This is a genomic window from Maribacter aquimaris, from assembly GCF_014596745.1.
In the GTDB taxonomy this organism is placed as follows: Bacteria; Bacteroidota; Bacteroidia; order Flavobacteriales; family Flavobacteriaceae; genus Maribacter_A; species Maribacter_A aquimaris.
Genome location: NZ_JABTCF010000016.1, coordinates 1 through 105,806, shown reverse-complemented (window position 1 = coordinate 105,806; position 105,806 = coordinate 1). Strand labels below are relative to the sequence as shown.

Genomic DNA, 105,806 nt, shown 5'->3' with positions numbered 1-105,806 from the left:
AAGCATTTCAACCCAATATTGGGAAGTTTACCTAATACCTTTCCATACCCTTAAGTTATACCCTATGTTTGTGGGACCATAGCATAAGTAGGTTAAGTTCATGGTAAGATTTGGGGAAAAAGGTAGGACATTGTCCTACCTTTTTATTTTTACACTATTCCGCCCCCTATCCAGATTGTCCATAAAACATTACAAAAAAGCATTTCAACCCAATATTGGGAAGTTTACCTAATACCTTTCCATACCCTTAAGTTATACCCTATGTTTGTGGGACCATAGCATAAGTAGGTTAAGTTCATGGTAAGATTTGGGGAAAAAAGGTAGGGCGTTGCCCTGCCTTTTTTATTTCCATTAGCCCAGGAATTAACAGGTTTAAACTTACTTTAGGTAAATTAAAACCCACATTGGGAGAATAAAAGAAATCTAAAATTTGCTAAAATTCCTTTTTTATTTCCCACAAACCCAGTATTTTAGTCTCGCCATAGCATAAGTAGGTTAAGTTTATGGTAAGATTTGGGACGAAAAGGGTGGAGGCTTCTCCGCCCTTTTCTATTTTTTAGACAATAAAAAAGCCCTTTAAGTCAGGGACTTAAAGGGCTTTTTTTACAAGATTGTCTTTTATTTATGGGTAGCATAAAGCGCTGCAACCTTTTCCCAATTGATTACATTGAAAAAAGCGTTTATATAATCAGGCCTTCTATTTTGATAATTTAAATAATAGGCATGCTCCCAAACATCCAAGCCAAGAATAGGAAAACCTTCACATCCTGTATTTGGCATAAGTGGGTTATCTTGATTAGGTGTGGAACACACCTCCAATTTTCCACCTTTATGTACACATAGCCAAGCCCATCCAGAACCAAAGCGGGTACCTGCTGCCTTACTGAATTTATCCTTGAAAGCTTCGAAAGAACCAAAGGCATCATTAATGGCGCTGGCCAATTCACCTGAAGGTTCCCCACCTCCATTTGGGGACATTACTTCCCAAAACAGGGAATGGTTATAAAAACCACCTCCGTTGTTACGTACTGCACCGTTATCCATATCCAAATTGGTCAAAATGTCTTCAATTGATTTCTTATCCAAATCGGTTCCGGCGATCGCGGCATTTAGATTATTGGTATACCCATTGTGATGTTTTGTGTGGTGTATTTCCATTGTCCTAGCATCAATATGTGGTTCCAAAGCATCGTATGCATAAGGTAATTTAGGTAATTCAAAAGCCATAATTATAGTTTTTAAGTTAGAAAATATGTTGACCAAATTTACATTTTTTAACAGACTAATTCAGCCAATAAATTGTTAAGAACAATTATAGATTATGTAATTTGCAGAATAAAAATCCGTGTTAGGACATTCCTTTAAAATATACAATGCATCGGCAGGTTCGGGAAAAACCCATACCCTAACCAAGGAATATCTCAAAATTGTACTTTCCTCGGACCGTTCGTTCAGCCAAATCCTGGCCGTTACCTTTACCAATAAGGCGGTCAACGAGATGAAGGAGCGAATCCTAAAAAGCCTTTTCGAATTTTCAATAACCCAATCCCATAACGACGCTTCCGTAATGTTCAATGACCTAAGCGAAGAATTGGGACTTGATTTTGAAACCCTGAGACAAAAGGCCAAAACAACCCTGAAGCTCATTCTTCATAATTATGGCTTTTTCGATATATCGACCATTGATAAATTCAACCATAGGCTGATAAGAACATTTGCAAGGGACCTTAAGATCGCCCAGAATTTTGAGGTTGTCCTTGATACTGACCTATTACTGTTTGAAGCGGTCGACAATCTTTTGGAAAAAGTGGGACAGGATGAAGCCTTGACCCGGGTATTGATGGAGTTTGCCCTGGACAAGATCGATGAGGACAAAAGCTGGGATATCTCCTTTGATCTGTATAAAATTGGAAAACTTCTTTTTAACGAGACCAATTTTGGGCACCTCGATCTTTTGAAGCCAAAAGAAATCCATGATTTTATCACACTTAGGAAAATCATTCAAAAAAGAATCAAAAAGTTCAAAAGCGACTTAGTTGCGGGTGCTGATGAATCCTTGACCTTGATGCAAGAGAATGGACTGGTCCATGGGAATTTCAAATCCGGTTATTTTCCCAAGTTCATGGTAAAAATCGCAAATGGGGATCTTAATCTGGATTTTGGTGCTGGATGGAAACAAAACTTCGAAACCGAACCCCTGTACATAAAATCCTGCCCAGAAAACATTAAAGCCATCATTGATGGGCTACACCCTAGATTCAGTACAATTTTCGCCAAAATCAAGGAAACCTTCAATCAAGCACAGTTCTTGACCAATATTCATCAAAATTTAGTGCCCCTAACGGTTTTGAATGCCATACAAAAAGAAGTGAAATCGCTACAAGAAGAAAGGAGCCAACTATCGATATCTGAATTCAACACCTTAATTTCAAACGAGATAAAGAACCAACCTGCCCCGTTTATCTATGAACGTTTGGGCGAAAAGTACCGTCATTATCTCATCGATGAATTTCAGGACACTTCCGAATTACAGTGGAACAACCTCGTTCCCCTGGTGGGCAATGCCCTGGAAAGTGAAGATGACCAAGGAGGCAAAGGCTCCCTATTTTTGGTCGGTGACGCCAAACAGGCCATTTATAGATGGCGGGGGGGCAATGCGGAACAATTCCTCAATTTAGTCAATGAGCATACCAATCCCTTTGTCATACCCCCAAAAACCTATAATCTTCCTTCAAATTATCGAAGTCATGAGGAGGTCATAAATTTCAACAATGACTTTTTCACAGTGACCAGTCCGTTGCTCAATAATCAACTTTATAAGGAATTATTTGAACAGGGAAACCAACAGAAAACCAACACGAAAAAAGGGGGGTGCGTACAGATTACCTTTCTTGAGGAAGCCGAGGAACAGGACTTGGATTTGCTGTATTGCGACGAAGTACTTCGTACTATTGACAAAGTAAGGGCAGAGGGCTTTTCTTTCAATGATATTTCGATCTTGGTCCGGGACAACAAACATGGGTATATCCTGGCCGATTATTTGACCGAAAACAAGGTTCCGGTTATTTCCCCAGATTCCTTATTGATCGCCAATGACCGTAAGGTGCGGTTTTTAATCGATCTTTTACATTTCAGTAGCCAAGCAGACGATATGGAGGCCAGTTATAATATTCTGTATTACCTGGTGGGCGAACGCAAGGACGAACATTCACTGATCAGTGGTAACCTCCATAATCTTGAGGGTTTCCTGGAAGATGAATACAATTTCAGGTTTTCGGAAATTAAGAATATGTCTGTATATGACGGGTTGGAACTCGCCATCAAAAAATTCGACCTTATAAAAGGTTCCGATGCCTATCTTACTTTTTTATTGGATATTGTTCTGGAGGTAGAGCAGAAGGAGGGCACCGGAATTGTTACTTTCCTGTCTTATTGGGATAAGAAAAAGGACAAACACAGTATTGCGGCGCCCAACAATTTGAATGCCGTCAAGATCATGAGCATTCATAAATCAAAAGGTCTTGAATTCCCCATCGTTATCTTCCCCTATGCCAATTCAAACATCTATAAGGAAATAGACCCCAAATTATGGCTTGCTGTTGACCAAGACCAATATAACGGATTTAAAGAGGTATTGATCAACAAGAAAAAAGAAGTCGTTGATTACAATGAAAATGCCGCAATAGCCTACGAGGAAGAACAGCACATGCTAGAGTTGGATGCCTTCAATATATTATATGTAGCGTTGACCAGGGCAGAAAGGGCGTTGTTCATCATCTCATTAAAAGATGCCAAGGCGATACAATCGTCTAGAAAGACCCATTATTCGGATGTCTTTATAGATTACCTAAAGAACAAACAACTTTGGAACGACTCGGAAACCAGATATTCTTTTGGAAGTCTGGAAAACCATACCCCTTCCTCAAAGAACGAAACAATGGAGAAATCAGTCCCTTATCAGTATACCAATAAGGAAAATCCCAGTTTCAAGATAATGACAAATGCAGGAATGCTTTGGGATACGGCGCAGGAAGAGGCCATTATACAGGGGAACATCATACATTATATTTTGGGTTTGATTGAAGTAGCGGAAGATGTTATACCCGTTTTTGAAAAATTGGAACGCAAAGGAATGATTGACAGCAAGGAGGCACCTTCGCTAAAAAGCAAAATAATGACCGTTATTGCACATGATGCCTTAAAGCAATACTTTATGAAGGGAAAAACCATTATGAATGAACAGGAAATCATTACTGAAAAAGGTGAAATGGTACGCCCTGATCGCTTGGTCCTCTCAGGCAACAGCGCTACGATTATCGATTACAAGACCGGAAAGCAGAGCAACAGGTATAAAAATCAATTGAATATGTATGCCCAGGTCTTGGAACGCATGGGCCATACCGTTGAAAATAAGATAATCGTCTATATAAATAAGGATGTAACCATCGAATATGTTTAAAAACAACGAATTATGTACGGAGAAATAAAAAAATATCTAGCTGACGAATTGAAATCAATAAAAGATGACGGACTTTATAAAAGTGAAAGGATCATAACATCACCCCAAGCAGCCGTAATCAAATTGTCAAACGGCGAAGAGGTAATCAATTTCTGCGCCAACAACTATCTGGGACTTTCCTCCCACCCAGATGTCATACAAGCAGCCAAGGACACCTTGGACACCCATGGTTTTGGAATGTCATCGGTTCGGTTTATATGTGGCACCCAGGATATCCATAAAAAACTTGAAAAGAAAATTGCGGAATTCTATGAAACCGAAGACACCATACTATATGCGGCTGCCTTCGATGCCAATGGCGGTGTCTTTGAACCCTTATTGGGCCCTGAGGATGCAATTATCTCAGATTCCCTCAACCACGCATCGATAATAGATGGTGTTCGCTTGTGCAAAGCAAAACGATATCGTTATGCCAATAGTGATATGGCCGATTTGGAGGCCCAATTGCAACAGACCCAAAAAGACAAGGTTCGGTTCAAGATCATTGTTACCGATGGGGTGTTCTCTATGGATGGACTATTGGCTCCCTTGGATAAAATATGTGACTTGGCCGATAAATATGATGCCTTGGTCATGGTAGATGAGTGCCATGCCGCTGGTTTCATCGGGAAGCATGGCAAGGGCACTTTGGAGGAAAAAGGGGTAATGGGCCGGGTAGATATCATTACAGGCACCCTCGGAAAAGCCCTCGGGGGAGCCATGGGTGGTTACACTACAGGGAAAAAAGAAATCATAGAAATCCTAAGACAGCGATCCAGACCATATCTATTTTCCAATTCCCTAGCACCATCAATCGTAGGGGCTTCTTTAAAGGTATTTGAAATGCTTGCCAAGGATACCTCGTTACGCGATAAGCTACAATCGAATACGGAATACTTCAAAAAAGGGCTGAAAGAAGCAGGATTTGATATTATAGATGGCGATTCGGCCATAGTACCGGTGATGTTATACGATGCCAAATTATCACAACGAATGGCCGATTTACTTCTTGAAGAGGGTATTTATGTCATCGGATTTTATTATCCGGTAGTCCCCAAGGGCAAGGCACGGATCCGTGTTCAACTATCCGCCGCACATGAAATTGATCATTTAAATAAGGCCATAAAAGCTTTCATCAAGGTAGGGCAACAACTAAATATCGTTTAAATGCGTTATTTTATCTATTAAAAACGTTAAAAAAAATAGGAATTTATTTTTGTTAATAATATTTAACAACTTACATTTGCAGCTAATAAACACTTAAACTTAAAATTTTGAACATGAAACATCTTAGCAAATTATTGGTTGTTGCCCTACTTTTTGTAGGAGTTAACAACTTACAAGCGCAAGACGAGAATAACCCTTGGCAGATTAGTTTTGGGGTGAATGCCGTTGATGTGTATCCTACTGGTGACTTCCCAGGCAGTTCTTTCGGGAATGAATACTTTAATGCGACTGACCATTGGAACATTCTTCCGTCTATTTCTTACGTTGGTGTATCTAAATCTGTAGGAGATGGTTTCTCTGTAGGTGCTAGAGGTTCTTTAAATAAAATCGACAAATGGGGTGATAATGATGTTGATGATTTATCATACTACTCTATTGATGGTACGATTAAATATAACATTTTGAAAAACACGGTTATCGATCCTTTCGTAGAAATCGGTGGTGGTTATACTTGGATTGATGAAATCGGTGCTGGTACTGCAAACGGTGGAATAGGTGTTAATATCTGGTTTACAGAAAACATCGGTCTTACTTTACAGACTCAATACAAACATGCTTTCGAAGATTATCTTGCTCCTCACATGCAACACTTAGCAGGTATCTCTGTTAAATTTGGTGGAACTGATACTGACGGTGACGGTGTTTATGACAAAGATGATGCTTGTCCAGAAGTTGCTGGTCTTGAAGCTTTCAACGGATGTCCTGATGCTGACGGCGATGGTATCGAAGATAGCAAGGATGCTTGTCCTAACGCTGCCGGTTCTAAAGAAATGAACGGTTGTCCTGATACTGATGGTGACGGTGTAGCTGATAAAGATGATGCTTGTCCTAACGAAGCTGGTGTAGCTGCTCTTGCTGGTTGTCCTGATGCTGACGGTGACGGTGTAGCTGATAAAGATGATGCTTGTCCTAACGAAGCTGGTCCTGCTGAAAACAAAGGTTGTCCTTGGACTGACAAAGATAACGACGGTGTATTGGATAAAGATGATAAATGTCCAGAAGTAGCAGGTACTGTTGCTAACCAAGGTTGTCCTGAAGTTACTGAAGAAGTTCAAAAACAATTGAACGACTATGCAAGAACTATCTTGTTCGACACTGGTAAATCTTCTATCAAAGCTGAATCTACTTCAGTAATGGTTGACATTATCCAAATCTTGAAAGAATACCCAACAGCTAAATTTACTGTTGAAGGTCATACTGATAGTGTTGGTAGTGCTAAATTGAACCAAAGCCTTTCTGAATCTAGAGCTCTTTCTGTTAAAGAATTCTTAGTAGATAAAGGAATTGAAGAATTCAGATTGTCTGCCATCGGTTATGGTGAAGACAAGCCAATCGCTACAAATAATACCAGAAGCGGTAGAGCTCAAAACAGAAGAGTTGAAATCAACTTGGTTAAGTAATTCTTCTATAAACATTATTTCAAAAATTATTTTGGAAAGCCCTGACGATATCGTCAGGGCTTTTTTTATTTTTGGCTATGCAAAGTTTTCTAGAACAGGTTTTATCAACAATATACAAGGACCAAGGTTCTTTTGAAAATACGATTTTTGTTCTTCCCAGTAAGAGGGCCGGTTCATACTTAAAGAAAGGCATTGCGAAAATCACGCAGCAGCCCATATTCGCACCGGTCATCTATAGCATCGAAGAATTTGTTTCAGAGATATCAGGCCTATCCACCGCAACAAATACACAGCAACTTTTTGAATTATACTACGCTTACTTGGAGCAACCGGAAAAGGACCAGGATAGTTTTCTTGATTTCTCTAAATGGGGACAAACCCTTTTACAGGATTTCAATGAAATCGATAGATACCTTATTGATGAAAAGTCACTCTTTTCAAACTTATCGGCCATACAGGAAATAAACCATTGGTATCTCGCTGCGGAAAAAACCAAAATGGTGCAAGACTATGTCAATTTCTGGAATACACTCGACCAGCTTTATCACTCCTTCAATAAAAGATTACTCAAAAAAGATATTGGACATCAAGGTCTCGTATATCGAAAAGCTAATGAAAAATTAGAGGAATATATCCTCGCACAAAAACATAAGCGTCATATTTTTATTGGTTTTAACGCCCTGAATACAGCCGAAAGCACTATAATACAAAGTATATTACAAACCGGTAATGCCGATATTTTTTGGGATTTGGATTCCTATTTCCTGAAAGACCAAATACACGATGCCGGATATTTTATACGAAATCATCAAAAAACATGGCCTTATTTAGAACTACACACCCTTAAAGGCATAAGTGACTCTTTTATCCAGGAGAAAAAGATTGAGGTCATCGGGGTACCGAAGAATATCTCCCAAACCAAGTATATTGGCTCGCTATTGAAGGAAATGGCTTTGAATACAAATGGCAAGCTAGCCAGTACGGCAGTTGTACTAAATGACGAGTCATTACTGAATCCTTTACTGAATTCAATACCCAAAGAAATTGAAAAAGTCAATATTACAATGGGTTTCCCTTTGGACAAGACTTCTTTTAAAAATTTCTTTAACCAATTCTTTGATCTTTACGTACATAAACAACCCCATGGCTGGTACTACCAAAATATTTTGTCATTCCTTTCCGACCCGTACACCCATTTATTGTTAAATGATGATCATATTGCTATATCCGAGGTTTTAGTACAAGAAATAACAACACACAATCTCTCTTTCTTAACCCGACACCAGTTGTTATCCCTTATAAAATTTGATTCCTCTTTTTTGGGTACCTTGTTTTACGAGCCTATTCCTTCCCCCAAAGGTTTTATACAGCATTGCCTCGAAATTACGGCACTATTAAAGACCAAGCTTCAAAACAACAACAATTCTCTGGCATTGGAAGAATTGTACCGTTTTTATGGCATCTTTAATCAAATAGCCATAATACTCGAAGAGCATGAGTTCATAACCGACCTAAAATCGTTACAAACCCTTTTCCAGGAATTGGTATCCATGGAAACCCTTGATTTTAAGGGCGACCCAATTGAAGGATTACAGATTATGGGAATGCTCGAGAGCAGAAACCTCGACTTTGAAACCGTCATACTCTCTTCTGTCAATGAGGGTATCCTTCCCGCTGGAAAATCGAACAACTCATTCATTCCCTTCGATTTAAAAAGAAATTTTGGTCTTCCCACATTTAAAGAAAAGGACGCGGTCTACACCTATCATTTTTATCGCCTATTACAGCGTGCCAAACACATTTACCTCATTTACAACACAGAACCTGATGTATTGGAAGGTGGTGAAAGAAGCCGACTTATCACACAACTATTAACCGATGAAAATATTAAAAACAACATTACCGAATATGTTGCCGTACCAGATATAAAAGTGGAACCTGAAAAGGAAATCCGTATTCAAAAGGATCAAGCGTTACTGCAGCTTATCCAAGGGCATGCCCTAAAAGGTTTCTCCCCCTCTTCGCTCAGTAACTATATCAGAAACCCCTTGGATTTTTACAAACAGAACCTTCTAAAGATCAATGACCTGCCCGAAGTTGAGGAAACGGTAGCCGCCAATACTTTTGGTACGATTATCCACGACACTTTGGAGGATCTTTATACACCCCTGATCGGTAAATTTTTGGATAAGGAGCTTCTGACCAACATGAAAGGCCAAATAGAAGGCTTGGTACAGCACCATTTCGCAAAGTCCTATGCCGCTATTGAAGTGCTACGTGGCAAGAACCTTATCGCATACAACGTAATTCTCAAATACATACAGTCTTTTCTCGACTATGAGATCCGCGAAAGCGAAAAACACGCAATCAAAATCCTTGGGCTGGAGCAAAAAATGGAAATCGCACTGGATTTTCCAGAAGTCGGCTTCCCTGTTCACCTCAAAGGCAAATTGGATCGCATAGACGAAATTGATGGTAGGTTACGCATCATCGACTATAAATCCGGAAAAGTACTGCCCAATCAAGTTGAACTATTCGACTGGACCATACTTACCGAAGATTATAAATACAGTAAGGCCTTCCAATTGTTATGCTATGCCCTGATGTATACCAAAGGGAAAAAAGACTACGAGATTGAGGCTGGCATCATTTCCTTTAAGAACCTTAGCGCCGGTTTATTGAATTTCGCGGTCAAATCCAGTAAAAACAGCAGATCCGATAAAAACGTTGCCATTACCCCAGACACTCTTTCCGATTTCACCAAGGAACTACAACGGTTGATCCTCGAAATTTGCAATCCCAACATCCCCTTTATCGAAAAAGAAGTATGACATTACTTTTTGTCTGGCCTTGTCGGTCTTACCTCTATTTTACTTGGTAGCGTACGTGGATGCATTTTTAATAGATCCAATACCAATTTACCAATATCCTCAGGCTGTATTTTCCACGCATCCTTTTCGGAAGGTTCATTATTGTTAAAATGGGTAGCCACGGATCCTGGCATTATGGTGGAGACCTTTATATCATACTGACGTAGATCGAGCATTGCAGCTTGTGTAAAGCCCACAACACCGAACTTCGTTGCATTGTAACCTGCCCCATTGGCAAAGAAATTCGTTCCTGCCAAACTCGCCAAGGTTATATAATACCCTTTGGACTCCTTTAACGCTTCCACAGAGGCTTTTAAGGTGTGGAAAACACCGGATAAGTTGGTATTGATCATACTGTTCCACTGTTCCTCCGACATCTCGTCTATGGGCGCAAAATGCCCTACGCCCGCATTGGCCAAAACAACATCCAATTGTCCCCATGTATCCAAAATTTCCTTTACAGCACGCTGTTCATCCCCAAGTTGGGACACATCCGATTGTAAGGCAAGAACATTATTCCCTTGATCCAATTGTTTAGCTGCGGATTCAACTGTTTCCCTATTTCTACCACTAATGGCCACTTTCATTCCCGCATCCAACAATGTTTTTGCCACGCTGAACCCTATTCCTTTGGAACCTCCCGTGATATAAGCTACTTTTCCTCTTAAATTTGACATATTTTTGTTTTTTTATTAGAACCCATTAAAGAAAACGAATATACTATTTTGATACTTGAACAAAAAGTATTTCCTTTGACGTCTTAAAGCCATGGGGGATTAGCTCAGCTGGCTAGAGCGCTTGCCTGGCAGGCAAGAGGTCACCGGTTCGACTCCGGTATTCTCCACCAATAAACACTAGGCTTCAAGAGTTTTTAACTTTTGAAGCCTTTTTTATTTGCACGCAAATCCAGTTTTGGATTAAGATTGGTATGATTTGATACAAATCGGTCTATTTTAATACTTCTTCACCGTTTAAAATTTTTTTTTTGAAAAAGCATCTCCAGTTAAAGGTTGCTTTAACTTCAATAATAGATAAAGGAAAATAAGTCCCATAAAAGGTCAATTAACGAAATTATTAAAAGAGACCAGGTTTGGGATACTCTAGAAAAAGTATTAACTATTACAAAAGCTGCCCTATAAAACGGCCGTTTTGAAAAACCATTGCCCTAATTCTAATTGCTTCGGAAAGCATTAATTCGTAAATCCTAAAATCTATCCAATTGTACCATGATAATTTTACAGACTTAGTTTTAAGAAAAGTTCATGCGTACCGTTGTTGGTATTGTTTAAAGAGGAAGATAGCGGTGCTTCATAGGCATACCCAATATCAAAACTGTTAGCTAGATTAAAAAGAAAAAAACCGGCAAAACCTTCATCGAGTCTGTATGCAACCCCGAATTCTATTATTTCATTATAACGCAAAGCGGTTGTCAAATCTATAGATACTGGTGCGCTTTCTACGTAGCGTATCATAGAAGAAGGCTTAAATATCAACTTTTCGTTGAGTTCAATATCATAGGCACCCATAAGGTACATATGCAATTTATTCCTTCCCAACCGTGCTGCACCACCATCTTGCTCTAACCTTCGCGGCTTTAAGATTTTTGGTGCTGAAAAGGATATGGAGAATTTTCGGCTTTGAAAGTAAATACCCGCACCAATATTGGGAGTTATTCCTCCATCTATATCCATCAACGAAGGGTCCGGTTGTATGCCGAAGGTCATGAGTCCGGCAGTATTGGCGTTATATGAATTAGCGGATGCCTTCAATCCAAAATAGATATTAGTGTCACTGTCCAATTGCAATTTATAGGAGAAGTCAACAGCTATGGAAGTCTGTGTTTCAATAAAAGTTTTATCATTAATAATGCTTACCCCCAAACCAACGTTTCTTCCCAAAAAGGTGCTGGCAAGAAAGCTCTGTGTTTCCGGTGCACCTGCAACGCCGGACCATTGGCTGCGCACATTGGCACCGAATTCGGTTTTTTCCTCCGCACCTGCATAGGCGGGATTCACAAAATTCATGTTGTACCTGTAGAAGATATAGTTGGGATCCTGTTGGGCCATGAGGCTCCCCGAAACAAAGAATATAAATAATATGAGATAGGTGCTGTTAATTTTCATTTTGTTTATCGTTCAGTTTAATTAATAGTTGATGAATATCCATCCATCCATGGGTGTCGAACCATTTCTGAAGTCTATGACATAATAGTAAGATCCCGCAGGTAGGTTTTCCGATTTGGAACCGTATCTGCCAGTCCAATCATTCCTGTAACCAACAGCCTTGAATACCTCATGCCCGTATCTATTGTAGACCGTAACCATGGCGTTTTGATGGTTTTCTATGCCCTGTATAAACCAGGTGTCATTGATTCCATCTCCATTTGGCGTAAATGCCTGTGCTGCTATAATGGATCGTTCCAAACCAATATTGGTGTCATTATCATTTTGATCTGCATTTGCCCCTATGCCGTCACCGTCTAGGTCTACACTTTCATCTGGATCGTTAGGGAAGGCATCCTCCTCATCGGGAACACCGTCACCATCACTATCCGGCCTGTCGTCATCCGTATCATTGGCATCGTTGATACCATCACCGTCCGTATCGGTTCCGTTGTCTACAATGCCATCACCGTTCGCATCGGCATCGGCATTATCCCCGATACCGTCACCATCGGTATCTACACTCTCGTTCGGGTCGTTAGGGAAGGCATCTTCCACATCGGGAATGCCGTCCCCGTCGCTGTCAGGGCGGTCATCGTTCGTATCGTTGTCATCGTTGATACCATCTCCATCGGTATCGGTTCCATTGTCCACGGTTCCATCACCGTCAACATCGGCATCGGCGTTATCCCCGATTCCATCGTTATCCGTATCCACACTTTCATCTGGATTGTTAGGGAATGCATCGTCTGCATCAGGTACGCCGTCTCCATCACTGTCCAACCTATTATCTGTGGCATCTACATTATCACCAACACCATCACCATCGGTGTCGGTGTCCTCGGAATCATCCAATGGGAAATCGTCATCGGTGTCCAGCGTACCATCGTTATCATCATCGGTATCGCATACATTACCCTGTCCATCAAAATCCGTGTCTAACTGGTCTGCGTTTGATACTGACACGCAATTATCCGAAGGGTCAAGAACCCCATCACCATCCGTATCAACATCGTCATCGGTCAATTTAATGGCAACCGTTTGGTCTGTCAGGTCATCGAAAGTATCATCGGAACCGGCATCGTTAACGGTCAAGGTAATGGTCGCTGAATCATTGCGATCTATAGCGTCATCGACCCCTGTTACTGTTATGGTCTGTGCGGTATCCCAATTCGCAGATGTAAAGGTAAGTTGTGCCAAGGACACCGTAGCCTCATTAGTATCATCACTGGAGATATCGAGAACCACATCACTAGTAGGTTGTGCATCCAATACAACTGTAAAGGAGCCTGTACCGGCAGCTTCATCAATGGTCAGTGCGGCTTTGCTTAGGATATAATCAGCCAAAGCATTAACTGTTACAGATACTCCTGAACTATTTGGACAAGTACCTGCCGTGGTATATGTTACTGTGTATGTTCCTGGCGTACTTGTGGAAACATCTATTGCTCCTGTTGAAGCGTTGAAACTCAATCCTGCTGTTGAACTAAATGCTCCACCTGCTAAACCAGTAATTGTTGGTGTTGGGTCTGAAGCATCTACAAAATAGGCAGAAGAACTATAAGCAAAACTTGCATTGTCTAAAGCATTAATTGTAACAGATACTCCTGAACTATTTGGACAAGTTCCTACTGTTGTATAAGTAACAGAATATGTTCCTGGCGTACTTGTGGAAACATCTATTGCTCCTGTTGAAGCGTTGATAATCAATCCTACTGTAGAACTAAATGTTCCTCCTGCCAATCCTGCAATGGTTGGCGTTGGATCTGAAGCATCTACACAATAAGCAGCTGAAGAATAACTAAATGAAGCATCGTCTAATGCATTAATTGTTACAGATACTCCTGAACTATTTGGACAAGTTCCTGCTGTGGTATACGTTGCTGTGTATGTTCCTGGCGTACTTGCTGAAACATCAATAGCTCCTGTTGAAGCGTTGATACTCAATCCTGTTGTAGAACTAAATGTCCCACCTGCTAAACCAGTAATTGTTGGTGTTGGGTCTGAAGCATCTGCACAATAAGCAGCTGAAGAATAACTAAATGAAGCATCGTCAACATCATTAACTGTTACAGTTCGAGTAGCAGCATCGTTTGAACATCCACCTGTTGCTGTTAGTTCGTACGTAATAGTAGCCGTACCTGCAGCAACGCCTGTTATTTCTCCGTTTACATCCACTGTTGCAACGTCTGTATCGTCAGAAGTCCAAGTTCCTCCTGCATCGCCATCGCTTACAAAAGTTGTTGTTCCCGCAATACAGATTGCTTGATTTCCTGAAAGCGCACCTGCGTCTACAGTTTCACATGTACGATAAAGTGCAAATTTACCACCTGATGTTAAAACAGGTGTAAAGTTCACAGTATTTAAATCAACCGGAGCCCTATTATTTGCAGAACCTCCTACTAGAGTATTTAAACTGGTGCTATTAGCATCGGATCCACTGTATAATTTAGATATTCCATTTGCAGCGGTAACGGCTCCATTTGAACTCACCACAATATCTCCACCTGTTGATGTTGGTGCAGCAGTACTTTTACCAGCATTTAAAACAATTGCACCAGTATAACCTGTTACACTATTAGATGAAGAACCAGAAGTAACTGGCTCGGTTAAATTAATATTCCCAGCTAATGTTTCTATTAATACAGTTCCTGTAGAAGTAAAACCATCCTCGCCATTTACAGTTCCAATAGTTAAATTACCACTTGCATCCACAAAATTTACGCTACCAATTGGGGTAACATCGTTACCACCTGCAATGGTTACTATATTATTTGAGGTATTGGTTAAAGTAAAAGTACCCGTTCCATTTAAACTTAATCCATTTGCTGTAATAGCTGCCGATTGAGTTACAGCTCCTGTAGATGTTAAGTTGATATCATCATCCGTTGCTGTTAAAGCTGAAGATATTGTAATATCTCCTCCATAAACTGAAATAGGTCCAGCAATAGTTTGAGCTTGGTTTATTGAAATATTGGAAGTATTAGTAGTTTTACCTATTCTTAAAGAAGTTGCTGAACTAACAATGTTATATTCATCTGATAGCGTAAAAGCTGATGCAAAATTAGATCCCGTAGGTCCTTCAAATACCACATCCCCTATACTCTCAAATTTAATTACACCAAGTGTTGCTCTTTCGATGGTTTCCAAAGACCCTGTTTTAACGTTAATATCTCCTGTGTTTGAATCTCCAATCTCAATGGATGATGCAATATCCTGTCCCCTTAACACTAAACCTTTAGTAATTGCCAAATCTGTACTAATTCCCTCCATGGTTATATCTCCTCCATCTGTGGTTAAACCTGCAAAGCTGTTTGTCCCTATTTGAATAAGTAATCCAAGTGCTTCACCTGATTGTAAAGCGGCATTGCTAGCATTACCTAATAGCTGGATATTCCCAGATGTAGAACTTATAGTAACTTCATCTCCATCTGCACAAACAATAGCTAAACCATGTGACCAAGAAAAACCATTTGAAGCCTCTGATATTCCCTCTAAATTAATATTTCCAGTTGTTGAACTAAGTGTAACATTTCCAGAAGCACTACCTGTAGCAATTGTAGTACCTAGCCATAAACCTGCAGACTTAAAAGGGTCTCCTATTCTTTTTCCATAAACCTCTAAATCACCTTCACCAGTTGTAATCGTAGAATTAACTACCATTACGCCTGCTGTTGAGGTATTCACAGAGTTATTTTGTCCTTTAATACGTAAATTCCCTCCATCTGTATTAATAGTTGAACCGACTATTGTTACACCATGGGTATTGTCAGTACTCGTTAATGCATAAGAAGTAGGAACTGTTAAACTATTTAAAGTTTCAGAAGCACTACCGCCTCCAACATAAAAATGTCCGCCACTAGTTGTTACATTACCCAATAAACCAACTCTGCCATCATCAGATCCGTCACTATCAGACCATAATAAAATACTTCCTGCATTAGTTTGAAGTGTTTTATTAGCTGCTAGTGTAACATTACCTGATCCTTTTAATAAAATATCCTCATTGGCAGCGGTTGATGTAAGATTTTCATTTACGGTAATGTCCCCGCTGTAAACTGAAATTGGTCCTGCAATAGTTGTTGTACCGGCAATGGTTACATTAGCATCGGTTGTGCCGTCTGCACTGGTAGCTGATTTGCCAATCGTCAAACCAGAAATAGCCGCATCTAGGGACAGATCTGCAGTTGTGAAAGAAACCGCACTGGCAAAATCATCTCCAAGTGGCTCTAAAGTAACAGCCCCTGAAGTTTCAACGACAGTATTATTAGCGAAAGCAAATTTATCAGCTTTAAATATAACATCACTGCTACTTGCCGTGAGCGTACCTTTCCCAATCTTTGCGCCAGATATAAATGGCCCAGTGTAATTTGCATTATTGGTATTTAAGGTTTGATCTTCAATCGTAATCGTGCCCATGGCAGATTGAAAACTTCCGCCTAGTGAAAAGCCTCTAGCATTTGTTCTGGCAATGGTTGACTTACCAACCATGAGCAGATTTCCATTTTCAGTCTCGATAGTACCTGCAATAGCTACAGCCCAAGCATTTCTACTGCTATTGGGTGTTGGATTTGCAGGAGCATCGGCCATATCGCCGGTAATGGAAATGGTGCCTGCACCATTGGTCTTGACACTCGTATTGAGCCCGTATTGACCGCCGATATTGGTTGTCCATATCAACCCATTAAATGTATTTCCTGCATTACCACGTATAGTAATATCTCCGCCATCAGCTGTGCCACTCGCATTTAGCGTGGCTCCAAAAACTCCTATTGCATAGAAGTAATCTGAAAAGGCATCACCAAGTCCTGCATCATAACTTGCAAAACCTGTGAGCGGATCCGTACCGCCACTTAAAATGATATCGCCTCCATTGGTGGTGATAGCTGTAGAGGTGCTGGGTGAAAAATCGGTACCAATCCGAATACCGCCCAAACGATTTGCATCAGCATCAGCTTTAAAAATTACATCGCCACCGTCTGTTGTAATACTTTTGTTTTGGGCCAGCGTTATATTACCTGTAGCATTCAGCTTTACATCACCAGCTAAAGCGCCACCTGTTGTATTGAGGTTTTCATTAACGGTAATGTCTCCGCTGTAAACTGAAATTGGTCCTGCAATAGTTGTTGTACCGCTAATTGTTGTATTAGCAGTATTTCCAGATTTCCCAAGCGTTAATCCACTTATTCCTCCAGTATAGGTTAGAAAAGTGGTGTTGAGCGTAGAAGAAAATGATGTACCGAAGGGTTCAATAGCTAAGGTTCCACTGGTAGAAAAATTTAATGCTCCTGCCGCGGTAACATCGTCCGAGATAAACTGAATATTTGAACTGGAACTTGGAACAGCAGTACTTGCTTTTCCCCCTATAGTTGCACTGGATATATTATTTTGAACATTGATGCCTTCCTCCCCTAAATTAACTAGGATGTTTCCTGATGTTCCTAAAACATTAAGTACACCTAAACGGTCTGATGAAAGTCCCAATCTCAACCCCGTTGAAGTTCCCCCACCTAAGCTCACTAAGGAAATTCCACCCGTATTTGATGATACGATATTCATCGTTCCTTCAACGGTCATACCAAAATTACTTGTTGAATTTAGAGCTATATCAATAGCAGAAGCTGCCGTTGAGGTACTTGTCAAAGTCAATGAACTATTAGGAATTGAAGAACTATGAAGAGAAACGCCCATTCCTCGTCCTGTAGTTGCTCCTGTTCCGCCCTTTAAGGTTATTGTTCCAGACCCCGCGTTGATGTCATTCACGGCGAAGGTGAGTATTCCATTATGTGTTGAAGTTCCTGCTCCGGCTATATATACATTACCTCCAGAGGTATTGATCGATGCTTCTTCCAAATAAATTCCCGAAAATGCGGCAGAACCAACCGGGGGCTGAATCGAGGTACCAGAAACTGCATACCCATCGCCCACAGTAAGGCCATTCCATGTTGTATTAGCGGATCCTCCACCTGCCCAAAAATGACCACCTGATGTTGTTATTGAAGATTGATTTCTTATTAAAACCGAACCATTAGAAGCCTCTCCATCACTATTGGCCCAAAAAACCACATTACCATTTTCAGTAATAATAGTTTTACTGGCAGCCAAAGTAATATTTCCACTTGCTTTTAGGAGAATGTCACCATTACTAACACTTGATGTATTTATATCTTCATTTACGCTAATATCACTACCATAAATCGAAACAGGTCCAGCAATAGTTTGAACAGAACTGATTGTTATAATATCCGTATTAGTTTCTTTACCTAAAGTTAAACCACCTATTCCGTTAGCATCTTGATCAATTTCAATCCAATTTGTTTCCAGGTTCTGACCGAAAGCAGCATCATTTGATTCCAAAGTAAAAGCTCCTGTTCCATTTATCCATGGTTTTGTAGCTGTACTTGCTGTACTCCATAAAAAGATTTCAGATCGCAGTGTTAAATCACCTGTGCCTGCATTAAAAGTTAAATAATCAATATCTAATGTTCCTGTAGCATTCGCATCTGCATCTGCATTAACAATTATATTACCGTTTGCACTTGTAATGTTTCTTCGTGTAGTTGTACCCGATGAAAAACCATTGTTAGCAGATAATGTAATATCACCTGCTGTGGTTGATGTGATGTCTTGATTTACTGTGATTGCATTGGCATAAGCCGTAATGGATCCAGCAATTGTTATTGCTGAAGCAAAAGTAATGTTGGCTGTGTTTGTAGTTTTACCATAAGTAAAACCGCTTAAAGTGCTTCCAAAATTCCAATCATCGTCGAAGGTTAAAGTTCCAGCATTACCCGATCTAACATAACTAAATGCATCGTCCGACGGCTGAATAGTTAAAGTACCTGTAGATCTAATAGCAATAGAGCCCGATCCTGCATGATTGCTGCGTTGGTAAATAGAATTCCCCTCGATTAAAATATTTCCAGAATAGGCATTTACACCATCAAAACCAATACGTATAGCGTTTGTGGTATTAGTTGAAGCAAACCGTATGGAATTAGAGTACTGTCCGTCACTTTCTCGTGTATTCGAGCCTTTAATTTCAATAGCACCTGTTTGTGATACAATGGCAGTGTTACTCCCTGAAATTACTACACCCTCTTTATCATTTATAGTTGCATTAAATTGTGCCGCCCCATTAATGGCGATATTTCCGGAAACCGATGAAATTATTGTACTAAAAGCGCCGCTACTTGTAATACGAGTTGCACTTCTCCAACTATTTCCATTGGTAGTTTGGTCTGCACCTGTTCCATTGATGGTTATACTTCCTGTGGTGCTAGTTATAGCTACATTCCCTGTAGCTGCATCAATACTAGTAGCGCTACCATTGGTATATCTGCCAGTTAAAGATCCGTTAAGAGATATGTTTCCCGCTTGGGAAGAAATCGTATAATCATCTATTCGAATTCCATAATTTATACCGTTATCATCACCAGTTTCCCACGAACGTGCAGCTAAATATATGTTACCACCCTCGGTAGATAAGCTTCCGCCAATCATTGATAAAGCGGATACGTCATCAGCCCAAATTCTCGCGTCACTTGTACCTACGGTTAAGCCATTCCAAGTCGTGTTGGTATTGCCTCCGCCAAGCCAAAAATGACCTCCTTTTGTTACAATTGTAGTTCCGTTTAAAACAACGCTACCAAAATCTGGGGAAGTTGGAAACATTCCTGACCTAAATACTAAATTTAACGCTGCTGTAGCAGATGTAATACTTACTCCAGAATTAACTGTAATGTTGTTAGCAATGTTAAATATTAAACTTCTGGTGACAGCTCCTGTATAGGAAATATTGGCACTAACTATAAGACTTCTTTCTTGGGAAGCTTGCCCGGGAAGTACAACAGTTAAATCTCCTATATTATTTAGATGATTAACAACTACTGATGCATTTACATTCGCCGTACCCGATGCTGCTACATTAAGTGTATTCCCTGATATACTCCAGTTTGTACCAGAGGTTCCTGTGTCTCCAGAAGACGAAATGGTCAGGTTTTGGGCAATTGATAATTGGGGTAAGCCAAAGGCAAACGCCAAAAGAAGTGTCCATCTTGTAATTGTTGTGTAGATTTTTGATGTCATAATCATATAAATTAGGTTAGCAGGTTTAATGAATTTGAGATTTAAAAAAAAATCAAATAATGCATTTTATCGGACAAAAATAGAACCACTGAAGGTGGAGATAACTCCAAAGTCACTTGAACTAAACTGATCGTTCTATTGGTGAACCGTTCCGTTATTTACGGCGTCAGTTATTCCTGTATCCGAAAACACTTCACTGTCCGCTTTGAGCCATACCGATAAATCGCTGGAGACCCCTCCCGGGGATTGTGCAAGCAATAGCTGTGCACTACCGAAAAGAAATAATAAAATAAACGTTTTTAGAAAATAACTGTTATTCTGAAGTTTGGAATTGGTATGCATATGCCCCACAAATGTTTAGATTGGATTACAATGAGAATGCGAATATGATTATGATAGTAGGATTTTTCTTATTTTATGTTGTAGAAACTAAGCGTTTAAGTTGTGAAATCAGCGATAAGCGTTGTTTAAATATCGATGAAATACCTATTGTGGGCTTTATTTATTTTGACGGTCACTTATGTGTAGGGCTTAATGGATGAAATTAATGTATATCACAAAACTCAAAGTTTCCCCTCACTAATTGGTAAGAATTGAATATGTAAGAAAGATTTGGCGAAATTATGGAATTGGAACCAATCGGTAATGCGACTACCAAGGATTTGAAATTCAGATTTTAACGATATACAATGGTTTTCTTAAAGGAACAATTTATAGGACAGCATTCATATCACAAGAGTTGAAAGTTCATTTAAGCGACATTCACGTATTGAACCACTCCCAAAACAATATATTCCACCCTTTTTAAACTCACATTTTCGTGTTTAGCAATTTTAAATTGTTGATAACTCAAAATTCTTTCTTTTTTAACAAAAATCAAATGGTATCATTTGAATCATTTTGAAACCAAATAAAATTATTCAAATTTTATTTGGTTCGATTTGCATTGATTTAGCATAAGTAATTGTTTATCCATATTTTGTGAATAATAATATGTACATAATCGAGTTTTTGCACCTCCATCCAATTACATTTATCCAACAACAATATTGAAAGAAAACAAAAGCGCTTTTGTTCATTTAATAATCTTAAAAAGAAACAAATGGACATTATTTTAATCTTTGAGCGACTCGATCGTTTGGAAAGGCTATTGACGGCCAATAAAGAGGTACGCACCTTCTTCTTGGAATGGCCGTTACGGGAGTTGCTTCAAAAAACCGTTCAGTTCGTCGCCGGATTTGAACTGTTTTAAAAACTCATCATTGAATAATTCTTCTTTCTTCATAAGATGTAAATATTTAAAGTTAAAAAAAATAGCGAGGGCATGCCCTCGCTATTTTTTTCTATTTACACACTTTATGAGATAGTGCTTATTAACTACGGTTCTTAAAATCCCATAAAGCAAACAGACTCTTCCAATAAAAGCGAGCATGTAAAATACACTACATATTTTAGTTGACTTGGCAGATACCCCATTGTTCTTTTAAAAGCTGTGGTAAAATGCTGGGGATTTGCATAACCTACTTCGTATGCTGCATGCGCAATAGATGCTCCATCTCGGGTGATTAAAGTTTTAGCAAATTCCATTCTCAACGCAGTGATGTATTTAAAAACAGGGATACCATATACCTTTTTAAAATCCCTTTTGAGTTTAGTCGCATTGAATCCGGCGATTTCTGAAAGTTCTGAAATTTTAAGGGGTTCCTTTAAATTTTTTCTGATATAGGCCTCAACCTTAACCAGTGCCAAATAATCTGAATTTAGTAATTTGACTTTGTTTTTTGAAATTTTCGAAGTTTGTCTTCCCAATAAAAAATCAGTAAGCAACACGGTCAAACTACTTTCCAAATATCTTTTTCGAATAGCTCCTTTATAAGGGCACAGTATTATCTCATTGATCTTACTACGTATATGAGGGGGAATAAACTTACTTTTATCCCATAATACAAAGGAGTTGGAATTGGAAATCGCATCCTCTAATTTACCGAATGATCTTCTATATTCGGCACCCAAGAGTTTCTGCAACATATTGGGCTTAATATATATCTCAAATACCTTGGCATTACCCTTTAAAAAAAAATCTCGCCCCTCAGAAGTCGGATAATAAAACATGTTGCAATGATTCTCAGGAATTTGAACCAAATATTTTATATGAATCAAAGGCTGATAAGAGTACGTACCTTCTAGGGAAAAGTGGAGTTTTATCAAGTGCTCATCACTGCGAACAACAATTTCCGAATCGAATTCAAAAAGTCGTTTTGTGTTGGAAAAATCAATCCCGCTTATTAATGCAATACCATCTTTGTTGGTGACCTCAACATTATTGAATTGAACTGAATTGTCAATATAACCGTCTTTAAACAGTTTGTCAACATATATTTCCTTGTGTAATAATTGCCTACTATTACCATTTTCCGCTCCTAACCTCATTACTTCCTTTTGCGTATATAAAAATTCCTTTTACGGTACTTCACCGCACAATGCTGTTTTAGATTTGCAAATCTAGTTATTTAGACTTAATCTTAATTAACATAGTGGCCTATTTAATGAAAAAATTACTCTCAGCATCATTATTCTTTATTTTCTTATCTGCCCAAGGTCAAGAAGCTTTCGGCACAATATCAGGAACAGTAAGTGATGCTTCAGGAAAGCCTTTGCCCTATGCAAGCGTTTTGGTAGAGGGTCTAAAACTTGGTGTTCTTACAGATGATAATGGGGCATACTCCATTAGCAAGGTACCTAGCGGAAAACACAGGGTAGTCGTTTCATTTATCGGATACGGTAAACGCTCAAAGACCATTGAAGTCAACAAAAGTATAAGTAACCTCAATATCGATTTTACCCTACTGGAAACCGTAGAAAACCTAGATGAGGTAATAGTCAACGGTAAGACCAAGGAGACAGCGCTTGAGACCAAAGGCTTTGCCATTAATGCCGTAAAAACAGGGGAAGCTAGTCTACGAAATATTCAAACTAACGAATTGTTAAATACTACAGTTGGTGTGAAAATTCGTCAGAATGGAGGTTTAGGTTCTGATGTCAGCTATAGTTTAAATGGATTATCAGGAAACTCAGTGCGCATTTTTATCGACGGAATCCCTATCTCTACATACGGTTCTTCATTTAACCTAAATAGTATTCCTCCTTCAATGATCAAGAATATTGAAGTTTACAAAGGGGTAGTTCCTGGGCATTTGGCAGATGATGCCCTTGGGGGAGCCATTAATATTGTACTTCATAAAGATGCGAAAACGAATTTCAATGCCTCGGTTTCCTATGGGTCTTTTAACACTCTACAAACCAGCGTTAATGGGCTTTATCGTTTCGAAAAATCAGGATTTACAGTAAAAGCATCCCTTTTTCATAACTATTCCGACAATGACTATAAAGTATCAGGCAGAAGTGTTGTGGTTACCGGTTTAGGAGGTGTACAAACACCTATTACCGCTAGAAGGTTTAATGACGCTTATAGGTCTACAGGTGGAATGGCTCAAATAGGTTATACCGATGTAAAATGGGCAGATCAATTTTTCATTGGCCTAACAGGTTCGAATGACTATAAAGAAGTACAACACGGTGCTTTTATGACAATTACTCCCTACAAAGACAGGTTCCTTGAATCTGATGCGTTGCTGGCAAGTTTGAACTATCAAAAGAAAGACCTTTTCACCAAAGGACTTGATGTAAACGTAAACGGCTTATATGGTAAAAGAAACCGTGCGGTAAATGATACCGTTGCTTGGGCATATAATTGGAACGGAGAACGCGCTATTGATTTTAGAGGAGATGAATACCAATACACTTGGGGTTCTCAACAAGAAGGTGGCCCTACACTAGCTAAAATCAAAAGGAATGTTGCATCCATTAGAACAGGGGTTTCTTACGCTATTAATGAACATCACAAGGTATTGGCAAATCATGTATATAGTGGTATTGACAGGGAAGACAGTGATGCCCTAAGATCTGTATTGGAAAATACTTTTCTTGGAACACGGGATCTACACAAAAACATATATTCCTTAACCTATGAGTTAACGGCTTTCAATGAAAAATTAAAAGCGAGTTTATTTGGAAAACATTATCAACAAAAAACAATAAGTAGTGACCCTGCTATTGAATCAGACACTGAAGGAAACGATGTAATCGTAGATGAAGTTGCAATCAGCAATAAAAAGTATAACGGATATGGCTTTGCGGCCTCTTATGCAATTATTCCAAATGTTACGCTTCTAACTTCGGCAGAAAAGGCCATACGACTCCCTAACGAAACAGAAGTATTTGGTGATGACGGAGATAATGTAGTGGCCAATTCAAGTATTAATCCAGAAAGTAGTGACAACTACAACTTAGGATTCAGATTTGGATCATTTAACATCAAAAAGCACAATTTTACCATATCAACAAATGTTTTCACTCGAAATATTAAAGATAGGATTGGCCTGCCCATTGAAACATCATTAAATGTTGATGATGAATTAATCGTATATGTAAATCAAGGTAGTGGCACATCCAAAGGGATCGACGCCCAATTGAATTACACGTACAACAACAATTTTGCCCTCAATTTCAATGTTTCCCGTTTCGATTTAAGGATTGTCAATCAAGGAGTGGAAATAGACGTTCCAAACACACCTTTTTTCACCATGAATGGTGGCTTACGCTACGCTTTAACAAATTTGATTCAAAAGAAATCGCGATTGAATCTATTCTACAATATCTATTTCACTGATAAATTTTCATTCTTGACTGCACAAGGATCAAATACCGTGGGAAACGAATTTTTTGACGTGCCCCAACAATTAGCGCAAGATTTCGGACTTAGTTACACATTCCCAAATAACAAGTTTGTGATGAGCTTTGATATCAAAAATATTTTTGATGAACCCGTTTATGATAATTTATCTGTACAAAAACCTGGAAGAGCTTTTTACCTAAAACTAAATTATAGAATCAACAATTTTTAACCCTTTTAATAAAAAAATATGAAACGTACTTTCTTGAATTTCAAATTACTAACACTTATAACTATTGGTTTAATGACAGCTTGTAGTAGTGATGACCCAAATGAAACCGTAGGTCCTGAACCAGACCCGGACGATTCTAGATGGATAACTATTGCTGGGGCTAAAATGGGAGATGCACCAGGAGATGGAAACGGAGGGACGCTAATTTATGCTGTTAGTAGCAAAGCCGCCAAAGACCCAAATATGTCTATTGAACCTTTTGAAAATGGATTTATTGCACCTTCGAACAGAACTGCGCGATTGCAATCTTCTGAAGATGGCAATACCATTTATAATATTAGCTACGCAGGAGATACGGGGGGTAACTATACAAAATACACCGTAGAAGGTGGGCAAACATTCACCCCTACAGGTTCAGAAGTAAGCATTGCTCCATACGTAGGTACTGCTCCAAGATGGATAAAACTATTTGACGGAGATCAAACAGGTGCTGCGGTATATGTGTCTACAGAAAACGAATTTGATGAAGATGATAATTACACGCGTACCGATGCTACCATTGGTGTAGTGACTTTGGATTTAGTGAATTCCTCAATAAAAGAATTCCAAGAGCACAGTGTAGCTTTAAGTGCAGAAGAAGAAGCAAACGGCTATTATATCTCTAGAATTGATATGCCTGTTTTAAATGCTGCAGGAGATAAATTATATATTGGTGCGCGTTTAAGCAAGGTGGACCCCGCTACTGCAGAAAGTGACAGTGATTACGAGATCTTAGGTTCTAAGACCATTGTATTGGATTACCCTTCTTTATTGAATCCGTCAGTGATTACCTCTACCGTGGGACACGGAAATACGAATGGATACCGCAGTATCAATGCTTTCCTTTTAGACGGAAGTGTTTATCAGGCAAATCAAAGCGATCCAGAGGGATCTCATATTTTAAAAATTGGTGCAGACAACCAATATGACGATGCTTATGTGTTTAATCTAGACGATGCTTTAGGTATAGAAGATGCGTATATTCTTGCTTGGAGGCCAGCAGAAAACGGAAAAGCCGTAATAGCTTACCGTCATTCAGGGTCTGCAGAAGGTGTAGCAGGTGCTCAAGGATTTTTTGCTCTTGCTGATTTGAACGCCAAAACCGCTCAGAAAATTGATGCCATTCCTTATGATGCAGACTTTTACTTATTCCAATACCAAGGTTTTGTAGTTGATGGAACAGACATTTACCTTACCCAAGGCGCTGTAGGGCAAAACGGAAATATTTACGTTGTAGATACTGAAACTGGAGATGTAACTAAAGGTGCGGAATTGGTGAATGTAGTAGGGAGTCACTTTATCGGTGTGTTTTAATATAGGAAACACATATAATGGTTACGTGGACCTAAAAATCAACAATGGGGAGGTACAAAATTTTGCACCTCCCCTTTTATACTTTTAATTATCAAAACAAATTATATGGCTACAGCAACTTTGTTCTTTTTAATGCTAGGTTGCCTTTCCGGAGGTTCTGCCTAAAGAACATCAGACAATCCATTTTAGATCGCGATTATTAGGCAGCCAAAACCGGTATAGCCAAAATAGATGCATCCATTGCAAAAGGGCATTCGGGTATTGAAGCTAATGATGATGGTTTTGATGTTACTACATTCCCAATTTTTGCGAACAACCCATTAACTACTATTAAACATTAGGAAGGGAACGGCAATGATGTAAATAAAAAAACACATGACTCGCGTACCTATATTTTCTAGGCAGCTTCCTTAACCGCGGCAACCGGTCAGCAAAATACTGCGGTATATGATTTTTTTATAGCGAATGAAGCGGGTTTAAGAAATGAAAAAGACCAGCAATAAAGACGGTAACGGAATTTTCAGGAGACATATCCAAAACTAATCTTTTTTTTAAAACCCCCTGAGTATCAAATTGTTGTTAACGACATATTGCATCATGATATTTGTCATTGCAAATCCAAAGCGGGCAAAATATTTTTATAACAAAATTTTAATTCTTGCTATGTGAACCATACCAGCAGGTTTTAGCGGGGTTCATTCTCCTTTTGGCTTGTGTTACATATCATTTGGCTAAGACAAATAGCTATGGATAATAAGGAACTACGGTCTCAATGCATGTGAGGGAATTAAGGGATTCAAAGACAGCATGCCGCAAATACACCCTTTCCCAGGGCCAAAAGACTGGCTTTGGGACTTTTGGTTCAAACTTGAACTACATGAGCATTGGAGGAGGAATAGCTATAGCTTTCTAAAGAAGTATGAAAACTGTATTGACATGTCTTATTATTATTCACGGCCTTATCCATGTATTGGGTTTTGCCAAGGCCATCGATTTCGGAAATTTAACACAATTTACCAAACAGATTTCAATACCAATGGGAGTAATATGGCTATTGACAGGTTTGTTGTTCGTGCTTACCGCCCTAATCCTTGTCTTAAAAAGCGGCGCCTGGCCAATTCTTGCCCTAATCACTGTTGTAACATCCCAAATCTTGATAATTACCGCCTGGGAAGATGCCAAATTCGGTAGCATAGCCAACAGTATTATCCTGATTGCGGCAATCATAGGTCTCAGCACCCAAAGTTTTCAGAATAGGTTTAGAAAAGATATTCTATCTGCCAGTGACATTGCGACAATCACTACTAATAACATTACGGAAAATGATTTGGTAGGGCTTCCCAAAAACGTTCAGGATTATTTAAGGTATGTCGGTGTTGTGGGAAAGCCCAAAATTCATAATGTTAGGATTGTTTTTGAGGGAGCGATGAGGGACAAAGGGAAGGACTGGTTCAACTTCACGTCCGAACAATACAATTTTTTCCAATCGCCCACCCGCTTATTTTTTATGAAAGCCAAAATCAAAGGTATACCCATAAACGGGTACCATAAATACGACAAAGAAGGGGCCCGAATGCAAATTAAATTATTATCGCTCTTTCCCGTAGTCGATATCGATGGGCCCAAAATGTTTCCTACAGAGACGGTCACTTTCCTCAATGACCTATGCCTTTTCGCCCCGGGCGCACTTATCGATGACCGCATCCGTTGGGAAACGATTGACGAACTATCGGTCAAAGCTACCTTCACCACGAACGGAACAAGCATTTCAGCAATTTTATACTTTAATGAAAAAGGACAATTGGTCAATTTTGTTTCCAACGACCGCTATTCCGTTTCGGAAATGAAAACCTTTCCGTTTTCTACTCCTGTAAAGAATTATCAAAACATCAACGGATACAATCTCCCAACTTATGGAGAGGCAATTTGGCATTATCCCGGCGGGGAATTTATATATGGAAAATTCAATGTGAAGCGTATTGAATACAATGTTACCAACTAACAAAAACAAATGTGAAATAACATGACGCCAACAACAATACCCATGATTCCGACGCTTGAAAAATGTGCCCTGTAGTCATAAAAAAACCTTTACAAATGGTAGCTACGGACCTATTCCAAAGCAAAAATCCTTTATAATTGATTTGAAAAATACCATGGACTTATTGCAGACCATTGCTTAAGCCTGCTTTTTCAAGCGCTTTTTTTCAGTACATCGTATTGTTATTCAATGATTTTTCCGGTATCTGTTGAATAGCATCCCAATGCTCACCTATTTTTCCATCCGCATCGAACCGAAAAAAATCCATTGTAATATACGCATCATTCCCTGGCCAGGTTTGATGGGTATGTAGCGCAACCAAATCCCCTTCTGCAATACATCTAACGAACTCAATCGATTTTTCGGGATACTCCCTTTGCATTCTTTCGAAATAAGCAATAAAACCATTGGTGCCATCTTCAACATCCGGATTGTGTTGTATATATTCCTTGCCCACATACCGTTCAACAGCCTGTCTGGGATTACCTTTGTACGCCATTTTGTAAAAGGCTATCGCATTCTTTTTATTCTCCTCCAAATTCATTTTGATGTCTTTTGTTTTATAAGATTAGCGAAGTTATAACTGGCATGGATCAAATTATCGTAACTCTTGGCCATTGCTTCTGGTAAATTGCCCACACCTCGTACTATCGATGCTACATAGTTAAGTCCGAAAGCTTGTTGTTGTTCTATGGATATACTTACCGAACCACATAAGGCAGCTACGGGTATCTGTTTTAATGTTGCCGAGGTAATGACCCCATCTATGGTCTTGCCAGAGAGCGTTTGTTCATCTAACTGACCTTCACCTGTTATAATCCAGTCTGCACCTTCGATGGCTTTATCAAAGTCCGCCAATTCCTTGACCAAGTCAATACCGGAAGTCAAATTACCATTAAGGAAAATGAGGGTACCTCCTCCAACCCCACCAGCTGCACCGGCGCCGGCCACTTCCTGTAAATTTATATTATACTGCTTTTCAATAACCTTGGCAAAATTGCTTAGCCCTTGATCCAATAGTTCAATTTCATTGTCTGATGCCCCTTTTTGCCTAGCATATACATAGGCCGCACCATTTTGACCGTAAAACTGATTCGTAACATCGCAAGCAACATTCATTTTTACCCCATTGAGTTTAGGGTTTTTGTTCGAATCATCGATTTTTCGTACCGCGGAAAGATTACTTCCTATAGGTTTCAATTCTTTCCCCCCATCATCCAAGAATCGATATCCCAAAACCTTTGCCATTCCCATACCCCCATCATTGGTAGCACTTCCCCCAATACCGAGGATAATTTCCTCAGCGCCCTTTTCCAAGGCATCGACAATTAGTTCGCCCGTACCCAATGTGGTCGTATGCATACAATTGCGTTCTTGGTCTTGGAGTAACTTAAGCCCGGATGCCTCTGCCATTTCAATATAGGCGATCTTGGTACTATCGGAATACAAATAGGATGCCTCGATGGGACGAAAAAGGGGGTCATTAACCGTTACCGATACCTTATCCCCTTTAATATAGTGCCGGGCCACTTCCATAGTACCATCACCTCCGTCGGCCAAGGGCATCTTTAGGATTTCGGCCTCCCTGAAAACCATAAGAAGACCTTCTTCCACGGCATCGCAGAATTCGAATCCGGTCAAGGACCCTTTAAATTTGTCTGGAGCGATAATAAATTTCATAGGTTAAAATTAATGCAATAATTCAGGTAGAAAAATACTGAATAGGACAATGGCAATAAAAAACCCTACCAAGATAAGCACTTCATAAATTCAATGTGAAAATAGCCCAGGAAATAGTGGTAGTAGGATTCAGTAATTCGGTAAACTCCACCATCATAGCACCCGCCCTGACCACAGTGGACCAACCTGGTGATAAAATTGGCCGTACTGCCGTTAAATATCTGATAAAAGAAATAGAAAATCCGGGAAATGATGAAACGACCAAAAAGGTAGAAATCAAAACCAGCCTATTGGTTCACGATTCATCCTTTACCGCCTAAAAATCAATATTTCTTGACACTCAGAATCAACACCGGAATCGGTACCGAGAATTCAGATTTGCTAATGGTGTTCTTTTCCCAAAGTTTGACGAAAAACCCCCTTTTTCTTCTAAAGACACAAAGCAAATCGGGATGTTTGGACTGAAAATGCTCCATGACACCAAGATATGTAGTAGCGTTCTCTGTTACCGTAAGCTTGGAACACAGATCCATCAAAGCCGTATTTACCTTTAAATCGTCATCGGTGTACTCAGGTGTTTTTACCAATAGTAAATTTACCGTTGCATCATGTCTTTTCTTGATTGTGATCAATGGGTTCAAAATCCGCTTTCGTTTTAAGACACCGGATTTAAATGCAGTCAGGATACTCTTAAAGGGCTTGTATTGAACACCTAGGGGAACAATCAACGCAGGAATATCGGTCCTTTTAATTATTTTGCCCGAAGTATAGCCCAAATAAAGATCTTCATGGACATGGTTACTCTTGGGGGAAAGTATGATCAAGTCTATCCCAATCTCTTTGTTTATTTTCATGATGCCATCGACCAACTCACCATTGTAGGTTGCCATTTTGATATCGACGTTCCGGGAATCCACCTGATCGATAATACCCTTGATCCGTTCTTTACCACTCTTCGCCAGTTTTTCTGAAATGTTGGCCAAACTACCCGCTTTCGCACTGATATTAAAAGCATCCATAACATAAACCTTTGCCGAAAAATCAGCGGCAAAATCAACGGCATATTGTAATGTATCCGTAACGTTGGGTAGGGTACCTATAGGGACAAGAATGTTTCGCATAGCGGCAATTATTGATTAATACTTTAAATTTACGATTAAAATAAATCCTATTTGTGATTCGTCGTGCAAAGATATCGGAAATTCATGACATTTTGGATGTTACCCAAGAATGTGCGGCATATATGATTCAAAACGGCATTTACCAATGGAATGCGAATTACCCCTCTAAAAAAGCCTTTGAAAAAGACATCGAACGCTCCGAATTGTATGTGCTCGAGAAAGAAGAACGTATCATCGGCACACTCGTTATCTCGACTTTTATGGACGGGGAGTATCGCCCCATTCAATGGCTCACCCCCAATAACAAGAACATTTATATCCACAGATTATCGATATTACCCGAACAACAAGGGAAAGGTTTTGCCCAAAAACTGATGGACCATGCCGAGAACCATGCCCGAGAACATGGTTTTATTTCCATCCGTTTGGATACGTTTAGCCAAAACAAACGCAACCAAAGATTTTATGAAACAAGGGGATATCGTAAACTTGCAGATATATATTTCCGAAAACAAAGTGAACATCCTTTTCATTGTTATGAATTGGTATTATAATCCCAAAATGTACTTTTGAAAACAGTCGTAAACTTTAAAACAATCAACAAACTGGCGATTCCGGCCACTATAGCGGGTATTGCCGAACCCATACTCTCTATTACCGATACTGCCATCGTTGGCAATATCCCTGTTGATGGTGTCGAGTCACTCGCTGCTGCCGGAATCGTAGGTTCTTTTTTATCGATGTTGATTTGGGTATTGGGACAGACACGTAGCGCTATCTCCGCAATTATCTCCCAATATTTGGGTGCCGGCAAATTGGAAGAGGTAAAGACCTTGCCCGCACAGGCCATATTCTTGAACATCGTATTGAGCATTATCATCCTCTTATCGACCATTTTCATAGTTGACGAAATCTTTCAGTTGATGAACGCCTCTGGAAAAATACTGAACTATTGCATTTCCTATTATTCCATACGGGTATGGGGATTCCCCCTAACATTATTCGTGTTTGCGGTCATGGGCATATTTCGCGGCCTACAAAACACCTATTATCCCATGTTGATAGCGATTGTAGGGGCCGTACTCAATATAGGACTGGATTTTATGCTGGTATATGGCATAGACGGCGTCATAGAGGCTATGTACCTGGAAGGAGCCGCATGGGCCAGTTTAATTGCCCAGGGAATCATGGCTATCATGGCTTTTGTTCTTTTATTGACCAAAACGGATATAAGTCTGAAAATCCGATTTCCATTGCACAAGGAATTAAATCGATTAATCGTAATGAGCCTTAATCTTTTCGTTCGGGCAATAGCCTTGAATATTGCGCTGATTTTAGCGGTAAGGGAAGCAACGGCTCTCGGCGATAAATATATCGGTGCCCATACCATTGCCATAAACCTTTGGCTTTTTTCGGCCTTTTTTATTGATGGTTATGGTGCGGCAGGCAACATTATGGGGGGGCGTTTGTTTGGAGCAGGAAATTATGATGGACTCTGGTTACTCGCAAAAAAAATAATGAAATATGGCTTAGTAGTAAGCATCTTATTGATGCTTTTGGGATTTGCGTTTTATACACCTATTGGCCATATTTTCTCCAATGAGACAGCTGTGCTCCAAACTTTTTACAGTATCTTTTTTATTGTAATACTCGGACTTCCCATTAACACGATAGCCTTTGTTTTTGATGGCGTTTTCAAAGGTTTGGGTGAGATGGGCTACCTTAGGAATGTCTTGTTGGCGGCAACCTTCCTTGGGTTTATCCCCATACTGTTCTTGACCAAATACGCCCATTGGGGCTTATACGGAATATGGATAGCCCTTACCGTATGGATGGTCATCCGTGGTGGTACATTGCTTTGGAAGTTTAGAAGAAAGTTTCGCCCCTTGTTGCAAAACACCTAATTTTGTATAAAATATAATATATATGGGTACTGACAGAGCAAACGGAAGCCTTTATACCACAATTGACAATAAAGTGGCTACAGTTGAATTTGGCCATCCTGCGGGTAATTCATTTGTTACGGAATTATTGGATCGCCTTACCACTGAAATCAACACCTTGTCCAACAATGAAAACATTTCAGTCATTATCCTGCGTTCGGAAGGCAAACGGGCCTTCTGCGGGGGGGCGTCCTTTGATGAACTGACAGCCATAGAAAATCTGGAAGAAGGCGAAAAGTTCTTTAGTGGCTTTGCCCATGTCATCAATGCCATGCGCAAATGCAAAAAGGTCATTATTGGTCGTGTTCAAGGGAAAACGGTTGGAGGCGGAGTTGGTCTTGCAGCGGCCTGTGACTATGTATTTGCATCGGTCGAGGCTTCCATACGACTATCTGAATTAACCATTGGCATTGCTCCCTTGGTGATTGCACCTGCAGTACAACGTAAAATAGGGACAGCCGGCTTATCCGAACTCTCGTTGGCCCCAACAGAATGGCAAAATGCCTATTGGGCCAAAGAAAAAGGTTTGTTCGCCAAGGTCTTCGATTCTATCAAGGAAATGGACAAAGAGATTGATTTCTTCACCCACCAATTATCCAACTACAATCCGGAAGCATTGTATAAATGGAAAAAAGTACTTTGGGAAGATACCGACCACTGGGATAAGCTACTCTCCGAAAGGGCAGCTATTTCCGGGTCATTGGTATTATCCGATTTCACAACAAAAGCACTATCCAAATACAAGAAATAATAAACCTTACGTATATCCGTTTTATTTATCAAAAAACATCGACATGGAGATATTGAACTTCCTAAACGGAAACCTTGTTTTTCCCCTATTGGCATTTTTTATTGTGGTGATCTATTTTGTGAATCGTATCCGTTCCCGAAAAAAATACAAAAGGTAATTCCGTTTTAACCAACGCCGGCCATGACCACTAACTCCAATGCTATGTGGGTATTTTTCTATGCATTCCTTTTTTTGATTGGGGCCTCATTATCCTTTCTGGCCTATTCCCAATACCGACAAACACAGGGGTTATTGGCTAAAGATTACCTATAACCCGAAAATAGCGAAGATGTAAAAACCATTTCCTTCTGGGGGTTATACCGTTGGAGTGTCATTTGTATTATGATTGCAGCTCCTTTTTTGATACTTGGTGGTAGTTATTTGTTGTATAGTAGGGGCTGATTGCACCAATACTTCAGTATATTTGGTTACATCAATAACTAAATGACCATGTATTCTTCCAGCCTACTTCTAAAGACAATTCCCTTTTTTATCCTGATGATCACTACTGGTTTTGGTTTTCCAAAAGATAGTGCAAATCATCCCCAAATCCATACTGAAACCAAACCACTTAAAGTGGGTATTATCGGGTTGGTGCATGATCATGTGCACTGGGTATTAGGTAGGGAAAAGATTGGGGATATTGAGATAGTCGGCATTGTTGAGCCCAACACGGCATTAGCCATTAAATACAGTAAACAATACGGATTTTCGATGGATTTGGTTTTTGCTTCGATGCAGGAAATGGCCAAAGCCACAAAACCGGAAGCCGTCATGGCCTTCAATCCCGTTTACGATCATTTGGAAGTCGTCGAATTCTTTGCGCCCAAAGGAATCGATATCATGGTTGAAAAACCCATGGCCGTCAATGTTGCCCACGCCAAAAAAATGATTGCCTTGGCAAAAAAGCACCAAATTCATTTAATGACCAATTATGAGACTTCCTGGTATGCCAGTAATGCCAAGGCCTTCGAGATTATCGACAAAGGCGATACTATTGGTAAAATCGGAAAAATCGTCTTTAATACAGGTCATCCGGGACCAAAGGAAATTGGCTGTAGTAAGGAATTTTTAGCGTGGCTGACCGATCCCGTATTGAATGGTGGAGGAGCCCTACCCGATTTTGGTTGTTATGGGGCAAACCTATCCACCTACATTATGAAGGGGGAAACGCCGGAAACGGTCACCTGTGTAACCCAACAAACAAAACCTGATATTTACCCCAAGGTAGCGGATGATGCCATCATTGTTTTGACCTATCCCAAAACCCAAGTCGTTATACAAGCCTCATGGAATTGGTCGCACAGCAGGAAAGATATGGCGATCTATGGCAAACACGGTTATGTGATTTGTGAAAACAACGAAGACATGAAAATCATGGCCAATGAGAAAGATGGTCCAAAATCGATAAAAGCCAACGCCCTGCCCAAAGGAGTACATGATCCTTTTGCCTATTTTTCAAAACTGGTAAGGGAAGACTTTCCGCTCAAAAGTTATGATCTGGGCTCCATGGAAAACAATTTGATCGTGGTTCAAATTTTGGAAGCGGCGAAACAGGCTGCCAAAACAGGACAGACCGTCGTTTGGGATGAATATTTCAAGCCGGAATAATTTAGAAACTTATTTCTCGATTATGCCGAATCAATTCCAATATGAAGGAAAAAAATGTTTGATATTGATTAACTTCGCGCCGTAATTCATAGCAATGAGCAATATTAGGATCACCAAGCAATTCACTTTTGAGTCGGGCCATGCATTATATGGGTATGATGGCAAATGCAGGAATGTTCACGGACACAGTTACAAACTCTCTGTCACCGTAATCGGCACCCCGATTACCGATACTTCCCATGTTAAATTGGGTATGGTCATCGATTTTGGCGATTTAAAGAAAATCGTAAAGGAGGAAATCGTAGATCCTTTTGACCACGCCACCATTTTTAACAAAAACACACCCCATCTTGAATTGGCCAAGGAATTAATGAAACGAGACCACAATGTTATCCTAGCCGATTACCAGCCGACAAGTGAGAATATGGTCATTGATTTTGCAGAAAAAATAAAGGCCAGACTACCGGAAACAATCAAATTACATTCTTTAAGGCTACAGGAAACCGAAACTTCCTATGCGGAGTGGTATGCTTCTGACAATTAGAGGGACGAAGGGATTTCCCTATATTTACAACACCAATGAAAGTTATCGACATTCCCAAAGACAAAAAAATCTACTTCGCCAGTGATAACCATCTAGGAGCCCCGACCATGGAAAAAAGTTTGGTACGGGAAAAGAAATTCGTGGCTTGGTTGGATATCGTCAAGAAGGATGCGGCAGCGATATTTTTACTGGGAGATCTTTTTGATTTTTGGTTTGAATATAAAACCGTGGTCCCCAAAGGATTTACCCGTACGTTGGGCAAGCTTGCCGAAATAACGGATTCGGGTATACCTGTCTTTTATTTTGTTGGGAACCACGATCTGTGGATGAACGGCTACTTCGAGGAAGAATTGAATATTCCCGTGTATCACAAACCCCAACAATTCGCCTTTAATGGCACCAAGGTATTTATTGGTCATGGGGATGGATTGGGACCAGGGGATTTAGGATTCAAACGCATGAAAAAAGTGTTTACCAATCCTGTGGCCAAATGGTTTTTCAAATGGCTTCATCCCGATTTGGGCGTGCGCTTGGGCAAACATCTTTCGGTTAAGAACAAATTGATTTCAGGGGATGAGGATGTCAAATTTCTTGGGGAGGACAAGGAATGGTTGGTACAGTATTGCCATCGGAAGCTGGAAAAGGACCATTACGACTATTTTGTGTTCGGACATCGTCACCTACCGTTGGAAATCGATTTGAATGAAACTTCCAAATATATCAACCTAGGGGATTGGCTATCTTTCTTTACCTATGGTGTTTTTGATGGTGAAAGATTCTCACTGGAAAAATTATAAATTATTCTGCCACTTCATGCTCTTCAATATCCTTTCGTAGATCCAATCTTCTGAATGAAGGTAAAGCCAGTGTTGTAATCCCAACTGTGAATATGGTCATACACCCACCAAAAACAACTGCTGTAACCGTTCCCATAAGTTTTGCCGTTGCCCCGCTTTCAAAAGCCCCAAGTTCATTTGAGGACCCGACGAACATCGAATTGACCGATGCCACCCTACCCCTCATATGATCGGGTGTCTTTAATTGTAATATGGTCTGACGAATGATCATGGAAACCCCATCAACGGCCCCACTTATAAATAAGGCACCCACCGACAACCAAAATGACGTCGACAACCCAAAAACTATGATACAGCAACCGAAAAGAAAAATGGCCAGCAATAATTTTTTTCCTGCATTTTTATGCAATGGAAAACGGGTTGAACCAACCATCGTCAATGCCGCTCCCACGGCCGGGGCCGCCCTTAAAATACCAAATCCTTCAGCACCCACGTTAAGAATATCCTGTGCATAAATCGGGAGAAGTGCAATTGCCCCACCAAAAAGAACGGCAATCATATCCAAGGTAAGTGCACCAAGAATAGCCTTGGTCTTAAATACGAATTGAAGCCCTTCCTTCAAACTCTGGAAAATCGGCTCCCCTATCTTAGGATTTAAAATTGGTTTCCTGGAAATCCGGGATATGGCCGTTAAGGCAATTAAAGTACATATAAAAATAAGGCACATAGACCAGTGAACCCCAATCAGGCCAATTGAAAACCCGGCTGTGGCTGGTCCTAGGACCGACGCAAACTGCCAGGTCGTACTACTCCATGTAGCTGCGTTCGGATATAGCTTCTTCGGCACGATCAAAGCCATTAGGGAGAAAATCGTTGGCCCTAAAAAAGCCCTTACAATACCTCCTAGAAATACTAGGACATAGATAGACCAGAGAATAGTTTTGGAGGATACCTGTGTGGAAAGATCGGGCCAACTTAAAATAAAAAGTCCAAGACTGATTACGGAAAAGCCCAAAAGACATTTTACCAATAAGTTTCGTTTCTCTTTCTGATCTACGATATGACCCGCAAACAAGGCCATTGAAACAGCGGGGACAACTTCCATAAGTCCGATAATCCCTAATGATAAAGGATCCTTTGTCAACGAATAGACCTGCCATTCTATAACGATAAATTGCATGGCCCATGCAAAGACCATGGCAAAACGGGCACCCAAAAAAACATTGAACTCTTTAATCCTTAAAGCAGCATACGGATCCATAGATTAAAAGATATAGCTATTTATTCTGTGATTTCAATTCTGTTGTTTTCCGGATCCAAGACCACACTTTCGTAATAACCATCCCCTGTGGTTCTTGGTTCGCCAACGATTTTAAATCCAGAATTTCTCAATCTATCCGTCAGGGCATCTACCCTTTCCTTTGATCCAACAGATACTGCAAAATGGGTGAGACCGGTTAACTCCTGAACATCACCTAATCTATGGGCAATATCAGGTCGATGCATCAATTCCAAACGGGGCCCTTCGTTAAAGCTTAAGAAATAAGAAGTGAAATTTTTATTTGGATTGTGATATTTTTCTCCCGCCAAAGCCCCAAAATAAGTACCATAGAAATCCTTTATCCTTTCCAAATCCTGTACCCAAATGGCAAGATGTTCAATTTTCATTTAATGTCTTTTATTTTCAATTGAAGGCTAATATTCCCTTGCCATTCATTTTCATCAATGGTAAAAACAGCATTAAAAGGTTTATTGCCGGTAACCAAGTCCAATTTATTCCCTAGATTAAAACCTATACCTCCTATTCTACGACCACTGTTTTGGGTTACCTGTACTTTTAAATGCGCCTCTTCTTCCCCAACCCCTTTGGCATATCCCGTATCCTGTAAACCTTCTGCCATAAAAACAGGGGTCATATTACCTGGGCCAAAAGGAGCGAACTGTTGGATGATTCGAAGTAATTTGGGGGTAATGTCATTTAAGGCAATCGTGGCGTCTACCGTAATCTCAGGTGTCAACAAATGAGGTTCAATGCTCTCGGTCACCACTTTCTCAAACTTTTCCTTGAAAGGAAGGTACTGCTCGGGCAACAAGGTCAACCCAGCCGCATATTTATGGCCCCCGAACTGTTCAATACAATCGGCGCATTCCTGTAGGGCGTTATACACATCAAATCCTTTGACCGAACGCGCAGAGGCTGCCAGCCGATCACCGCTTTTGGTAAAAACCAAGGTTGGCCTATAAAAAGTCTCGATCAAACGGGATGCGACGATTCCTATTACCCCTTTGTGCCAAGTTTCTTTAAAGACCACCGAAGTAAATCGCTTTTCTTCCCCATTTTCCGTAATCTGCGCCAAGGCTTCGGCCGTTATTTCCCGATCAAGATTTTTTCTATCAAAATTGAATTGTTCTATCTCCTTGGCAAATTGTTCCGCCTCATCCAAATGTTCCGCCACAAGTAAATTAACCGCATGTTGCCCATGCTTCATCCGCCCAGCAGCATTTATCCGCGGCGCTATAACGAATACCACATCAGTAATGGTCAATTCCTTTTTCTTGATTTGATTGATGATGGCCTTAAACCCTATCCTAGGTTGCTCATTGATTACCTTCAGTCCATAAAAAGCCAATATTCGATTCTCCCCGGTTATCGGCACAATGTCTGCTCCTATCGCAGTAGCCACTAAATCAAGATAATAGACCAAATCGTCAATGGTTTCGCCACGATGGGAGCCCAAAGCCTGAATTAATTTAAATCCCACCCCACATCCGCAAAGTTCATCATACGGATAGGAGCAATCATCCCTCTTTGCATCCAAAACGGCAATGGCATTGGGTAATTGGCTACCGGGTCGGTGATGGTCGCAAATAATAAAATCAACTCCTTTCTCTTTAGCATAATCGACCTTTTCGATGGCCTTTATTCCACAATCCAGAGCGATAATCAAAGAAAAACCATTATCATGGGCAAAATCAATTCCCTTATAGGAAACCCCATAACCTTCATCATATCTATCGGGGATATAGGTAGCTACATACGGATAATAGGTCAACAAATAAGAAGAGACCAATGCCACCGAGGTAGTCCCATCCACATCGTAATCACCATAGATCAGAATATTCTCACCTGCAGCAATGGCTTTTTCGATCCTGGCCACCGCCAAATCCATATCCTTCATTAAAAAGGGATCATGTAAATCGGTCAATTCCGGTCGAAAGAACTTTTTGGCTTCGGCATAGGTTGTAATTCCACGTTGCACTAATAATTGTGCCACCAATCCATCAACCTTCAACGCTTTCGCAAGTTGTTCTATCTGCTGTGGTTCCGGTTTTGGTTTTAGCGTCCAGCGCATATTAAGTTTAGTTCAAACACAAAAATCAAGTTCAAGTTTCAAGTAAATTGAATATAGACGATTTTGATTTCTATTTTTTATTTTTAATTATTGTTGCAATGATTCTGATTAATTGTTCTATTTCATCCAATAAATCGGTTCGCCGCAAATCTGTTCCATAATCAACCTCATTTAAAATCTTTAGATTAACCCTAGATTCCTTGAGCTCCTTCAAGCAAATACTAGCCTTATGGATATAATCCCTACTAGTGTTCGTTCCTTGCGCTTCTCCAAAATTCAAGGCAGAACTTCCGCAAGAACGAAGCAATTGGTTGCCATAATATTGCCCAGTAAAATCTTGAGGTAAATCTTTACAGAAAAGAATGGCATTTGCCGCTAATTTCACTAATCTATCCTCTATGTCATATTTTTTGTTAGAAATGACTATTGCTTTTATTTGCACTTAAGACTTGCTCTTGAACTTGAACTTGCTCTTGAACTTGCTCTTGAACTTGAGACTTGTTCTTGAACTTGAGACTTGCTCCTGAACTTTAGACTTGTTCTTGAACTTTTTCTTATTGATGAAAAACAGTTTTGATCTCTAACTTAGCAAATTCCCGAAACATTTCCATAACCCCACAGTATTTTTCCACGGATAGGTCAACCGCCCTTTGCAATTTTTTTTCATCCAGATCCTTGCCATAAAAATGATATTCGACGGTTACCGCATCGTAATATTTTGGATGTTCATCGGTCAAATTGGCAATGGTATCAATCTGGAAATCATCGACCTTTAATTTCATCTTTTTTATAAGTGAGGCAACATCCAATCCTGAACATCCGGCCAAGGCCGATAACATCAGGGCTTTAGGTCTAAAGCCATTACCCTCACCTCCATTTTCGGGCCCTGCATCGATTCGAAGATCCTGTCCTGAGGGATTATTACTTTCGAAGGCCATTCCGCCCAACCATTTGGTGGTAATATGATTTGTAGTACCCATAATTTTTCGTTTCTTGTAAAGTGTAAAAATACGATATTAATACAAAAATATGCCACTCGTAACACCCCTTGACCCACAGCATGATCCTGAGACCAAAAAGCTAGCCGAGTTCTTTAACGAGACCTTGGGCTTTTGCCCCAATTCCGTTTTAACGATGCAACATCGGCCTGCCATTTCAAAAGCATTCATTACCTTGAACAAGGCGGTAATGGCCAATGAGGGCAAGGTTACTTCGGCTTTAAAGCGGATGATCGCTTGGGTAAGCAGCAATGCCGCAGGGTGCCGTTATTGTCAGGCCCACGCCATACGGGCCGCGGAACGATACGGGGCCGAGCAGGAACAATTGGATAATATTTGGGAATACCGGACCCATCCTGCTTTTTCGGAAGCGGAACGGGCGGCGTTGGACTTTTCCCTAGCTGCATCCCAAGTTCCGAATGCTGTGAATGCCGAGATAAAGGAACGTCTTTATCGGTATTGGGATGAAGGGGAGATTGTGGAAATGCTCGGGGTCATATCCCTCTTTGGTTACCTAAACCGTTGGAACGATTCCATGGGAACCTCCATTGAAAATGGCGCCGTGGAAAGTGGTGAAGAGTATTTGGGGAAATATGGATGGGAAAAAGGGAAACATGATGGGTCTAGCTATTAGGTAATGACCGTGAGGAGAATTCTTCTGCTATGACCAGTAGGATGTGATTTCTCCCTTTGGTCGAAATGACCACCATACATAGCGCCTTTAGTGAATAACAAGAGTCATGGGTAACGTAATAGTCAGAATGTTCTTCCTATGTTCGAATTAAATAAAAAAACCATAAGTCATTTCGAACGAACGACAGTGAGGAGAAATCCCATGATATGACCAGCAGTATGTGATTTCTTCTCCCTTTGATCGAAATGACCACCATACATAACGCCGTTAGTGAATAACAAGAGTCATGGGTAACGTAATAGTCAGAATGTTCTTCCTATGTTCGAATTAAATAAAAAAACCATAAGTCATTTCGAACGAACGACAGTGAGGAGAAATCCCATGATATGACCAGCGGGCTTTGGTTGAAATGACATGAGCCCCTGACCTCAACAACACTAAACCAATCTTGAGACCCTATGTTGTAATTCAGGAATGACCGTTTCTTCAAACCAAGGGTTCTTTGTCAACCAGAATCGATTCCTTGGAGATGGATGTGGTAAAGGAAAATAATCAGGGAGAAAGGTTTTATAAGCCCCCACCGTTTCAGTGAGTGTTCTCTTGGCTTCATTTCCCAAATAGTATTTTTGTGCATACATACCAATAACCACGACCAATTCCACATTAGGCATTTTAGAAAGTAATGGTTTATGCCACAGCGGTGCACATTCGGGTCTGGGAGGTAGATCGCCCGACTTACCTTTTCCCGGATAACAGAAACCCATCGGAACTAAAGCTATCTTAGAGGCATCATAAAAGTCCCGATCCGATACACCCAACCATTTTCGAAGTTGTTTACCACTGGGGTCGTCCCATGGCACTCCTGTTTTATGCACCTTTATTCCCGGGGCCTGCCCAATAATCACAATTTTGGATGCTGGATCTGCGGTCACGATAGGGTTAGGTCCCAATGGCAAATGGGCCTTACACAGTTCACAACTTCGTATTTCCGAAAGTAATTTTTGCATTATTTTTTTCCCGAAACCACAATTACAATTTCACCTTTGGGGGGCTTTTCGGTATAATACCCGAGGACTTCCTTAACCGTACCCCGAATGGTCTCCTCATAGAGTTTGGTCAGTTCACGCGAAACGGAAATCAATCGATCCTCCCCAAAATACACTGAAAAATGAGTCAAGGTCTTTAATAATTTATGGGGCGATTCGTAAAAAATCATGGTACGTGCTTCCTCTGCCAAAAGCTTCAATCGGGTTTGTCTTCCTTTTTTTACCGGGAGAAAGCCTTCGAATACAAACCGGTCGTTGGGCAACCCACTGTTCACCAAGGCAGGTACGAATGCTGTTGGTCCAGGAAGACATTCAACTTCAATACCGTGCTCCAAACAAGCCCTCGTCAGTAAAAATCCCGGGTCAGAGATTGCCGGCGTACCCGCATCCGAAATCAAGGCGATATCACCTAGGCTATTTTTTAGTCGCTGTACCAGGTTATCAACCGTTTTATGCTCATTGTGCATATGGTGACTTTGCATTGGGGTACCAATTTCAAAATGGTGCAACAGTTTGCCACTGGTACGGGTATCTTCCGCCAAGACCAGTTCAACTTCCTTTAAAACCCTTATGGCACGTAATGTGATATCCTCAAGATTGCCAATCGGGGTCGGTACAATATACAGTTTACCCATGCACTAAAAATAAATAGCCGAAAGTTACCAAACCAACTTTCGGCCAAAGTATTAATCCTTATTTGAACAATCTAAGAGAATTTACGGGCTATTAAAGCCTTAAATCGCTCCTCATATTGTTCCTTGCCTTTCCAGTTGTTATAATCGGGTTTCACCATATTATCAATAAAGGCAATACTGCGTTCCTCTGAATCTATGGTGTTCAATTGTGATAATACCCTGTTGTAATCTTCCGTGCTATCATTAAAAAGATGTTTTACAAAGGCCAAGCGATTATTCAAATCGATTTTCAACTCCTTTTCCGCCAACTTATCATTCAGCGATTTTACTTTTGTATCCTTTTGTATGCCACTATCCGCAGTAGGCGTAAACAACTCCTTGTCGTCCTTCATTACATGGGGTTTGCCCATAAACTCCTTCAAGACCTCATCAATGCCTTCACCACTGGGCATCTCAGAGACCATATCCTTGATGGTCTGCATCCCTGGGGTAATGATATCCTCCTCATGCGGATTACTTTCAGGTACCGATGAATTGGCGCTCAACACCGCATTTGCCATCTTTTCAAACTTGGCTGCAATTACATTCTTGGTCACATCTACCTCTATATCGTTCAATTCTTCTTCAATGAATTTCAATACCGCCAATTTTTCATAGAGGCTCTTTGCGGTCTCATATAGTTCACTGATTTCATTTAAATTATTGGAATTGATTATGTCCTTCGACATTTTTACCAATTCCTCTTTCAATTTTCTTTTCATCTTTTATTTTCTTTTGGAAAAAAGTGGGTCAATTTTGAATAACTTTATCCTTCTATTTATAAACAACGAAAAAAGACCTTATTTTCGTCTTAAAATTACAAAATGTTTCTCGAAAATACCGTTAATCATGAAGAACAATTCGGCTGGATAGAGGTTATCTGTGGCTCTATGTTCTCCGGTAAGACCGAGGAATTGATCCGTCGGCTAAAGCGCGCCCAATTCGCAAAACAAAAGGTTGAGATCTTTAAACCTATGATCGATACGCGATACGATGAAGCCATGGTGGTCTCCCACGATGCGAACGAAATACGTTCTACCCCGGTACCTGCCGCTGCCAATATCCGTATTTTGGCTGACACCTGCGATGTTATTGGTATTGATGAAGCCCAATTTTTTGATGATGAAATCGTAACTGTATGTAATGATTTGGCCAACAAAGGGATACGTGTTATCGTTGCTGGTCTTGACATGGATTTTAAAGGCAATCCCTTTGGTCCTATGCCCGCTTTAATGGCAACTGCCGAATATGTGACCAAAGTACATGCCGTTTGTACACGAACCGGAAATTTAGCGAACTATAGTTTTAGAAAAGCTAGTAGTGATGACTTGGTCATGCTGGGGGAAACCAACGAATATGAACCTTTGAGCAGGGCCGCCTACTACAAGGCAATGCTAAAGGAAAGGGTAAGGGATATTGATGTGGATGTTGAGGAAATCCCTAAAACTAAAAAAGACACCAATGCCAAAAACCCTTGAAACCGTTTTAGAGATCGATCTTAATGCTCTAGAACATAATTTTAAGTATCTAAAGTCCCGTTTAAAACCAGATACTAAATTTTTAGCCGTAGTCAAGGCTTTCGCCTATGGTTCCGAAGCAACGAGTATTGCCAAAAAAATGGAGGCTTTAGGCATTGATTATTTTGCTGTTGCTTACACTAAGGAAGGAATTGCCCTGCGTAAAGCCGGCATTGGCAAACCTATTCTGGTATTGCACCCACAACCCATACATTTTGATGCGCTTATCGAAAATTGCTTGGAGCCAAGCCTATATTCCCCCAAAATCTTAAAAGAGTTCATAGCGGCCGCAAAACAGAACAATCAAAAGAATTACCCGGTTCATATAAAATTCAATACCGGTTTGAATCGTTTGGGGTTTTCAGGGAATGATGTTGATTATATCCTAAATCAGCTCAAGGATAGGGAGGAACTGAAAATCACATCCATCCTTTCCCATTTGGCCGCCACCGAGGATCCCAATGAAAGGGAGTTTACCCTAAAACAGATTGATACATTCACTGACATCGCCTTGGAATTTGAGGAAAAACTGGGCTATAGCCCTCTTAAACATATCCTCAACACCTCTGGTATCATCAATTATCCTGAAGCCCAGTTTAACATGGTCCGTAGTGGTATCGGACTTTATGGTCTTGGCAATGAACCTGATATCGATTCCCAATTAAAACCTGTAATGACCTTAAAAACGGTTATTTCCCAAATCCATAAAATAGAACCCCATGAAAGTGTAGGGTACAACAGGGCCTATTCCTCTAATACCCCACGGGTAACAGCAACACTCCCCATTGGGCATGCCGACGGCATTGGTCGACAATACGGCAATGGTAAGGCTTTTGTCAATGTCAATGGGAAAATGGCACCCATTATAGGCAATGTCTGTATGGACATGATCATGATCGACGTTACCGACATTCAATGCGCTGAAGGGGATGAGGTCATCATTTTTGGCAAACACCCCAATGCAGATACGTTCGCGGCCTATGGAAATACCATTTCCTATGAACTGTTAACCGCTATATCACAAAGGGTTACTAGGGTATTGAAGGGGGAATAAAATACTATTTAACATTTTGTTAGCAACCCTTTTTTTGCCTACATTGCAGGCACATTAATAATTAACTATAAAAAACACTAAAATGTTAAAAGAATTCAAGAATTTTATTATGACCGGCAATGTAATTGACTTTGCCGTTGCTGTTATTCTTGCAGGAGCCGTAGGCCTTGTAGTAAACGGATTTGTAGCTGATATCATTATGCCGATTGTAGGTCACTTCGCAGGAGGTATGGACTTTGCCAACCTAAAAATTGTATTGACCGAGGCTTCCGGAGTTGAAGGAGCGGAAGGATATGTTGCTGAAAATGCAATTCGTTGGGGTAAATGGATTAACACCATCGTTAACTTATTGATCGTAGGTTTCGTAATGTTTATGATCGTAAAGGCTTATAACAAATCAAAAACTCCACCAGCACCAGCTGCACCAGCAGGTCCAAGTCAAGAAGATTTATTGGCTGAAATCAGGGACTTGTTGAAAAAACAATAGTCTACATATATGCCAGTTTTACTACTGGCAACCGCTACACTGGAAATTAACTTAACCGATCCTTAATCAGGGTCGGTTTTTTTTATTTATGTATGTGGATATTATGGCCTTACTGGGGAACCTAATTCATATGAATCAATTGATTGTTATATTTATAACATTATGTTATATTTTGATTAATAGAACTGATTTGTCTTGTTCGATCTAATTGCATGAACTACATTTGCCTTCTAAATTAAATTAATTATGAAAGTTGCAGTTGTCGGGGCCACCGGAATGGTTGGCGAAGTAATGCTAAAAGTATTGGCAGAACGTAATTTCCCTATTACCGAATTATTATTGGTAGCGTCAGAACGTTCTGTAGGTAAGATATTAAAATATAAGGGAGAAGACCATACCGTTATAGGTCTTTCAGATGCTGTTGCAGCCAAACCCGATGTTGCTATATTTTCGGCCGGTGGGGATACTTCCACCGAATGGGCTCCAAAATTCGCTGCAGTAGGTACCACCGTAGTGGACAATTCCTCTGCTTGGCGTATGGATCCCACTAAAAAATTGATCGTACCCGAGATCAATGCCAACGAATTAACATCAGAAGATAAGATCATAGCCAATCCCAATTGCTCTACCATTCAAATGGTGATGGCCTTGGCACCTCTACATAATAAGTATAAAATGAAACGTGTTGTGGTTTCTACCTACCAATCCGTTTCAGGAACCGGCGTAAAAGCCGTTCAACAATTGGAGAATGAGATTGCCGGAGTTAAGGGTGAAATGGCTTATCCCTATCCCATAAGTCGTAATGCTTTGCCACATTGCGACGTATTCCTAGAAAATGGGTATACCAAGGAAGAAATGAAATTGGCCCAAGAGCCCCAAAAAATATTCAATGACAGAACTTTCTCCGTTTCGGCAACCGCCGTGCGTATTCCTACGGCCGGTGGCCATTCAGAATCGGTAAACGTTGAGTTTCTAAACGATTTTGATTTGAACGAAGTCCGTCAATTATTAAACAATACACCCGGTGTTACGGTTCAGGACAATCCCGATACCAACACCTACCCCATGCCCATATACGCCCATGATAAGGACGAGGTATTCGTAGGTCGTATACGTAGGGATGAAACCCAAAGAAACACCTTGAATATGTGGATCGTTGCCGATAACCTTAGAAAAGGGGCCGCAACGAATGCCGTACAAATCGCGGAATATTTAGTCGAAAACAAATTGGTCTAGAACCAAGTTTCTAGAGAATCTTAACGCCTAAAACCTTTGGATACGAATTAGTTCCAAAGGTTTTTTTGTATTAATTTTAGGACCAATTAATCTCATGGTCCATGAAAAAATACATATTATTTCCGGTTGCTGCCCTTCTCCTTGGTGCATGCAATACCACAACCCAAAAAGAACCCATAACAGTGAATTACCCTACCACCCATAAAGCCGATTCCGTAGATACTTATTTTGGAAGTGAAGTAAAAGACCCCTATCGTTGGTTAGAGGATGATCGCAGTCCCGAAACCGAAGCTTGGGTCAAGGAACAGAATATCACCACTTTTGGCTACTTGGAAAAAATACCATTTCGGGCCGACCTTAAGAACCGACTTGAAAAATTATGGAATTATGAAAAATTGGGCTCCCCATTCAAGGAAGGGGATTACACCTATTTTTATAAGAATGATGGACTACAGAACCAATACGTGGTTTATCGCCAAAAAGGCGAAGGGGAACCAGAGGTGTTTTTAGACCCCAATACCTTCTCCGAAGATGGCACTACTTCCTTGGCCGGACTCCATTTTACCGAGGACGGTTCCATGGCTGCCTACCTTATCTCGGAAGGCGGTAGTGATTGGCGTAAAGCCATCGTTTTAAATGCCAAAACCAAGGAAATTGTCGAAGACACCTTGATCGATATCAAGTTCAGTGGCGTTTCCTGGAAAGGCAATGATGGTTTTTATTATTCCAGTTATGACAAACCCAAAGGAAGCGAACTTTCTGCCAAAACAGACCAGCACAAAGTATATTACCATAAGATAGGTACTCCACAAAAGGAGGATCAGGTTATTTATGGAGCCAAACCTGCGGAAAAGCATCGGTATGTTTTCGCTAGCGTCAGTAAGGATAATCGTTATTTGTATATCTCCGCCTCGATCTCTACCTCCGGGAACAAGCTTTTTATAAAAGATTTGACCCAACCCAATGCAAAGCTTCAAACCATTTTGGATGATACCGAAACCGATAGTCATGTCATCGACAATGTAGGTTCAAAACTGTATATCGTTACCAATTTAAATGCCCCTAACCAGAAAATCGTCACTGTGGATGCTTCAAATCCCACACCTGAACATTGGGTGGATTTTATCCCTGAAACAGAAAATGTACTCTCCCCAAATACTGGTGGCGGGTATTTCTTTGCCGAATACATGGTAGATGCCATTTCAAAAGTATTCCAGTATGATTATGATGGCAAATTGGTTCGTGAGGTACAATTACCCGGTTTGGGTAGCGCCTCCGGTTTTGGTGGAAAGAAAGAGGATAAGGAATTTTATTTTTCGTTCACCAATTACAATACGCCAGGCTCTTCGTATAAATACAATGTAGAAAATGGGGAATACCTACAATATTGGAAACCGGAAATAGATTTCAATCCAGAGGATTACGAATCGCACCAGGTATTCTACAACTCAAAGGATGGCACCAAAATACCTATGATCATCACCTATAAAAAAGGGTTGGAGTTGAATGGAAAGAATCCAACGATTCTTTATGGCTATGGCGGTTTCAACATCAGCCTAACCCCATCTTTCAGTATTGGGAATGCGGTTTGGATGGAACAAGGAGGCATATATGCCGTTCCAAATCTTAGAGGGGGTGGGGAATACGGTAAAAAATGGCACGATGCAGGTATCAAGACCAAAAAGCAAAATGTTTTTGACGATTTTATTGCCGCTGCCGAATACCTAATTGCCAATAAGTATACCTCCAAAGACTACTTGGCCATTCGCGGGGGCAGTAATGGTGGACTACTAGTTGGAGCCACCATGACCCAACGCCCGGATTTGATGAAGGTGGCCTTGCCTGCCGTTGGGGTCTTGGATATGTTACGCTACCATACCTTTACGGCAGGTGCAGGTTGGGCCTATGATTATGGCACATCGGAAGACAGTAAGGAAATGTTCGAATACCTCAAGGGATATTCTCCTGTACACAATGTAAAAGAAGGAACTGAATATCCCGCCACCCTGATAACCACTGGTGACCACGATGATCGGGTGGTGCCCGCCCATAGTTTTAAGTTTGCAGCGGAACTCCAAGCGAAACAAATAGGTTCAAACCCAACATTGATTCGAATAGAAACCAATGCCGGTCATGGTGCGGGTACTCCCGTTAGCAAAACCATAGAGCAATATGCAGACATTTTTGGGTTTACCCTGTACAACATGGGGTATGAGGAACTACCGAATAAAGCGGTATTTAAAGAATTCAAGGAATAATACAAATTTTGCATCAATATAATAACGCAAAGTCCGTTTCCCTTTTGAGACGGACTTTTATACCTTTAAAAAGAACTATTTTATGCTGCTTTTAGACCATGTTTCCTTTCGTTACAATACTTCCCCTGTTCTTGAGGACATCGATCTAAAAGTGCAGCAGGGTCAACATGTCTCTATTATTGGCGAAAGCGGTTGTGGCAAGAGCACCTTATTAAAGATCATTTACGGACTTTTACATGTTGAGGACGGGGCATTATTTTGGGATGACAACCGGATTTTGGGTCCCAATTTCAATTTGGTACCGGGCGAGCCTTACATGAAATACCTGTCCCAGGATTTTGACCTTATGCCTTTTACCATGGTCGAGGAAAATGTGAGTCAGTTTTTATCGGTCTTTGAACCCGAGCGGCTCAAGGAACGCACACAAGAATTACTCGAGATGATCGAGTTGACCGAATTTGCCAAGGTAAAGGTCAAATATTTAAGTGGTGGACAACAACAACGCGTGGCCTTGGCACGGGTCCTAGCCCAACGTCCCGAGGTACTGCTACTCGACGAACCTTTTAGCCATATCGACAACTTTCGGAAAAATAGCCTCCGTCGAAACCTTTTCGGCTATCTAAAGGAAAAAGGGGTGACGGTAATCACGGCTACCCACGACCACAATGATATGCTGCCTTTTGCCGATACCGTGGTGGTACTGAAAAACGGGAAGATCATTGCCAAGGATACCCCGAAGAATTTGTTTGAACATCCTAAAGACCTATATATCGCAGGTTTATTCGGTGAAGCAAATCTAATACCCATTAATATTATTAAATCCTATGCCGACACCCAACGTCGTATCATTGTTTACGCCCATGAATTTAGGGTATCCCAAAAATCGGGATTGGAGGTCAAAGTAAAGCGTTCATACTATAAGGGCGGGTATTTTATGATTGAAGGTCTCTACGAAGGACAAAGCATCTTTTTCAACCATGGGTCAGCCTTGGAAGCCTATAAAAAAGTATTTTTGAATGTTTCGATCGATACCATAAACCAACGTTTGAATATACAGTCATCATGAATAAAGCCGGCCTACTCCAAGAACTGAATTTAAAAGCGGTCAGAAGCAGTGGGGCAGGCGGACAACATGTGAATAAAGTTTCGACGAAAGTGGAACTTGCCTTTGATGTTGCCAACTCCAGCGCACTTTCATCCATCGAAAAAGAACGTGTACTCCACAAACTTGCCAATAGACTCACCAAGGACAATATATTGATGCTACAAGCCGATGCCACCCGGAGTCAATTAAAAAACAAGGAACTGGTTATCAAACGTTTTTTGGAGCTCTTGGAGAATGCCATTAAAATCAAAAAAAAGCGCAGAAAGACAAAACCGTCGAGATCATCGGTAGAAAAAAGATTGCGCAAAAAGAAAAAAGATGCCTTAAAAAAGGCAAACCGTGGTCGGCCAAAATTGGATTGACCTATTTAAACGATTTCCAAAATTCGTAGTTCATTCCCATTAAAATTAATGGTATCGCCCACACCTTTCCCAAACAGCATAATGCCAATTGGGGTATTCAAGGAAATGCAATAATACCTTTCAGATCCTATTTTATATTCCCCTGCAGAGATAGCCAAAAAGTAATGTGCCCCAGCTGTCTTTACCAAACTACCCAAGGAAGCTATTTCCTTTTTCGAGGATATATCAACCTTATCCAATACTTGTTTCATATTCTCAGCCTCTGACAATTGCTTGCCTAATTTTTCCCTTTCCAATTGAAGCATGGCCCTTCCTGTCTCATGCTTGTCCCCGGCACTACTTTTCGTTTCTGAGGTCAAAGCTTCTTGAACTTCTTCCATTTGGGATTGGATCCGGAAAATACGTTCCTGTACAAAATCCATACAGAATTTATACAAGTTCTTTTTTAGGTCTAGACTGTTCATTAATCAATAATTAAATTCGATAATCAGTAAACTTAGGATATTCCATATCAAACCTCATCGAGTCTCATTGTGGTACAAATCGGCCAATCGATACATTAGAAAACCGATTATATGATCCTCCGTACTACCTGTTCTATACATTCTGTAAACTTCATTCTTGTTCTCTGCCTTAAAGAAATCGAAATCATTGGAACGAAACTCACTAAAAATATTCCATGATTTAAGTCCCTCTAACATTCGTTTATGGGCATTGTACTTTTTTATGACGTTACCAAGATCTTTTCTGAATGTCCTGTCCTTGGCTATACTTGAATCCTGTTGCATCGAATTCCAACGATCATATTCCGCCCTTAACCGGCTATCAGCATGTTCTGCCTCTGTAATGATCTTAAAATAAGCCCTTGAAACCAAGGACCCGAAACGCACTTCAAAAAGTGCCTCCATATCCAAATGTGTGGTGTAATCTTCTTCTAGAATTACGTCTTCCGATGTAGTGGCATAAAGTTGATCATATGTGGGTCTTTCCTTGGAATTATCGGCTACCAACGAATTTTTCCAGGCTTCCGATTTAATGATCTCTTTCCACAGACGCGTATATTCCCGCTGATAATTGGACTTGGACGAAATGCAACTACCGAAAACCATTAAAAACAGAACAGCGATAGCCGTTTTAATAAATCCCCCCAATGTACTCTTGGTCATAAAAAATCATTTTAAATAAAAAAAACGTATCGATAGTACACGGATACTATCGATAACAATTATTCATAGCACTTATAAATGATTTTGAGGCAGAATAAGACCTAGGGCGGGTCGCTGATCAAACAGACCTACAATATAAAAATAAAAATGTACAATGGGTAATTTCTAAAACGAAAGTTCCGCCAAATCACGCCCTATTTGGCTGCCAATGGCCACCCCCATTCCTCCCAATCGCACACCGCAATACACATTGTTTGAAAGTTGTTTTAATATTGGCTTTTTTACGGTTCCAACCCCCATCGTTCCGCTCCATCTTCTTTCCACCTCAAAAGGTGTATTGGGCAAAATGATTTCGGCCAACATTTTATCCAAACGGTTTTGAATCAATGGTGTCTCGCTTTGTTCATAGGTTTCCTCTCCCTTAAAATCCAAATTACGACCTCCCCCGAAAAGTATTCGGTTATCGATGTTCCTAAAATAGTAATAACCCTCATCCAAATGGAAAGTTCCCTTGACATGAAGATTGGGAATAGGTTTTGTTACCAGGACCTGGGCACGTGCAGGTTGCACCTTTTCTTTTATAAGTTGGGAAGCAAACCCATTCGTAGCAATCATTAATTTCTTGGTTGTATAGGCAAAAGCATTTGTCCTTACCTCCACCCCGTTACCGGTTTCTTGAAATTCCTCGACCTGTATGGCATTCCAAACCCGAATATCGTTTTTGGCAACCAAATGTAGGAGGGACTTCATCATTGTACCGGTATCAATCTGGGCCTCAAGGATATTTGTAATGTACTGCTCCTTAATATTTTTAAAATGGAATCGGTTCTCTTGTAATTGAAATGCCGACTTTTTGAAAACCGGTTTCAAAAGGGTGTTTACCCTTTCAAGGCTTTCCCTACATGTGGTATACAGCTCTTCCTTGTTCTCCATAAAGAGCTCGTGGCCCCCATACTGTAGATAACCAATAGCGGAATCACCTAAGTTCTTTCGCAGTAATTGTATTCCGTTCCATCGTTGACCTACCAATTGCACCACTTCGTCCTCAGAATGACGGTTTATATCAGCGATTATCTCGGAAATACTACCAAAACAAGCGAAACCGGCATTTTTGGTACTTGCCCCCTCTGGTAAAATACCCTTTTCGAGCACTACAATTTTAGCCAGTGGATATTTTTGACGTAAGACCAGGGCGCAATTCAGCCCAACAATGCCACTACCCACAATGGTATAATCGATATTGGACAACCATGTTTTATATTCCCAATAGCTCAGGTTCATACGGTAAGATAAAAAAAACCCTGACGATTTTGTCAGGGCCTTGCATTTTATTCTTCCGGTGGGGGATCCATTACAAAATCCTCCATGAACTTGGTGGTATAGTTACCCGCCAGATAATCGGGATGCACCATGAGCTGTCTGTGAAAAGGTATGGTGGTTTTCACCCCTTCAATAACAAATTCATCCAGTGCCCGTTTCATTTTATTGATTGCCTCTTCCCGGGTTTGGGCCGTGGTAATCAACTTCGCAATCATAGAATCGTAATTGGGTGGAATCGTATAACCACTATACACATGGGTATCCATACGCACACCATGGCCCCCTGGGGTATGAAGTGTCGTAATTCTACCTGGTGAAGGCCTAAAATTATTATAAGGATCCTCGGCATTGATCCTACATTCTATAGCGTGTAATTTCGGATAATAATTTTTCCCGGAGATTGGAACTCCACCAGCTACCAAAATCTGCTCCCGAATCAAATCGTAATCAACAACCTGTTCTGTAATCGGATGCTCTACTTGGATACGGGTGTTCATTTCCATAAAAAAGAAATTCCGGTGCTTATCGACTAGAAATTCTATAGTGCCCGCTCCTTCGTATTTAATAAATTCCGCGGCTTTTACGGCAGCATTACCCATATCTTCCCGAAGTTTATCGGTCATATAGGGTGAAGGGGTTTCCTCTGTAAGTTTTTGATGCCTTCGTTGTATGGAACAATCCCGTTCAGACAAATGGCATGCCTTACCGTATTGATCACCGATAATCTGAATTTCAATATGGCGTGGTTCCTCAATCAATTTTTCCATATACATTCCACCATTGCCAAAAGCAGCAGTAGCTTCCTGAACCGCACTATCGAAGAGGTCTTCCATATCTTCCTCTTTCCAAACGGCACGCATTCCCTTACCACCACCACCGGCAGTTGCCTTAATCATAACGGGATAACCCATTTTTTTGGCCACCTTCTTGGCATCAGCTACGTCTTTCAATAGACCCTCAGACCCTGGAACGGTAGGAACACCCGCTTTTTTCATGGTTTCCTTGGCCGAAGCCTTATCGCCCATACGATCAATATGCTCTCCCGAAGCCCCAATGAACTTAATATCGTGCTCGGCACATATCTTGGAGAATTTTGAGTTTTCAGATAGGAAGCCATACCCTGGGTGAATGGCATCGGCATTGGTTATTTCCGCCGCCGCAATAATATTTGGAATTTTAAGATAGGATTCGCTACTCGGTGCAGGACCAATACAAACAGCCTCATCTGCAAACCGTACATGTAAACTTTCCTCATCGGCTTTTGAATATACAGCTACGGTCTTTATTCCCATTTCCTTACAGGTCCGAATAATTCGCAGTGCAATCTCACCCCTATTTGCAATAAGTATTTTTTTGAACATCTTCTGTCGTTTTAAGTTTAAGCATTCCGTTTTAAATAGTGCAGTGCACCTATTTTCAACTTAAAATGCACTAAGATGGATCAACCAAGAATAAAGGTTGATCAAACTCTACCGGAGATGCATCATCGACCAATATCTTAACAATCTTACCAGAAACTTCAGATTCAATATCATTGAATAATTTCATCGCTTCAATAACACAAAGCACATCCCCTTTGGCTATAGTCGACCCCACTTCTACAAATGAAGGTTTATCAGGCGAAGGTTTTCTGTAGAATGTACCAATAATCGGTGATTTGATGGTTATGAATTTAGAAGCCTCTTCAGCCTTGGCTTGATCTGCGGCTGTAGGTGCAGGTGCCTCAGTAGCAACTGGTGCCAAGGGTGCTTGGGCAACCGGCACTTGATGCACATAAGTAGTCTCATGACCACTGGTTGCTGAACCTGTTCTAATGGTGATCTTAATATCATCGGTTTCCAATTTCACCTCACTCGCCCCTGATTTGGCGACAAACTTTATTAGACTTTGAATTTCTTTAATATCCATGGAAAATAATTTATATAATTGATTGCTTATTTGTTATATGCCCATTTTAGATAAGCAGAACCCCAAGTAAATCCACCCCCGAAAGCAGCGAATACTAGATTGTCCCCTTTTTTTAATTGATTCTCATAATCATAAAGTAACAAAGGTAAGGTAGCTGAAGTTGTATTACCATATTTATTGATATTCATCATTACCTTTGAGTTGTCCAAGCCCATTCTATTGGCCGTTGCATCGATAATTCGTTTATTTGCCTGATGGGGCACCAACCATGCCACATCTTTTTCAATAAGGCCGTTTCGTTCCATAATTCTGGCTGCGACATCAGCCATGTTGGAAACCGCAAACTTAAATACGGTTCTACCTTCTTGATAAATAAAGTGCTTTCTGTTCTTTACGGTTTCTTCCGTTGCCGGCATTAAAGACCCACCTGCATCCATACCTAAATAAGGCCTTCCACTACCATCCGATCTTAAATACTCATCCTGCATGCCCAAACCTTCGGTATTGGGTTCAAAAAGTACGGCACCGGCACCATCCCCAAAGATAATACATGTAGTCCTATCGGTATAATCAATTATAGAGGACATTTTATCGGCCCCTATCAATAAAACCTTTTTGTACTTACCGGATTCAATATAACTGGCCGCTGTAGACATGCCAAACAAAAAACTGGAACATGCGGCCAATAGATCATAAGCAAAAGCATTGGTCGCCCCTATTTCAGATGCTACGAAAGCCGCCGTTGAGGCTACTAGGCTATCGGGGGTTGCAGTGGCTACTATGACTAGGTCTATCTCGGTAGGATCAACATCCTTTTTTTTCATTAAATCCTTTACGGCCTGGATTGCCAAGTACGATGAGCCTTGGCCCTCCTCTTCCTTTAGAACCCTTCGTTCCTTGATGCCCGTTCGTGTAGTGATCCATTCATCATTGGTGTCAACCATGCCCTCGAGCATTTGGTTGGTCATGATGAATTTGGGGACATAGCCCCCGACAGCTGTGATCGCTGCACTTAGTTTACCCATATTAACTTATGTTATAAATCAAAAACTTTCAAAAAAGCATCAAAAGTGGGGAAAAATAATGATTTTTTGCGACTATCTGTCCAAAAAGTCATTGTTTGTGACTAATTTGAGCATTGTCACCTTTGTCAGATTAATCTCCTATCATTGAAATATCCCAATAGTTCTTATGCTAATTGATTGACATTAAGACATAAAAAAACCCCGCTTTATCCAAGCAGGGGGTTGTTATTATCTTAAGAATCGAGTCTAAGCCTCGGCTTCCTCGGTCTTATCTATAAGAATTTGTCCTTTATAGTATAATTTACCTTCATGCCAGTGCGCTCTGTGGTACAAGTGCATTTCACCAGTTGTTGGGTCTTTGGCAATTGTAGGGGCTACTGCTTTGTAATGCGTTCTTCTCTTATCTCTCCTGGTTTTGGAAATTTTTCTTTTAGGATGTGCCATTATTAATTATTTATCCGTTTGTAACTTCTTTAATTCATCCCAACGGGGATCACTATCTTCACGATTGTCTTTTTCTTCTTTTGGACTAAGTTCGGCCAACCTATCGAGTACTTCCGATTCTAAGGTCCCATCCAACACACCGGGATGAATCCTTTTTTGTGGTACGGCCAATACCAACATTTCATAAACGTATTGTGCAATATTCAATTGATGTTCCCTATGGGGAATAATTATAATCTCATCATTCTCGTCATTGAACTCGTCACCGAATTTGACCACCAACTCCATACTACCTGAAATTTCCTGGTCATAAGGTTCACTGGTTGTATCACAATCTACATTCACCGTGCCTTCTGTCTGCATCTCCAATTCCAGCATTGTACTCAATTTATTGAGAACCACATGCAATTTCAATGATGCATCATTAAACTCATTATATCCAAAAGATTCAAAGAACGTATTGTCTATATTATAATCAAACTCGTGTTTTCCTTGCTTCAAACCAGAGAAAGGAATACTGAACTCCTTTTGCTTCATCACTTCAACACTTGTTTTTAATACTTTCGCCCACATTAAGGCGGGTGCAAAGATACTTTTTTTTTCTAAAACGCCAATTATTGACACCTAAATCTTTGATTTGCTTTTGACTGGAAAGAAATTATTCCATAAAAGGCATCAAAAAAATCACATTTTGGTAGATTGTACCTCAAATCAGCGTCTAATCTTCTGCTTTTGTAGGGCATTTTCCGTCAACTGATGGTATTCCTCCCTATTCTTGAATATTTGTATCGCTTTAAAAAGCGCTTCCTTGAACGAATTATGATCGGCCTTACCTTGACCGGCTATTTCGTATGCAGTACCATGATCGGGTGATGTCCGTACCTTCGAAAGTCCGGCCGTATAATTTACCCCGTTACCAAATGACAGTGTTTTAAAAGGTATGAGTCCTTGATCGTGGTAGGCAGCAAGAATGGCATCGAATTTTTTATACCCATCGGAGCCAAAAAAACTATCTGCCGAATAAGGCCCATATACCAAGTGGCCAGCTTCGGACATCTCCTTAATGACCGGTTTCATTACCTCTTCATCTTCCTTACCGATTACCCCATGGTCCCCAGAATGCGGATTTATGCCCAAAAGGGCTATTTTAGGCCTTCGTATACCAAAATCCATTTGTAACGATTTCTCAATGATACGTGTTTTGGTCCGTATTACTATGGGATTGATGGCGGCCGGCACATCCTTGACCGGAATATGGTCGGTGAGCAACCCTACCTTTAAGTCGTCGGTAATCATGAACATAAGACTTTCACCTTCAAGCTCCTTGGCCAGATAATCCGTATGGCCAGGGAATTTAAAGTCCTCGGACTGTATATTTTTTTTATTGATAGGCGCAGTGACCAAAACATCTATTTCATCTTCTTTTAGGGCTTTTACGGCAGCCCGTAGCGATTTAATGGCATAAGCACCACCCTCCTTGGTCTCTTTACCAAATTCGATTTTAGGGGTTTCCTTCCAAACATTGACCACATTGATCTTACCATCAATCGCTTTGGACGCATCATGCACCCCATTATAGTTAATGGTAATCCCCAAGGCGTTTTTTTGGTGGGTAATGGTCTTGTTGGAGGCAAAAATCACCGGCGTGCAAAATTCCAACATACGCGTATCCTCAAAAGTCTTGAGTATCACTTCACACCCAATTCCATTTAAATCCCCTATTGATATTCCTACCCTTATTATTCGGCTTTCCTGCATTATATAATTACCTTTGTGTAGCGGTTATTACTAAAAAATAACACTAATTCAATTACACAAAACTACTTAATTTAAACGACACATGTTTACGGGAATAATCGAATCTTTGGGAGAAGTTCAACAACTTGAAAAAGAAGGGGGCAATCTTCATATCAGCATCAAGTCGGGCATAACCGACGAATTGAAAATTGACCAAAGTGTTGCCCATAATGGTGTTTGTTTAACCGTGGTGGACATTAAGGGTTCTGTTTATACCGTTACCGCCATTGAGGAGACCTTGCAAAAATCCAATCTTGGGGAATTAACGGTGGGAGACAAGGTGAATTTGGAAAGGGCCATGGTCCTCGGTTCCAGATTGGATGGGCATATTGTGCAGGGCCACGTAGACCAGACAGGGAAATGCATTGCCGTATCCCAAAAAGATGGAAGTTGGTTCTATACCTTCGAATATGGTACGACCTATAATAATGTAACCATCGAGAAGGGATCGATCACCATTGATGGCGTCAGCCTTACCGTAGTTGATTCGCGGGCCAACACCTTTAGTGTGGCCATCATCCCCTATACCTACGAAAACACAAGGTTCAACACCTATAAAGTGGGCAGTACCGTGAATTTGGAATTTGATGTAATCGGAAAATACGTTGCTAGGATGATGCAACCCCTTTCCCAATAACGGGGTTTACACTTTTATGAATATTTTCTTTTTATAGAGGACATGTGCAAGTAGCACATAAAAACTTACCACGGTTAGTCCGTATAAAAGGGAGGAAAGTTCCATAGACATAAAATCGTGTACATAGACTTTTTGAAAAAGCCACCCGTGCAAGGACGTGTCACCTACAGGTATCCTACCCATGATCTTACTGGTAAAGCTCGATAGAAAATAAATGGTGATGGCATTGGCCCCCACTTTTTTGAAAATACCCCCGAATGCAATACCCTGCACATCGGAGAGATAATAGATTAGGGCCAGGAACATATTGGCCCAACCAGCGGTCACCAACACAAAACTACTGCTCCATAGGGCTTTATTGATTGGAAAAACCACATCCCATAGATACCCTAGGGCCAACATAGCCACTCCCATTCCCAATAGCACAATTTCTTTACGCTCCCTCTTAGAAGTCAAGATCAGGCCTGTAAAAATTCCCAATAAAGAGGTTGCAATGGAGGGCAGGGTACTCAATAGTCCCTCGGGATCATAATCGGGTTTATAGTTGTGGGTGCCAAATATCTTGACATCCAAATAATTCGCCAGATTGTTCGGGGCCCGGTCAAAGGTAGAGGCTATTCCCTCAACGGGCACATAAGTCATCAATAACCAATAGCCGACCAAAAATGCCACACAAATACCTATCAGGTTTTTCCAATTGAAATTCATGAACAATAGGGCAGCAAAGAAGAATACTACCCCAATCCGTTGCAACACTCCTGGAAACCTGATGTCGGCAAAATCCTTTATAAATGGAAACGTAATGGTAAATGCCCCTAGGAACAATCCAAGTCCGACCAATTTCAAACTACGTACAATTATTTTCCTGTAAGTGTCCCGGGATGGCATCTTATGTTGATAGGCAAATGCAATGGATGTACCCACTATAAACAGGAAAAAAGGGAATACTAGGTCGGTCGGCGTATACCCGTGCCAATGGGCATGCAATAACGGTGCATAAACGTGCGACCAGGTTCCTGGGGTATTCACCAAAATCATCAATACAATGGTCAGTCCCCTAAAAATATCGACTGAGATAACCCTATTTTTCATAATGCATGCTTTAACAAAATAAAGTTAACTTATTTAGGTTATTTACCCTATTGTATTGGGAGACTTTCGGATATTGGATGCGTCCTCGCAAAATCAGGGCTGTGGCTTTATCGTCTTATAGCCAATCAATTGTTCTTTCGTATCCAAAACCGATTTCACATAAGACTTGAATGCATCGTACTCGCTGGGTTCAATCCTTTCCTTTGAGGTATTTGCCAGTATATTGATATGCAATTCATTAGGCTTTATTAGCTCATAAGTGATCTTATAGCTGTGCTTCCTGTATTTAAAATCGACACTTTCAGGCACCTCAACAAATTTCTCATTTTCACCCAGTAGGATTTTATAGGATGATTTGTAGACATCGGCATTTTCATAGAAAATGTATTCGATAGGGAAGTTCCTTTTCTCATCTGAAATAACCCCACTGTTATACGCATTGTTCACCGCCGGAATTCGAAAGACCTTCATACTTCCTATTTCATCAATGGTTTCGTTAATGGTCAAATCCGAGGTATAGGCGATTACGGGTGATTTTATATCATACTGGATATCGTAAATGGAATCCAAACTAAAATCCTCTAATAACCTTCCTTTAAAATCATCTGTGATCTTTGTTTTGATGACCTCATCATTATCTTCCTTCAGGATACTTGCGTAATTCGAATTGATACTGCCCTTTAAAACCGATTCAATTTTCAGTTGGTGTGCTTTGTCCTTTAACCGATATACCATATTACTTTCAATGACAGTAGGGGTATGGGCAATGTTATTAAGTAAATAAACCCCCTGATGAACATCTTTAACCACCTTGTTGGGAATGTCCAAGGCTGTGGCATTTTCCAAACTTGTAGGTATGGATTTAAAGGGCAGGTTATTATCGGTAAGTTCTAAATACTGTGGCTTACCATCAATAAAAACCTTTACGATACAGTGATTGAAATCCTGACTTGGCAATAGCATTGCTTGCTTACCATAATCCGAGGTCAATACCAAAACCAAATGGGATTTTAATCCCGCCATTTGTGCCAAGGTCACGTACAGGGTTGAAAAATCCTTGCAGTCACCCAACTTGGATTTAATGGTTTTTGCAGGTCGCTGTGGCACATAACCACTTTGCCTAAAACTTACATAACTATAACTTAGGTTCTCCATTAAGTAGTAATAGATCCGCTCCGCTTTTTCGTTGTCAAAATACATATCGACCGATTCGGGAAATATTTCCTTAAAGGCCTCTTCCACATCAGAATTTATCTGCATTTGGGGGCGGACAAGATCGGCATACCACGCGGCAATATCATCCCATGAATCAATGGTGCTTATGTGCAGATATCTTGCGATATCAGCCATGCTGGGCATATAATCCTCTTGTTGTTCCAGAGGTTTTAAATCGTCTATTTGCCAAATATGGCAAATGTAATCGTCCATTTTCCTTTCCTGGTGGGGCACTTCCCCATTCACCATCCGAAATTTGAACGGTTTTTCCTTTGGCACTAAGATCTTAAGTGAATTCTTTAGAATGGGGTGATACGAATCCATTTGAAAATAATCTACATAATCCTTATAAAACCTCCCACTTGAACTCGAGCTACTTTCATAATCGATATAAATAACATCCCCAACCTCCAATTTACCGAATACCAGATTGGATCCATTTTTTGATGCAGGCACCACAGTCTTGTTGGGTTTGACAATTTCAGACTTGGTAATTCGATAATTGCCCCGAAGTCCTAAATCAAGTTCTTTCATTGATTCTATACCACTCTCCGAAGTAATCTCGACCACATAACTGTTTTTATTTCTGTAGCCACCCTCCGCATATAATTGCACCAAGGTTTCATCGAGCAAATAATTGTACCCATAATTATTCTTGGTTTCCTTATTCCGGTTCTTGGCGATAAAATCATAAATCTCCCCAGTTGCCATGTCCTCGAAGTAATCCTTGGTTCCGGATAGGTCTTCAATTTTCTTTCTGAGTGCCCTATTGCCCCCATTGTGTTTCAACGACCTTTTGTAATACACCAAGGCCTCTTTCTTCCTGCCCAACTGCTCCAGTGCATTTCCCATGTACTCCATCCCAATAAAGGAATAGGGATAATTGTCCAATACCTTTTTGATAAAGGGCAGCGATTCTTCATATTTCTTGTATTCATGCAGATACTCAATATAATCCTTCAGGTAGGAATTGCTACTATTAACATCGTTGTACTGTTCTTTGAAAAGTTGTATTACCTGTTCTTTTTTGTTTTGTTTGTCATAGAAACCAGCCAATTTTTTAAGGACCGGATAATCGAAATAAAGGTCATTGATCGATTCCAATACCTCAATCGCATTTTCATCCTCGTTCAAATAATCGGAATACAATGAGATGTACAACTTGATCAATTTTGTCTGATCCTTGAAATTGGTGGTTATGTATTTCAATTTTTCCTTGATAGCACCCTTATCCTCTTTTCGGATACTCAGCATCAAGTCTGCCGAATGCTTTAATATCGGCAAATCGGTTGCCGCCTTAAACTCATCGGTAAACTTTTCGAATTCCTTGATGGGCAACTTAAAAAGCTCTCCAGACTCCTGAAAGCGATATACATACGACAGGTAATATTTCCCATCGTCTTTTTCAATGTTCTTTTGAAGTTCTTGGGAGGAGGTATAATCCTTTTCCAGATTATAGCTCAAAATCAACAAGCGCCTTAAAAAGGAGCTGTTGTTATGGGCTTTGATCAATGGTAGAATGATTTTTTTGGCCTCGGTGTATTTTGAATTCCTCAAATACGTACTTACCAAACAATAGGTATAAAAGAAGTTATTGGGGTTTTCGGCAACTTTTACCTTAAAATAGGCTTCCACCGAATTATCAACACCTTCAGGTTGCAAGCTGGCCAGGTTGCTTTTGTTATAGGCACGGTACGTTGGGTCTACTTCTAGATTGTTGAGTGCATTTCCGTCAACATCGGTCAATCGGGCGATAAAATATCCTACCCCACCTTGGTCGGCATTCTTGACCAATATCCGATTTACTCCTTTAGGCAATGTAAATGCAACATTATAGGCATCGAGGTCGGTGATGCCGTCATTGGTGTTTTCCAAAACCACGACATCATTGACCCAAACCTTTGCCAAGGCCGAACTGCCCAAGCGCAAAACCACCCTCTGCTCAATAGGGTTGGTGATAAAGGTCTGCGCATAGTTGACACCTGCCCCATATTCGGTATGATTGGAGTAAAATTGATAGGCTTCCCTTGCTAACGCACCATTGTTGTACCAATTGACAAAACCATTGCTATTGGCATTGAAATCTACTTCGGAATAGGCTTTTTCCTCAGGTTCATAGGCAATATCCAATCCACTACCGTTCAGGTTCTCGAAGGTACCGCAATACTGCCATTTCTTAATGGATGCCATTTCCGAATTCAATTGGTAATAGCCTTCCCAGTCGTTATTATGTCTTGCAACTATGGATTTCAGGTATTTCATGGCTTCTAAAACCGTAGGATTCTTGATGCGGCCCAAATCGATATCCGTGATATTCTTACTATTCTTATTATTGAAACCGCTTTCAATATAGCCGTCGAAAAAGAAATTTTGGGTCCATAGCGCATAGAGGTAATACTCAAAATCCTTATACTCCATCAATTGCTGGATAAAATCACCAGGATTGGTGAAATTTCCGTTTTCTGCCTTTATGATCTCCTGCGATAAAAAATAGGCAATATCGTCGTCCTTTGATTTTCGCAAGATCGACAAAGCCTCCTTTCGTTCATTCCTGAACAAATGTTCCCAATGTTTTTCATAAGTGGTGTCCTGGGAAAATAAACTTGATGTGGTTGTCAAAAGGACAAGGGCAAGTAAAGACAATAATCTCATAATCCGAAAAAGGGTTGGTTTGGTATAATCACACGGATAGTGATAACGGAATTTCCTTATGCCTTGGTATGCGTTACAATCGTTATTTTATGATATTCCATATTGACAACCAAAACCATGTGGTTTAAACGTAGTATTCATCGTAGCCTGCAGATAACTTAGATTTAATCGGTATCATTCCAGTATTAAATCGGCAAAAAAATCAGGTTGATGGAAATCGGGCTGTGGCGTTAAAATTGGCTGCCAACTTAAAAAATGCGGTACTTTGCATTCATCTCCACACTTGTAAAAATTAGCACGAATCGTCTGTCCTTTCTTAACACCTAGTATTTCCAAGGGGATTGCAAGTTGTAACCACCAACTACCATTCACATTATCCTTTCCAATAATCTCCTTTCCAAGAGAAGATGCTCTTTTGATTGTTTTCATCCGATCATCCTCCAAATGGATCCTATTGTCCCTTCCCATACCAAAACCGACAAGGACAGTACCAATGCAGCTAACTTCAAAATTGAAATACCCTTCATTACTATTTTTTGAAAAAAATGCCTCCACACAACTATCTTCCCAAACGGCATCATTATCGTTTACATGCTTGGCGTGAATATTTTCTTCAATCACCTTGTAAAGTATGAAAAGATGCTGATTGTTGTGCGCTAGGTAAAAATCCACCGAAGGCTTATAACGATATGCTTCCCAGTTAATTTGATCTATTTTACTCGAGAACCCAGAGGAAGCAAGTGTCTCATTAAGCTGCTCCAAGGGAATCTCATCAAGATCAGGAATAAACGGAATCACCAATGATTTAGCAGCTTCCATAACTTTTACAAGTAAGACTTAACAGCATCCTGCATGGCCGTAAATTGGGCCTCCATACTTTGTAACAATTTGTTTTGAGCATGCGTACGTACCAGGTTGTGCTCTGGGTTTTTGATTTTATAATAGGTGTCACCAGCAATATAATCCATTAAAAAACGAAGCACCTGTTCATAGGTTATGTATTTGGCCGAAAACGCCAGATAATCCATTTCAGACTGTACTAAAAACGATTTTGCCTCTTCGAGGTATCCTTTGGTGTATGCCGTGAAAATTTCCAAATCCATAGACACGTTATCCAATTCCGTATCATCTTCAAGCCCGGTATTGGTGTATGACCGCATAGCGTCGCCAAAGTCATTCAAGGCAGTGCTACTCAGTACCGTATCGAGGTCGATCATGCACAAAACGTCCCCCTTCTTATCGAACAAGATATTGTTTATCTTGGTATCGTTATGTGTTACACGTGTAGGAATGGTACCATCTTCAACCAAAGTCCAAAATCGCAACATTTCTTCACGACGGTCTTCTATCCATGAGATTTCTTCCTTTACCATGCTTTTACGTCCAACAGGATCTTTTGCCAATACCTCATCCCATTGTTCAAAGCGAAAGCGGATGTTGTGAAAACCGGGTAGGATATCTACAAGCTGTCCTTCGTAATCAGAAGTCATGCGCTGAAATTTTCCTATGCCCTTACCACCCGAGTAGGCCAGTTCTGGGGTATCTGCCGATTCGTAGGATACGCTATCGTCAATGAAAAGGCACATCGTCCAGAATTCGCCCTCTTCATCAAGTTGATAAAGCCTACCATCGTGGGTTTTGGTCAGGGTCATTGTCTCGCGCAAAGGATCGCCGCCATCGGCAACGATTTTCGCTTTTAGATGGGTTGTTATGTTCTGGATGTTATCCATCATGGAAGGTACATCCTTGAAAATTGTCTTGTTTTTTCGCTGAAACAAATAGTTAGGCGAATCTTCACCGATGGTTTTTAAAATATAGGTGTCATTGATAAAACCTTCACCAAGGGGTTTGATGGATTCTATTTCGCCTTCAACTTGAAATTGTTTAGCGATATTGTTTAATTCCGATAACATATCTTTAAATTTTAGAATAACTACTTTCTGATTTTACTTCCTTTAACGGCAAAATAGAGAATATACAGGTAGGCCGGGATAAATAACCAGTAAGCGGTCTGATAATTTGCAACCGTAGCAACCTCGGTAGTTTTGACCGCATCAATCAAAAAACCGAAAATTAAAGGAATCACAGCTCCCCCTACGATACCCATGACCAACATGGACGAACCGGTCTTCGTAAATTTACCCAAATCGGCAATGGCAAGGGGCCAGATGGCGGGCCACATAAGGGAGTTGGAAAAACCAACGAGTGCCATGCAATAAATACCATATTCGCCAGGAAGGAAAATCATCAATAACACGGATATAATTCCTATCCACGAAAACAACCTTAACGCCGCAGTTTGTGATATAAACTTAGGAATCATTAGTACGCCAAAGATATATCCAACGACAAGCCCCAATGGAACGTATATAGCAAAACTATCCAAATTCTGGGCAGTATCTCCAAATATGGATTTGGCAAAACCAATAATCGATACCATGGGCAAGGTTTCTACACCAACGTAAATAAACAGGGCAAGTACTCCTAGAAGTAAATGTGGAAATTGAAAGATACTTGTTTTACCCGCAGCATAACCCGTTGTAGCCGCCTCGTCAGATTCGTCTTCGCCTTCGGCCTTCACTTCCGGTAGTGGTGCAAAAATCATAAATACACCCAATGCGACAAGAATACCTGTTACAATATAGAACGGAACAATTACATCATCGAGTTTAACATTGTTCAAATCCATGAACAGGCCAAGAAATAATGATGATAACCACCATGCCGATTTATTAAAGATCCCCATAAGACTCATTCGCATTGCGGCACTTTCTTTTGGACCAATAATGGTGACGTATGGGTTAACGGATGCCTGTAAGATCGTGTTTCCAATACCACCTATAAAAAGTGCGATTAGAAACAATGGAAAACTAAGCATGTTTGATGATGGAACGAACAGTACCATTCCGATAGCCATAACAAAAAAAGCGATGACCATTCCGTATTTATAGCCTACTTTTTTAATAATCCATCCGGCTGGTGCACCAAATATCACAAAAGCGGAAAATATGGCAGCAGTAACCAAATAGGATTCGGATGTTGATAAGTCGAAAGCATCTTGAAGAAACGGGGTAAGGAAACCACTGATCCCTACACCAAATCCAATAACAAAAAAGAGAACACTAACAATTGCTAAAGGGACAATGTAGCCTGATTTTTTTAAGTTGGTCATATTAAGAGTTTTATTATTTAAAAATAGTTAGGCATTATAATACAATCCGGCAGCGCCCAGTATGGCGATATCCTCAAGTTCCGATTGTTCAACGGCAACGACATCCCTCATAACCTCAAAGGGGAAATCGGCGATTTCTTCTTGAATCCCTTCTTTAAAAAGAGGAAATGATTTACTGATAGAACCTCCAAGAATAATGGCATCGGGAGCAAGGATATATATAATGGTCGTAATAAGTTTGCCAACATGATGTCCAAATTCATTGAAAAGCCCCAAAGCATTCTTGTCTCCATCCATCGCTTTGTCAAATAATTCTTTACCACTAGTATTGTTCATTTTATTAAAGAAACCACTGCCGCAATAGGCTTCGAAAATATCATCTTTATAGGGCATATGACCTACTTCACCAGCACCTCCAAATAGGCCCGAGTGTAATTTATCATTGATAATAATACCGCCACCAACACCAGTTCCTAATGCAATGGCCAACATGTTTTTATAATTTTGTCCCTTGCCAAAATGTTTTTCCCCTAAGGCAAAACAATTGGCATCGTTTTCCATATACACTGGTATATTGAAACGGGTAGTTAGTTTTTCAATGAGGCGCAGACCATTCCATGCAGGGATGTTGGAAATTTTGACAATCTCTCCCTTATTGGCATTAATTAATCCAGGGACACCAACACCAATGGCCTTTGTATGGGGCAGCATCACCTTTTCAATAACCTCATATAGTGTTTCAAGTATTTCCTCGGCCGATCTCTCTGCACCTGTTGGCAACGAGTAGGTCTTTTCTATTTTTTTATTGACAATACAACCGGCTCCAATCGATGTACCACCTATATCAACACCTATAATTACTTCTGATTTCATATTTTAATATTTGTTTCAATTCAATTACTTCAACACTTCTTCCCTATTGATTCGTTCAATTCCCCTTCCTGTTTTAGAATTTATTCAACAAAAGCTTTTTAAATGATTTGGTCCGCGATCCAAACGTATTTCCACCAAGGTTTGGAGAAAACAAATATCACTTATTATTCTGTAATTCGTAGACACCATAAACCTCATTTTTCGTATGATCTGTTGCAGCGTACAAAATCGGTTTTCAAATTCTGGATATTTCTGGGGCTGGTCATTAGAGCCATCGAAATTCCCCCTAATCATTAAGGCAGATTTTTTCTGGAACGGGAACATTTGGAAGAATCCATGCGCATCCTTTTTTGACACACAAACTCTGATTCCTAAAATAAATGAGAAGAATACGATATTAAAAATAGAATCGAGTGTACTTAATTGCAAAAGGTGGCTTATTAATTAAACCCTAAAGATATAATTTTTTAGGATACATTTGCCTTTTGTTCGTTAAACAACTACTGTGATTTTATCAATACAACCGGATATTTCAACAATGGCATGGATCATGGCATTGGCTGCGACTTTTGTGGTCGGAATTTCCAAGGCAGGAATCAAGGGCGTGGCCATTATCAACGTGACCCTAATGGCTTTGGCCTTTGGGGCCAAGGAATCAACCGGACTGGTAGTTCCACTGCTTATCTTGGCCGATATCTTTGCCGTCGTCTATTACAACAGACATACCCAATGGTCGTATATCATACGGTTTTTACCATGGATTCTCGTGGGAATATTGATCGGGGTCTATATTGGTATGGACCTCGATGAAAAAACCTTTAAGATCGGGATGGCCTTCATTATTCTCGGGAGTGTGGCGATGATGTATTGGTGGGACCGAAAAAAAACCAAGAATGTTCCCTCACATTGGTCCTTTGCCGGATTTATTGGTATCCTCGCGGGCATTACCACCATGATCGGTAATTTGGCCGGGGCCTTCAGCAATATTTTCTTTTTGGCCATGCGGTTGCCCAAGAATGAATTTATCGGTACCGCTGCTTGGTTGTTCCTGATCATCAACCTCTTTAAACTCCCCTTTCATATTTGGGCTTGGGGTACCATTACCGCAGAAACCTTGATGATCAACCTAAAATTGGCGCCTGCCATCTTCCTTGGACTTTTTGTCGGAGTACGTTTGGTGAAAATCATCAAAGAGGATTTTTACCGCAAAATGATTCTCGTGCTAACTGCCCTGGGTGCAATTATGATCTTGGTGAAATAAGACCTTTTTGAAGCATGTCCCTCACAGTGGTTTCAGGTCTTTGTTGTCTTGTATGGACTAAAAAATGGAACCGGTATGGTACATCCCCATCCAAGCGATCCATGAAAGTCCCAAACAAATCAAAAACCTTCCTATCTCAACATAATTAATCCTCGTTCGCATCAGCTGTAAATTTTAATTTGGAGTGGCAATATTACAGGTGAATTATCATATGCGTTTTGGTTTTGGACTAAAACCAGATTTTATCCGATAAAACAAAAGGGCGTTGTAGTTTCAACGAAATTTAGGGGTTTATACCCCAAATAATCGAGTGGAACGATTTAGTATGCTTAAAGGACTGCAATAAAAAACCATTGCCATATTCAAGGTACAACCCTTTTAAGGCAGCAGACATTTGGGAAACATCCATTGTTCACTATCCGTTTTGATACTGCGGATTCCAACAGTTCGATTATTTATATCTTGATGTAAATCCTCTTTTTGTATAACCAATAACAAAGATACCAAAGGAAGAAAAGTACAATAATGCTTAAGATGAGCATGGCATATACCTCCCCCATCCCTGCGAAAATGGCATTTGAAAAGGGGAGTACGATTTTCCTGATTAAATCTGCCCCGCCCACATGGGCAAAGAGATAGATAAATAATGGGTTCATTCCAACAATCGCGAAAAACAGGACCCCTTTCTGATACTTCCTCATATCGATCAACCAATAACTTAAGGCGAGTGCTAGGATTGACCATCCACCACTGGCAAAGACAAACGTACTTGTTGAGATACGTTTGATGATTGGGGTAATTGGGCTTAGGCCAAATCCTATTATCAGTCCTAAAAGACCCGTTACCACAAGAATCTGTAACTTTCCCTTATCGGTCTTATTACCCATCATCAATTGGCCTGCTAAAACACCCCAAATCGTATGGGCTGCAGTAGGTATGGCATTGAACATTGCCCAATGGCCGCCATCTTCCTTCCCTGAAATAAGGATATTGAACCAAGCACCAAAGTTTTCGCCGGGGAGAAATGCATGATTAAAGCCTTCCAAAGGGAAAAGCCTGTAAAGGGACTCTGAAATAAGAATCAGAAAAACAGAAAAAGCGATTTGAACAGCTACGGGCCTTTTTAATATGATAAATGCCAAAATATAGGTCACCGAAAGCTGGGCAAGTACGTTTTGGAACCTAAAGACGATTTTCCCAGGATCTATACAGTATAAGGCCCAACCCAACACCAACATTAAAAATGCCCTTTTTAGGGCGTGTTTAAAAACTTGATTGTAGGTTTCACCCCTGGCAATTCTTTTATGGAATGACAATGGCATGGCAACCCCTACTATGAACATAAAAAATGGCTGGATCAGGTCCCAAAAATGCATACCTTCCCATTCCATATGATGAAACTGTTCCCCTAACGCGTGTATAATAGTTCCTTCAAATTCGGGAGCCACCATATATGTAAACAGGTGAGAGAACTCCGCTATGAGCAAAAACATCGTTACCCCCCGATAAAAATCAAGGGAAAGAAGTCGATTGTTGGATGGTTCTTGTACTTTGGCCATATCATTTGTATTATTTATCTCTCCAATACTTGGGGATAACTATGGATGAAATAGCAATTCTCAAAAGTCCTTGGAAATTAATTAGCACCAATAAACGACGAAAAAGATAGGAAATAAAAGTTACTCCAATCCATATTAAACCTTCTATTTTCCCCTAGGACAACCCACGTGTTTCTGAATAAAAGCTTTTATTCGATTTTTCGTAAACCCTAGCCTACCCTTTTTATTAATGCTGGAAGGTTAGTCGATCACACTGGTTTTCTGTTGATTATCAAGATTTACGCCTGTCTCACATCTTCCTTGTGCCGTGATTGGCTTCCCTGAACCGGTGTGATACAAACCTTATCCTCCCTGTATACATGTAGGGTAAGAATGCGGAAGGCAAGGAGGATCAACGCTATCGTCGCATTAATATCCCGCGGGTAATGCCCTTCATTATTCCAATCGTCAAATTATGGAAAGAAAAAATAAAGCCTTGGTTGGGTTGGTTTGGCAAAAAAACAATCGGTTACTTTTCTTACTTTTGATTATCAGCTGCTTTGCCCTGTATTTTGTTATATGTAGAAAGCAGCTTTAATAATCCCTTTTGTACAAAGAAATTAAGGAATGAAAACACCTGTACTCCCTTTTTTGATATTGATCATGACTACCATAAAAGTCTTTTCCCAAGACCCCAATCTCCATGTTTACCTATGCTTTGGGCAATCAAATATGGAAGGCTCTGCTACGATAGAGCCCCAAGACCTCATCGTAAGCAGTCGTTTTAAGGTAATGCCTGCTACCGACTGTCCGGATGTCGGCAAGCAAAAAGGGTTTTGGTACACCGCAGTGCCCCCATTGAGCCAATGCTGGACGGGACTCTCCCCTGCCGATTACTTTGGGCGTACCATGATTAAAAAACTACCGGATAGTATTTCGGTAGGGGTAATCAATGTTGCCATTGGCGGATGTGATATTCGCTTATTCGATAAGGCTATTTACGAGGATTATACGGAGACCTATAAGGAAGCCTGGTTTACCGATAAGATCGCCGCCTATGGTGGAAACCCATATGAACGTCTTATAACAATGGCCAAAAAAGCCCAAAAAGATGGCGTTATCAAAGGCATTCTCCTGCATCAGGGTGAAACAAATAAGGACAATCACCAATGGCCAAATTATGTTCAAAAAGTATATAACAATATGTTGGCTGATTTAGGGCTTACTGCCGAAGAGGTACCCTTATTGGCCGGCGAGGTTGTCGGTGAAGACCAAAACGGTGTCTGCGCCAGTATGAACCCTATCATGAACACCTTGCCTGAAACAATACCTACAGCCCATGTGATTTCTTCTGAAGGTTGCCCTGTGAGGGAAGACCATGTACATTTCAATTCGGAGGGCGTTCGCCAATTAGGCGCCCGATATGCCGAAAAAATGCTGTCTTTGGAAGGTGTTGAATAGTCAAGTTATGGCCCTGTACGAAGTATGTATTATTAAATGATCCCCATCGCTAGGGTTTTACCTCACCGTAGTATGCTTAAGGTCTTGTTTTATCCGTGCTTCAGTTGGATGCAGGAAAATCATATATGCAATAATGAAAATACCAAGGATCACTAGATCGGCCTTCATGAATAGGATAATTAAGGCCGCACCCTCCAAAATGGCCCATCGTACCAAGGATGCACCTTGATAAAATGGTATTTTTTCCTCCAAACTCTTTTTGTGGTCTATCTTATCCAATTGGGACCGAAAAAGAAAATTCCCCAGAAAAATAGCCGCAATGGGAATGCATAAATACACCATCACCTCCGTATCCAATTCGGGAAATGTTAAAAAGTCGAGCGAAGTAAGATTGCCTATATACAGATAGGCAAGCACCATCCCCACACAAAGGGCGATATGTAAAATTTTAAGGACTTTTAGTTTTTCTTTCATAAAAAGGTCGTTTAATTGGTTATGTCTATCGATTATATATGTATTATAATATTACTTAGGATAAAACAAGTTTATCCCATTGTTAGTATACTCGGCCTAATTTAATCCTATTGTTTTTCATTTGTTTTATGCTATGGAAAAGGTACTGATCCCTCACTAATTTCACAACATTATCCCTATTGATTATCTGTAACTACCTGTAAGACTATCCAATAAAATAAATCGCAAAATAAATAAAATTCCATAAGGTTATTTTTAAAAAACCTCACTTCAGTTTTTACCATGAAAATTCATAAAAAGGACAAAATAAAAAGGCCCTTTCCAGCGTTCATACCCCATAAAAAACGGAACAAGTATTGAAAGAAAATTACGGCACTATCAGTACTTTATAAGATAAAGAAATGATAATCAAATCCATAGATTTGATAGAGCCGGAAAAACTTCAATAATACCCAACAACGCAAACAAATAAATTTTAATCATTATGAGAAAAACAATGTATTCCTTAACTCTTTGTTGTGCTTCAATGCTCGCATTAAGTTGCAGTGACGACTCGGCTTCCGATGACTTTGAAGAAGCTAATGGCAATATTGAGCAAAAATTAATAAAATCGATGTCGCTTGTTTCCGCACAGGATTCCGATGAGAATGAAAATATCGTGTTATCCTATAACACCAATGGTTCTCTGAACACCATTACCACAGGAGAGGATACCAGTATTTTCGTTTATGAGAATAGTGAATTGACAAATATCTCCGGTGGAGGCGATACCTTTAACATGGAAGAGCTTTATGAATCCCCTTACGATGCTTTTGAAACTGGGGATGTGCTTGAGTATGATGAAAACGGAAACCCTAAACTACTTGAATTTCGTGAGGAAGAATATGATTACAATACCGATGACTACGTAACAAAACTGTACACGGCCGAATTGGTCTATGATGATGCCCCTAACCCTTTTTATTATACATTAAAGGCCGGTGGTCTTATCGATGTCCTAGATGGTGTTCAGTTGAATTTCAGTATTAACCCACAATTACCTGAAATTGTTCAAGCGCGATTGCTTTTTCCAGTAAATAACCTATCACAGATCGTTTATAAAGATGAGGAAGGTGAAATTGTTTATACCATAAACGCCAATTATGTATATGATGAAGATAATTATCCAACCTCTGCAACGGTAACCGCCGTTTCTTCAGATTACGAAGAGCAAGATACCTTTACCACTACATTTACCTATGTAGAATAAGAGGCCCTTCAGAACTTCGTGAAAACGAAAAAAGGCTTGGATTTTCAAATAAGAAATCCGAGCCTTTTTTTATGTTTATAAATAAGGTAAACCTTGTGATACCCGTCAGATACAAAAAAGAGGAAAGTCCCTTTTTAAAAAGCAGTTGGAGTGTCATTGCGATCACGAGACATGAAGGGAAAAGCAATCCATTTGTCAGCAATAGGAATCAGTCATATCCAATACGGTCCCGTATGGTACCATCCGCCCTATGGATGATCACATCGGCCTTGTGTTTCCGAGCCAATCGTTTTGCGTTATGAATGGCCGTATCTTGGCGTCGGTGGCTAGACGTAATACGTTTGTTGCCCTCGCGACGAACCGCCCAGCCCTTTTCATGGGGTACCACGTGTTGATGCCAGGTTCTTCCTCGTTTGCTTAGACGCATACTTTTAAAAAAGACGGCTACCAATTCACTCAATACGTCTATCCAAGAGCTGGACCTATTGCTTTCGGGCATTTTATTTTTTATTAACTATGTCGAAGGTACTATTTTTCAACAAAGAATTTAAGAAACCCAGTTTCCCGATATCGCTATCACAATCCTAAGACGGCCATTTCTTTCACCACATTCCATCAAAACAAAAACAGATCAATCCCAAAAGTTGGGTGTGAATTGGAAAAAGAAAGTATAAACTATCCCGAAGTTCGTGTTCTGTTCTTTTTTGCAGCATAGCATTCATGAATACCGTTAAAAAACAATAGACATGCCGATGAATAAAAAGAAACAGGACCGAACAACCTAGGTGCGACGTATCTTGGTTAGGAGAGGTCGGCAGTAGCCTTGGCTTGTCGACCAACAATCAATACCCTGGACATCTAAAGTGTAATTCCTCACCGTTTAGGCCGCTTTCACTAAAGTGAAATCCGCATTGGACGGCTTCCCCAGCCCAATGCGGAAACCACTTGATTTAAAACGAAATCAAAAATAGGCCGTTCTTTCTTTAGGACCCCGTTCAGGGGTGTGGAAAATATAAGGCATTATTCCTTTATGATTTTTTGGTTTTTGGAATTTTCCGCTTAATGCATTACTTCGAAATTCCCCATGTCGTATTTGGTTCTGGCCCCATCTCGAAAATCAATTCGCTACCCGCAATAATCGCATCATGGGATATATAACCTAGGTTATAAGGTTTACCATTCAACGTTGCCGATTGTATGTAGGCATTCTCCTTGGAGTTGTTATTGGCAATAATCGTGAATACTTTTCCATTCCCCACATTCATTTGCACCTTATTGAAAACAGGGCTACAAAGTTGATAGATAGGGTCGCCCGGTAAGGCGGGATAAAAGCCCATGGCACCAAAAACATACCATGAGGATACTTGTCCACAATCATCGTTACCCGGTAACCCCCCTACATCATTAAAGAAGTACTTGGCCAACATATCGCGTACCACTTTTTGTGTTTTCCAAGGTTGACCCAAACTGTTGTACATATAGGGGGCGTGCATTGAAAATTCGTCGCCCACATAGTACATATCCTTTTCAAAAAACCCATCAAGATAACTTACCAACTTTTCTTCGCCTCCCATAAAATCGGCTAAACCGGGAATATCGTGGGGCACCAATAACGTATGGTTCTTATAATATACTTCTGTGTCATGCGCGGTTCCTTGGGCCCAAACACTAATACTTTTATCATAGGGAGGCAGCCATTCCCCATTTAATTTTTTACCACGGACCAAACCAGTTTCCGTATCCAAAACATTGATATATCGTTTTGAACGCAGCATAAAATCATCATAATACCCTTCCTTACCCAAAGCCTTGGCCATTTGGGCGATACAATAATCATCATAAGAGAACTCCAATGTTCTTGCGACAGGTTCACCGTAAAATCCATAAACATCGGCGGGCACGTAGCCGATTTCATTAAAGTATTCAATACCGACCCTACCCGAAAAACCACGATCTCCTTTTACATTGGCATTTTTCAGCATCGCCTTAAAGGCCACATCGGTATCAAAACCCCGTATGCCTTTTACATAGGCATCAGCAATAACGGCATCGGCATGGGTGCCCATCATAATACTGCGATACCATGGATTTGGCCATTTCGGCAGCCACCCCCCTTCCTTATATGCATTCAACATACCATTGATTATATCAGTGCTTTCCTGTGGTTTTACCAAAACCCAAAGCGGATGTAGCGATCTAAACGTATCCCAAATCGAAAGGTCGGTATACATCTGGCCCTCGTGAACCTGAAAATCGAACGGACTAAAATATTTTCCATCCTCATTCAGATTCCGTGGATTTACGAAACATTTGGTCAATGCCGTGTAAAAAATGGCCTTATCATCCTCAGCACCTTCCACCTGGATCATATTCAATTCCTTTTCCCAAACACCGGCACTCTTCGCTACCGCCTTGTCAAAATCGAAATCGGGAAACTCCCCCTCCATATTGGCTCTGGCTTGGTCTATACTGATCAAGGAAGTACCCACTTTCATCCTGACTTTTTCTTGGTCCTGGGTCGCAAAAGTCACATAAACAGCTTTCGCATCGGTTCCTTTAAGGGCCATTTCAGGACCCAATTTAGGATCCACTTTCACGGGTTCAGAACATCTGAATTGCATAGACGTAGCTCCTGAACCATCGTAATATTCTATACGGATTTTATACGCCTCTCCTTTTGTAAGGCCCATGGTATAGGACTCTGTTCCCGCTGCGCGATACTTCCATTGATCAATGACCAATTGGTCGTTGACATACATTCGGGTACCATCGTCCGTGGTTAACGTAAACGTATGTTCCCCGGTGTGCCTCCCTACAAGGATGCCTGTATAACGGGCCGAAAAGAAATCGTCCTTTATTCCTTTGACAGGGGCTTTCAACCATTCGTAATTCAATTTGGAATAGTGCTCTTCTGCAGCAGGTTCACCTTCCAACTTATCGTTGTTGTAATAGGTTGCATTGAATCCTTTGGGAACCAAACCGTTATCAACCACATTAGGCAGCATATCCAAATTATAACTATCGAATCCCTTATTGAACTTCGCCACAAAATGACTTCTGAAATGACCGGCAATAACCATATAACCTTCAATCTCATTTTTTTCGGGTATCACCTTATAATATCCAGGAACATACACCCCATCGAATACGACGGATGAAGACTTGGATTCTGGATACGTAAATTGGAAGAATCCCGTTTTTGCCGCTGCCGTAAACTCCGCCTTAATATCGTAATCATCCAATTTAACCGAGTAATAATGCGGTTTCGCAACTTCAGAATCGTGACTGAATTTTGAAGCACGTACATCAGCATCTATTTTAATTTTACCCGTCATAGGCATTAAAGACATAGGTCCCCAATCGCCAACAACAGCACCATTGGGGTATCGCGTACCTCGAAAACCTTGAATTTTTTCCTGATCGTACCAGTAAGGCACGGGCACCGTAATGACACGATTTGTCCATTTAGCGGTTTGGGGTGTCCAATGGGTCAATGCTGAGGGATACCCCAAAATTGGAGACACATACCCTAGAGGTTCTTCCGTTTCGGTAACCGTGACATCCGCAATACTAGGTGCGGTACCTACACGCGTATCCACATAGCTTAAATATTCCTTTTGGGGAAGCGGCCCTTTTTGCTGCTGCACCCCATTTTCCCCGGTCTGCTCCTTACAACTAAAACATATCAATACTACGGTGCAGAGCGCTATACGCTTTTGAATTAAATGTTTCATCTAATTGATTTTTTCAATACTGATGATATTTTCTGAAACCAAATTATCAATGGCCGCATCATCATATCCGATCTCCTTTAAAATTTCTGCTCCGTGCTCCCCAATCATTGGCGATGGCCTTTTGATCTGTCCCGGACTTTCACTCATCGTAAATGGCATATTCTCCAAGGCCAGTAATCTGATTTCTCCATTCTCAACGGTATTACGGAGCATCAACAAATCCTTAAACTCCCATTGATGGTCTCCCGGTAAAGGCAAGGAATCAAAATTGGTATCGATAAGATTGTTCTTGTACATGTTTAAAATGATCTCATCTACCCCCAACTGCTTAATAAGGGTAAGCTTCTCCTCGGTAGGGTGCATAAACGAACCAAACCCAGGTCGCATTGGGAGATTAGCCCATTTTCCAGATTTTAGTAGTCTTTGCATTGTACGTTCTATTTTTATGATTGTTAATTCAATTTCTTCTCTGTCTTTAGAAGAATAAATTTTGCTTCAAAATGTTCAATTAATAAAGGTGATGTCAATTTTTGCAATTCTTCGCCCAACACATTCACCTCATAGACTGACTTTATATTTGGATTTTGCAGCAACTTCGTAATATCCAAAATAGCATGGTCTCCATCGGTCTCCCTCAGGTGCAACAATATACCATCACCTTCAGGGGTAAGTCTCGAGCTAACCAGCAATAGGTTGTCAACCGTATTTAAATCGATAAAGGATTTTGATTCTTGTTTTGTCGTAGCGTTCAATTTTCCCGAATTTGTCCGGGTAACCAAAGGCACCCGATTGCCCCAGCCAAACTTTGTTGCAAAAGTGTTCGAGTTATCCGCGGAAGATGTAATCTGGTATTTCCAGTCTAACTCCCCAAACTGAGTGGCCTTAAAGTTGGTCGTCCAATAATTATTGAGCACCCATGAATATATATGTCCGTTTTTGGGATGGTTTTTATAATAGTAACGACCTGTGTTGATATCCCCAAACTGTACCAAAGGAATATCATTACTACTAAAAACTATTTGGGAATTGTTTGACTTGACAGCCGCAAAGTTCTGTATGGTATTCCAGTCGGAAGCTGAACCTCCTATTTGATTTTCCCCGGGTTCAACAACGCCCCCCTGAACTTCGAATGCGAGTTTACCATTATTATCGGCCGTAAATGGAAATGCAATATATACGCCCTCAGGGTCTGTCTTGGCAAGCTTTCTCATATTATACAACAACTCAATTTCTTTGGTATGGTTATATAAACGAATTTCAATAGTAACCCCCGAGGCTTCGGCACACTCAGGAATCTGTGCTTTACACTTGATGCTTTTCCAGAGTTCCCCATCTTTTATATCAACGATTTTAAAATTGGAAAACTGTATAATTTCCTTTTTTAGGGGTTTATATACAGTATCTCTGGACATGTTGGTCAACCTTTCAAGATCACTCCTGTTATCAAGTAGTTCATAAATAAAACTGCCCAACTTATAATTACTGGTGGGGTCGATTAATTCTTTGTCCAATTCCTTGTCAAAGATACTGGCCAGCCCATTATTATTCTCGTCGATCACTATCTTATAATAATCATTTTCGACCGTGTTCGAAATGGGTAACACCTTAGGCTTAAAAATATTGGGCTTGTCCGACACCTCAATTTTGTAGGTAGCATACCCCATGGCCGGGATATCTTTAACCCATAGTGCCCAATAACTACCTTCCCCACGGCTCTTGATAATTTGGGCAGGGATTTTTTTACCGTTACCATCTACAATACGATACGATTTGTCCAATGGCAAAATATCATGATCGATAAAAACTTCCGCAACACCGGATCGACTCCAGTTTAAGGAATTAAAAACCGTAACGGACGGTTCCCTTGGGATATCCACGTACGGTTGGATCAATCCGATCGCTTTTTCCCTAAGCAAATTGGCCTGTTGATTCGCGGACCATACATAAGACGATTTTTGGCTCCACTGATCCATGGAATTCTTACTTGTCGGATCCGTGATACTTTCCGCGGCACCAAAAGTGTGTTCGCCGTACAATAGAAGATTGTCGTAGCAATTTCTAATATCATCATGTATTTGATCCGGTATTTCAGCTCCTGAGGCTTGGGCCATGGAAAGTAGCCCCATGGTCGCCAACATTTGACTTTGTGTTGTTCGCGATGTTTTGGTTTCCTTCATGGCAGATCCAAAACCATCGGTCCACCAATCGGGCCAGGCCTCCCGCTTTGTCTCAATTTTATCAGGATAATGCTCATCAACATACACCATAAATTCACTTGCCAATGACAATTTGAGTTTGGGCCATTCATACTTTTCGTTCCATTCCTTTACAATGTCGCAGGCTTTAGTTGATGGAGGCGAATTATCCGTTGTATATCCTGAAAATTGGAAAGCTACCCGATCGAGAGGGTATTCCTTGCTTTCTAATTTGGAAAGGTATTTTGATAGATTATTCCTAAAGACATCAATTCTCCCAGCGGTAAGGCTAAGAGCATTACCATGCATATAATGTTCGCTTCGATACGCTAAAAGACGTTTTCCTGAAGGGGATTCCCACCAGAATGAAGTAGGTTTGTTGAACGGCAATCTGGCCCTATGCGCATGTACACCCATTGAAACATATTTAACACCTGTGTCCTGGTACATGTCTGCCAAACACCAACCAATGCCGTTCACATCGTTTTGCATGGCCGTGGTTACGTCTATACCCTGCTCCTTAAAATTCTTTAAGGTTGCCAATTGAATCGCCAGTGCGGTTTCATCCACGATTTCCGAAAAATTCAGGAACATTCCTGCCACCTCGATCCTACCTTCCTTTATCCTTTTAAGTAATCGGTCTACCTGCTGTTTTGGACGACTGTTGATATATTCCCTTACGGTCCATGAGACCTCACAGGTCCATCGAAATTGGGATTCTTTGGGGTAATCATCGGTCTGGTCACAAAAATCAAGGGCATCATCAATATATCGCAAATGCTCCGCCAGGATTTCAGATTGTTGACGGGTGTAACCAATATCGGTATGGCTGTGTTGAACAAGATAAACGGTCCATTCCTTCACTGGATTAAGCTCAACCATTTTCTCCTTTATGGTTCCACTTACCTTAATCTTAGTTTGCACCGTCGTAGGGTGCTTTACTTTTGGAACAAGAAAATCAATCTCATTCAAGCCAGTTTTGAGATCAACTACTTTGGATTCGTTATCGACCCAAATCGTTGCATTTTCGGGTTTGCCCAAATGAACATAGTTAAATCGAACCATATTGTATAGGCGATCATTTTGTTTTCTGACCGTCTTGAGTTGTTCTGCTGAAAAGTCATTTTCAAGAGACCGCTTAAAGGTCATGTACCAAGCATTGCTGTTATTGTCAACACCATCTACTTTAAGCTTTACCGGACGCCCTGGGGTAATCATTTTAGTTGGCAACGTGAGTACCGCATATCCCATTTGATCCTGATTACTATCGATCATCGATTGATAAAAATCCAATTGTACGCCCCTTTCCCCCGAAACTTTCCATGTCTTTTCTATGTTTCCCATGGGATTTGAAAAAGTAAGTAAGACGTTATCATTAACGGATAATTCAAAATTCTCACTTTGAGGCGTAACATCTATTCCATAAAGCCAAATAAAGGATACCGTTTTTTTACTGTAGGATTCAGGAACAACCTCGGTTTCCCATTCCATAAAGGAAACATCCTTGGTCGCCCTTGTCAAATAGCATTGGTCGTTATATGAATAGGGTGAAGGATAGGCAAAATTCAATCCTGATACATCTTTTTTATATCCATTGATGTATTGGTTTTGTGAAAATGACTGAGTAAATCCCAATAATAATAAAGCTACGAATAGATAATTCAATTTTTTCATGACTGCGGGTAATATTTGTTTGGTTATTTGACAATTTCTACGGTCTCTCCATAAAATTTAGTAGCGATCAACTTATCACCTTCGAATACAGAGAAAGTCTTACGGGTCAATTGAATTCCGAATTTTCTGCCTTTCCATACGATGTCCGTCATTGTGGCCTCTCCAATATCTTCGTGGTTAAAAGGTTTTATGGTCAGTTTGTCCTCATCCATCTTTACCCCAAAGGTGCCGAAAACAATGGCTTCCATTCCTGCACCAGCTGAAATCTGAAGGGGCATTGAAGAGCGGTCTTGCTCAGGAGCATCAATACGGGGGTTTTGTGGTAGGTACGGAAAATGATCGATATATCTCATATTACGCTTTAAGACATCCCAACCTTTCCCGGCAAATCCTTTTTGGTATAGGTTACGGGAAATACGGCCGGGCATTCCCGCGTATTGGCCACCGCCACCCCAATCGGAGTCGATCAGATCCCAATGTACGGTATCCCTTCTGGCAATGGAATACACGCCGTATTTACCAAGGAATTCACCTTCCTGTAAATGGCTCACCAAACGATAGGTTTGGTTGTCCGATAGATAATCGGCACCTAACAGGTCGAATAAATGATAGGTCCATATAGTCCCTTTTGTTCCATCTGGGTAAAGGTTGTCAAACCAACCCAATTCTTCATTCCAAAGATATTTATCGACAAGACCTTTTAATTTTTCGGCATCCTTGAAATAAGTTTTCCCTAATTTCAGTTCGTTTCTCCTTTTTGCCCAATCGGACATGGTGTATAACAAATCAATGGTCAACGTATTGGTAATCGGTACGGCATGGTTATAACCATCGGTACGGATTTCTATAATCTTCTCCGTATTATAACCGACATCTATCAATCCTAGATCGTCAGTGTAATTCGTCTGTAGTTCGGTTACCCAACGTTGCATCCATTCCCAAACGGATGCCCCGGAAGCCTTTTCGTCAAAAATGGAATAATCACCCGTATGTCGAATATAGGCTTCTATCATCAATTGCAATGCAAAAGGTTCCTGGATATAAAGATTGTCCCATTGTGCTCCGTTCCAACCCACATAGGTCCTTTTCATTTTTACGTTTTCAAAATCCGTTAAAATAGCCCCCTTCAAACTTTCAGGGTCTAGCATGGCAATGACGTCCGATGTATATGAGGTATCCCAACTTATCGTATAGGGCCATGTACCCACAGCCCAAAACACATCTGAAATATAGTTTGGATTCTCATATCGGCTCATTAATACCGATAGCATACAACGGTAGTAGTATTCCTGAAGTTGCTTGTTGGAACTCGTTAATTTTGGAAGTTTTGTATAAGCCCAAGAAACCATATCACGCGTCTTTTTATCAGCTTGCAACATTCTGTCTTTTATATCTGCCTGATAAATTGCGGGAGTCCCAACCTGCGGATCATAAAACTTAACCGCAAAATAATAGGTCCCCGTTTTTCCGGGTGCAATGTTTATTTCAAAACCTTTATCACCCGTTTCCTTTATGGATGAAGAAACACGGGCGTGTGCCTTTTCACTTCCGATAGTAAAAACATCCAACGAATCTGCCTTTGGTGAACCTTCTGCAAAATGCCGCTCAATGATATCTGCAACTTGATTCGGAATAATGGTCATTTCTAAATTCTTGGAATTTCGATTGGTAAGAACCAGTTTAAGAAAAACCTCATCGTCATCGAAGGAGACATTCGTCCAGCTCTTTGCTGAAAAACTTACCAACTTATGATTATATTCTTTATGGAAGGTAGCTGTCCTTTCATATTGGTTGGGTTGCCATTTTTCATCCTGGGTAACCATTATGGATGGTGAATTGGGCCGGAAGTTGGAACCCAAGGGGTCGTAACTACCACCATCATCGATCCATGATTTCCATTTCGTTGGCACATCATCCTCTATCAAACGCCCGGTACCTTTATCATAAAAATTCAGGTTAAATTCATATCGGGAAGATGAGAAAGGCAGAAACCAAACGTTGGTAAATTGTGTTACACTGTACTGTCGGGGGGATACAAATCCACGATAATTCACCAGAAGTACCTGCTCGTCATCAAAAGTGATATCTTCCCTGTCCATGGCATAATATTCCGGGTCGGCAGGGGTAGGTGTGTTTTGTGCCCACAAAGCCTGAAATAAGCAAAGGAAAAGGAGTATTGCAAGCGTATTTTTCATAAGACTGTTTAAAAGGTTAAAGTTGATTCGTGTTCTGTTGTTTATTTATTATACTTTATGCGATAATAGCATTATTCCCCACCCAACCTGGGGTTCAGGATTCCAATATCCGGCCTGGCCGACGGTATTTTTCGAGACTAAGGGGAACAATTTTACACTCCATTATCATCAATTTCAATGTTTATCCTGCTTAATGGCGGCGCCAATTAAATCAAGCCCTACCGATTGGCAGACTCCAAATTTATTTTTCTCTTTCATGGTCGAGATATCCCATTTATGAACATCGTCTGCCAAGCCCCACAGGGCTTTAAACTGTTCAACATACAGTTTATCATTCTCCGCACTGGTAAATTCAGGTTGCACTTGGTTTGTAGACTGATCACGGGTCTTCCAAATGGCATTTACCGTCTTTTCAATAGTTGTGGAAAGATCAACACCCAATAGGTTTCTTACTTCTTCATTTCCCAAATAACGCATCATAATTCCACGACCAGCGAGATAGTCCCTACCGTGTTCGGGACCAAAACTCGAAAGACAAGGTGCTTCGCGAATAATGCTATCAACATCGGCGATCAAGGCATTTTTCACACCTAGACCAATTCGTTTTATTAAGTCTCTCAATCTTGATTCATACGTATTTACATAGAAATCTATATCCTTTGAAATAAGATATTGGGATAGTTCTCCTTTAATAGCCAACATATCGGTCAAGGCGGCGACCAACATCCCCTGGTCTCCTGTCCAAACCCAACCTTCGGCCCATGGTGGGTGTATTTTTTCTTGATAGGTAGATTCTTCAAAAAATGCCATAGGGCGCTCCTGAACCAGAGCTCCTGAAGTGGATAATTCCTTTAGATATTGATATTCGCCCAATTTGAACCACTCATCAAACCAAATCCATTGGCGATAGGCCATATCGAGGTATTTTTTATTATCGGGAAGATTTTCCGTCAATGACAAGCGGTAAATTCGTGAGGAGAGCAAAAAGAGCAATACATTGGTCACTGTATTTTTAACCCCTAGACTATCCCCATTGGCGTCGCCATTTCTACACCCATGTAGCACGGGATTGGCCAAATCGGTATGGTCGTAAGCCGTTTTCTTTTTGTATTCCCAACAGAGGTCGGTCGATAGTTTTAGGTACTTGTCCGCCAGTTCCTTATTTCCCAATTGCAAAAGGTGCTTTCGTGCATTGAGGGCCATAAGCCCCCACCAACCAAAATCATCGGCCCAAAGGGTGCCCGGATCATAGCTGTTGAAAAAGCTCAGGTTTTCCTCTAGCATTTTGCCCACTTTATCTTGAATGGCCACAACTTCTGTATCGTCTGGCCAACGTTGATGCAGGGCTTCTGCAAAAACAAGACAGGCATCGAAGGTATTTCCCCTTTTCCAGAAGTCTTGAAAATCCCAAACTTCCTCAAAGCGTTGAAAAGCAAGAATGGCTTGTTGCTTTAAAACCTCATTGGTGGGGTTGGATTCACTACAGGCCCATGTCAATAGGGGAGATACTCCGGAAACTGCAATAGCGGAAGCTCCTGTTACCGTAATAAACTTTCTTCTTTTCATTTTCTTTAAATTATTTACCTCTAAAACTTTATTAGCCTATGGGTTGTAGGTTTATTGATTCAACAATGCCAATGCCGCTTTCATATATCCCATAGCATATGCCATACCCGCATACCATGGGGCATCACAGGTCATCTGCGGTGTATGGTCGGGAATCAACACGCCGTCAAAATTGTTTTTCTTAAGAATCCTTAGGATTTTGAACATGTCAATATCACCATCATCCACAAAAACCTCCTTGTATTTAGGAACCTTCCCAACGATATTCCTAAAATGGATATAACTGATCTTACCCTGCTTACTGTACGTATCGGTAGCCTCATAAACATCGCCCTCGATCATTTCGGCAATGGAGCCCAAACAGAATTCCAGATTATTTGATGGACTAGGTTTCAAATCGATCAATTTCTGGTACATATCAGGTTGATACACCAATCTTGGGGTGTTTCGGACATAGGGCATTGGTGGATCGTCCGGGTGGGCTGCCATTTTCACCCCTGCTTCCTCGGCAACGGGTAGGATCTCGTCAAGAAAATACTGTAATCGATTCCAAAGTTCCTCGTGGTCGATTTTAGGCAAAGTACCTGCTGGGGCGTTTTCATCATACACCATATTCCACACCATACCGTTGGGAATGGGGGTATCGTCGCCACCGTCCATACCCACGGAAACGGCCTCTCCCCGGGCATAAGGCCCTTGGTTTCTTGCCGCTACCCCGGCCAATGAAAAATTATAACCAAAAGTGGGTATTCCTGCCTTGCCCACATTGCGGATAAGCTGCTTCAGGTTTTCCATTTGAAGCTCTTTTTTCGGGCCATCCAATAAGATATCATGCCAATGGGCGGGGTCAAAATTCTCAATGGCCTCTAACTCCAAACCGTGGTCGTTGATTTCCTTTTTAATGGCCATAAGATCCTCCAAGGACCAAATTTCACTTGGACTACCTGCCTTTCCCCAACCTTCTTCACCTCCGATGGGCTGGTCTGCATTATCTTTGTTATGGCCAAAATAATCTACCAAATGAATGACAAGATGTGTGGCACCACATTGTTTGGCAAAATTATAATGCTTGGTATCCAACATGTGTTTATATAAACCGAATCCTAATTTCATTCCTATTAAATTTTGAATATTATATTGATTATCATTTAGTTACATCAGTCACAAAATTCCCGGCGTATTTCTTCCCCATCTTCATTGAGCAAGGGCGCCGCTTTGTAAATTTTTTGGGGCGTATCGCTAAACCATACCGGAAAACCTGTTGTTTTTACTTTCCCGATGGTTGGGTGATTGATTTCGATGATCATTTCATTGTGTTTGATCTGTGGATCATTGACCATCTCATCAAATGAATTTACTTGGGAACACCAAATATCCTCCTCCAGCAGAAGGTTAAGCCAATCTTGTGTAGACCTTGTCTTAAAGACGGCATCAAAATCGAACCGGATTTCATCCCTACTCTCTATAATATTATTGGAAGCAAATTCCGCAGCGTCATATTTTTGGAGCCCTATGATTTGGGCCAATCTCTGAACGGAATTCATACCAATGGCAATGTATCCGTCTTTGGTGTTATAGAGTCCGTAGGGCGCTCCTAACCACGGATTTGGAATGCCACTTTCACTGCGTTCCGGATTGAACCCTTTGTGCAAGTATGCCGTAATTTCCTGCACATGGAAACCAACGACCGAGTTGAGTAAATTGGCTTCTATTTTTTGCCCTTTTCCGGTTTTTTCCCTAGAATAAATAGCCGCCAGAACAGATTGATTAATGAACAAACTCGTTAATAAATCCGCTTGTCCCACCGCCGTAACTACTGGCATTTGGCCTTTTACACCGTTCAGTGCCGCAGTTCCACTAATTGACTGCGCCAATAAATCTTGCCCCGGTCTATGCAAATACGGACCGGAAGCTCCATAACCCGAACTGGAGCAATACACTAAACCTCGATTGATTTTCTTCATATCTCCATAGCCCAATCCCAATCTTTCCATGACCCCAGGTCGAAAGTTCTCAACCAAAATATCGGCCTTCCTGATAATATCGATTACCACCTTTTTATCCTCAGCGTCCTTTAAATTCAAGGCTATGCTTCTCTTATTTCTATTGAAACTTACAAAAGAGATGCTTTCTCCTTCAGGATACATATTATCATAGGCGTAATGCCGCATCCAATCGCCTTTTTCGGGTTCTATCTTGATAATATCGGCCCCCATATCGCCCAACATCTGGGTAGCCCAGGGTCCCTGTGCCAATTGGGTGAAATCGGCCACTACCAATCCCTTTAAGGGGCCTTCGTTTTCGTTACTATTCGTACTCATTTGTCGTTTGGCATTAGGAATTATATTTTTATTTACTAAATCGGTTTAGCCTATGCTTATCCTTTTTTAAAAAACCACACAAACCGGTGATAGGATTTCCTTGGTACGGTACTTTTCACTTAAGCTTCCATCTTTCGCTATTCGATAGACAATCGTGTCATGCGAATTCTGATGACAGGCTATTAACCATTGTCCGTCCGGGGTTATATTGAATTCCCTTAATTCTTTACCATTGGTGTTCTGAAAAGCCAATAGCTCCAAATTTCCCTTTTCGATTCCGAATAGGGTTATCGCTTCCAATTTCCGGTTTGCCACATATAAATATTTTCCATACGGATGCATCCGTATGGCCGATGCACTGGGAACGCCCGTATAATCCTTGGGCAGGGTGGGGTAGGTTTTAACCTCTTTAAATACACCTTCATTACTTTTTAAAACCGATACCGTACCCGTCAACTCACTGATTACATAAGCAAAATTCCCTTCCGCATCATAAACCATATGACGTGGACCGTTTCCTTTGGAAATTTTACAATCCTTCGCTGGATTAGGAACCAGATCGTTGCCTTCAAATCGATAGGCCTTGACCTTATCCATTCCTAAATCGCACACATAAATATCCTCACCATTGGGATGCACGGATACCTGATGGGCATGGGGTGCTTCCTGCCGAACCTTATTGATGCTAGAACCTTTATGGTCATACTGGTTTACCTTAGGTAAGAGTTTCCCTTGAGAATCTACAGGATACTGAAAGACATTCCCTGTGGCATAGCATACAACCAATACATTATTTTGGTCAACCACGAGATGACAAGGATATCCTCCCGCAATAGGTTGCTCGTTAAGGAATTCCAACGAAAAACCTTCTTTCACCCTATAAGCCCTCACATGGGGGGTATCTTTTTCGTCCAGTTCCGTAATACAATACAAATACCTGTAATCGGCACTAAGGGCCAAATAACTGGGGTTACGGGTAGGCTCGGTGGACAAGACCTTGAGTTCCCCGGTTTTCGTATTGAGTTGGACCGTATAAATACCATGGCCGATGCCCCCAAAACCAGGAATGGGGTATTCTGTGTAACTACCAATAAAGAAGGTCAATGTTTCCATATTTTTATGATTTCGCTATAAAATCGTTAATGGCTTTTTTTGCTTCGGCACCATAGAAAAGTTTCGTCACCGTCTTACCTTCTTCCGCGATTTTCTCGTCGAAAGGAAGTGTTGAAAGACTTAGTTGCGCCAATCTTTTCAATTCTTTGATGGCCGATGGTGATCTCCGTGTCAGTTTTTCCGCAAATTTCATGACCTCTTCATCAAAGTTATCTTCGGAAATTACCAGATTTACGATTCCCCAACCATATAGTTTTTCCGCAGTATATTGACTGCCGAAAAACAACAATTCCTTTGCGCGGTTTATGCCTACTTTTTGAATAAGACGTTGTGTTCCCCCACCCCCGGGAACCAAACTTAAGAACACTTCGGGGAGCCCCATTTTTGCGGTTTCACTGGCAAGTATCATATCGCACGAAAGTGCAATTTCAAAACCACCACCCAAGGCGAATCCGTTTATAGCAGCGATCCATGGTTTGGGGGCTTTTTCGATGGACTCATATAATTGTATGCCACGATCTTGGAATGCCTTGAACTCCTCAGGGGTTTGGCCGCCATATTCCTTAATATCCGCTCCAGCCATAAAGGCACGCCCTTCCCCACGGATCAGGGCGACCTGTACTTCATCATTTTCATTTATGCCTTCAATACCAGCAATAATCTCATCCATCATTTCCCGATTCATCGCATTCAACTGATCGGGTCGGTTAAAGCTCAGTATGGCAATCTTGTTGGTTACCTGTACAGTGATATTTTTATAGTTCGTTTCCATATTAGGATATAGATTGATATAATTGATTCAGATTTTTAATGATTTCATCAGAAGGGGTGTTGTTCAGTAAACCCTTATGCAATAGGTCGGCCCCCTGTTCCTGAAATGCATTCCACCCCCTATGTTGGGGACGCACATATGCCTTTTCCATGGTGGTTAGGGTATTGCTGAAAAAGTTATTGCAAAGCGTATTGTTTGCCTTACTTTGCCAAGCTTTCAAATTCCCGGGTTGACCGCCGTTTTCGGTATAAATCCCTTCCTGGATCTCCGCACTGGCCACATAATTTATATATGCCACGGCCAAATCCTGATGTTTACAATGGGTAGATATCGCAAGCCCTACCCCTCCCAATATGGTAGAGACATCAGTTTTTGGGTTTATGGGACTATTTCCGAAATCGACGCTATTTTTAGTATATCCGGATCTTGAGTAATTGGTGTAACCGAATAAAAAAGGAGCATAGATAATCTCATCATCTGCACCCATTCGGTCTAAGATTTGGATAGGATTCCAATGTATCGACTCTTGGTGAAGGTGTTCCAAGTGCTGCTTCAATTCGTCCAATATTTGGGTGCCCAAACGTTTTTCTATTGCCCTATCCTTTATAAAATCCCTACCCGCATCCTGGGCACATAGGGTCAGGAAGGTGCACCAAAGGTCTGTGGCGCATAAAGGCCAGGCCACTTTGTGCGTGTTCGGTATTTTCTTATAAAAATCGAATAGTCCGGTCCGTGTTTTTGGTAGTTTTAGATTCAATTGCAGCAAAAGATCATTTCTAAAGGCGGCAACCAAGGCAGCGGCATCTACAGGCAACGCAAATTGGTGCCCTTTATACATATAGGATTCAAAACTTGGGCCTACCGACTGCTCTTTCAATGTGCCAAGGTTCTTCTCCGATATGGATTTTTCCAAAGGCAATAGCAACTTATTGGCAAAGGCCTGCCCCATATAGGGGTGATCGATAGTGATTAAATCATACGTTTCGATAAGGTCTTCTATAGGCATGTCCCCAAATTCCTTTAACGAACGGATATCCCACTGAAGGTCAACCTCGGGATGCATTTTCGAAAAGGCAGCCGAAGTAGCCCTAAGGGGTTCATAACCTCTGGGGTGATCCCAAGCCATACCTTTTATTACTATCGGTTGCGTCATACCTTGCTCGGTTTATTTATTCTTTCTTTCAGGTCTGGGATCATATTGAATGGTATGGTTCATATAGGCACCATCGATATAAATGTCGGCACCATTTATATAACTGGCCAAATCGCTCGCCATAAAAGCCACGGTATTGGCCACATCGGAAACTTCCCCAATACGCCCCTGTGGAATCCATTGTTCAAATTTGTCCTTTCCAAAATTTTTGATTTCCTCCCTGTTCATATTGGTCTCAATGGCTCCCGGTGCAATGGAAAGTACCCGGATACCTTGGTCTGCAAGTTCCAGGGACAAACATTTGGTGAACATTTTAAGTCCGGCCTTTGCAGAGCAATAATGGATCAGCCCTTTTCTCGGTACGCTATCATGAATGGAGGATATATTGATGATTACACCGCCTCCGCTGTGCTCCATTCTTTGGGCCGCTTGTTTAGAACAAAGGAAAGGGCCTTTCAGGTTGATGTTCAAAACCCTATCCCATTCCTTTTCTTCCATATCCAATACATGGGAAACACTTTCACTACCCGCATTGTTCACCAGGATATCGATTCCGCCAAATTCCTTATCCAATTGGAGGAACATTTCCGCTACCTGCTTCGAATCGGCAACGTTGGCTCCTGCACAGGCTGCTTTTACACCGTATGTTTCTTGCAACTCTTTAACCAGCGCTTCCGCTTTGGCCTTATTACTATAATAATTGATGAAAACATCCGCACCGCAATTGGCCAATTGTTTACATATTTCCGCTCCGATTCCCATGCTTCCTCCGGTAACCAAAGCCTTTTTTCCTTTTAGATCTATTTCTTTCATTTTTATCGATTTTCCAAACGGTTACCCGTTTTGCGATTCCAATTGGGCCTTAACCAATATCCCCAGTTCCTCTTTTTTAGCATTGCTCAAGGGAAAATATTCAAAATCAGACACATGGGTGTTCGATTTCTCCGCAATAAAAACCTCGCTACCTTCCTCCATGGCGATATTGTGCCATACTCCCTTGGGTATGTTGTAGATATGGTTGATTTTCATCAATTCCGTTTCAAACTGCGGTTCATTATTTACCATTGAGGCCGCAATAAGAACGGATTTCCCTGTTATAGGGATAAATATTTCATCCGTTTTCAAATGCACATCCAACCGTATTATTTGGTTGATATGCTGTGCTTCGGTAAAATTAAGTCTTGCCAATTGCCATCCTTCTTTTACAATAAAGGGATGGTACCCTTTTTCTTTAATGTTATATGCTTCGATCATGGATTATTATACCTAAAATATACTTCGCTTTTTTTTCAAAAACCGCTGGATTTCTTGTTCAATTATCACTTTGTACTATCTCGCCAATACCTTTCTATTTCCTCCAAGGTCTTTCCTTTCGTTTCCGGAACGTATTTCCAAATAAACCATATAGCCGGTAAGGTCAATGAGGCATAAAGTAAAAAAGTACCTGAAGCTTGAATGGTATCGATAAGGATAGGATTGGTGAGGGTTATGACAAACCCGGTAACCATTAATGAGAAACTCCCCAATGCAACTGCCAATCCGCGTATGCGAGTGGGAAAAATTTCACTGATGATCACCCAGACAATGGGTCCGAAGGAAAAGGCAAAACTGGCCACGTACATCAATAAGGGAATAATGACGTATTGTGAGCCCAAAGCGAATAAAACGCCAACACCCGTTAAGGATATAAAGGCACCTACAACGCCAATGAGCAAAAGTTTTCTTCGTCCAAATTTTTCGATGTTCAAAATAGCCACGAAGGTAAACGCACTATTGACCACACCGACCAATACCGCCCCTAAAAAAGAACTCTCAACACTTTGGACGGATTCATTGATAATATTGGGTGCAAAATACATGATGGCCGCAATACCGCTTAAATGGGAAAACATAGGAAGTAATATCCCTATCAAAAGCGGAACCCTTAAATACGGTTTTAACAATTCCTTTATGCCACCGCTTTCCTCTTTGACCACTTCCTTTATTTCGGCCATTTGCATCCGGGCGTACTCTTCACCATTGATTTTGACCATGATTTCCTCGGCCTCATCATAGCGTTCTTTCGCAATAAGCCATCTTGGCGTTTCAGGTACCAAGAAAAGTAAAACCAAGAACAACAGGGCAATCGGAATCTCCGTGCCGAACATCCCCCTCCAAAGTTCATCAACGAACAACCATTCCCAAAATCCGGAAGGTTCATTTGAAATTACTCCGGCCAAATCCCCTGCATTGGTCAACACCAACCAATCGACCAAAAAAGCCAAAAGAATGCCTAAGGTTATCGAAAGCTGATAAAGCGATACCATTCTTCCCCTGTTTTGGGGCAGGGAAAGTTCCGAAATATAAATAGGGGCTACCACTGAGGTGATCCCTACGCCTATTCCTCCGATAATGCGGACACCAATTAAGAAATTAAATGAAAAATCCGCATTGGAAGTGACCCAGAAAGCCTCATTTAAATTCCCCAAAAACTGAGGGGGCAACATGGATCCAAACGCCGATATTGTCAAGCAAATGGCAGCAATGATCAAGGCTTTCTTACGCCCTAACCTATCCGTTATCGATCCCGCAACGATACACCCGAGAATGGTACCCAACAAAGCCGATGAAACCAACCAACCGAGCTCAGCGGCTGATAAATTGAAATGTTGTTCCAAAAAGGTATTACAACCCGATATAATTGCGGTGTCGTATCCAAAGAGGAACCCTCCAATGGTCGAAACAAAGCTTATTCCCAACAAATAGTTGGATTTTTTAGTCTTCATAAATTTTTTTTCGTTTGTAAATCCACATTTGCCCAAGGGCTACATAATACCGAACTTGTTAAACGCATCTACGGTACTCATACCCTCTTCCAATGCTTTTTTCACCAATTGTTCTCCCCGTGCTTTTTCGATGGCCCCCATAAATGCTTTGGTTTCCACTTCCTTGGGAACAATCAAAACCCCATCCCGATCTCCGTAGATGATATCCCCGGGGTTTATTTTTGTCCCTTTGATTTCAATGGGAACACGATAGTCGATAACCTTTCCCCGTGGACCTTGATCCTGGGCATATCCCCCAAAGGAGAAGGTGGGGAAATTCAAATGAAGCACCTCATTGGTATCCCGTGAATAACCATCCAAAATGGCTCCTGCTGCCCCAAGTTTAATGGCCCTGGTACTCATTAACCCACCCCAAAGGGCATACCTAGGGGAAGAACCCGTGCAGATATAGACCTCATTTTTTTTCAGGTCATCGAGGGCCTCGAACATGATCCCAAAAGGTTTTTTCATCAGTGGGTTCTTGGTGTTTTCGACAGATTCTTCGAATACATCGGCCTCCAGTACCGGCATTGCCCTCCCGATAAGGACAAAGTTGGTGTCCAGTGGCTTAATGTTGGGAGGCAAAAATTGATGGTGGTATCCCAAAGTATCCAAAATATCGCCCACAAGAGCAACAAACAGTTCTTTCTTGGCGATTTTGAAAAGCTCATCATCATTGTTCCATAACGGCGTTGTTGTTTCCATTCTTAACTTTTAAATTCTTTGATTACGTTTCTTTTTATAATATCCAATTCCTTTTTATCCAAAGGTCTTTTCAGAACCTCCATTGCGGACCCTTGGGGACTTTCTACACGAAACAGTTCGCTGCCCTTTTTCATTACAATGTGGAATCCCAAATTTTCAGGAATGAAATATGAAGTTCCCCGAACCATGGGAATGGTCTGTATGAACGGCAAATGGTCGTCCCCACTTTCCTTGATCAATATGGCCCTGCCCTTAAGCAAAGCGACCGCTAGCCCGCTATTTGTATTCATGTATAGTGAACCTAGGTTATCGACTTCATGGTCTATGGAATAATTCACCTTGACCACCTGCCAACTGTCTTTGACCAATACGGAATGAACCCCTGGTTCTTCATTCGAAATTTTCTCTATAAGCCCCATATCTCTCTTTATTAAAAAATGAATAAATAGGAAACCTGCTTATTTCACATCCAGGCTAAAAGTCTCAATGGCATATTTACCAACCTTCAATTCAGGGGAAACAGGTGTTGGGTTCTCCTCGATTATATTGGTATGCTTGTACGAATTGATGTCGAAATAAGAAGAAACATTAACTTTTTCGTTGCCATCCTTTACGTTGTACATACGCGCAATGATCTCATCGGTATCTTCTGCTTTTTTGATGGTAGTTATTATTACGTTATCTGAATCTATCGAATAAAAACTTGTGGCTGCCGGCAAAAAGGCATCCTTTGAAGTATCTGGATAGACCACTACATGGATCGGTTCATTTTTTTGTTTCGCGATTTTTTGACCCATAATGCTGCCCGCCTTATTGGACGTTAACACATTGTTGAAATCGTGGTTACCGCCCTGGGAGTATTCATTCCCTTCCCAATGACAGGATGTTCTACTGGCCAATAAAAGGTTCTGCAAAACAGCATGGTCCGATGAATGCTCGGTGGGATCGATCCAATCCGCTGCCGATACCGATGAACTCAACGTAATGGCAACCTCATCGTCGGTGGCAGAAATCCAGTCGATAATCGCCCTCGGATGCACATCCTTACAAAGAGGGGTATACCGTTCGCCCGCGGTCTTGATTTCGTCCTTACCGACACGAACGCTTCCAAACGGAACTTCATGGGCAATCTCGGGGTTCTCCATATTTACGGGGAAAGCGGTTCTAAATTCCCGGTACAGTTCCCCGGACCAGTTGCGAAGACTGGTATCAAAATAGATTCTCTTTAAATTATGGTATAAGGTAACATCCTGCCTTACAATGGCGTGTAATATTTGCTGTTCCAATCTATATTTGGTGTACACTGGGCCATTCTCCAAAATTTCCCATTGGGGATTATGGAGGCTTACCTTGTCAAAATCGACCATGCTAGGTTGTTGTACATCCCCAAATTCCCCGGCACCATTTCCGACGGACTGCATCGTGAACACATCACCAACCTTAAAATGGTCATTCAGGAAAAGGTCTTTTTTAAACGCTTTGTCATACACCTGGGCAATGCCCCCATTTTCAAAACTAACTTTGTAAAAAGGGTTTTCATACGTTGATGTATTCCCCAAATTGGACGCCTTCCCAACCGTTCCGTTTTTATCCTCAGTTACATAATAGGTTGCATAACCAATGGAAGGAATGTCTTCGGCGATAAAGGTGATATCGGCACTTTTTAGGCTGCCGTCATCATAATAGGTTTCGTTTTTTGTTTGTACCTCAACCCTTTTCTTGTTGGCTGTGATTACAGCAACATTCTTGACCGTTCCTTTCTCAAAATCGATCTTAGTGCTAACGGGATCTGTTCGTTCCCAGGAAAGACTATTGAACAACACTACGGGAATACCAAGTTTCTCGTTTTTCTTGATTTTTCGAGAAATATAACCTACCCCCTGGTTCAATAAATTTTGCCCCATAGTCCGTGACTTCACCAAATTCTCCTTGAACAGGTTATCGGTGACATCCCCATCGTGGCCACCCCAACCGTGGTCTGGATATATTTTTGCCTGCCAAGCCTCATCAAGGGCTTCAAAAGGATATTTCATCTTCACCGGATCCATTTTATTGGCTATTGAAAGGAACTTCTCGGCAGCAGGCAGTAATTTTGATGCTTCCCGACTAGCGGTTAGGGCATCGTGATGACCAGGGCCGTGAATATATACCCAAACATTGGGTCGTTCGCCCATTATGGTATCTACATTCATGGCATTTTTTTCCGCCAAGGGCATAAACTCATCAACGGTCTGCAATTCCATTTTGGGCAGGTACATATTCTTGGTGGAACCCTCCTTGTCCTTAAAGGTGTCAAACGCGTTCCAAGTATCGATATATTCCGAATAATCTATTGCGGGAAGCATATCCTGGCTAGACAATAATGGGGTCTGGATCTCCCCGCCCTTAAAGGTATCTTCCCAATACAAGGTCTGATCCGCACCGTATTTCAATTTATTGCTCATATCCCTGGAGAGATAGAGTAAATCGTTGCCATAATGCCCTGGGGAGTAAGTAAAAACCGAACTGCCATCTGGACTCGCCCAATGGAACATCCCTTTGGCATGTCGACTTATCACCATATAATCGACCCCAGCCTTTTTAAGGATTTGGGGGGTTTGCAAGGATTTTCCGGGTACATCCACATTCCAGTATACCTTGGAATCATAGCCACCAAAATTTTTCTTTACCCATTTTTTGCCCAAATACAATTGACGTACTTGGTCCTCGGCATCGTACATATCCTCATAAGGACAGTTATAGGTAGCACCAACGGATATCAGTTTTCTTTTTAACAGGGTCGTCAACTGTTCCCTTGATTCGGGATGCCTTTCCAGATACTCACGCAGCATGAGTCCGTCCTCGATATCAAAACCGTAATCATCCCTTATAAAAGCATCTTTTAGGACGGGTGCCAACAATAGGGTATCCCTTAAAATTATGCACACCTCTGGGCGATCGACCCATGCAATATCCTGATGGCTTGAATTCATGATGGAAACCAATCCCTTTTCATATTTTTTCTCAAAAAAGTCGTCAAAGGTTTCATTGAATTCCGGCTTGTACAATTTGGTCAATGAGGCCAACCAACTATTCCCAATGTTATTGGCTTGATGATGGAACAGGTAATTGCCTACAATATCGGTTGATGAAATGGTACCGTCCCCTTTTTTAAAGGCAAGGGACATTTCGGTACCATCATAAACTATAGAGAAATCTTTCTTTGGGGATTGTATGGTAAACGACACCTTTGAAAGTTCTCCTTGTGCCTTGAAGGTTTTGACCTTGCTCTTTTTACCATCACTGATTACATAAACCTTTTTACCCTCAAAATAAACTGGGGCATCCACGAACAGTACCCCGTTCTGTTCCTTAATGACAAAGGCCGCTTCGCTTTTAACCGATTCCCTGATTCTGGAAAGGGCATCATCTGCCTTAAAAATCATTAGCCAACAGTTGGAGTTCTTTTTATGACCGTTAAATTTGATCTTAGCACTCTTCCCCTTTTGAACAAAGGAGGTAGGCACGGTCAATCGGAAAGCACCAATACCGTCCCCATTGCCATCCCTTCGTACCAAAACAAATTCAGCATTTCCTTTACCAGGGTTTTCAGTAATGGACAAACTACCGTCTTCATTCGTGTTGAAAGTCAATACATGCCTGTCGTTTACGTGAATATCAAAAGACTCGTTCAAATTAAGGTCGATATCGCTGAGCATAAAAAAAGTGACCGTATCCGAACTATAATCGGCCGGAACCATACCGGTAAGAAACTCAAAGCCCATTTTACCGGTAGTAGCCCTGGCTATCATGGAAACGTTTACATCTTCCCGGATAGATGGGTATAGAAAAAACTCCGATCCCGAAAGCATTTCTTTGTATCCCTCAATATCATTCTTGGCAAGGTTGTACAAACGGTAATTCGTATTCAACTCTTGAATATGGCCACTTCCACCACCGTTACCTTGATGGAAAAGCATACTGGTCGAACGCGGTTCGATGTTCTTTTTCCCCACGGATGAATGGGCGTACCCAATATTCAAAACAAGGAAAAAACAAGTACTTAAAAGTACCCTAGACGCTAGTTTGATCTGATATTTCATCATTCTATTTTTTATTCTTTATTATCATTTATGATTGTCAACATCCCCAACTTCTTTTAGTTATAAAACTAAATCGGTTTAGTTAATTGTTGTAATCCTATTTCCGAGCCATGGGTTAAAACGTTCCGCATGATTTCCTGATTTCAAGTTTGGAATTCAATATTCTTTTATTGTCCATTGCGCTGTCTTTGCCCTCAATTTCATTGATCAATATATCCACTGCAGTGTTGGCTATGTCCTTTACCGGCTGGATTACCGAGGTAATGGGTGGATCGACCAGGTCAAAAGCGGTCAATTCATCAAAACTCACAATAGCCACTTCCTGGGGCACCTTCACATTTTTCCTTTTCAACTCCCTTAAACCCACAGAGGTCAGGTAGTGTGTTGAAAAAACTATGGAATCAACCGAATTGGGGAATTTCAATAATTCCCTAATAGCCGATTCGATCTCGTTTTCATAATTGCCAGGGCTTAGCTCTTTTATGAGTTCTTCCTTGTATTCAATATCAAAATCCGTCAAGGCACTTTGGTACCCCAACAATCGCTGCTTTATGGCCTCCAATCCCGGTTTTAACGTTATAAACCCAATTTTACGCCTTCCCAATTGCAATAAATGCTCCGTGGCCGTCTTTAAGCCGTTAAAATTATCCACAACCACATAGTTGGTATCACTTTCGGGATAGTGCCTATCAATCAGTACAAATGGGAATTTATCCTGTTTTAACGACTGGATGTCTTTAAGGTTTTGCTGTGTAGATGCAATGATCAACCCTTCCACTTGGCGGTTGAGCATAGAACGGATGAGTTCCCCTTCCTTTTTGGGATCCTCATTGGAACTACTAAATAGAACGGTATATCCCAGGTTTTTCGCTTTAAGTTCAACATAACCCGCAATCTTGGAATAAAAGGTATCCGATATGTTCGGGATGATCAATCCTATGGTCTCACTTTTGCCCCTACTTAATCCCCTTGCAAGTTGATTGGGGACATAATTATGCTCCTTGGCAAATTCAATGATCCTTTTCTGGGTTTCCTGACTGATTTTATTCTCATCGCCCTTATTGTTCAAAACCAGCGACACCGCCGTTTTGGAAACGTTCAGTTTTTCTGCAATATCCTTTAAAAAGACTTTCTTCATGGCTGAAAAAAAACTAAAGCGGTTTAGCTATTTTTGATATTATTTATAAATTCCTTGGACCACAGCCCATTACTGATAAAACTTCATTCCCCAACACCGCCTAAAACGGTTTAGGATTCTCAATATTACGTTATTTTTTTGTTAAATAAAATTATTTGGATTATTTTTTTGTGATATCACCAATTGTCTAATGTCATAACCGTCAAAATCATAATTATACACCCGGGTTATTATCGATTCCACGCCATTCATGGATTTCCTTTATCCCCACCGGTGATACTAGCCAGCATGGCTGCCGTAGAACAAAGTCAATGAACTTCCACGCTAGCCGCCTTTTTTCTCTAGGAGCTTGAATCCCATATTCTTTGTACATACAGTAATAGTATGATGTCCATTACCGGAATTCGTTATGGAAACCAAAAAAAAGTCTTAAGTTACACGGATATTGATGTGGGCTACTATTGTGATTCTTTAATCGAGGGAAACTCTCCTTGAATTGAACCACTTAACCGGGTTCTTTAACGCAAGATTTGCCTTCAACACACGAATTATTTTAACTTTAGGTGCTTGAAAATGATCTATAATATTATCGGGGTTTAGCGAAGGGTGATAAGGTCAATTAAATGAAGTTTTAGAAAACGAAGCAGTGCCATCTAGGGGAAGCCTTCATAGTAACCCTAGATAATAATTCAATACATTTTATTCCAATGGAATTCTATAAGAAAATATTTGCCTCAAAATATGATTCGTTTATGACGAACCTGGAAAGTACATTCCATCCCATTAGAAAAGCATTGATAAGTAATTTAGAGGGGACAATATTAGAGGTAGGCTCCGGAACAGGTACGAATTTCGAATATTATAACGCCAAAGCAAAGGTAATTGCATTGGAACCTTCATCTTTTATGTTGGATAAATCAAAAGCTAAGCTTCCAAAAAAAGCACAGATCACCACCTGTAATATGGGTATTGCAGATGAACGATTGAATTCGATGATAAAAAACAATTCCTTGGATTATATTATTTGCACCTTGGTTTTATGTACTATCCCTGATCAAAACTTAGCCTTGGATAAATTTAAAAAATGGTTGAAACCTACGGGTAAGCTAATTATCCTAGAACATATTCACGCTAAAAATAAGCCTAGCAGATTATTATATAACATCGTAAACCCTTTGTGGAAAATTATGGGCAATGGCTGTAACATAAACAGAGATACAGATCTTTCAATAAAAAAAGCGGGCTTTATCGTAGAAAGTGAACACTACTTTAAAAAGTCAATAAGTTTTTACCAAGCCATTTTTACGGTCGCACCTTTAAAATAAATCCAATACTGTATTTTCGACAATACTCCCTTTCGACCGCACCACGCACATATGCAACGTTGTAAAGTTCAAATATAAGGATGTATAACCAATCAAACCTTGCTTTAATATCTCCAAAGGAAGCAGCAGAAAAATTATTGTATGATCATAGATCATATGAAGACCCCATGAACTTTGCTTTGCACCTTTGTGATGAAATAATCTATGATTTTAAGCACTGGTTCCGGATCAGAAACAACTTGAATATTGGAAATCAATAAAGTCAGCACTTATAAACATTAGGCGATTAAAAAAATAAAAAAGCATGGGTTAGGACACTTTCCCAGCGAAACAAAATCAAAAATTGAAGTCCAAATAAAGGCTAGATAGGTCACTTTCCCAGTAAAAATATAATAGAATTAAAAGTTCAAAATAAAGGATATATAATTATCTTGCGCGTTTTTATTCATTGAGAATTATAAAATCAATTGTAATCAACTAATTATTAATCAAAACTTTAAACATGAAAAAAATCACTTTATTTTTAGCCCTGTGCACTATGGGATTTACTTTTGCCCAAGCTCCATTGGAAGAGGGGAATTTACAAGTAAATGCAGGCTTCGGCTTTTCAGGATGGGGAACACCTATTTACGCAGGGTTGGAATATGGGGTTGCTCCCAATATAACTGTTGGTGGGGAATTATCGTATCAATCCTATAATCACAATAGTGGTTTTAACAGTGATTACAAGAGTTCCATCATAGGAATCCAAGCCAATGGCAATTATCATTTTAATGAGGTCTTTAATATTCCCAGTGAATGGGATTTTTATGCGGGTGCCAATTTGAATTATTTTAGTTGGAGTACCAAGCTTGATGGTGAGACTTATAATTATGGTGGTGCTGATAATTTCGGAATAGGATTGCAAGTAGGCGGTCGATATTTCTTTAATGATAGATTTGGGGTAAATCTTCAAGTTGGTGGAGGAAATGTAGTCAGTGGAGGTAGAATTGGAATCACTTATAAGTTATAAGTACACTTTTCATAACAACAGGGGTGGTATTGCAAATTTGCAATACCACCCCTGTTCTTTTATAATGCCGTAAAGCATTTTATTTTAGTATTAAAAATGTACTTTTATAAGATTCATTCAAAATAAAAATAATGCTATTTACTTCCAATAGATTCCCGCTTTTCATTGCATTTTTAATTCTTTTCACTAGTTGCAAAAATGAAAACAATGCTTTAGATGCTGAGAACACAATCAATTCAACCGATTACGAAAAACATTTAATAACCCTTTCTTCCAATGAATTCCAAGGAAGGAAGCCTTTTACGATAGGGGAAGAAAAATCAGTGAATTATATTGCCGATGAATTCAAAAAAATGGGAATTAAAGGGGCTTATGGAGATAGTTATTTTCAGAATGTTCCTTTGGTAGAAATGAATTTCACCCCAGATGAGGAAATCTCCATAAGCACTAAAGGAGGGGAAGTTGTTTTGAAAAAAACCACGGATTATATTGCTAAAACACCTTACCTTGATGATACCGTTGCCATTCAAAATGCTGAAATTATTTTTGCAGGTTACGGAATTGTTGCTCCTGAATATGATTGGAATGATTATGAAGGTATTGATGTAAAGGATAAAATTGTCTTAGTACTTGTAAACGATCCAGGTTTTGCTACACAAAATCCAGAATTATTCAAAGGAAATTCAATGACATATTACGGTCGTTGGGCATACAAATACGAAGAAGCTGCAAGGCAGGGAGCAAAAGGTATTATGGTTATCCACGCTACGAAACCTGCAGGTTATGGTTGGCAAGTTTTGACCAATACTTCCAGCTCTGGAATTTCACTTCAAGCAAAAGACAATAACCATTCTAAATGTGCCTTAGAAGGTTGGATTACAGATGAAGCCTGTAAAAATTTATTCGAAAAATCCGGTTTTAACTTTGATGAATTGGCAGAACAGGCCATTTCGAATAAGTTTAAAGCAGTTCATTTAAATTGTGATTTAAACCTCACCATAAAAACGGAATTAAAATTTCAAAACAGTAAAAATGTTGTTGGAATTATAGAAGGTACCGAAAAAGCCGATGAATGTATTGTTTACAGTGCACATTGGGATCATTTTGGAATTGGTCCAAAACATAACGGGGACTCCATTTACAATGGAGCAATGGACAATGGAACGGCATTGGCTGCAATGCTTGAAACGGCCAAAGCTTTTGCCAATTTAAAGGAGAAACCTAAAAGATCTGTTGTTTTTCTTTCTGTTACCGCCGAAGAAACCGGTATGACAGGTTCTGCCTACTATGCTGCAAATGGTGTTTTTCCCCCTGAAAAAACTATTGCCAATTTAAATTACGAATTGCTATTGCCAATGGGTAAAATGAAAGATGTTACCATTACCGGTCTTGGGCAATCTGAATTGGATGATTATGTTGCTGAATCCGCTAAAGAACAAGACAGGTATATCGTTGAAGAAGCGTTTCCTGAAAATGGAATGTATTACAGATCTGATCATTTTAGCTTCGCCAAAGTCGGTATTCCTTCGTTATTTATTAAAGGTTGGCAAGACAGTAGGGAACATGGTAAAGATTGGGCCAAACAACAAGTTAAAAACTATTGGGCAACGGCATACCATAAACCAGCTGATGAGTACTACCCAGAAACATCGAATTTAGAAGGTTGCATTGAAGATGCCAAGTTGTTTTTTAAAATTGGTTATACATTGGCTAATGAAGATAGCTACCCTACATGGAATGAAAAATCCGAATTTAAAGCTATTAGGGATAAATCACTTTTAAATCTTAAGAAGTAAATAATGCTCGAGTTTCCAAAGCTGATCAAAGTCAAAAAACATTTGTCTTTGATGAAAAATTCAAAAAAACGATGAGTTCAAGTAAGACAGTAAGGTAATTACTGTCTAGATCGATTTTTCATAAGCCCAGTAAGAATAAAAATAATAACACTTAGGGCAAAAATTATGGATGAAGTCGCGATAAAGGATATAAGTGGATTCATAATTTTTTGGTTTTTTAATTAAAAGACAGTTCTTATAGCAGGGGCGTGATTTTTATTTTGATGTTAATCTAGTAACTGATTATGAATTTGAGGTACACAATTGTGTGAAGTGCTGTCCTGATTGTATAAAATGTAAGAAAATCAATATTTTTTTAGATACAACGGCTCGTCTAAAATGGATGTATTTTAGGTAAGCAAAGTGCCATAAACCAATCAATAAAAAGCCCTTTAGTCCTTCATGGATTTAAAAAGAGGCCCTAAACGGGTTAACGCTGCTTCCTCGCTTTTTTGTTCCTACTGCTTCGAAAGTTTCTTCCCCTTTTTGTTAAGTAACCAACTAAGGTCATCGCTACACCGACTACACTAACTAGAATGATTATTCGGTAAAATTCATCTGGCACATTCATACCCTTAAAATATAAAAAACATCCCCGCTATGCCACCCTATAAAAATAAAAACTCCCGAAAATCATTGATTTTCGGGAGTTTTAAGTGGTCCCACTTGGGCTCGAACCAAGGACCCTCTGATTATGAGTCAGATGCTCTAACCAACTGAGCTATGGGACCTAAATATTATTTTACCTTACTATTATTCCTTCTGTCCCTGCTCTAATGCTGATGAAGCTCTGCTTATCAGCATCCTGACCGTGGCCACGCGTCAGGACCAACTGAGCTATGGGACCTAAATATTATTTTACCTTACTATTATTCCTTCTGTCCCTGCTCTAATGCTGATGAAGCTCTGCTTATCAGCATCCTGACCGTGGCCACGCGTCAGGACCAACTGAGCTATGGGACCAAAATATTATTTTACCTTACTATTATTCCTTCTGTCCCTGCTCTAATGCTGATGAAGCTCTGCTTATCAGCATCCTGACCGTGGCCACGCGTCAGGACCAACTGAGCTATGGGACCTAAATA

General features: G+C 40.6%; 81 protein-coding genes, 2 tRNA genes and 1 pseudogene. 31 read left to right on the top strand and 53 right to left on the bottom strand.

What is annotated here, in order from left to right; all coding sequences use genetic code 11:
- Window positions 1-618: 618 nt before the first annotated feature.
- Complete coding sequence (locus tag HPE56_RS19240; RefSeq protein ID WP_223170380.1) at window positions 619-1,227, bottom strand: superoxide dismutase; 609 nt, start codon at window positions 1,225-1,227, stop codon at window positions 619-621.
- 118 nt (window positions 1,228-1,345) lie between these two features.
- Between HPE56_RS19240 and HPE56_RS20605 the strand changes: the two genes are divergently transcribed.
- The 4 genes from HPE56_RS20605 (at window position 1,346) to HPE56_RS19220 (ending at window position 9,956) form a co-directional block, all read left to right on the top strand.
- Window positions 1,346-4,459, top strand: a complete 3,114-nt coding sequence (locus HPE56_RS20605; RefSeq protein ID WP_188245369.1) for a UvrD-helicase domain-containing protein — start codon at window positions 1,346-1,348, stop codon at window positions 4,457-4,459.
- A gap of 12 nt (window positions 4,460-4,471) precedes the next feature.
- Window positions 4,472-5,665, top strand: coding sequence for a glycine C-acetyltransferase (kbl, locus tag HPE56_RS19230; RefSeq protein ID WP_188245368.1), 1,194 nt, complete (start codon window positions 4,472-4,474; stop codon window positions 5,663-5,665).
- Window positions 5,666-5,778: 113 nt separating this feature from the next.
- Window positions 5,779-7,125, top strand: a complete 1,347-nt coding sequence (locus HPE56_RS19225) for an OmpA family protein (protein WP_188245367.1) — start codon at window positions 5,779-5,781, stop codon at window positions 7,123-7,125.
- Between the two features lie 77 nt (window positions 7,126-7,202).
- Window positions 7,203-9,956 carry a PD-(D/E)XK nuclease family protein gene (locus tag HPE56_RS19220; protein ID WP_188245366.1) on the top strand — a complete coding sequence of 918 codons (2,754 nt, stop codon included), beginning with the start codon at window positions 7,203-7,205 and terminating at the stop codon, window positions 9,954-9,956.
- Between the two features lie 2 nt (window positions 9,957-9,958).
- Here the strand turns inward: HPE56_RS19220 and HPE56_RS19215 are convergent, their stop codons facing one another.
- Window positions 9,959-10,672: an SDR family oxidoreductase gene (locus tag HPE56_RS19215; protein WP_188245365.1), complete on the bottom strand. Its 714-nt coding sequence runs from the start codon at window positions 10,670-10,672 to the stop codon at window positions 9,959-9,961.
- A gap of 93 nt (window positions 10,673-10,765) precedes the next feature.
- Here HPE56_RS19215 and HPE56_RS19210 point away from each other — a divergent pair.
- A tRNA-Ala gene (locus HPE56_RS19210) sits at window positions 10,766-10,842 on the top strand.
- Between the two features lie 388 nt (window positions 10,843-11,230).
- Here HPE56_RS19210 and HPE56_RS19205 read toward each other — a convergent pair.
- The 3 genes from HPE56_RS19205 to HPE56_RS19195 all read right to left on the bottom strand — a co-directional run bounded on the left by HPE56_RS19205 (window position 11,231) and on the right by HPE56_RS19195 (window position 20,596).
- Window positions 11,231-12,118 (bottom strand): PorP/SprF family type IX secretion system membrane protein, encoded by an 888-nt coding sequence (locus tag HPE56_RS19205; RefSeq protein WP_188245364.1) that lies wholly within the window; start codon window positions 12,116-12,118, stop codon window positions 11,231-11,233.
- Window positions 12,119-12,139: 21 nt separating this feature from the next.
- Window positions 12,140-20,245 (bottom strand): T9SS type B sorting domain-containing protein, encoded by an 8,106-nt coding sequence (locus HPE56_RS19200; RefSeq protein ID WP_188245363.1) that lies wholly within the window; start codon window positions 20,243-20,245, stop codon window positions 12,140-12,142.
- Between the two features lie 135 nt (window positions 20,246-20,380).
- Complete coding sequence (locus tag HPE56_RS19195) at window positions 20,381-20,596, bottom strand: hypothetical protein (RefSeq protein WP_223170379.1); 216 nt, start codon at window positions 20,594-20,596, stop codon at window positions 20,381-20,383.
- 751 nt (window positions 20,597-21,347) lie between these two features.
- Between HPE56_RS19195 and HPE56_RS19190 the strand changes: the two genes are divergently transcribed.
- Complete coding sequence (locus tag HPE56_RS19190) at window positions 21,348-21,497, top strand: hypothetical protein (RefSeq protein ID WP_188245361.1); 150 nt, start codon at window positions 21,348-21,350, stop codon at window positions 21,495-21,497.
- Between the two features lie 134 nt (window positions 21,498-21,631).
- On the opposite strand, the gene HPE56_RS19185 is transcribed toward HPE56_RS19190, so the two are convergent.
- On the bottom strand, window positions 21,632-22,675 hold the full coding sequence (locus HPE56_RS19185) for a helix-turn-helix domain-containing protein (protein ID WP_188245360.1): 1,044 nt from the start codon (window positions 22,673-22,675) through the stop codon (window positions 21,632-21,634).
- A 116-nt stretch (window positions 22,676-22,791) separates the two neighbouring features.
- Between HPE56_RS19185 and HPE56_RS19180 the strand changes: the two genes are divergently transcribed.
- From HPE56_RS19180 to HPE56_RS19170, 3 genes are all read left to right on the top strand, one after another.
- Window positions 22,792-25,209 (top strand): TonB-dependent receptor, encoded by a 2,418-nt coding sequence (locus tag HPE56_RS19180; RefSeq protein ID WP_188245359.1) that lies wholly within the window; start codon window positions 22,792-22,794, stop codon window positions 25,207-25,209.
- Window positions 25,210-25,227: 18 nt separating this feature from the next.
- The gene (locus tag HPE56_RS19175; protein WP_188245358.1) at window positions 25,228-26,562 is read left to right on the top strand and encodes a hypothetical protein; all 1,335 of its coding nucleotides are present in this window, start codon (window positions 25,228-25,230) and stop codon (window positions 26,560-26,562) included.
- A 919-nt stretch (window positions 26,563-27,481) separates the two neighbouring features.
- A complete protein-coding gene (locus tag HPE56_RS19170) occupies window positions 27,482-28,564 on the top strand; it encodes a DUF6544 family protein (protein WP_188245357.1) in 1,083 nt (360 codons plus the stop codon).
- A 205-nt stretch (window positions 28,565-28,769) separates the two neighbouring features.
- Here the strand turns inward: HPE56_RS19170 and HPE56_RS19165 are convergent, their stop codons facing one another.
- Both HPE56_RS19165 and HPE56_RS19160 read right to left on the bottom strand, forming a co-directional pair.
- The gene (locus HPE56_RS19165; RefSeq protein ID WP_188245356.1) at window positions 28,770-29,147 is read right to left on the bottom strand and encodes a nuclear transport factor 2 family protein; all 378 of its coding nucleotides are present in this window, start codon (window positions 29,145-29,147) and stop codon (window positions 28,770-28,772) included.
- Window positions 29,144-30,283, bottom strand: a complete 1,140-nt coding sequence (locus HPE56_RS19160) for a glycerate kinase (protein ID WP_188245355.1) — start codon at window positions 30,281-30,283, stop codon at window positions 29,144-29,146. Before HPE56_RS19160 ends, HPE56_RS19165 begins: the two co-directional genes overlap by 4 nt.
- An 89-nt stretch (window positions 30,284-30,372) precedes the next feature.
- On the opposite strand from HPE56_RS19160, the pseudogene HPE56_RS19155 reads away from it, so the two are divergent.
- A pseudogene (locus tag HPE56_RS19155) lies at window positions 30,373-30,603 on the top strand (substrate-binding domain-containing protein); the annotation flags it as partial.
- Between the two features lie 3 nt (window positions 30,604-30,606).
- Here the strand turns inward: HPE56_RS19155 and HPE56_RS19150 are convergent.
- On the bottom strand, window positions 30,607-31,404 hold the full coding sequence (locus tag HPE56_RS19150) for a universal stress protein (RefSeq protein ID WP_188245353.1): 798 nt from the start codon (window positions 31,402-31,404) through the stop codon (window positions 30,607-30,609).
- Window positions 31,405-31,457: 53 nt separating this feature from the next.
- On the opposite strand from HPE56_RS19150, the gene HPE56_RS19145 reads away from it, so the two are divergent.
- The 6 genes from HPE56_RS19145 (at window position 31,458) to HPE56_RS19120 (ending at window position 37,089) form a co-directional block, all read left to right on the top strand.
- On the top strand, window positions 31,458-31,958 hold the full coding sequence (locus tag HPE56_RS19145) for a GNAT family N-acetyltransferase (protein WP_188245352.1): 501 nt from the start codon (window positions 31,458-31,460) through the stop codon (window positions 31,956-31,958).
- 15 nt (window positions 31,959-31,973) lie between these two features.
- Window positions 31,974-33,308 (top strand): MATE family efflux transporter, encoded by a 1,335-nt coding sequence (locus HPE56_RS19140; protein WP_188245351.1) that lies wholly within the window; start codon window positions 31,974-31,976, stop codon window positions 33,306-33,308.
- Window positions 33,309-33,330: 22 nt separating this feature from the next.
- A complete protein-coding gene (locus tag HPE56_RS19135; protein ID WP_188245350.1) occupies window positions 33,331-34,098 on the top strand; it encodes an enoyl-CoA hydratase/isomerase family protein in 768 nt (255 codons plus the stop codon).
- Between the two features lie 489 nt (window positions 34,099-34,587).
- A complete protein-coding gene (locus HPE56_RS19130; protein WP_188245349.1) occupies window positions 34,588-35,748 on the top strand; it encodes a Gfo/Idh/MocA family protein in 1,161 nt (386 codons plus the stop codon).
- A 94-nt stretch (window positions 35,749-35,842) separates the two neighbouring features.
- Window positions 35,843-36,292, top strand: coding sequence for a 6-pyruvoyl trahydropterin synthase family protein (locus tag HPE56_RS19125; RefSeq protein WP_188245348.1), 450 nt, complete (start codon window positions 35,843-35,845; stop codon window positions 36,290-36,292).
- Between the two features lie 35 nt (window positions 36,293-36,327).
- Entirely contained in the window at window positions 36,328-37,089 is a 762-nt protein-coding gene (locus HPE56_RS19120; RefSeq protein ID WP_188245347.1) for a UDP-2,3-diacylglucosamine diphosphatase, read from the top strand.
- Window position 37,090: 1 nt separating this feature from the next.
- On the opposite strand, the gene HPE56_RS19115 is transcribed toward HPE56_RS19120, so the two are convergent.
- The 5 genes from HPE56_RS19115 to HPE56_RS19095 form a co-directional block, all read right to left on the bottom strand.
- Window positions 37,091-38,350, bottom strand: a complete 1,260-nt coding sequence (locus HPE56_RS19115) for an MFS transporter (RefSeq protein ID WP_188245346.1) — start codon at window positions 38,348-38,350, stop codon at window positions 37,091-37,093.
- A gap of 20 nt (window positions 38,351-38,370) precedes the next feature.
- A complete protein-coding gene (locus HPE56_RS19110; protein WP_188245345.1) occupies window positions 38,371-38,757 on the bottom strand; it encodes a VOC family protein in 387 nt (128 codons plus the stop codon).
- Window positions 38,754-40,442 (bottom strand): single-stranded-DNA-specific exonuclease RecJ, encoded by a 1,689-nt coding sequence (gene recJ, locus HPE56_RS19105; RefSeq protein WP_188245344.1) that lies wholly within the window; start codon window positions 40,440-40,442, stop codon window positions 38,754-38,756. Before recJ ends, HPE56_RS19110 begins: the two co-directional genes overlap by 4 nt.
- 70 nt (window positions 40,443-40,512) lie before the next feature.
- The gene (locus tag HPE56_RS19100; protein WP_317173232.1) at window positions 40,513-40,884 is read right to left on the bottom strand and encodes a four helix bundle protein; all 372 of its coding nucleotides are present in this window, start codon (window positions 40,882-40,884) and stop codon (window positions 40,513-40,515) included.
- A gap of 112 nt (window positions 40,885-40,996) precedes the next feature.
- Window positions 40,997-41,422 (bottom strand): OsmC family protein, encoded by a 426-nt coding sequence (locus HPE56_RS19095; RefSeq protein ID WP_188245343.1) that lies wholly within the window; start codon window positions 41,420-41,422, stop codon window positions 40,997-40,999.
- 49 nt (window positions 41,423-41,471) lie between these two features.
- On the opposite strand from HPE56_RS19095, the gene HPE56_RS19090 reads away from it, so the two are divergent.
- Entirely contained in the window at window positions 41,472-42,074 is a 603-nt protein-coding gene (locus tag HPE56_RS19090) for a carboxymuconolactone decarboxylase family protein (RefSeq protein ID WP_188245342.1), read from the top strand.
- A gap of 437 nt (window positions 42,075-42,511) precedes the next feature.
- Here HPE56_RS19090 and HPE56_RS19085 read toward each other — a convergent pair whose 3' ends face one another.
- The 3 genes from HPE56_RS19085 to HPE56_RS19075 all read right to left on the bottom strand — a co-directional run bounded on the left by HPE56_RS19085 (window position 42,512) and on the right by HPE56_RS19075 (window position 44,516).
- On the bottom strand, window positions 42,512-43,081 hold the full coding sequence (locus HPE56_RS19085; RefSeq protein ID WP_188245341.1) for a uracil-DNA glycosylase family protein: 570 nt from the start codon (window positions 43,079-43,081) through the stop codon (window positions 42,512-42,514).
- Window positions 43,081-43,755: a 16S rRNA (cytidine(1402)-2'-O)-methyltransferase gene (gene rsmI / locus HPE56_RS19080; RefSeq protein ID WP_188245340.1), complete on the bottom strand. Its 675-nt coding sequence runs from the start codon at window positions 43,753-43,755 to the stop codon at window positions 43,081-43,083. The genes HPE56_RS19085 and rsmI overlap by 1 nt, the downstream gene beginning before the upstream one ends.
- Window positions 43,756-43,826: 71 nt before the next feature.
- Window positions 43,827-44,516: a hypothetical protein gene (locus HPE56_RS19075; RefSeq protein WP_188245339.1), complete on the bottom strand. Its 690-nt coding sequence runs from the start codon at window positions 44,514-44,516 to the stop codon at window positions 43,827-43,829.
- A gap of 102 nt (window positions 44,517-44,618) precedes the next feature.
- Between HPE56_RS19075 and HPE56_RS19070 the strand changes: the two genes are divergently transcribed.
- The 7 genes from HPE56_RS19070 (at window position 44,619) to arfB (ending at window position 51,813) form a co-directional block, all read left to right on the top strand.
- The gene (locus HPE56_RS19070) at window positions 44,619-45,272 is read left to right on the top strand and encodes a thymidine kinase (protein ID WP_188245338.1); all 654 of its coding nucleotides are present in this window, start codon (window positions 44,619-44,621) and stop codon (window positions 45,270-45,272) included.
- Window positions 45,256-46,365 carry an alanine racemase gene (gene alr, locus HPE56_RS19065; protein WP_188245337.1) on the top strand — a complete coding sequence of 370 codons (1,110 nt, stop codon included), beginning with the start codon at window positions 45,256-45,258 and terminating at the stop codon, window positions 46,363-46,365. The genes HPE56_RS19070 and alr overlap by 17 nt, the downstream gene beginning before the upstream one ends.
- Window positions 46,366-46,447: 82 nt before the next feature.
- Window positions 46,448-46,852: a large conductance mechanosensitive channel protein MscL gene (gene mscL / locus HPE56_RS19060; RefSeq protein ID WP_188245336.1), complete on the top strand. Its 405-nt coding sequence runs from the start codon at window positions 46,448-46,450 to the stop codon at window positions 46,850-46,852.
- Between the two features lie 246 nt (window positions 46,853-47,098).
- The gene (locus tag HPE56_RS19055; protein ID WP_188245335.1) at window positions 47,099-48,088 is read left to right on the top strand and encodes an aspartate-semialdehyde dehydrogenase; all 990 of its coding nucleotides are present in this window, start codon (window positions 47,099-47,101) and stop codon (window positions 48,086-48,088) included.
- A gap of 101 nt (window positions 48,089-48,189) precedes the next feature.
- Window positions 48,190-50,346 carry a prolyl oligopeptidase family serine peptidase gene (locus HPE56_RS19050; protein WP_188245334.1) on the top strand — a complete coding sequence of 719 codons (2,157 nt, stop codon included), beginning with the start codon at window positions 48,190-48,192 and terminating at the stop codon, window positions 50,344-50,346.
- 82 nt (window positions 50,347-50,428) lie between these two features.
- On the top strand, window positions 50,429-51,412 hold the full coding sequence (locus HPE56_RS19045) for an ABC transporter ATP-binding protein (protein WP_188245333.1): 984 nt from the start codon (window positions 50,429-50,431) through the stop codon (window positions 51,410-51,412).
- Window positions 51,409-51,813: an alternative ribosome rescue aminoacyl-tRNA hydrolase ArfB gene (arfB, locus tag HPE56_RS19040; protein ID WP_188245332.1), complete on the top strand. Its 405-nt coding sequence runs from the start codon at window positions 51,409-51,411 to the stop codon at window positions 51,811-51,813. The genes HPE56_RS19045 and arfB overlap by 4 nt, the downstream gene beginning before the upstream one ends.
- 5 nt (window positions 51,814-51,818) lie before the next feature.
- Here arfB and HPE56_RS19035 read toward each other — a convergent pair whose 3' ends face one another.
- From HPE56_RS19035 to pdxA, 9 genes are all read right to left on the bottom strand, one after another.
- The gene (locus HPE56_RS19035; RefSeq protein ID WP_188245331.1) at window positions 51,819-52,277 is read right to left on the bottom strand and encodes a 3-oxoacyl-ACP synthase; all 459 of its coding nucleotides are present in this window, start codon (window positions 52,275-52,277) and stop codon (window positions 51,819-51,821) included.
- 54 nt (window positions 52,278-52,331) lie between these two features.
- Entirely contained in the window at window positions 52,332-52,979 is a 648-nt protein-coding gene (locus HPE56_RS19030) for a hypothetical protein (RefSeq protein WP_188245330.1), read from the bottom strand.
- 165 nt (window positions 52,980-53,144) lie between these two features.
- On the bottom strand, window positions 53,145-54,260 hold the full coding sequence (locus HPE56_RS19025; RefSeq protein ID WP_188245329.1) for an NAD(P)/FAD-dependent oxidoreductase: 1,116 nt from the start codon (window positions 54,258-54,260) through the stop codon (window positions 53,145-53,147).
- A 47-nt stretch (window positions 54,261-54,307) separates the two neighbouring features.
- Window positions 54,308-55,660 carry an acetyl-CoA carboxylase biotin carboxylase subunit gene (gene accC / locus HPE56_RS19020; protein WP_188245328.1) on the bottom strand — a complete coding sequence of 451 codons (1,353 nt, stop codon included), beginning with the start codon at window positions 55,658-55,660 and terminating at the stop codon, window positions 54,308-54,310.
- A 70-nt stretch (window positions 55,661-55,730) separates the two neighbouring features.
- Window positions 55,731-56,207, bottom strand: coding sequence for an acetyl-CoA carboxylase biotin carboxyl carrier protein (accB, locus tag HPE56_RS19015; RefSeq protein WP_188245327.1), 477 nt, complete (start codon window positions 56,205-56,207; stop codon window positions 55,731-55,733).
- Between the two features lie 26 nt (window positions 56,208-56,233).
- Complete coding sequence (locus tag HPE56_RS19010) at window positions 56,234-57,232, bottom strand: beta-ketoacyl-ACP synthase III (protein WP_188245326.1); 999 nt, start codon at window positions 57,230-57,232, stop codon at window positions 56,234-56,236.
- Between the two features lie 246 nt (window positions 57,233-57,478).
- Entirely contained in the window at window positions 57,479-57,676 is a 198-nt protein-coding gene (gene rpmF, locus HPE56_RS19005; RefSeq protein ID WP_109648514.1) for a 50S ribosomal protein L32, read from the bottom strand.
- A 6-nt stretch (window positions 57,677-57,682) separates the two neighbouring features.
- Window positions 57,683-58,213, bottom strand: a complete 531-nt coding sequence (locus tag HPE56_RS19000) for a YceD family protein (protein WP_188245371.1) — start codon at window positions 58,211-58,213, stop codon at window positions 57,683-57,685.
- 174 nt (window positions 58,214-58,387) lie between these two features.
- On the bottom strand, window positions 58,388-59,434 hold the full coding sequence (pdxA, locus tag HPE56_RS18995) for a 4-hydroxythreonine-4-phosphate dehydrogenase PdxA (protein ID WP_188245325.1): 1,047 nt from the start codon (window positions 59,432-59,434) through the stop codon (window positions 58,388-58,390).
- 82 nt (window positions 59,435-59,516) lie between these two features.
- Between pdxA and HPE56_RS18990 the strand changes: the two genes are divergently transcribed.
- Window positions 59,517-60,110, top strand: a complete 594-nt coding sequence (locus tag HPE56_RS18990; protein ID WP_188245324.1) for a riboflavin synthase — start codon at window positions 59,517-59,519, stop codon at window positions 60,108-60,110.
- A 6-nt stretch (window positions 60,111-60,116) separates the two neighbouring features.
- Here HPE56_RS18990 and HPE56_RS18985 read toward each other — a convergent pair whose 3' ends face one another.
- From HPE56_RS18985 to HPE56_RS18960, 6 genes are all read right to left on the bottom strand, one after another.
- The gene (locus HPE56_RS18985; protein ID WP_188245323.1) at window positions 60,117-61,202 is read right to left on the bottom strand and encodes an acyltransferase family protein; all 1,086 of its coding nucleotides are present in this window, start codon (window positions 61,200-61,202) and stop codon (window positions 60,117-60,119) included.
- Between the two features lie 93 nt (window positions 61,203-61,295).
- On the bottom strand, window positions 61,296-65,069 hold the full coding sequence (locus tag HPE56_RS18980; RefSeq protein ID WP_188245322.1) for a transglutaminase domain-containing protein: 3,774 nt from the start codon (window positions 65,067-65,069) through the stop codon (window positions 61,296-61,298).
- Window positions 65,070-65,243: 174 nt separating this feature from the next.
- A complete protein-coding gene (locus HPE56_RS18975) occupies window positions 65,244-65,888 on the bottom strand; it encodes a carbohydrate-binding family 9-like protein (RefSeq protein WP_188245321.1) in 645 nt (214 codons plus the stop codon).
- Between the two features lie 5 nt (window positions 65,889-65,893).
- Entirely contained in the window at window positions 65,894-66,982 is a 1,089-nt protein-coding gene (locus HPE56_RS18970; protein ID WP_188245320.1) for a phosphotransferase enzyme family protein, read from the bottom strand.
- Between the two features lie 20 nt (window positions 66,983-67,002).
- On the bottom strand, window positions 67,003-68,241 hold the full coding sequence (gene gluP / locus HPE56_RS18965) for a glucose/galactose MFS transporter (RefSeq protein ID WP_188245319.1): 1,239 nt from the start codon (window positions 68,239-68,241) through the stop codon (window positions 67,003-67,005).
- Between the two features lie 27 nt (window positions 68,242-68,268).
- Window positions 68,269-69,114: an ROK family protein gene (locus HPE56_RS18960; RefSeq protein ID WP_188245318.1), complete on the bottom strand. Its 846-nt coding sequence runs from the start codon at window positions 69,112-69,114 to the stop codon at window positions 68,269-68,271.
- A 550-nt stretch (window positions 69,115-69,664) separates the two neighbouring features.
- Here HPE56_RS18960 and HPE56_RS18955 point away from each other — a divergent pair.
- Window positions 69,665-70,375 carry a sulfite exporter TauE/SafE family protein gene (locus tag HPE56_RS18955; RefSeq protein WP_223170381.1) on the top strand — a complete coding sequence of 237 codons (711 nt, stop codon included), beginning with the start codon at window positions 69,665-69,667 and terminating at the stop codon, window positions 70,373-70,375.
- A 455-nt stretch (window positions 70,376-70,830) separates the two neighbouring features.
- Here HPE56_RS18955 and HPE56_RS18950 read toward each other — a convergent pair whose 3' ends face one another.
- Window positions 70,831-71,934: an acyltransferase family protein gene (locus HPE56_RS18950; protein ID WP_188245317.1), complete on the bottom strand. Its 1,104-nt coding sequence runs from the start codon at window positions 71,932-71,934 to the stop codon at window positions 70,831-70,833.
- Between the two features lie 606 nt (window positions 71,935-72,540).
- Here HPE56_RS18950 and HPE56_RS18945 point away from each other — a divergent pair.
- Complete coding sequence (locus HPE56_RS18945) at window positions 72,541-73,374, top strand: sialate O-acetylesterase (protein WP_188245316.1); 834 nt, start codon at window positions 72,541-72,543, stop codon at window positions 73,372-73,374.
- A gap of 57 nt (window positions 73,375-73,431) precedes the next feature.
- On the opposite strand, the gene HPE56_RS18940 is transcribed toward HPE56_RS18945, so the two are convergent.
- The gene (locus HPE56_RS18940) at window positions 73,432-73,848 is read right to left on the bottom strand and encodes an MFS transporter (protein WP_188245315.1); all 417 of its coding nucleotides are present in this window, start codon (window positions 73,846-73,848) and stop codon (window positions 73,432-73,434) included.
- A 484-nt stretch (window positions 73,849-74,332) separates the two neighbouring features.
- Between HPE56_RS18940 and HPE56_RS18935 the strand changes: the two genes are divergently transcribed.
- Complete coding sequence (locus HPE56_RS18935) at window positions 74,333-75,097, top strand: hypothetical protein (RefSeq protein ID WP_188245314.1); 765 nt, start codon at window positions 74,333-74,335, stop codon at window positions 75,095-75,097.
- Window positions 75,098-75,305: 208 nt separating this feature from the next.
- Here the strand turns inward: HPE56_RS18935 and HPE56_RS18930 are convergent, their stop codons facing one another.
- The 18 genes from HPE56_RS18930 to HPE56_RS18845 all read right to left on the bottom strand — a co-directional run bounded on the left by HPE56_RS18930 (window position 75,306) and on the right by HPE56_RS18845 (window position 100,549).
- A complete protein-coding gene (locus HPE56_RS18930; protein WP_188245313.1) occupies window positions 75,306-75,596 on the bottom strand; it encodes a DUF2188 domain-containing protein in 291 nt (96 codons plus the stop codon).
- A 568-nt stretch (window positions 75,597-76,164) separates the two neighbouring features.
- Window positions 76,165-78,831, bottom strand: coding sequence for a GH92 family glycosyl hydrolase (locus HPE56_RS18925; protein WP_188245312.1), 2,667 nt, complete (start codon window positions 78,829-78,831; stop codon window positions 76,165-76,167).
- On the bottom strand, window positions 78,832-79,260 hold the full coding sequence (locus HPE56_RS18920) for a hypothetical protein (RefSeq protein ID WP_188245311.1): 429 nt from the start codon (window positions 79,258-79,260) through the stop codon (window positions 78,832-78,834). It lies immediately after the preceding gene.
- Between the two features lie 23 nt (window positions 79,261-79,283).
- Window positions 79,284-82,700 (bottom strand): glycoside hydrolase family 38 N-terminal domain-containing protein, encoded by a 3,417-nt coding sequence (locus HPE56_RS18915; RefSeq protein WP_188245310.1) that lies wholly within the window; start codon window positions 82,698-82,700, stop codon window positions 79,284-79,286.
- A 23-nt stretch (window positions 82,701-82,723) separates the two neighbouring features.
- Window positions 82,724-84,895, bottom strand: coding sequence for a glucosidase family protein (locus tag HPE56_RS18910; protein WP_188245309.1), 2,172 nt, complete (start codon window positions 84,893-84,895; stop codon window positions 82,724-82,726).
- Window positions 84,896-85,069: 174 nt separating this feature from the next.
- Window positions 85,070-86,461, bottom strand: a complete 1,392-nt coding sequence (locus HPE56_RS18905) for a glycoside hydrolase family 76 protein (RefSeq protein WP_188245308.1) — start codon at window positions 86,459-86,461, stop codon at window positions 85,070-85,072.
- A 51-nt stretch (window positions 86,462-86,512) separates the two neighbouring features.
- Window positions 86,513-87,574, bottom strand: coding sequence for a mannonate dehydratase (locus HPE56_RS18900; protein WP_188245307.1), 1,062 nt, complete (start codon window positions 87,572-87,574; stop codon window positions 86,513-86,515).
- Between the two features lie 44 nt (window positions 87,575-87,618).
- Window positions 87,619-88,782 (bottom strand): CaiB/BaiF CoA transferase family protein, encoded by a 1,164-nt coding sequence (locus HPE56_RS18895; protein WP_188245306.1) that lies wholly within the window; start codon window positions 88,780-88,782, stop codon window positions 87,619-87,621.
- Between the two features lie 66 nt (window positions 88,783-88,848).
- Entirely contained in the window at window positions 88,849-89,895 is a 1,047-nt protein-coding gene (locus tag HPE56_RS18890) for a lactonase family protein (RefSeq protein ID WP_188245305.1), read from the bottom strand.
- A 4-nt stretch (window positions 89,896-89,899) separates the two neighbouring features.
- Window positions 89,900-90,667 carry an enoyl-CoA hydratase/isomerase family protein gene (locus HPE56_RS18885; RefSeq protein ID WP_188245304.1) on the bottom strand — a complete coding sequence of 256 codons (768 nt, stop codon included), beginning with the start codon at window positions 90,665-90,667 and terminating at the stop codon, window positions 89,900-89,902.
- 1 nt (window position 90,668) lies between these two features.
- Window positions 90,669-91,820, bottom strand: a complete 1,152-nt coding sequence (locus HPE56_RS18880; protein ID WP_188245303.1) for an extracellular solute-binding protein — start codon at window positions 91,818-91,820, stop codon at window positions 90,669-90,671.
- Between the two features lie 12 nt (window positions 91,821-91,832).
- On the bottom strand, window positions 91,833-92,633 hold the full coding sequence (locus HPE56_RS18875; RefSeq protein ID WP_188245302.1) for an SDR family NAD(P)-dependent oxidoreductase: 801 nt from the start codon (window positions 92,631-92,633) through the stop codon (window positions 91,833-91,835).
- Window positions 92,634-92,654: 21 nt separating this feature from the next.
- Window positions 92,655-93,074 (bottom strand): hypothetical protein, encoded by a 420-nt coding sequence (locus tag HPE56_RS18870; RefSeq protein WP_188245301.1) that lies wholly within the window; start codon window positions 93,072-93,074, stop codon window positions 92,655-92,657.
- A 65-nt stretch (window positions 93,075-93,139) separates the two neighbouring features.
- A complete protein-coding gene (locus HPE56_RS18865) occupies window positions 93,140-94,585 on the bottom strand; it encodes a sugar porter family MFS transporter (RefSeq protein ID WP_188245300.1) in 1,446 nt (481 codons plus the stop codon).
- 39 nt (window positions 94,586-94,624) lie between these two features.
- On the bottom strand, window positions 94,625-95,329 hold the full coding sequence (locus HPE56_RS18860) for an RraA family protein (protein ID WP_188245299.1): 705 nt from the start codon (window positions 95,327-95,329) through the stop codon (window positions 94,625-94,627).
- 2 nt (window positions 95,330-95,331) lie between these two features.
- The gene (locus HPE56_RS18855; protein ID WP_188245298.1) at window positions 95,332-95,748 is read right to left on the bottom strand and encodes a hypothetical protein; all 417 of its coding nucleotides are present in this window, start codon (window positions 95,746-95,748) and stop codon (window positions 95,332-95,334) included.
- 39 nt (window positions 95,749-95,787) lie between these two features.
- Window positions 95,788-99,414 carry a glycoside hydrolase family 38 N-terminal domain-containing protein gene (locus HPE56_RS18850; protein WP_188245297.1) on the bottom strand — a complete coding sequence of 1,209 codons (3,627 nt, stop codon included), beginning with the start codon at window positions 99,412-99,414 and terminating at the stop codon, window positions 95,788-95,790.
- A gap of 112 nt (window positions 99,415-99,526) precedes the next feature.
- Window positions 99,527-100,549 carry a LacI family DNA-binding transcriptional regulator gene (locus HPE56_RS18845; protein ID WP_188245296.1) on the bottom strand — a complete coding sequence of 341 codons (1,023 nt, stop codon included), beginning with the start codon at window positions 100,547-100,549 and terminating at the stop codon, window positions 99,527-99,529.
- A 707-nt stretch (window positions 100,550-101,256) separates the two neighbouring features.
- Here HPE56_RS18845 and HPE56_RS18840 point away from each other — a divergent pair.
- The 3 genes from HPE56_RS18840 to HPE56_RS18830 all read left to right on the top strand — a co-directional run bounded on the left by HPE56_RS18840 (window position 101,257) and on the right by HPE56_RS18830 (window position 104,682).
- On the top strand, window positions 101,257-101,874 hold the full coding sequence (locus HPE56_RS18840; RefSeq protein WP_188245295.1) for a class I SAM-dependent methyltransferase: 618 nt from the start codon (window positions 101,257-101,259) through the stop codon (window positions 101,872-101,874).
- Between the two features lie 502 nt (window positions 101,875-102,376).
- Complete coding sequence (locus HPE56_RS18835) at window positions 102,377-102,886, top strand: outer membrane beta-barrel protein (protein ID WP_188245294.1); 510 nt, start codon at window positions 102,377-102,379, stop codon at window positions 102,884-102,886.
- A gap of 131 nt (window positions 102,887-103,017) precedes the next feature.
- Entirely contained in the window at window positions 103,018-104,682 is a 1,665-nt protein-coding gene (locus tag HPE56_RS18830) for a M20/M25/M40 family metallo-hydrolase (RefSeq protein WP_188245293.1), read from the top strand.
- Between the two features lie 696 nt (window positions 104,683-105,378).
- On the opposite strand, the gene HPE56_RS18825 is transcribed toward HPE56_RS18830, so the two are convergent.
- Window positions 105,379-105,452, bottom strand: a tRNA-Ile gene (locus tag HPE56_RS18825).
- Between the last annotated feature and the right edge of the window lie 354 nt (window positions 105,453-105,806).

Excerpts from the sequence above, each read along its gene's own strand:
- HPE56_RS19110 (WP_188245345.1), bottom strand. The coding sequence starts at position 38,757 with ATGAAAATTGAACATCTTGCCATTTGGGTACAGGATTTGGAAAGGATA.
- HPE56_RS19165 (WP_188245356.1), bottom strand. The coding sequence starts at position 29,147 with ATGAATTTGGAGGAGAATAAAAAGAATGCGATAGCCTTTTACAAAATG.
- HPE56_RS18970 (WP_188245320.1), bottom strand. The coding sequence starts at position 66,982 with ATGTTATCGGAATTAAACAATATCGCTAAACAATTTCAAGTTGAAGGC.
- HPE56_RS18930 (WP_188245313.1), bottom strand. The coding sequence starts at position 75,596 with ATGCCCGAAAGCAATAGGTCCAGCTCTTGGATAGACGTATTGAGTGAA.
- HPE56_RS19130 (WP_188245349.1), top strand. The coding sequence starts at position 34,588 with ATGTATTCTTCCAGCCTACTTCTAAAGACAATTCCCTTTTTTATCCTG.
- HPE56_RS18960 (WP_188245318.1), bottom strand. The coding sequence starts at position 69,114 with ATGAAATCAGAAGTAATTATAGGTGTTGATATAGGTGGTACATCGATT.
- HPE56_RS18850 (WP_188245297.1), bottom strand. The coding sequence starts at position 99,414 with ATGATGAAATATCAGATCAAACTAGCGTCTAGGGTACTTTTAAGTACT.
- HPE56_RS19180 (WP_188245359.1), top strand. The coding sequence starts at position 22,792 with ATGAAAAAATTACTCTCAGCATCATTATTCTTTATTTTCTTATCTGCC.
- HPE56_RS18835 (WP_188245294.1), top strand. The coding sequence starts at position 102,377 with ATGAAAAAAATCACTTTATTTTTAGCCCTGTGCACTATGGGATTTACT.
- HPE56_RS19010 (WP_188245326.1), bottom strand. The coding sequence starts at position 57,232 with ATGGGTAAACTAAGTGCAGCGATCACAGCTGTCGGGGGCTATGTCCCC.
- HPE56_RS19225 (WP_188245367.1), top strand. The coding sequence starts at position 5,779 with ATGAAACATCTTAGCAAATTATTGGTTGTTGCCCTACTTTTTGTAGGA.
- HPE56_RS18860 (WP_188245299.1), bottom strand. The coding sequence starts at position 95,329 with ATGGAAACAACAACGCCGTTATGGAACAATGATGATGAGCTTTTCAAA.
- HPE56_RS18975 (WP_188245321.1), bottom strand. The coding sequence starts at position 65,888 with ATGGAAGCTGCTAAATCATTGGTGATTCCGTTTATTCCTGATCTTGAT.
- arfB (WP_188245332.1), top strand. The coding sequence starts at position 51,409 with ATGAATAAAGCCGGCCTACTCCAAGAACTGAATTTAAAAGCGGTCAGA.
- recJ (WP_188245344.1), bottom strand. The coding sequence starts at position 40,442 with ATGCGCTGGACGCTAAAACCAAAACCGGAACCACAGCAGATAGAACAA.
- HPE56_RS18830 (WP_188245293.1), top strand. The coding sequence starts at position 103,018 with ATGCTATTTACTTCCAATAGATTCCCGCTTTTCATTGCATTTTTAATT.
- HPE56_RS19170 (WP_188245357.1), top strand. The coding sequence starts at position 27,482 with ATGAAAACTGTATTGACATGTCTTATTATTATTCACGGCCTTATCCAT.
- HPE56_RS19215 (WP_188245365.1), bottom strand. The coding sequence starts at position 10,672 with ATGTCAAATTTAAGAGGAAAAGTAGCTTATATCACGGGAGGTTCCAAA.
- HPE56_RS18925 (WP_188245312.1), bottom strand. The coding sequence starts at position 78,831 with ATGAAACATTTAATTCAAAAGCGTATAGCGCTCTGCACCGTAGTATTG.
- HPE56_RS19160 (WP_188245355.1), bottom strand. The coding sequence starts at position 30,283 with ATGAAATTTATTATCGCTCCAGACAAATTTAAAGGGTCCTTGACCGGA.
- rsmI (WP_188245340.1), bottom strand. The coding sequence starts at position 43,755 with ATGGGTAAACTGTATATTGTACCGACCCCGATTGGCAATCTTGAGGAT.
- HPE56_RS19070 (WP_188245338.1), top strand. The coding sequence starts at position 44,619 with ATGTTTCTCGAAAATACCGTTAATCATGAAGAACAATTCGGCTGGATA.
- HPE56_RS19205 (WP_188245364.1), bottom strand. The coding sequence starts at position 12,118 with ATGAAAATTAACAGCACCTATCTCATATTATTTATATTCTTTGTTTCG.
- HPE56_RS19125 (WP_188245348.1), top strand. The coding sequence starts at position 35,843 with ATGAGCAATATTAGGATCACCAAGCAATTCACTTTTGAGTCGGGCCAT.
- pdxA (WP_188245325.1), bottom strand. The coding sequence starts at position 59,434 with ATGCAGGAAAGCCGAATAATAAGGGTAGGAATATCAATAGGGGATTTA.
- gluP (WP_188245319.1), bottom strand. The coding sequence starts at position 68,241 with ATGACCAACTTAAAAAAATCAGGCTACATTGTCCCTTTAGCAATTGTT.
- HPE56_RS18910 (WP_188245309.1), bottom strand. The coding sequence starts at position 84,895 with ATGAAAAATACGCTTGCAATACTCCTTTTCCTTTGCTTATTTCAGGCT.
- rpmF (WP_109648514.1), bottom strand. The coding sequence starts at position 57,676 with ATGGCACATCCTAAAAGAAAAATTTCCAAAACCAGGAGAGATAAGAGA.
- HPE56_RS18875 (WP_188245302.1), bottom strand. The coding sequence starts at position 92,633 with ATGAAAGAAATAGATCTAAAAGGAAAAAAGGCTTTGGTTACCGGAGGA.
- HPE56_RS18895 (WP_188245306.1), bottom strand. The coding sequence starts at position 88,782 with ATGAGTACGAATAGTAACGAAAACGAAGGCCCCTTAAAGGGATTGGTA.
- HPE56_RS18920 (WP_188245311.1), bottom strand. The coding sequence starts at position 79,260 with ATGCAAAGACTACTAAAATCTGGAAAATGGGCTAATCTCCCAATGCGA.
- HPE56_RS18945 (WP_188245316.1), top strand. The coding sequence starts at position 72,541 with ATGAAAACACCTGTACTCCCTTTTTTGATATTGATCATGACTACCATA.
- HPE56_RS18855 (WP_188245298.1), bottom strand. The coding sequence starts at position 95,748 with ATGGGGCTTATAGAGAAAATTTCGAATGAAGAACCAGGGGTTCATTCC.
- HPE56_RS18915 (WP_188245310.1), bottom strand. The coding sequence starts at position 82,700 with ATGAAAAAATTGAATTATCTATTCGTAGCTTTATTATTATTGGGATTT.
- HPE56_RS18870 (WP_188245301.1), bottom strand. The coding sequence starts at position 93,074 with ATGATCGAAGCATATAACATTAAAGAAAAAGGGTACCATCCCTTTATT.
- HPE56_RS19035 (WP_188245331.1), bottom strand. The coding sequence starts at position 52,277 with ATGAACAGTCTAGACCTAAAAAAGAACTTGTATAAATTCTGTATGGAT.
- accB (WP_188245327.1), bottom strand. The coding sequence starts at position 56,207 with ATGGATATTAAAGAAATTCAAAGTCTAATAAAGTTTGTCGCCAAATCA.
- accC (WP_188245328.1), bottom strand. The coding sequence starts at position 55,660 with ATGTTCAAAAAAATACTTATTGCAAATAGGGGTGAGATTGCACTGCGA.
- HPE56_RS18940 (WP_188245315.1), bottom strand. The coding sequence starts at position 73,848 with ATGAAAGAAAAACTAAAAGTCCTTAAAATTTTACATATCGCCCTTTGT.
- HPE56_RS19240 (WP_223170380.1), bottom strand. The coding sequence starts at position 1,227 with ATGGCTTTTGAATTACCTAAATTACCTTATGCATACGATGCTTTGGAA.
- HPE56_RS18885 (WP_188245304.1), bottom strand. The coding sequence starts at position 90,667 with ATGGAAACGAACTATAAAAATATCACTGTACAGGTAACCAACAAGATT.
- HPE56_RS19185 (WP_188245360.1), bottom strand. The coding sequence starts at position 22,675 with ATGAGGTTAGGAGCGGAAAATGGTAATAGTAGGCAATTATTACACAAG.
- HPE56_RS19190 (WP_188245361.1), top strand. The coding sequence starts at position 21,348 with ATGGACATTATTTTAATCTTTGAGCGACTCGATCGTTTGGAAAGGCTA.
- HPE56_RS18905 (WP_188245308.1), bottom strand. The coding sequence starts at position 86,461 with ATGAAAAGAAGAAAGTTTATTACGGTAACAGGAGCTTCCGCTATTGCA.
- HPE56_RS18890 (WP_188245305.1), bottom strand. The coding sequence starts at position 89,895 with ATGGAAACATTGACCTTCTTTATTGGTAGTTACACAGAATACCCCATT.
- HPE56_RS19220 (WP_188245366.1), top strand. The coding sequence starts at position 7,203 with ATGCAAAGTTTTCTAGAACAGGTTTTATCAACAATATACAAGGACCAA.
- HPE56_RS19150 (WP_188245353.1), bottom strand. The coding sequence starts at position 31,404 with ATGCGAAACATTCTTGTCCCTATAGGTACCCTACCCAACGTTACGGAT.
- HPE56_RS19200 (WP_188245363.1), bottom strand. The coding sequence starts at position 20,245 with ATGACATCAAAAATCTACACAACAATTACAAGATGGACACTTCTTTTG.
- HPE56_RS19045 (WP_188245333.1), top strand. The coding sequence starts at position 50,429 with ATGCTGCTTTTAGACCATGTTTCCTTTCGTTACAATACTTCCCCTGTT.
- HPE56_RS18985 (WP_188245323.1), bottom strand. The coding sequence starts at position 61,202 with ATGAAAAATAGGGTTATCTCAGTCGATATTTTTAGGGGACTGACCATT.
- HPE56_RS19085 (WP_188245341.1), bottom strand. The coding sequence starts at position 43,081 with ATGCAAAAATTACTTTCGGAAATACGAAGTTGTGAACTGTGTAAGGCC.
- kbl (WP_188245368.1), top strand. The coding sequence starts at position 4,472 with ATGTACGGAGAAATAAAAAAATATCTAGCTGACGAATTGAAATCAATA.
- HPE56_RS18880 (WP_188245303.1), bottom strand. The coding sequence starts at position 91,820 with ATGACGCAACCGATAGTAATAAAAGGTATGGCTTGGGATCACCCCAGA.
- HPE56_RS18865 (WP_188245300.1), bottom strand. The coding sequence starts at position 94,585 with ATGAAGACTAAAAAATCCAACTATTTGTTGGGAATAAGCTTTGTTTCG.
- HPE56_RS18935 (WP_188245314.1), top strand. The coding sequence starts at position 74,333 with ATGAGAAAAACAATGTATTCCTTAACTCTTTGTTGTGCTTCAATGCTC.
- HPE56_RS19095 (WP_188245343.1), bottom strand. The coding sequence starts at position 41,422 with ATGGGTACTACAAATCATATTACCACCAAATGGTTGGGCGGAATGGCC.
- HPE56_RS18950 (WP_188245317.1), bottom strand. The coding sequence starts at position 71,934 with ATGGCCAAAGTACAAGAACCATCCAACAATCGACTTCTTTCCCTTGAT.
- HPE56_RS19055 (WP_188245335.1), top strand. The coding sequence starts at position 47,099 with ATGAAAGTTGCAGTTGTCGGGGCCACCGGAATGGTTGGCGAAGTAATG.
- HPE56_RS19090 (WP_188245342.1), top strand. The coding sequence starts at position 41,472 with ATGCCACTCGTAACACCCCTTGACCCACAGCATGATCCTGAGACCAAA.
- alr (WP_188245337.1), top strand. The coding sequence starts at position 45,256 with ATGCCAAAAACCCTTGAAACCGTTTTAGAGATCGATCTTAATGCTCTA.
- HPE56_RS18900 (WP_188245307.1), bottom strand. The coding sequence starts at position 87,574 with ATGAAATTAGGATTCGGTTTATATAAACACATGTTGGATACCAAGCAT.
- HPE56_RS19030 (WP_188245330.1), bottom strand. The coding sequence starts at position 52,979 with ATGACCAAGAGTACATTGGGGGGATTTATTAAAACGGCTATCGCTGTT.
- HPE56_RS18990 (WP_188245324.1), top strand. The coding sequence starts at position 59,517 with ATGTTTACGGGAATAATCGAATCTTTGGGAGAAGTTCAACAACTTGAA.
- HPE56_RS19115 (WP_188245346.1), bottom strand. The coding sequence starts at position 38,350 with ATGGATCCGTATGCTGCTTTAAGGATTAAAGAGTTCAATGTTTTTTTG.
- HPE56_RS19175 (WP_188245358.1), top strand. The coding sequence starts at position 25,228 with ATGAAACGTACTTTCTTGAATTTCAAATTACTAACACTTATAACTATT.
- HPE56_RS19075 (WP_188245339.1), bottom strand. The coding sequence starts at position 44,516 with ATGAAAAGAAAATTGAAAGAGGAATTGGTAAAAATGTCGAAGGACATA.
- HPE56_RS18955 (WP_223170381.1), top strand. The coding sequence starts at position 69,665 with ATGGCATTGGCTGCGACTTTTGTGGTCGGAATTTCCAAGGCAGGAATC.
- HPE56_RS19000 (WP_188245371.1), bottom strand. The coding sequence starts at position 58,213 with ATGAAGCAAAAGGAGTTCAGTATTCCTTTCTCTGGTTTGAAGCAAGGA.
- mscL (WP_188245336.1), top strand. The coding sequence starts at position 46,448 with ATGTTAAAAGAATTCAAGAATTTTATTATGACCGGCAATGTAATTGAC.
- HPE56_RS19120 (WP_188245347.1), top strand. The coding sequence starts at position 36,328 with ATGAAAGTTATCGACATTCCCAAAGACAAAAAAATCTACTTCGCCAGT.
- HPE56_RS18980 (WP_188245322.1), bottom strand. The coding sequence starts at position 65,069 with ATGAGATTATTGTCTTTACTTGCCCTTGTCCTTTTGACAACCACATCA.
- HPE56_RS19050 (WP_188245334.1), top strand. The coding sequence starts at position 48,190 with ATGAAAAAATACATATTATTTCCGGTTGCTGCCCTTCTCCTTGGTGCA.
- HPE56_RS18840 (WP_188245295.1), top strand. The coding sequence starts at position 101,257 with ATGGAATTCTATAAGAAAATATTTGCCTCAAAATATGATTCGTTTATG.
- HPE56_RS19135 (WP_188245350.1), top strand. The coding sequence starts at position 33,331 with ATGGGTACTGACAGAGCAAACGGAAGCCTTTATACCACAATTGACAAT.
- HPE56_RS19025 (WP_188245329.1), bottom strand. The coding sequence starts at position 54,260 with ATGAACCTGAGCTATTGGGAATATAAAACATGGTTGTCCAATATCGAT.
- HPE56_RS18845 (WP_188245296.1), bottom strand. The coding sequence starts at position 100,549 with ATGAAGAAAGTCTTTTTAAAGGATATTGCAGAAAAACTGAACGTTTCC.